Genomic DNA, 86,235 nt, shown 5'->3' on the forward strand with positions numbered 1-86,235 from the left:
CTGATCCCGGTCGACTCGCTCCGGGAGCGCATCGGCGAACTTCCGAAAGACAGAGAAATCATCGTCTACTGCCAGGTCGCCTTGCGCGGCTACTTCGCCCAGCGCCTCCTGAGCCAGAGAGGTTATAACGCGCGCAATCTGGTCGGCGGCTACAAGACGTGGGCGTTGTATCACGAGGAAGCCCTGCGTGCGTCGCCAGCTCCGAAGCCCATTCAGGAAACGTTCTGCAGCGCCCCTGTCGCCACCCCCACGACCGGCGGTGAAACGTTTGAGCTCGATGCCTGCGGCCTCCAGTGCCCCGGCCCCCTGATGAAAATGCGGGAGCGCGTCGAGCAGTTGAAAGCCGGCCAGTATCTCAAGGTGACGGCCACGGATCCTGGATTCCCGGTCGATGCCGAAGCCTGGTGCCGCCGTTCCGGCAACAAGCTCGTGCAGAAAGGCGGCGAGAAGGGCCGTTACTCCGTCATCATCGAGAAAACCGCGGAAGCCCTTTCCCCGGCAATCGCCTGCGCGACCCCATTCCTGGCGGGAATGCAGGGGAAGAAGCGGCTGACGATGGTCGTCTTCAGCGGCGATCTCGACCGGGCGTATGCCGCGTTCATCATCGCGAACGGCGCCGCGGCGATGGGGATGGAAGTGACACTATTCTTCACCTTCTGGGGCCTCAACATCCTACGCCGCAAAGACGCGCCGGCCGTCGACAAGACCGTGCTCGAATCGATGTTCGGCATGATGATGCCGCGCGGCGCCGAGGCGCTCGGCCTGTCGAAAATGCATTTCGGCGGTGCCGGGACCCTCATGATGAAACACGTAATGGAGCAAAAAAAGGTCGCGCCCCTGCCTGAGCTGATCGCTTCCGCGAAGGCGGCCGGCGTCAGAATGGTCGCTTGCACGATGAGCATGGATGTCATGGGCCTGAAGAAGGCCGAACTCATCGACGGCATCACGGAAGGCGGCGTGGCGGCCTATCTCGATTCCGCGGCCGACTCGACCGTCAACCTGTTCGTCTGAAGCCGGAGAAACTGAAAAAGGCGGGGCACGTTGCTGCCCCGCCTTTTGTTATCTGCCGACCGGGAAGAGCGTGATCACGCGTTCATCCGGCGCAAGACCGAGCTGGCGGTGCAGACGTTCGTCGTCGAACGCGCCGATGATGCCGCATTTCAGGCCGAGCGCCGCCGACATCAGCATGATATTCTGGCCGGCGTGGCCGGCTTCGATCAGGGTATACCGTTCCCCCCGGCTTCCGTATTTTCGGGAAACCCGGTCGACGACCCCGCAGACAGCGATGACGGCGGCACACTCCGCCATCCAGGACTGGGCGTATGCCGCATCGGCGATCGGGCCGCGAAAATCCCCTGCCGCGCCGGGCGATAGCTGGCTTTCGCCCGGTTGATATCGATACAGGCCCGGCGTGAGGGAACCGACGTTCCCCGCAGCAACGACGAGTTCGAGCGGATACAACGCACCGGCTGACGGCGCCGTCCGGAAGCCTTCTGGCGACGTAACCCCCTGGGCGGCCCAGAGGAGGCTGTTGATCTCTTCGAGGGTGATCCGACATCCGGCTGTGAAATCCCTTTTTGTCCTTCGCTGTTTGAGGACGTCCGTCAGGCCGGTCGCCGCCGACGATGCCGGAAGAGGGATGACATCGCTTCGGAAGGTCTGCCGGGGGGCGAAACTCGTGGTTTTGAGCATCGTCATCCAGAGGCCGGTCATCAGAAGACCCCCGGCAAAGGCAACGGCGAAGGCCAGTCGCGTCTTCACCGGCCTGTTCGGCGGCGTCGCCGGGGAACTCCGCAAGTCTTCATCAGATGCGCTTTTCATCCGTTTGATCTCAGTTCCGTTGAACCGTTCGGGAGGGTAACGCCCTTTCAGGGCTCTGCCCCCTGATGTAACCTTCTTTGGTCGCCGATTTCAGGCGATTGTCGCGGCCAACACAGGGGTGACCAACGGTTCGGAACAAGGCAACGTTGCACCCATGCCCGTTTGAAGCCCATTTCATGGCCTTACCCTCCTCTTTTCGGCCTGTCAAGCGTTTGTCAAGAGGGCACAGCAAATATCTTTTCCACCCCACCGCCCCGCATGAACAGCTTATCCCCATGGTTATCCACATTTTCCACCATGGAGGGATGTACACTTTCCTCCCAGTGCCACATGCACCAGACAAGCCTCATTCAAGGTGTTTGCGGGTTGTTTTCATGCCGTTTTTCCGATATTTCCGATCATCGCATGGGTGCACCCGAACCGGACAATACTGATCACTAAGTTGATAATTCCCTTCGCATATTCCCTCTTTTTCCAGGAATAAGCCCCGCAATGGGCATCATTACGGAATTTTCCGAGAAGGCCGCCACACCGGTTTTCCCCAACTTCCGGCTATCGAAGTCGGTCAGTCGGCGCTGCTCTCACCTGGGTCCGTATTTCCGGGCCCTCGCTCCACGCCTATGACGTCTCCCCCGAACGTCGCCAGGGCATCGGCAATGGCAGGCTTCTCCAGCACCTTGTTCCGAGCTTCCTGGTCGAGACGGGCGATCTGCTGGGCATGGTTCGCTCCGGCCGGCTTTGGCTGGGCCTCCCGCTCTTCGGGTTTCGACCGGACGAGAGCCTCCTGGGGATTTTTCACGACGATGCGCGTCCCTGGGCCATACACGGCGGCGAGTAACGGGTCGAGTTGTGCCTGGACTTTGGGATCTCGAAGCCGCTCGATATGAAAACTCGAGTTCGAAACAACCGTGACGACGCCGTTCTTGAAGGATTCGAACGTGGCCTGCTGGAGAAAGGAGCCGTTCACCTTCGAGATTTTCATGAACCGCGCCTGCAGAATCGAAAACAGGTCCGCAGGGGAACCTCCCGGCTCGACGGAGGGGATCGCATCGTATTCATCTGCCGGAGCCTCTGAACGCGGCGGGGGGCCGCCCGCCGCCCGCCGCACGGTTTGTAGCGGAATCGGTTGATTCTCCGGTCTTCCGGCACCGCCGGGAATGGCCCGAAGCCCCGTCGGAGCAGGTCCGGCACCCACTCTGGCGGCCGAACCGGCGACCGGACCAACGCCGGGAGGCAGGCCTCCCCCCATGATACGGCTTTCGACGGCCGCCACCCTTCGTTCCAGGCCTTCGATTCCGGCCGACACTTCCCCCATGCACAGGCGCACCAACTCGATCTCGAGAAGCAGTCTCGGATACGCCGAGTTGCGAAGGCCCCACACGACACGTTCGAGCCGGGCGGCCATAGCCATCAGCAATTCGGCGCCGACGCCGGCGACTTGGACCGAGATATCATGCGCCTGTTCCGCGGGAATTTCGAGAACCGGACCGGCCTTCGGATCGACCTTCAGAACCAGGCATCGTCGCAGGTATTCGAGGAGATCGCGGCCGACCGTCAGCGTCTCGTGTCCCCTGAAGAACAGCTCGTGGAGCTTGTTCAGAAGGTTTCCCGGTTCCCTCGAAAAAATGCACTGAGCCAGTTGTTTCAGGACGGCATGGCCGAGGCGCCGTGTCATTTCGAGAACCATGTCGAGAGTGACGATACCGCCCGACATCGAGCCCGTGATCTGGTCGAGCAGGCTCAGCGCGTCACGGAACCCGCCGGCCGCGCATTCTGCGATGAGGAACAACGCCTCCTGTCCGATCTCGGGAAAATTCTGCGGATCGGCTTCGCGCTCACGAGCCGCGACCTCGGCAAGCCGCTCCACGATCACCTTCCGGGAGATCGCGTGGAAGTCGAAGCACTGGCAGCGCGAAAGGATCGTGGCCGGCACCTTCTGCGGATCGGTCGTCGCCAGGACGAACACGACGCGGGGCGGCGGTTCCTCGAGGGTCTTGAGAAAAGCGTTGAAAGCAGCGCCGGAGAGCATGTGCACTTCGTCGATGATGTAGATCTTGTACTGGCCCTCGACGGGAAGATATTTGACCTTCTCACGCATCTGGCGGATGTCGTCGACGCCATTGTTGCTTGCGGCGTCGATTTCGACGATGTCCATGAACGTCAGTTCCTCGATGCGGCGGCACACGTCGCAGGTCCGGCAGGCGTCCTTCATGCCGGAAGGCAGGGTGACGGGCGCGCGGCAGTTGAGAATTTTTGCCAGCAGGCGCGCGGCAGACGTTTTGCCGGTTCCCCGGGGACCCGAAAACATGTAAGCATGGGAAAGTCTGCCGGTCGAAACGGCCGACTGGAGGGTGCGAACGATGTGTTCCTGCCCCAGGAGCTCCGAAAAAGTCTGGGGACGATATTTCCTGTAAAGGTTCTGGCGGGTGGGCTGAGTGGCCATCGTTGCTCTCCTGACGTCGGGCCGTAACGCAGCGGGACATTCCGCTGCGGACATAATGCACTATTCCGGCCTCTCAGGCAACCCGGAACCGTTCAGCGATCCCCTCTATCCGGATTTACAGATTCGAGTATATCGATGTGAAATCGTGAGATTTATAGGCAAAACATGAAGAAATCAAAAGATAAAAGATGAATTTTCTCAATTTATTCATCCCAGCACCTAAATTTCCAGATACACATTTCGACTGTCCATGTCGATAAATGTGCAGGGAGCGTGTTTGATCGTGGAACCCGCTCTCGAGGGATTACCAGGCAAGGATGCCGACGCGAACGATTCAAGGAGGAATCGAACGATGCTTTTCGCCATCAATCATGGCTCACTCGCACTTTCAACGTATGCGACCCGGACCGCCGCTTCGAGCAGACTCGAAGCCTCGATAGAGAAACTGAGTTCGGGACTGCGGATCAACAAGGCCGCGGACGATGCAGCAGGATCGGCCATCGGTGAGAAACTGAGGCGCCAAGTCAGAGGACTTTCCAAAGCGGTGCAGAACGCCCAGGACGGCATTTCGACCATTCAGGCGGCCGACGGAGCCACCGGCGAGATCCAGGACATTCTCCAGCGCATGCGCGAACTGGCCGGCCAGGCGTGCAACGAAACCCTCACCAGCAACGACCGCCTGGAGCTCCAGGGAGAGATTGTCCGGCTGCGCGGTGACATAAATCGTATATCATATAATACCGAATTCAATACAAAGAAACTTCTCGACGGAAGCCAGGCGGCGCAGATACGCTCTGATTCGGAGCATGTGACGGGCATCGCTTCCGGAGGGCCGGCGGCAAACGGCAGATATGACATCAGCATCGCCATGATCGAAGCCGGTGTCTCCCAGATGCAACGGTCCCAGATTTTCACGATCGCGGAAACCGGCGGCCTGGCTTCCGGATCGACCCAACTGCAGAGCATCTCTCAGTTCTATGATTCCTCGGGTGTGTTTGCCCTCACGACACCCCGGACGCTTCTGCTGAACGGAAACGCAAAGAATGTTCCGATCACGGTCGACGGCACCATGTCCCTCGACCGGCTTGCGGCGACGCTCCAGAACGCGATCGCAAACGAAAGCGGCCTCGGCATGTCCAACTCGAAAGTAGCCCTTGTGAATCCGGCCCAGACGCGAATTGCGGACAAGGGGGGATATCTTCAGATAACTTCGGGCTCGATCGGGGAAAACGGGGACGTGGCGTTTTCCGCCGATCAGGCGCTGATCGATGCGCTGGGATTCAGCATCACGCGGGAATCGAAAAACAATCTCGTCGAGCTCGCTTCCACGGATGCATCGGGAAACGTCACCTCTCGTCAGACATCCGAGGATGTCGCAACCGGCCTGCTGCAGGGAATCGACGTCATGTTTTCCTCCCAGCCGGCGCAGGTGGCTGGTTTCGGAGGTCTAGAAACAGGTCTTGTTCTGACAGGGGCTCTCGATTCAGATTTCTCTATCCGTGTAGGGAGCATGGCCACCCCCAAACTCATCCATGCCCATCAGGGAAACTGGTCGATGGAGGGGTTATCCAGGTATATCAACAGCCAGCTGCAGTCGATCGACGGGATGAAATCGAGCGTCGTCGACGGCGAAATACGGATCACCTACGATCCGCCCGATACCGAGACTTCTTCTCTCATCGAAATCTCCGCCCGTTTCCCCGAGCAAAACGCGATCGGCATTCCCACAGGAACATTCAGCGGTTTTGCACAGTGCACGAAAAAAGCGGCAAACACGGTCTATGGATTCAGCAAGTACGCAACCGCTGCCGGCTCCGTGAGGTTCAGCGTTTCCGACGGTGTCAACGCCGCCACGCTGTCCTACGCCCTCATCACGAACAAAGCCTCGCCCGATCTGCAGAATTTTTCGACCTGGCAGAATTCGCAGAACAATATTCTGGAAAATGCGAACGTCCAGGTGCGTGTCGATGCCGTGAACGGAAGCCTGGCATTCACCTCGCTCCGCGTGGGAAGCGAAATCCTCGACAGCGGCGGAATCACCTCCAGCGCAGTAAGGGTTTCACTCAATGCAACCGCCATCACGCATGGAATCGACAAGAAATTCGGGCTCGCTCAGCAGACGTCGGCAGTCGGAAGCGGCGAACGGAACTTCACGCTCGCGGTCACCGACCGATCTTCCCAGTTCCAGATCGGGGCCGATGAAAAGCAGAGTCTTGCGTTTTCGATTTCCAACCTTTCCGCCACGGCTCTCGGAGTGGATAATATCGATCTGACAAGTGTCAGGGGTGCCGAGAAAAGCCTGGGAAAAATCGACAGGGCTATGGACAGGCTCGTGGCGGAGCGTTCGAGACTCGGATCATTGCAGAACAAGCTCGAATCGGCCGTCAAAAGCCTTTCGTCATGCAGGAACGATCTGACGTCCGTCGAATCCCGTCTCGAAGATGTCGATGCGGCGCTTGAAATGGTCGAATTTACCCGGAACCGCGTGGTTTCGGAATCGGGAACCGCCATGATGGCGCAGGCAAACGTGCTGTCCCAGTCGATCCGCACGCTGCTGGTGCAGTGATGGAAAAGTAGACGGGAAAACAACGACGGGAAAACGCGATTCTCACGCGTTTTCCCGTCGATCATGAACGAGGTCGTGCACCTGCCCTCGTGCCTGAATCAATGGCCCATTTCCTGAACCTTCTGCTCCGGACAGGCGCTGCCACATCACCCGAAAGCTGACGTTTACCGTTGCTATCTTCCGATCCTGGCGGGGTTCACGGGCTTTCGCCGTGTGGAACCCGTCCTTCACTACTTCCGGAACAGGCTGGTACCACCAACCAGGTCCTCTGGCAGGAATTCAACCCGCCCGCGGGGATTTGCGGATAATAGAGGACCCCGAGCCCTCCGTCTAGCACGACAGCGGAGAGGGCGAGATTCGAACTCGCGATCCTTTCGGATACGTACTTTCCAGGCACGCGCCATAGACCAACTAGGCGACCTCTCCAGAAACCCCACCCGGGGAGTGAAATCAAGGGCGGAGAGAGTGAGATTCGAACTCACGAGGCACGCTATCAACGCGCCTACTCGATTTCGAGTCGAGCGCTTTCGACCAACTCAGCCATCTCTCCAAAATAAAACAGCGCGCCTGAGAGGACTCGAACCTCTGGCCACCAGATCCGCAATCTGGTGCTCTATCCAAACTGAGCTACAGGCGCATATAAGCGGCGGAGAAGGCGGGATTCGAACCCGCGGTAGAGCTTTACGGCCCTACGACGGTTTAGCAAACCGTTGCCTTAAGCCAACTCGGCCACCTCTCCAAAACTTTTGGCACGGAGGAAGCAGGATTCGAACCCGCGAACCTTTCGGTTTCCGGTTTTCAAGACCGGCGCCATCGACCACTCGGCCATTCCTCCACGGCGGTCGTAAGGAACACTATATCACAGGTACACACGAATTGCAAGCATTCCCGCAACGTCGACAGAGTTTTTTTCAGCGGTCCCGTCCGGATGAGCCGGCCGCGTTTTCGGGGCGGACCGGAGGCGTTCCGGTGGCGGGAACGGGGGTGACGACGAGCTCTTCGGGTCTGACCAGGCCGAGGCGCTCGCGCGCGAGTCGCTCGATGCCCTCGGGGGTGGAAAGCGTATCGAGATTCTGCTTCAGGCGCCGGTTTTCACGTTCCAGCGAGGTGATCTTCTCGTTGAGCTCGCTTTCCTTCAGCAGAAGAGTGCGGATCGTGGAATACCTCGACAGGTAGATGATCGAGAGCGCAACGCAGAACACGACGGAAAGGATGAACATGATCTCGGTGGAAAAGCGGACCCTGCGTCTCTTCACCGGCGTTCCCGCCATCTGGACGTGATGCTCGTCTGCCATCGGATCCGCTCCTGTTCTTGTCGAATGAGGAGCGGAGCCGCCCCACTCGGGACGGCTCCGCGGAACGTTACTTCGCCACTTCTTCCACGGCCGGGATGCGCGCCACGGACATGACGCGGTCACCATCGTCGAGGGTAATCAGCTTCACTCCGGACGCCGCTCTGCCGGTCGAGCGGACTTCGTCGGCATTGAGGCGCACTACCTTGCCCTTCGTGGTGACGATCATCAGCTCGTCGCCTTCGAACATGCGCTTGATCGACAGCACCTCGCCGGTCTTTTCCTTCACCACCAGGTTGATGACGCCCTTGCCGCCGCGATGCGTGACACGGTACTCGTTCACGTCGGTCTGCTTGCTGAAGCCCATGACCGACACCGTCAGAAGCATGCCCTCGAACGGGATGTATTCGGTCGGAATCGTGTCATCGCCCGGCTCACCGGCTTCAGCCGGAGCCGCCGCAACGATCGCCGGCATGACCTCGGCCGCCGGAACCGGCTGAACGACGGATTCGACGGATTCGCCGCCTTCCGCGCCCGGAACCGCACCGGGCTGCGGAGCGACCTGGCCGGCGCGGGTGAAGGCTTCCATGCCGATAACCACGTCCACGGGATCCTTGAAGGAGATGGCCTTCACGCCACGTGCCGCGCGCCCCATGCACCGGATCTCATCTTCGGGGAACCGGATCGCATAGCCGCGCTGAGTGGCGATGACGACGTGTTCGCCGCCGCGGATCGTCTTCACGCCGACCAGCTCGTCATTGTCATCGAGATTGATCGCGATGATGCCCTTCGAGCTCGGCCGCGAGAACGCGGACAACTCGACCATCTTCGCGACACCGCGCCTCGTCACCATGAAGATACGACGCTGCTCGTCGAATGTCTTCACCGGCAGCAGGGCCGTGATCTTCTCGTTCTCGGACAGGTTCAGCAGATTCACGATCGCGCGCCCGCCGGCCTGGCGGCCGCCTTCCGGAATCTTGTAGCCCTTCAGCCAGTGCGCCTTGCCGGTGGAGGTGAATACGAGCAGATACGAGTGCGTCGTGGCGAGGAACATGTGCTCGACGACGTCGTCTTCCTTCACTCCCATGGCGAAGCTGCCCTTGCCGCCGCGGCCGATCTGTCTGAACGTGTTCGGGGCGATGCGCTTGATGTAGCCGTTGCGCGTCACCGTGATCACGATGTCTTCTTCCTGCATCAGGTCTTCGATGCCGAGCTGCTCGGCCTCGGAGTAGCAGATCTGGGTGCGGCGCTCGTCGCCGTATCTGTCGCGGATCTCGATCAGTTCGGTTTTGACGATTTCACGTACCTTGGTGTCGCTGGCGAGAATGCCCTTGAGTTTCTCGATCAGGGCGAGAGTTTCGTGGTATTCGTTCACGATCTTGTCCCGCTCGAGGCCGGTCAGCCGCTGCAGGCGCATGTCGAGGATCGCCTGAGCCTGGCGCTCGCTCAGCATGAAGGCATTCATCAGGCCTTCCTTGGCCTTCGCCGGGTCCGCGGCTTCCTTGATCAGCTGAATGACGGCATCGAGATTGTCGAGGGCTATGGTCAACCCTTCGAGGATGTGAGCCTTCTCTTCGGCCTTCCTGAGCTGGAACGTGGTGCGGCGTCGGATGACGTCGCGGCAATGGTCGACGTAATGGCCGAGCACGGTTTTGATATCGAGCACCAGCGGCCGGTTGTCGACCAGCACCAGCATGATGACGCCGAACCCGGACTGCATCGGGGTGTGGCGGTACAACTGGTTCAGGATGACCTCGGTGTTGACCCCCTTGCGCAGCTCGATGACGACCCGCATGCCCTCGCGGTTCGACTCGTCGCGCAGGTCGGTGATGCCGTCGATTTTCTTGTCGCGAATCAGGTCGGCGATCTGCTTGACCAGCTTCGCCTTGTTGACCTGATACGGCAGCTCGGTGATGACGATACGCTCACGGCCCCGGGCGAACTCCTCGGTGGTCGTGACGGCGCGAACCGTGATGCTGCCGCGGCCGGTGCGGTATGCCGCTTCGATGCCGTCACGGCCCATGATGGTGCCGCCGGTGGGGAAGTCGGGCCCCGGAATGAGCTTGATCAACTCGCAGATATCGACCTCCGGATCGTCGATCAGCCGGATGGTGCCGTTGATGACCTCCGTGAGATTATGGGGCGGAATGTTCGTCGCCATACCGACGGCGATACCTGAAGAGCCGTTCACGAGGAGATTCGGGAACTTACTGGGAAGAACGATCGGCTCCTGGAGCGAACCATCGAAGTTCGGCATCCATTCGACCGTCTCCATCTCGATGTCCCGAAGCAGCTCTTCGGCGAGCTGATCGAGGCGGGATTCGGTGTAGCGCATCGCCGCGGCGCTGTCGCCGTCGATCGAGCCGAAGTTGCCGTGGCCGTCGATCAGCGGGTAGCGCAGACTGAAATCCTGGGCCATGCGAACGAGCGTGTCGTAGATCGCCAAATCGCCGTGCGGATGATATTTACCAAGCACTTCGCCGACCGTGCGGGCCGACTTCACATAACTCTTCTTGCTCGTAAAGCCCTGGTCGAACATCGCGTACAGAACGCGGCGATGAACCGGCTTGAGGCCGTCGCGAACGTCTGGAAGAGCGCGGCCGACGATGACGCTCATCGCGTAATCGATATACGAGGTTTTCATATCGTCTTCTATATTGACGAAAACCTCGTTCGGATTCAGCGGGGGCGGCGGAACGGGAGCGCCTGAAGAGCCGGCGGCCAGTGCCCCAGAATGTTCGGTGTTCTCGGGGTTTTCCGGTGTGGTGTCGTTCGTGTTTTCAGTGTTGTCGGTAGCCATGTGTGCCTCAGATATCCAGATTCCGGACCTGCTTGGCGTACTGGGAGATGAACTGCCGGCGCGGTTCAACCTTGTCGCCCATCAGGACGGAGAAAATGCGGTCCGCTTCCAGCGCATCGAGCGACTGAACTTTCTTCAGAACGCGCTTCGACGGATCCATCGTGGTTTCCCAGAGCTGTTCGGGATTCATTTCGCCGAGACCTTTGTAGCGCTGGATGTTCGCGGTGCCCTCGTCGGCGCCGATGTCTTCCAGGACCTTCACCTTCTGCTCGTCGGAGTAGGCATACCGCTCGTCACGCCCCTTCTTGATCTTGTACAGGGGCGGCTGGGCGATGAAAAGATACCCCTTGTCGATGATCTCGGGCATATAGCGATAGAAGAAGGTGAGAAGCAGGGTTCGGATATGCGCCCCGTCGACGTCGGCGTCGGTCATGATGACGATTTTGTGATAGCGGGTCTTCTTGATGTCGAAATCTTCCTTGCCGACGTTCGTTCCCACGGCCGAGACCAGGTCCTGGATCGCCTCGCTAGTGAGAACGCGTTCGAGTCGGGTTTTCTCGACGTTCAGGATCTTGCCGCGCAACGGCAGCACCGCCTGTATCTTGCGATCGCGGCCCTGTTTCGCAGAGCCGCCGGCCGAATCGCCTTCGACGATGAACAGTTCGCACTTCGACGGATCGCTCTCCTGGCAGTCGGCAAGCTTGCCGGGAAGCGAGTTGCCGTCCATGGCGGTCTTGCGCCGGGTCAGTTCGCGAGCTTTCTGGGCAGCGATGCGGGCGCGCATGGCAGTGAGGATCTTGTCGACGACGGGCCGGGCAACCAGCGGGTTCTGCTCGAAGTAGTCGCTCAGATACTCGGTCACGACGGCATCGACGATGCCGCGCACCTCGGGATTGCCCAGCTTGCCCTTCGTCTGACCCTCGAACTGGGGTTCGGGAACCTTGATCGAAAGCACACCGACGAGCCCTTCGCGCACGTCGTCGGTCGTGAGCTTCACTTCCTTGCTCTTGTCCTTGCCGAGCAGGGTCGGATCCTTTTTCAGGTAGTCGTTGAACACCTTCGTGAGGGCCGAGCGGTAACCCAGCACATGCGTGCCGCCGTCGATCGTGTTGATGTTGTTGACGAAGGCCAGGAACTGCTCGTTATAGCCATCGTTATACGACATCGCGACCTCGACTTCGACATCGTCGCGCTCGCGTTTGAAATGCACCACGTCGCGGAACAGCGTCGTCTTGGTCTCGTTCAGATACTCGACGAAGCTGCCGATGCCGCCCTGATACTCGAACAGATGGCACTTCTGGGTTTTCGTCTGGCGCAGCACGATCTTGACGCCGCGATTGAGGAAAGCCAGCTCGCGGAGGCGCTTCGAGAGAATCTCGAAGTTGAATTCGATATTCGGAAACACTTCCCTGTCGGGCATGAAGTGCACTTTCGTGCCTCTGCGATCGGCACCCTCGGTGACGGTCATCTCGCCCACCGGGGCACCGCGCTGGAACAACTGCTGATGAATCGAGCCGTCGCGCCAGACCGTGACTTCGAGCCACTCGGAGAGAGCGTTCACGACCGAAACTCCGACGCCGTGAAGGCCGCCGCTGAATTTATAGCTCTTTTTATCGAACTTGCCGCCCGAGTGCAGCACCGTCAGCAACACTTCGAGAGCCGGCCGACCGGTACCGGGGTGGATGTCGACCGGCATGCCGCGGCCGTCGTCGAGAACCGAGAGCGAACCGTTGTCGTGCATCTGCACGTGGACCGTCGTGGCGTGTCCGGCGAGCGCCTCGTCGATGCTGTTGTCGACGACTTCCCAGACCAGGTGGTGCAGCCCGTCCATGCCGGTGCCGCCGATATACATGCCGGGCCGTTTCCGGACGGCTTCCAGACCTTCTAGGACCTGGATGTTCTTCGCGGAATACTCGCCCGCCAGGCCGTCGACCGGCAGGCCGTTCCCGTCTTCCGTCTTCGCGGCCGCCGCGGCCAGGGGTGTCAACAAGGTTTCGGTATCAGGCATCGTCTTCGTCTCCAGTCCCGTGGCTCTCGTCCAGATCGGCCACGACCTTCTTCACCGGCGGAAGCCGGTGATAAAATGCTTCACCAAACAGCTCGCTCCGGCCCCGGTGCGACAGCGCATCCGGTGACAGGGTAGAGCCGAGCCATCGTCCGTCCGCCGTCAGGACAGCCGCGTGCGGCTCCCCGTCGAGCGTTCCCCGGACGGATGTGAGGATCGTTTCACGCGTGACCGGATCGATCGTCGCGAGATTCACGATCGCCACGCATTCGGACAGGTCGATAAATTCGTTGTTCCCGAGATGAATCAGCATGCGTCGGATTCCTCCCGGGGTTCGGCGCTGAGGCGCTCGAGAAGTCGTTTCCATTCGGCCGGGAGCATGGCGTCGATAGCATCGGGCGTCATGACATCGGGCCGAACCCCCGTTTCGAGGATCACCGCTCGGATCATCTCGAACCGCAGACGCGGCACGAGCGTTTCATCGGGTGTTTCGCGAAGCTGTGCCCCGAGCGCTTCGACGGCCGCGCGAACCTCGCCGAGGAGATCGATCTTGGCGGCGAGCAGTTCTTCGGGCATTACGCTTGGAAGATGCTCCCTGACTTCGTCGAGGGTCAGCCAAGGAGTTTCGTCGAGCAGCGTGCGAAGCCTGGCCCGGATCTCGACCCTCGCGTTGTGCCGGCAGACGGCACACGCGGTCGTTCCGGTCCTGACCGTGACGGCCCCACACGTTGGGCAAGGGGTCAGTCCGCTCATGGCTAGAGCATTGCGCCTTGCCTGCAGTTTGGCCTTGCATCGAAGAATCAGGTCGTGAAGCCGACGGTCCTTCGTTGCGGGCACGTCGGAAACGCTTGCTCCGCGCCAGTCCGGCCACTGGGGGGGGCTGGCGATCGGCGCCGTTGCCGGCAGCCGTCCGAGACGCGCGACGGTGGTCCGGATTTCCGTTCCCAAGCAGAGCTGGCCGACGCGCTCGAGCACCTGGGTGCGGACGAATATGAACGTCTGCATCCATTGGGAGTCTTCGCAGACCACGAACAGCTTTCCCTGGAACAGGCGCTCGGGAGCGGTGTGACGCGCAAGATCGGGACCGACGATCGACGGCCATGTTTTACGCAGTCGCCCGAGTTGCATCATTTCTGATCCGGCGGCACGCGCGACGCGCATGGAAAACCCCCGTCCGCCTTGCTGGCCGTATCTGGCCTCCCAGGCCTGGCGCCGCAGTTCGGCGAGGGTATCCGTGAGCATGCTTCCGATGGGACGGATGCCGCTCCGATACCGGGGTTTTTCTGCGTTCATGCGAATGCTCGGTTTCCTCTGAAAACGCGATGGGGTGCGGACTATGATACTCTGAATTTGTCCCGGGCGCAAGTCTGGACCTCCCGCCTGTCTGATGGTTTGGCTAAGGCGAAACGGCTTTCACGCCGATGACTGGATAGACCGGGTTTTGACTTCGAACCCGGTCTGGAGTACCCTTAGAGGGACACCTTAGGAACGAGGTTGTTCATGTCCAAACGGATCATGATTGTCGATGACACGGCCGTGATGCGGCTGATGCTCAGGCGCCTCCTGGAGAAAAACGGGTATGAGGTGTGCGCCGAAGCTTCCACCGGCACGGAAGCCGTCGAGAATTATGTCGCCCAGAAACCGGACCTCGTCACCATGGATCTCACGATGCCCGAAATGGACGGCATCACCGCCGTCAGAAAGATCATCCAGATCGACCCAAAGGCGATCGTCATCATGTGTTCCGCCATGGGGCAGATGGAAAAAGTGAAAGCGGCTATCATGGCGGGGGCCAGGGATTTTCTGGTCAAGCCGCTCCAACCCGAACGGGTTCTCGCCACGATCCAGAAACTGCTCGGGGAATGAACGGGGTCAGGTGAAAATTCCCTGTTCCTGGGCCGCAAGGAACTCCCCGAACTCCTTCATCACGTCTTTCCACGGCATCTCTTTCTGCTTCACGAAGAAATACGCTTCGAGCTTCTGAAACCACGGACTGAACGGCATCTTGTCGATCTCGTTGAGATAGTTGTTGGCGCAAAAGATCGGCAACGTGAGGGCGTTCCAGCCGGCGGACTTCAGATAATGGTGGTCAGCGACGATCGCGCCGAGATACTCGGGGAAGTTCCAGAGAGTGCACAGGTGGCTTCCGATCGACTGATGCTCGGTGCCGAACACCAGGAGCTCGGCGATGAAACTCGGCTTGCTTTCCTCGATGATCTTCTGCCGGACGTCCTGATAGCGGTCGGGAAAGGCGAACATCAGCGCCTGCCGGCCGATGTCGTGAAGAAGCCCGCCCAGGCGCACTTTTGCGCATTCGTCGCTCGACGCGCCGCCGGCTCTGGCGATGAACTCGGCAAGGGTGGCGCATTTCCGGCCGTGGTCCATCAGCTCCTTCTGGGCCGAGAACAGGCCTCCGACGCTCTTGTAAAAGTTGAAAATGAACAGCTGCCTGAGATTCGACATGCCCAGGATCGCCATCGCCTGGTGCAGCGTTTCGGCTTTTGATCTTCGGGCGAACGTTGCGGAATTCGCCCAGCGGATGACCTGACTGCAAAGCCCGGGATTATCCTTGATCTTGTTTTCGAGCGCCGCAAGTGAAGCGTCCGGCGAACTCGTTTCGGCGATCAGTTTGTAGGCTTCCGTGTTGAGCACGGGAACGTCGCGAAGTTTTCTCCGGAGCAGTTCGAGAGTTTCATCGCCCGCGAACGAGAGTGCGGCGCTTTTTACGGAAGGAAAAACCGCCAGCCCGGTGCGTCTGCACAGGTCGATGACATCCTGCTGCGTCGTAATGACCTTGATGTTCGATCGGTCTTTCAGGACGCCGAGGTGCTTGATCAATTTCTGGGTGACGTTCGACAGGTTGAGCAGGTTCACCAGCATGTGGGGAAGCTTTTTTGAAAACTGGGAAAGGCTCTGTTCGGGGTCGGTGTTTGGAATCGACGCATCATTTTCTATGATGACGTGACTGAGCCCGCCATCCAGTGTCTCAACCCGTACCTGCGGCATGGATATCCCTCATCAGCTCTGTCATTCTCTTTGCCCGCAAAACATAGCATACCCCGGCGCGGATTGTCCAAGATATCCAAGATCAGGAAAAACCCGTTCCCCACGAGCAACTCGGCGGATCACGATCCGCCTTATATTCGGAACGTTGGCTGCTGATATGCAGGGATGCCTCGCAAAGCTCCCGAGGCTCCCCCTTTTACCGGTTCTGCGGGTCGACCCAGCGCAGCAGCCGCTCGAACTCGGCAGCAAAGGCAGGGTCGTTCGCAACGCGCTCTCGGATTTTTTCGCAGGAGTGCATCACCGTCGTATGGTCCCGTCCGCCGAAATTCGCGCCGATCTGGTTAAGTGAGGAATCCGTCAGCATCTGGGAAATGCGCATCGCGATCTGACGGGGTAGAACGAGGTTCGCCGAACGCCGCTTGCTCGTCATCTCGGCTTCGGGGATATCGTAATACTCGGAGACCCGTTTCATGATCCAGGAGATGGTGACCTTTCCCGGCGTCTGCTCGCGGAAGAATTCCTTCAGAACCTGGTCCACAAGATCCTTGTCGATCGGTTTCTGAACGACGCTTGCATACGCCACAACCCGGGTGAAAGCACCTTCGAGCGTTCTGATGTTCGTCACGACGCCTTCGGCCAGATACATGAGAATGTCGTCGGAAACTTTGATGACGGATCGCGCGGCGGCTTTTTTCAGGATGGCGACGCGCATTTCCAGGTCAGGGGGTTGAATATCGCAGACGACACCCATTTCGAACCTGGAGACAAGACGTTCTTCCAGGCGCTGGATTTTTTTCGGCGGCGCGTCGGACGTCAGGATGATCTGCTTCTTGTTCTGGAAGAGCTCATTGAACGTATGGAAGAACTCTTCGATAACGGAGTCCTTTCCGACGAAAAACTGCACATCGTCGATCAGAAGCAGGTCTCTGCGGCGGTACTTCGCGCGGAACTCGTTCATCTTTTTGTCTTTTACGGCTTCAATGAACTCATTGGTGAACGCTTCGGAAGACAGGTAGGCAACTCTCAGCTTCGGATTCGTTTTCAGGACTTCCTGGCCGATGGCCTGCATCAGATGGGTTTTTCCAAGACCGACGCCGCCGTAAATGAACACCGGGTTGTAAGCGGTTCCAAGCGGTTTGCTCGCGACGGCCTGACAGACCGCGTGAGCGAATTGATTGCTCTTGCCCACGATGAAGGTGTCGAACGTGTATTTCCCGTTGAATTGGAGCATCGACTGGGCGTGCGGCTTTTCCGCCGGGGCTTTTTCGGGAAGAGTGATTGTGACGGAGGGTCCGCCGATTGCGGGAAGGCAGGGTTGGATGGGAACCGGAGCTTTTGCAGCTTTCGCGGTTGTTCTTGAACGTGTGACGAAAATGCACGACAGGGGAGGGGTCGCCCCCTGGAGGATTTTCTGGATCATGCCGTGGTAGCGTCGTTCGACCCAATCTCGGCAAACTTCGTTTAGAGCCTCGAGAACGAGGGTTTCTCCCTCGATGCCGACCGGGTTGATCGAGTTGAGGAAGATGTTGAGGTTTGCTTCGTTGACCTGGGTTCGGATTTCACCGGTAATGCGCGACCACAACTGACTTACTGCTTCCATGCGCTATCCTCTTGCTGTGTACACACCCAAACCCCACAAATGTACGAATTCATGCGGCTTGTAAAGGTTTTTGGGTGGGTGAAAGTGGTCGTTAGGATAGCAGAAGTCGAGGGACGCCGCAAGCCCCCAAAACCAACAAACATCTGATAAGAAGCCGGTTTTCCACGTGAACATCCTGTGGATAACCCCGGGAAAACCAGAAATTCATGACTTCCTGTGGATCATGTGGAATAACCGGCCAGGCCATCCACAAGGTTTTACAGAGGCGAAACGCAGACGTGAACCGACATCCACAGGGTTTTCCCCAACTTCCACAACCCTACTATTACGACTACGGACTTTTATAAACAATAACCGTACACCGTCAATCATCCGCAAACCGGGAAAGCCGTACATCTTCGGGAACCGTCCCGTTGTACGCTTTCGCGGAAAACAAATCAAGCGTCTGGTATCCGCAGTCATGAAGTGTACATCTGCTGTCGGCCTCAGCGAAATGAAGCCAATCCGTTCGTGCTGAGCTTGTCGAAGCACGACGGAAACGCGAAATTGGCTGTTGCCATCCGGTCCCCAATAATGTCTCACATGACCGATCGCCTCCGTTGCGGAGAGAGATGTCGTTTGTTATACTGCGGCGATTTCACAGGAGGGCTCACAAGTCATGGCGAAAACGAACAAACCTCAGATCGGAAATGGATCTCCAACGCAGAATCCCGATACGGGCCTTTTCGATGATGTTGCCGGCATCATTCGGCTCATGGGAGAAACGGGCCTTGCCGAGCTCGATCTCGAAGCCTCCGGAGTGAAAGTATCCCTCCGCCGGCAATCAACCTGTCGCCATACCGAACCACTTTCGCCCGGAAACAGCGCCCAAGTCGTGACTCCCGCTTTCCAACCCCTCCAAACCGCGGCGTCGCATCCCATACCCGCCGCCATCTCTCTTGCGAAACCAGCTCCTGTGGCGGCTCCGGCGGAAGCCGAGTGGCACAAAATCGTTTCGCCGATGGCCGGAACGTTTTACAGAGCTCCGGCCCCGACGGCGCCCCAATTCGTAAAAGTCGGCGACGTCGTAAAAATCGGCCAACCCGTTTGCATCGTCGAGGCGATGAAACTTATGAACGAGATCAAGGCGGACAAGGCCGGCAAGGTCGTGAATATCCTGATCGAGAACGGCAAACCCGTCGAAAAAGGCACGCCCCTGTTCCATATTGACACGGGGGCCTGACCATGAACCATTTCGACATCATCGTCATCGGCGCCGGCCCGGCCGGTTATCCACTTGCCGGGGCCATGGCCCGCGCTGGTTCAAAAGTTGCCGTTATAGAACGAGACGCGGTCGGCGGAACCTGCCTGAACTGGGGGTGTATCCCGACCAAGGCGCTTCTCGCATCGTCAAAATTATATCATCAGCTATCTCACGCCAGACAATGGGGGTTGAAAGCCGAGAATATCGGCTTCGATTGGGCCGAGATCATGAACCGCAAGGAGACCGTGATGAAAACGCTTCGCCAGGGCATCGACAAGATGCTCCAGGCCGCCGGCGTCACGATCTTCAAGGGAACCGCGAAACTGCTCACCGGCCGCCGCGTCCGTGTGGAAACTGTGGAAAACCCCGTTGAAATCTCGGCCGACAGAATCTGCCTCGCGACCGGCTCGGTGCCTGCCGTCCCGGCGGGATTGCCGACGGATCGCAGTCTGTTCTGGACGAGCGATGAGGCGCTTTCGGCAAACTCGGTTCCGGAATCTCTCCTGATCGTGGGCGGCGGGGTCATCGGCCTCGAGTTCGGCCAGGTGTTTTCCACGTTTGGCTCGAAAGTCACGATCGTCGAAATGATGCCGCAGATCCTTCCCGGCCTCGATTCGGCGACGGCCAAACGCCTGCTGCCGGTTTTCAAGAAAGCCGGCATCGAGATATTCACCGGCCAGAAGGTCGAAAATCTCGAAAGTGAGAACGGCATGGTCTCGGCAACGATCGCGGGCCAGAAACGCACCTTCGCCAAAGCCATCCTCGCGATGGGCCGGAAGCCGAATCTTTCCGTGCTCGAGGGCGGCGAAATATCGCTGCACATGGAAGGGCGGTTCATCGCCGTCAACGACGCGTTCGAAACCAGTGAACCGGGCGTGTTCGCGGTCGGCGACGCCATTCCGGGGCCGATGCTGGCCCACAAGGCAACCTACGATGCTCTCCTTCTCGCGGACCTCTGGCGCGGCCGACCCGTCCGCCGGGATTACAACGCTGTTCCTGCTTGCGTCTATACGCATCCCGAGATCGCCTGGGTCGGCTTATCCGAAGACGACGCCCGCGCGAAGGGACTAACGCCGACCGTCGGCAGAAGCCTCTTTTCGGCGAACGGAAAAGCGGTGGCGGCCGGCGACGCCGACGGGCAGATCAAAACGTTGACGGACGAAAACGGACATCTCCTCGGCGCAGTGATTTGGGGGCCCGAGGCCAGCAATCTGATCATCGAACCAACGATGCTGACCACCTTGAAGATTGCGGCCCGCGATGCCCGGAACGTCATTCATCCGCATCCGACGCTGTCGGAAGCGTTTGCCGAAGCCATGGCGGCTGCTTCCGGAGAAGCCGTTCACGGCTGACGGGAAACGGAGCGGTATGTCGACGGTCGGATTTCTCAATCTTCCTCCGAGACACGAGGAACTGCGCTCAACACTCGAACGCCTGGGACTCGAAGAACTCGTCAGGCGCCCCGTTCTGGGCCGTGAAAACGCCGAACCGCCCTGGGTGACGCTCGATCCGGCCGAGTTCTTTTCGGTCGTCGACACGGGGTTTCATTTCACCGAATCGCGATCGCCGAAGGAATGGACCCCCTGGGTCATCACCTCCGATGCGGTTCTCGCGAACTCGCGTCTCGAAAACGGCCTGGCTGGCCAGACAGGCGTGCGTGGTGCGATCGGCGGCACGTTCCCCTTTCTCGACATCTGCGGAAGCAGCGTCTTTCTGCCGACCCCACGCAGGCTTCTCGCCATCACCGACGGCGTTGCGGGCTTCGTACTGACGGAAATGGAGCGGAGCGGCAGGCCCCTCGACGAGGCGATACGCGAAGCTCAATGGCGGAATGTGGCCCCCGGAAATATGACGCGCCACCTTCATGCGCTTGCCGCCCGTGAGCGGCTCGCCCTGCTGGCGTCATCCGTGTTCGGCATAAATCTTTCGGCGGAGCGCATTCTCGCGGAAGGATTCGGCCAACTCGATGCGAGAGATGTGGCCGTTGCCTGCCGGCTCGGCTACAACATTCGCCTGATCGGTTCGGTCGAGGCGCACGAGGCCGGATTCGAAGCCTGGGTCAGGCCGTGCCTGCTCCCCGCGAAGTATATTCTCGCCCAGGCTCGGGGCGGTTCGGAAGCCGCATACATGCAATGTTCCGACGGCAGTTCCCACGTCTTCATCGGCCCTGGAACCTCGTTCGAGGTTTCCCTTCGGGGAATGCTCAGGGATCATCAGCTTCTTTTGGAAAAGGGTACACCGGGCGTCGGAACATTCAGTCCGGCGAAGTTGATTCCATCGCATCGGCAGGTCTCCGGTTTCTACATCAGGCTGACGCTCGTGAACCAGATGTCGACGCTTGCGCAGATCACGAATCTCTTTGCTGCAGCCGGTGTGGAGGTTCGGTACATTGTACAGCCTGACGGGGACGGCGTTTCCCGTGAAACGCCTTCCGGAAACACCGAGTTGGTGATCTTTACCGCTCCCGTCTCCGACGGGGTTCTGCATGGAACGCTGGAGCAGGTCCGCGCCGACGTCAAGTTGGCAGCGATCAAGGCCTGTCTGCGATACGAAAGCTAAAGGCGCGATCATAGGCATGTTCCAACCCGGAGAAATTCTCGTTCAGAAATTCGGCGGTTCCTCGATGGCCGGCCCCGAGCGAATCAACCGGGTCGCAGAACGCATCGCCGAGCAGGCCAGGGCAGGAAAGCGCGTTGCGGTGGTCGTTTCCGCCATGGGAGACACGACCGACGATCTCATCACCCTTCTTCGCGGCATTTCCTCCGACCCCGATCCCCGGGAACTCGACCAGTTGATGGCGACGGGCGAGATCGTGAGCTGTTCGATGGCCGCTTGCGCTCTTCAGAAGTTCGGCGTCAGGGCGAAATCATACAACGCGTTCAACCTTCGCATCCGCACCGACGGCCGATTCGGATCGGCGGAAATACGTTCGTTCGAGCGGCTTCCGGAGCTCGCTTCATTTCTCGAACCCGGATCGGTGGCAATCGTCGCCGGTTTTCAGGGAATCAACGATGCCGGCGACCTCGTGACGCTTGGCCGGGGCGGGTCTGACATCACGGCGGTCGCTCTCGCGCGCGATCTCGGACAGAAGGTGTGCGAAAAATATACCGACGAAGACGGCATCTACACGGCTGACCCGCGGATCATTCCGACGGCCAGAAAAGTCTGGCACCTGAATTATGCCGAGATGGAGACGCTGGCCCGGTACGGGAACGGAATCCTGCATCCGCGATCGATTGCCTACGCCCGGGAGTCATCGATCAGAATCCACGTCCGATCGAGCTTTTCCCGCGAGGAGGGAAGCGTCGTCGGCCCGGACGGAGACCCGGCGATTCCCGTCAAAAGCATGGCTGCCGACAGAAAACAGTCGGTCATGATGATCGACGGCGTTCGCGGCTCTGGCGACATTGCGGGCATCGGAACCGGTCCCGACGGGTTTTCCGTGACCGCGCGGGAATGGCGGAGTTTCGACGGTATCCGGGGAAGCCTGCGGGTCGGCTTCCGGACTGCGGATTCGTTCGATGCCATTCCCTGGTTGTGGCAGGAGGCCGACAGGCGATCGGCCGAGGAGGTCAGGTTCAGCGCCCGCGTCACGTTTCTGACGCTGGCGGGAACGGGGCTGGTCGGGGACGACCGGCATGCTGTGAGACTCCGGCAGCGACTCGACGAGATCGGCATCGTTCCGCACCTGGTCGAGCAGGATGGCTGCCGCATGACCGTCGTCGTCGACTCGGACCAGGCGGGCGAAGCCATGAACCGGTTGCACGATGCGCTGATCGGTTCGTGATTCAACCGGCCGGGCTTTTTTCGCCGAACTGCTGAGCGTTTTGCGGCAGGACGCCGATATCCTTAGGGAAGGCCATGTCGATCCATGGTCCAGATATGCTATTGTCCGTTTTTGTCCGCGGAGGGTATTCCGCAAGTGGAGACGCGCGGTTGAAGGATTCGCTCGAATGATGTTGCGCCCGTTCACGCGCACCGCCTGGGTGCGCCTGATCGTGCTGCTCGCGTTCTGCATGGCGTTGGGCCGCCCTGCGGCGGCGTTCGACGTTCCCGAAATGGATTCCCAGAAGTTCCCCGTCGAAGTGTTCGGCGACTACCTGGAGTTCCGGTCGAAAGCCGACCAGGTGGTGACGAAAGGGCGCGCGTTCATCACGTTCAAGGATATGCGTATAGCGGCTGATACAATTCAGGCGAATACGAAAACCGAGGACATCTTCGCGCAGGGCGCGGTCGACTTCTGGAAGGGCTACGACCGGACGACCGGCGACTTCCTCGTCTACAACATGAAGAACGGCAAGGGCTGGATGCGCGACGCGGAGATCCGGCGCAACCGGAACTACTTCCGGGCCAAGGACGTCTACGTGAGCCCGGCGTACAGCATCGCCCACGACGTGCTGCAGACGACCTGCGACGACGTCGAAGACCCGCACTACTCGATCGAGGCGAAGGAGATCGAGATCATTCCCGGCCACGAGATGACGATGCGTGACCTGGCGCTGAAATGGCACGGCAGGCGGCTCTACCGGAAAAAACTCGACCGGTCAAGCCTGTTCCAGAATGAGAGGTTCTTCACGACGCGCCAGGGCATGTCGCAGATCGACGGCATCTACTTCAAGTTCGGAACGGATCTCGAGCTTACGCGCGGCTCGAAGGGCAATTTCACGTACGATTATTTCCAGAAGCGCGGCTACGGCATCGGGATGACGGGGAGCTTCGGCACCGGCTCGAACAGCAACGGCACGTTTTCCCTCTACAGCCTCGACGAGACCCAGCGCGGCCACAAGAACACGCAGCTGAACCTTTCGCACAGCTATCGGACGCAGAAAGGCGACTCCGTCTCGACGAGCGTCGCCTACACCGGCGACAAGGTGACCGGACTGGAAGAAAACCAGGATCTGAACGTCCAGATGAACGTCACGCCGGTGATGCAGCGCATGAACATGAACATCACGGCGAGCAAGTTCTTCGATCTGGACGGAAACAAATACACGCTCGATTCGGGATACCAGATTCTCAACCGCGTTCCCGAGGTGAACTTCTCCTTCCCCGCCTACACGACGCCAGGCGTACCGCTCACGATGACGGTTTCGGGCATGTACGGCCTCTACGAGGAAGGCAACCTCGACGACAAGAAGAACACGACGAAGAAGCAGGTCAGGTCGAATTTTTCCGTGCCGACCGTGCAGGTGAACCGGCGGTTCGACTTCACCCCGTCCTACAACCTCGACAAGAGCTGGTACAGCGAGGGCATCGAGCGCGAAAACGGCGCCACCACCGTCCGCGCGAACCAGAAGTTCTCGAAGGTGACGAATCTCGAGTTCAACTACAACGTCTCGACCCAGAAGGGAAAATCCCCGTTCCAGTTCGACTCGGTCACGAGCACCGACATGCTGTCGTCGCGGCTGCGGTTCGCAGAGAACACCTGGAACCTCAACCCGGTCAACTTCAATTACAACCGTGTCACGAACCGGCTCGAACAGGTCTACTGGGATTACTCGCGGCGGTCGCGGCAGGACGCCTACCGGAGCTGGGAGTTCTTCATGCGGCGCGATTACGTTCCCGACCCCGTCGCGTTCAGCCGCATGGACATGACCCGGCTGACACCGGGGAACCTGAACATGCGGTACCGGATGGCGAGCAGCCTGTGGTCGTTCGACACCAGCGTCACGTACCCGCATGAATACCGCCGCATCACGAACACGTCGATGAATTATCGCGCCGTCATCCGGCCGCTGTGGGAAGTCACGGCGAACGGAAACTATAATCACCTCAATAAAAAGTTCAGCCCCCTGACGCTCGGCATCGTGCGCGACCTGCACTGCTGGGAAGCCCGTGCCGAATACAACCTCGAGCGCGAGGAGTTCTGGCTCGAGTTCTACCTGAAGGCGTATCCGCAGGACACCGGAAGATTCCGGTACGGCGCCGACACGAAGCGCCTCGAAGCCAAGCTTGCCGCCTACGACCAGCTCACCCAGCGGTACGACACCTTCCGAAGATGACCCGTGGAATATGGAATATGGGGACGTGATATCGAATTATGAAAGTTCGGTATCACGTCCCCGGATTCCGGATTCCGGGGGTCCGTTCTTGAATCCGTTTCTTGCGACATGTATATTGCTCTCGAACCCGAATGGCCAAGGGAGGTTTCCGTGAAGATCTATACCGGGTCGGACCACGCCGGACTCGCGTTGAAACAGCGATTGATTCAGCATCTGAAGGAACACGGCCACGACGTGGCCGACCTCGGGACCGAGAGCGGGGAGTCGTGCGATTACCCGGACTTCGCCCACGCCGTCGCCACGAAGGTGACGGCCGAGAAAGGCGCCCTCGGCCTTCTCACCTGCGGCTCCGGCATCGGCATGTCGATCGCGGCGAACCGGCATCCCGGCGCGCGCGCCGCTCTCTGCCACAACGCCCTCGAGGCCGGGCTCTCGAGACAGCATAACGATGCGAATATATTGGTGCTCGGCGGCCGGATCGTCGGCGAGGAGCTGGCGATCCACATTCTCGACGCGTTTCTCGGTGCGACGTTCGCCGGCGGCCGCCACGCCCGTCGCGTGGAAAAGATCGAACGGCCGGCGTGACGACGCCTGAAAGGAACCCATCATGAGCAATCTCGTCGTTGTCGATCATCCGCTGATCAAACACAAGATGACCTTCCTGCGCTCGAAGTTCACCGACGTCCACATGTTCCGCGAACTGATGCGGGAACTGTCGATGCTGCTGGCCTACGAGGCGACCCATACGATCCCGGTCGAGGAAACCTACTGCGAAACGCCCCTCATGAAGACGAAGGGCTACATGATCTCCGGCCAGCTCATCGCCCTTGTTCCCATTCTTCGGGCCGGTCTGGGGATGGTCGAAGGCCTGCTCAGCTTCATGCCGATGGCCAAGGTCGGTCATATCGGTCTGTATCGCGATCACGAGACACTCCAACCGGTCGAATACTACTGCAAACTGCCGACCAACATCGCCGATATGGACGTGTTCGTCCTCGATCCCATGCTCGCCACGGGCGGCTCGACCGTGAAGGCGATCGAGATCGTCAAGGAGAAAGGCGCAAAGCGTATCCGGTTCATGTGCATCGTGTCCTGCCCCGAGGGCATCGCGACCCTCCAGAAGGCGCATCCGGACGTCGATATCTACACCTGCACGGTGGATGAAAAGCTGAACGAGCACGGATACATCCTTCCGGGTCTCGGCGACGCGGGAGACAGATTGTATGGCACAAAATAAGAACGGGAAGCCCGTGGTGCGCAAAAAAACGGCCGTGAAGACCGTCGGGCCGAAAACCCGGCTGACGGCCGAAAAGGTCGGCAAGATCGCACGTCTCGCGTCGGTCGAAGTGAAGAAGGAGCCTCAGGCGCTCGCTTCCCGCCCCTCGTGGGATACGTATTTTCTCCGCATCGCCCAGCTGGTCGCGACGCGTGCCACCTGCCTGCGTCGGACGGTCGGGGCGGTCATCGTGCGCGACAAGCGCATTCTTGCCACCGGCTATAACGGCGCGCCGAACGGAGTTCCACACTGTTTCGAACTGCCGGGCGGCTGTCTCCGCGAGGCGATGCGCATCCCGTCTGGCCAGCGCCAGGAGCTGTGTCGCGGCCTCCACGCCGAGCAGAACGCGATCCTCCAGGCGTCGGCGTTCGGCGTCTCGCTGAAGGGAAGCGAGATTTACGTCACTCACCAGCCCTGCGTGACCTGCGCGAAGATGCTCATCAACGCCGGTATCACGCGGGTGGTCTTCATCGGCTCGTATCCGGACGAACTCGCGCTGGAAATGCTCCGGGAAGGCAACATCAAACTCGAAAGGATCGGAGTCGACTGATCATGGCTCGGATACTCATCGACGGCGGACGCCCGCTGCGCGGCACTGTATCGATCGGAGGGGCGAAAAATGCGGCCCTCCCGATCATGGCCGCCACGCTTCTGTGCGACGAATCCGTCACGCTGCAGAACGTTCCACACCTCAACGACGTCACGACCATGGAAAAAGTGCTTCAGGCGCTGGGTGCCCGCACGAACTGGCTGGACCGCGGCACGCTGAGCGTCGATTGCGGTGCGGGCGTGAAGGAGGAGGCGCCATACGAGCTCGTGAAAGCGATGCGCGCCAGCTTCTTCGTCATGGGTCCCCTGCTCAGCCGTCTGCGACGCGCCCGCATTCCCCTGCCGGGCGGTTGCGCGATCGGTGCGCGGCCGGTCAACATTCATCTCAAGGGGTTCGAAGCGCTGGGCGCGACCGTTTCCATCGAAGGCGGCTGCGCGGTTGCCGTCGCCGACAAACTGGTCGGGGCGAGAATCGTGCTCGACTTCCCGTCGGTTGGGGCGACCGAGAACCTGATGATGGCCGCCACCTTCGCCGAAGGCATGACCAGCATCGAGAACGCCGCCCAGGAGCCGGAAATCGACGATCTCGCCGGCTTTCTGAACGCGATGGGCGCGAGAATAGAGGGCGCGGGATCGCCGACGATCCGCATCGAAGGCGTAACAAAGTTGAGATCGGCCACGTACCCGGTCATTCCCGACCGCATCGACGGCGGCACGTTCATGGTGCTGGGGGCGATGTGCGGTGGCCCGATCACGGTGCAGAACGTGGTTCCGGCGCATCAGCAGGCCGTCATCGCGAAACTCCGCGAGATGGGCGCCACCGTCGAGGTGGGAACGAACAGCGTCACGGTGAGCAGCGACGGCCGGTTGAAGCCCGTCGAGGTCAAGACGCTCCCGTTCCCGGGGTTTCCGACCGACATGCAGGCCCAGTTCATGGCCGCCATGTGTCTCGCGAACGGCACGTCGCTGATCTCGGAAACGGTGTTCGAGAACCGGTTCATGCACGTGGCCGAGCTCGCCCGTATGGGGGCGAACCTGACGATCCGCGATCGGACCGTCATGGTCGGCGGGGTCGAAAAGCTGAGCGGTGCCCCCGTCGCCGCATCCGACCTGCGGGCCGGTGCCGCGCTCGTGCTGGCTGGCGTCATGGCCGAGGGGCGGACGGAGATCAGCAACGTGTATCACATCGACCGCGGATACGAGGACCTGGTCGGGCGCGTGCGTTCGCTGGGCGCGTCGATCGAGCGGGTAGAAGACAACGGAAACGGAAAGTGAAACGGAGGAGACGGAATGACGAGAGAGCATGAGGCCAGGCGATACGCGGGAATCGTGGACAGGCTTACAAGCCGTGATCGCGACGAGAAGCTGCTGGCCATCGTGGCTCTGGGCATTCTCCGGGTTCCCGGGCATGCGGACCAGCTGGTCGACCTCCTGTCCTCGCCCGACGAGGAGATCGTCGGGAGCGTCATCGACGCGCTCGGAAAGATCGGGAACCCCCGCTCGGTCAAATACGTGCTCGAGTTCATCGGCGCCGGGCGGCCGGGGCTCGCCGACCGGGCGCTGAACGCCCTCTCCGGTTTCGAACTCACCCCCGTTCTCGACCAGATCCTGCGGGCGGCCGATGCGGACAAGCCGCCGCTGCTCCGGCGGCGTCTGCTTTCTCTCGTTTCCCACATCCGCGATCCCCGCATCGCCGCGACGATGACCGAAATCATGGGGCAGACGCAGGATCCCGGCCTGCTGGTGGAGTCGGCGATGTATTTCGTTCGCTATCCTTCGACCGAGCGGCACATGCTCCTCAAGATGCTCGGCAACAACGGCCAGTGGGAGGTTGCGATGGCGGCACAGCTCGCCCTGTCGCGACTCGGCGACGAGGGTGCGCGAAGCCATCTGAAACGGCTCGCCAAATCGCCCGCGCACCCGATTCGAATGGCGCTCGTCCAGGGCTTGTCGCGCCGGCCGATGATCGAGGATCGTGAACTCTACGAGATCTTCTGCCACGACCCGCACCCGCAGGTTCGTATCGCCGCGATCGCCGGCCTGCCCCTGTTCAAGGCCGACGAACGGGCGCGCATCCTCGCCGAGTGGCTTGGTCGCGAGCGCGACGAGACCGTCCAGCCCGTGCTTCTTCGAACGGCCGCGGCCGAAACATATCATGGTCTCTACCCAGAATTTTTCAAACTCCTCTCGAGCACCGTTCCCGCCCACCGGGAACTCGCCGTCCAGGCCCTCGTCGGCATGGGCGAGGCGATCATCGACCGCATCGTCAAGGCTTTTCCCAAACTCCCAATGGCAGCCCGCGAGCAGCTGCTGCTGGTCGCCGGCGGCATCGGCGGCGAAACGGCGAAGCAGCTCGTCCGCGAGCACCTCGGCGATCGGGAACGCTGGATGCGGATCAACGCCATGGAGGCGATGGCTCGGCTCGGCGCCCGCGAGGCGCTTCCCCTGCTAATGGAAATGGCCGGCCGGGAAAAAGACCCCTGGGTCAAGGCCTCGCTCCTGTCGGTCCTGAGCCGCCTCGGCGGGACCGAGCAGATTCCCGTCTGCGAAGCCGGCCTGGAATCCTCCGATGCGCGCGTCCGCGCGAACGCCGTCGAAGCCCTGGCCAAGCTGGGCGTCCGCGACCGCGAGCACCAGAAGCGGATCGAGCCGATGCTGCGCGATCCCAACGACCGCGTCCGCGTGAACGCCGCCATCGCACTTTCGAAGATGGGCGACCAGACCGTCATGCCGACCCTGACGGCGATGACGAAGGAGCCGACGAAATGGCTCCGCTCGTCCGCCGCGTTCGCTCTCGGTGAGATCGGCGATCGGGAAGGCGTTCCCGCCCTGATCGCCCTTCTCGACGATCGCGAGGACGTCGTGTATCGGAACGCGCTCGAAGCCCTCGGCAAGATCGCCGACATCCGGTCGCTGATTCCGATACTGCAGGAAAAAGCCAAGGGTCGTCTTCCCGCCGAATTCTTCGACGCGCTTCTGTCGAAATTCTCGCACCAGGCGAAACAGCAGTAGGAATTCCCGCGCAACAAAAACTTCCGGTCGTGCCGAGCCTGTCGAGGCACGTCGTGAGGAAGGCTTCGCTCTATCCCGGTTTTTCGCGTCGGTCGACACCGTTCGGATTTTCCGAGAACGTGCCGATGTGTAACGAGATACAGCATATTTTGCGCGACGGGGAGGTTACCAAACCATGATGCCTTTCGGGCGGATCGACACGCGATCCTGCGGCGCCCTGCTTGCTCTTTGGTTCGCGGTTCTGAGCCCGGCGATGTCCGCCGGCAGTGAAATTGAATTGAAGAACACCATGGTCAATCTCAGGAAAGGGCCGTCGACGCAGTCGGAAATTCTCGCTCAATTGCCCCCCCGCGCGCGCGTGACCGTCGTCGAGAAAACCGACAAGTGGTATAAGGTCAAATATTGTAAACACGTCGAGGGATTCGTCCACGGCAGTCTCGTGGCGTCGAAAGCCACTCCGAAAGCCGCGTCGAAACGGGAAACGGCACCAATGCGGGAACCCGCTTCCGATGCCGGCACTGAACTCGTTCGCCAGCAGGCGACGATTGCGTTCGCTCGATGCGACTGGGCAGAAGTCGTTCGCCTGCTCGACGAGACTCCTGGCGTGACGAATATCAGCGCCGGCGAAGGCTACATGCTGGGAATCGCCTATCGCGAGCTCGGCAGGTTCGACCGGGCGGAGGCCTCCCTGTTTCGCGCCCTGGGAGAACCCGAACGGAGCTGGGATGCGACGAGCGCCGAGATCTACCGCCAGCTTCTCGACATCCAACAGAAACGGAAACGCTGGATCCAGGTCATCGATACCGCAAAACGCATCACGACGCACCTTCCAGCGGCTCCCTGGGCCGTCAAGGCAAGGGCGGAAGCCTATCTTCAGCTTCGCAGGCCGGCCGAAGCCCTCGCCGAGTATCAGTCCATGCTCATGAAAAATCCCGACGAAGTGGACGCATTCGTCGGCATGGGGCGTGCACGGGTCGATCTGAACGATCTGCGCGGCGCCGAAGCGGATTTCAATACGGCGATCCGCAAGGCCCCGGGGCATGAACAGGCCTATCTCGGCCTCGCGGAGCTGCAGCTCGTCAAAAAACAGGCGCTCGAAGCCGAAGCCACCCTTCGAAAGGGCGTGGCGGCCGCTCCGGCATCGAAACTGCTGAAAGACCGGCTGGCGTACCTCGAAAAAGCGCGCCGCCTGGCCGAACAACGCGCCGATCTGCAGAAAAAGCGCGATCAGCTGACGGCAAAGCTGTGTTCCGGAGGCATCCAGTCCTGTCGGTTCACCGTCGTCGCGAAGCTCAAGCCGAAACTGTACGAGATCCGGCTCGATTCGGATGAACCGGCGTTCCTTCAGACCCGGCGGTCGGTATTTTCCGGACCGGGGTATCACGAGATTCCTCTGATCGACACCGGAGAAATCCCTGTCCGTCTCGCGCCGAGACGCGGCGGCTTCGTCAGCAGGGCGCGGCTGCTGAAGGAACTGACCGATGCGCAGGCCGTTCAGTATCAGCAGACGGGCATGGAGCTTCACGACGTAAACAAGGCTCTCGAGAAAATCATCAGCGAGCAGCAGCGGCACGCCGCAGCCGTTTCCGGTTGAGCGGGCCGGAAGCGAAAGGAGATCTGAAAAAGCGTCCGATGGGTGTACAACTCCCTTCGAGACTGGTAGAATAGGCTGAAACACCAAAATTAGAGTCTCGGTACCGGATCTTTCCGCCGGGCGAGGAACAGATGGAAGTTTCCCCGCCTCAGGACAGGCAAGAGCGGCACCCGAGGAGGCAAATATGAACGAACAGACCTGGCATCCCCGTGACTTGTTCCGGTCCGGCCTGTACCTGGCCGGTACGGTTATCCTGCTGGTTTCGATCGTCGCCCTTATCACCGCGTCCGGCTGCGGCGGCGGTGGCGGCGGCGGAATCACCGGCCTCCCCCTGTCGCAGGTCGCCCAGAACGGAACCATCACCGGTCGTGTCGTTGCCTCCGACCTGATCATCGCCTCCCGGCTTGCCGCCACCACGCAATCCGTCAAAGCCGGAACCCAGGCGATCGCGAATGCCGACGTCTGGCTCGAACAACTTCCCACCTTCCATACCCGGACCGATTCGGAAGGCCGGTTCACGCTGACCGGCGTTCCCCTCGGATCCTACCGGGTCGTCGCGAAACTCTTTTCGCCCCTGACCCAGGAAACCTACAAGATCCGCTCCGTGAATTTCAGTCTCGGCGAGGATGCGAACGCGCATAATGCCGGCGATCTCGGCGTCAAAAAAGCGGTGAACCAGGTCAGCGGCATTCTCCGCGACAATACCGGCCGTCCGCTTCCCTTCGCGAGAATGGCGCTGTGGGGCGAAACGTTCACGACGGATAGTAATGGATATTTTATAACCCCGCCCCTCCCTGAAGAGGAAACGGGCGCCGAGGTGACGGTCGTCGGCTCCAGCGAAATCAGGGAAACCGTTTTCGAAGTTGCATATATATCTGGAACTATTCCTGTCGTCGAGATCTCGGTTCCGACCCAGACCCAGACGCCGCAGGCTCCCGTGGCGAGAATCGCCGCGTCCTCCGTCCTGGTCACGCCGAACCAGCTCGTCACGCTCAGCGCCGATGCGGACGACCCGCTGGGGGCGACCAGGGACAGGCTCGGCTTCACCTGGTCCGCGACGGCGGGCCAGCTCGCGTCCGGTTCCTATCCCTGGACCGTCCGCTGGACGGCCCCGGCGTATGACACCGTTGCCACGGTTTCCGTCGTCGTCGTCAACGGCTCCGGCCTATCCGGAACGGCCCGGGTTCCGATCACGGTCGGGGCGGGCGGCGTGAACCAGCGGCCTGCGATCAGCAACGTGACGGCGTCCGGAACGTCCGGCGATATCGCGATCACCTACGCCGTCACCGATCCCGAGAACGATGCCGTTTCGCTCGCCGTCCATTACTCGCTCGACGGCGGAACGAGCTGGACCCAGACGACGCATTTCACGGGGACCAGCACGGGAATCACGCCGGGGACGGGAAAATCCATCATCTGGCACTCGGCCGTCGATGCCCCTTCCGCGACTTACACGGCCCGGATCAAACTGATCCCCTCTGATGCTGGCGGGAACGGAACGGCCGGCATCTCGGCTTCATTCCCGATCGACAATACCAGCATCGCCGTCGTCAGCAACGTGATGACCGCGGTCGGGACCTCGACGGTCGTCATCACGTACGATCTCGACGAACCGTCAAACCGGGCCTGTTCGATCGCCGTCGCCTATTCCCTAAACGGCGGCACGACGTTCACACAGACGACCAGCGTGACGGGATCGACCTCCGGAGTCACCCCCGGCACGGCGAAAACGCTGACCTGGAACTGGCCGCAGGATGTCACGCCGCCCCAGAGCAACGTGGTTTTACGCGTGACGCCCGATAACGGCGTCACCCCGGGCACCCCGGGCCTTTCTTCCGCGTTTTCGCTCGGCACGGCCAACAGTGCGCCGGTCGTTTCGAACGTGATTGCGAGCGGTTCGAGCGGCAACATCACGATCGGCTACGCCCTCGCGGACGCGGACGGTAATGCCTGCTCGATCATCGTCGAATACTCGACGAACGGCGGCACCTCCTGGACGACCACCACCAACGTAACGGGCACCTCCGGGGTTCAGCCCGGAAATAATAAATCTCTCGTCTGGAGTTCGTCGGCCGACATCACGACGAACCAGGCGAACGTGGCAGTCCGCCTGACGGCCAATGACGGGACCGTCAGCGGTTCCCCGGCCGTATCCTCCAGTTTTGCGGTCAATAATCAGGGCTTGACCAACAGTGCGCCGGTCGTTTCGAACGTGACGGCGAGCGGCACGAGCGGGAACATCACGATCGGGTACACGCTCGCCGACGCCGAAAGCGACGCCTGCTCAATCGCGGTCGAGTTTTCAACGAATGGCGGCACCTCCTGGACGCCGACCTCCAACGTCACCGGAACGACGGGCATTGCGCCCGGGACGGGAAAGCAGATCATCTGGATTTCCTCGTCCGACATCCTGACGAACGAATCGAACGTCAGAGTGCGGCTGACGCCGAACGACGGGAAAATCAGCGGAACCGCGGCGAGTTCGTCGGTCTTCTCGGTGAACAACGGCGGAGTCGTGAATACGGCGCCGGTCATTTCGAGCGTGACGACGAGCGGCACGAGCGGGAACATCACGATAGGCTTCACGCTTGCCGATTCCCAGGGCGATGCCTGCACGATAGGCGTCGCCTTCTCGGTTGACGGCGGAACGACGTGGGCGACGACGACGAACGTCATCGGCTCGACCGGCGTCACGCCGGGAAGCGGAAAAGCCCTCGTCTGGAGCTCTTCCGCCGATATCAGTACGAACCAGGCGAACGTGAAGGTGCGTCTCGTCCCGAACGATGGCAAGGTGTCCGGCGCGGCGGCGATCTCTTCGACGTTTTCCGTGAACAACGGAGGCATTCCGAACACGGCGCCCGTCGTTTCCGCCGTCACCACGAGCGGCACGAGCGGGAACGTCACGATCGGGTACACGCTCGCCGACGCCGAAAGCGACGCCTGCTCGATCGCGGTCGAATACTCGCTCAACGGCGGCACGAGCTGGACGCCGACCTCGAATGTCACGGGAACCACGGGCGTTGCGCCGGGCTCGGGAAAAACGATCATCTGGATCTCCTCGATGGATGTAAGCACGAACCAGACGAACGTGAAGGTCCGGCTGACGCCCAGCGACGGAAAAGTCAGCGGCACAGCGGCCTCGTCCGCCGTCTTTGCTCTTCAGAACGGCGGTTCAGCCGTCGTCAGCTCGGTTCTGACCTCGGTCTCCGGCTCGGACGTCACGATCACCTACAATCTCACCGAACCGTCGAACGCGAACTGCTCGATCGGCGTCGAATACTCTCTGAACGCCGGTACCAGCTGGACGCCGACAACGCGGCTTACGGGAACCACGACGGGCGTCGTTCCCGGCACCGGTCGCACCGTCGTCTGGAACGCGGGCCTGGATGTAAGTCTGCCGCAGGCCACCGTCAAGGTTCGCCTCACCCCCAACAACGGGATCGCCTCCGGAACGCCTGGCGTGTCTGATACGTTTTCCATCGGGGCTCTCAACAATGCTCCGTCCATCACCAGTGTTACTCCTTCCGGAACCAGCGGCGATATTTCGATCACCTACTCGCTGACCGACGCCGATAACGACGCCTGCTCGATCGGGTTCGGCTACTCCCTCGACGGCGGAACGACCTGGGCGACGAGCACGCATCTGACCGGAACGACGACGGGCGTCATGCCCGGTACGGGCAAAACGCTGACCTGGAATTCGAGCACGGATTTCTCGACGAATCAGACGAACGTCAAAGTCAGGTTGGTTCCGAACGACGGCAAGGTGAGCGGAACTCCTGGAATTTCCGGGGTGTTCACGGTGAACAACGCCGCAGTCGCGACGGTTTCGAACGTTCGCACCTCCGTCACGAACCAGACCGTGACGATCACCTACGATCTGACCGACGCGACGGCCCAGCCGAGCTCGATTCAGGTCGAGTATTCGCTCAACGGCGGCAGCACCTGGGCCGTCACCACGCAGTTGACCGGTACGACGACGGGTATCACCCCCGGAACGGACCGGACGATCGTCTGGAACTCGGCGCAGGATGTGAGCGGCACGCAGAACACCGTCAAGGTGCGCGTCTCGGCGAATAACGGCTCCGGCTTCGGCCCTGCCGGCACCTCCGCCCTTTTCTCGATCACCGGCGCCAACAACCCGCCGGTGGTGTCGGGGGTCTACGTGACCGGCACCTCGGGCAATATCACGATCGGTTATGCCCTGGCCGATGCCGACAGCGATCTGTGCAGTATCGCCGTTGCCTACTCGCTCGACTCCGGAACGACATGGGCGACGACGACGGCCCTGACCGGCACAACGGCGAACATCACCCCCGGAACCGGGAAAACCATCACCTGGAACTCGGCCGCCGACGTCGTCGGCAACTACACCGACGTCGTGAAGGTGCGGGTCGTGGCGAACGACGGCAAGGTGAAAAGCGCTCCCGGCGTGTCCGCCGCCTTCACGATCAACAACAACAGCCTGCCGGTGGTCTCGGCCGTGACGACGAGCGGCACCTCCGGCAACATCACGGTGACCTACACGCTCGCCGACAGCGACGGCGGGGCTTCTTCGATCGCCGTCTTCTATTCGACCGACGGCGGCGCCAACTACAAGCAGACGACGAACGTCACGGGTGTCACGAGCGGCATCACTCCCGGAAGCGGCAAGACGTTCATCTGGGTGTCCCCGTCGGATGTTCCCGGAAGCACGGCAAACGCCCGTCTGAAGATCATTCCGAACGACGGCACGGCCGACGGAACCCCCGGTGAATCGTCGATCTTCACGGTGAACAACAACACCGCCCCGGTGCTTTCCGATCTGAACGTGAGTGGCGGAACGGGAGACATCGCGGTCGGCTTTACCCTGTCGGATGTCGACGGAAACGCCTGCTCCATCAGTCTTTCCTACTCGATCGACGGCGGCAGCACCTGGACCCAGAGTAATAATATAACGGGTGGTGTTGGAGTGACGCCGGGCAGCGGCAAGAGCATCGTCTGGAACTCCGCGGCCGATATCAGCAGCTATCAATCGAACGTGAAGATCCGAATCACCGCCAACGACGGGTACGTCAACAGCGCGACGCTCACCTCGTCGACGATCACGGTGAACAACAACAACCTGCCCACGATCAGCAACGTGCTGGTGAGCGGCAATTCGGGCGCGATCACGATCACCTACACGCTGGCGGATGCCGACAGCGCCTCCTGCTCGGTCAAGGTCTACTTCAGCACCGATGGCGGCGGCACCTGGACCCAGACCACGCAGGTCACGGGATCGGTGAACAACGTCGCGCCGGGCACGAACCGCGGCATCACCTGGGACTCGACGATATCGATTCCCGGCAACGAATCCAACGTCAAGTTGCGACTCGTTCCCTTCGACGGCATCGGCAACGGAACGGCAGGCGAGTCGAGCTCCTTCGCCGTCAGCAATAACTCCCTGCCAGTCGTCACCAACGTGACGACGTCCGGAAGCTCCGGTGATATAACGGTCAGTTATACCTTGAGCGATACGAACGGCGACGCCTGTTCGATCGCGGTCGAATACTCGCTCAACAACGGCTCGACCTGGACCGCGACGACGAACCTGACCGGCACGCTGACCAATCTCGCGCCCGGCTCGGGGAAGAGCTTCGTCTGGCGCTCGTCGGAAAACTTCCAGTCGAACCAGGTCGCCGTGAAAGTGCGTATCACGCCTTCGGACAAATACGGTGCTGGTACCCCGGGCGGCTCGGCGGCCTTCGCGGTGAACAACAACGCCCTGCCCGTGATCAGCAACGTCCTGACCTCCGGATCCAGCGGGACCGTGACGATCACCTACACGCTCGCCGATGCCGACGGCGGCGCCTCGGTCGTGTCCATGCAGTATTCCATCGACGGCGGCGTCACCTATACCTCCACCTCCAACATCACAGGGGCGACGACGGGCGTCACTCCCGGAACGGGGAAGACCATTTCCTGGAATACGCCGCAGGACATCCCTGGCCGCTCGACCGGGGTCAAGGTCAAGCTCACCCCCAACGACGGCAGCGGAAACGGCACGCCGGGCGAGTCGTCGACCTTCACGGTCAACAACAACACCCTTCCGGTCATTTCCGGCGTCACCACGTCGGGAACATCCGGTGACATCACGGTCACCTACAACCTCACGGATGCCAACAACAACCCCTGCAGCGTCAGGCTCCAGTATTCGCTCGACGGCGGCGGTTCATTCAATACCACGAGCAATTATTCCGGTGCGACGACGGGCGTCACGCCGGGAAACGGCCGCGTCATCACCTGGCGGTCGGCGAGCGACATTCCGGGCAACCAGGCCAACGTCAAGGTGCGCCTCATCGCCAACGACACCTATGGCGACGGGGCGGCGGCGGAATCGAACACGTTCTCCGTCACGAACAACAACCTGCCGTCGATCAGCGGCATCACAGTCACCGGAACCTCGGGGACGATAGGCATCACCTATACGCTTGCCGATGCGAACAACGACGCATGCTCGGTGACGGTGGCCTACTCGACGGATGGAGTGAACTATACTACGACGTCGAACGTGTCCGGCGACACGTCGGGCGTTATTCCGGGCTCGAGCCGTTCGATCTCGTGGACTTCGTCGTCTGATATCGCGGGATATGCGGCGTCCGTGCGCATCCGCCTGATTCCGAACGACGGCTCGGGCGCCGGCAGCGCGGCTATCTCATCGCCGTTCGCGATCAACAACAACACGGCGCCGACCGTTTCGAACGTGCTCGTCAGCGGAACGTCCGGCAACGTCACGATCACCTACAACCTGACCGATCCGAACAACGACCAGTGTTCGCTTCTCGTCTATTATTCGCTGAACAATGGCACGTCCTGGACGGAGACGAAGAATCTGACCGGCACCGTGACTGGCCTCCTGCCCGGAAACGGGAAGACGCTCATCTGGAACTCCGCGGCAGACGTCAGCGGGACCCAGGCAAACGTCAAGGTGAAGCTGCTTCCGAACGACGGCATCACCGCCGGAACCGAGGGCGTTTCCGCGGCCTTCGCCCTCTCGAACAATGCCCTGCCGACGGTTTCCAACGTGCGCACGTCAGGTTCGTCCGGCCCGATCACGATCACCTATGACCTGACGGATCCGAACAGCGATCCCTGCTCGATCGCCGTGTATTACTCGACCGACGGCGGCACCAACTATACGCAGACGACGGCGCTGACCGGCGCGACCTCGAGCGTTCCGATCGGCACGAACAAGACCGTCACCTGGAACAGCGCGACGAACCTCCCCGGCGCCGCGACGGTCAGGGTGAAGGTCGTGCCCAGCGACGGCAGCGGAACGGGCACGCCGGGCGAGTCGGCCAGCTTCGCCATCACGAACAACTCGCTTCCCATCGTCTCTGCCGTCACGACGACCGGCGCGAGCGGCAGCATCGGTATCACCTACACGCTGACGGATGCAGATACAAATCCGTGCAGTATCGCGCTCTACTACTCGATCGACAACGGGGCGAACTACGCGCGCGCGCTCGGCACGTCGGGCACCACGACCGGCATCGTTCCCGGAAGCGGCAAGACGCTCACCTGGAACTCGTATTCGGACGTCACCGGCAACTACGGATCCGTGAAGCTGAAGATCGAGCCGAACGACGGATACGCGACCGGCACCGCCGGTATCTCCAGCGGGTTCTCGATTTCCAACAACCGTCTGCCGACCGTGTCGAACGTCGTGGCGAGCGGAACGGGCGGCGACATCACGCTGACCTACACGCTTTCCGATCCCGACAACGACACATGCAGCATCAAAGTGTTCTATTCGATCAACGGCGGATTGTTCGTGCGCACCGAAAGCCTCCTCGGAACCATCAACAATATCGTTTCCGGCACGGGACGCACGATTGTCTGGTCTTCGGCTGACAATATCGCAAGCAATGTAAGCAACGTGCGGGTTCGCATCCAGCCTTCGGATGCCTGCGGCGATGGAACGTACGGCATTTCTTCCTCCTTCGCCGTCAACAACAACAATCTCCCGGTTGTTACCAACGTCACCACCACCGGAACCAGCAACAATGTGACGATTTCGTATGACCTCACGGAACTAGACGGGGCGGCATGCTCCATCGCCGTCGCCTACTCGACCGACGGCGGCACGACCTGGACGACGACCACGAAGCTGACCGGCGACACGACCGGCCTTGTTCCCGGCACCGGAAAATCGATCGTCTGGCGCTCGTATGAAGACTTCAAGATCAACTACGCGAACGTGAAGGTGAAGGTGACCGCCACGGACGATCAGTCCCCCGGAACCCCGGGCATCAGCGGCTTCTTCGCGGTGAACAACAACCACCTGCCGGTCGTTTCGAACGTCGTCCCGACGGGAGCGTCGGGGCCGATTCTCCTGACCTACGATCTGAACGATCTCGACGGCCATCCGGCGAGTCTGACGGTCGAATACTCGCTCAACGGCGGCACGAACTGGACGACCACCACGAACGTGAGCGGCCCCCTGACGGGCCTTGCGACGGGCACCGGCAAGACGCTCACCTGGAACTCGAACGCCGACTTCGTCACGAAGCAGGCCTCCGTCCTCGTCCGCCTGACGCCAAACGACGGCATCGGTGTTGGAGCGAGCGGGACGACGGCACCGTTCCCGGTGAACAACAACTACTTCCCCATCGTCTCGGGCGTGGAAACGTCCGGAAACAGCGGCGGGATCCTGATCATCTACGACCTGGCCGACGGCAACAACAACTTCTGCAGTCTCACCGCCGAATACTCGCCCGACGGAGGAACGACGTGGGCCTCCGCCACGCTGAGCGGGACTGTCTCGGGGCTTACCCCGGCACAGGATCTGCAGGTGTTCTGGAACTCGACGACTAATTACACCGGAAGATCGACCAACATGAAAATCCGGCTGATTCCGAACGACTCGTTCGATTCAGGCGTTCCGGGCGTATCGAACGCATTCACGCTCGACAACAATTTGATGCCGTATATAAACGGAACCCCCACCACTTCCGGAACGAGCAATGACATCACCGTGAATTACAATCTCGCCGACTCGAACGGAGATCCCTGCTCGATCCAGGTCGAATACTCGACGAACGGCGGCGTAAGCTATGCAGCGACGACGAATCTGGTCGGTTCGACGACGGGCATTCTTCCCGGCGCCCGATCCATCGTCTGGAAGTCGTATGCGGATTTCCAGGCGGTCACGACGAATGCGATGGTCCGAATCACGCCGTCCGACCCGTATGTTGCCGGTCCTTCGAATACGACGTCCCAGTTCTCGCTCAACAACAATGTGTTGCCGGTCGCGTCGAATCTCGTCGCGAGCGGCACCAGAGGGAACATCGATCTGACGTTCGATCTCGCCGATGCCAACGGCAACACGATGTCGGTCGCGCTCGAATACTCCCTCAACGGCGGAACGAGCTGGACTCCGACCACATATGTGACCGGAACGACGACCGGCCTCGCCACGGGTACCGGCAAAACTCTTGTCTGGAACTCGCTTTCCAACTTCAGCACCTACCAGTCGAACGTGAAGCTCAAGATCACGCCGAGCGACGCGGTCGGGGCTGGCACGGCCACCACCACGGGCGTTCTCGTGATCGACAACAACCAGTACCCGGTCGTCAGCAACGTCAGAACGACCGGAAGTTCGGGCGATATCAGTCTCTTCTACGACCTCGCTGATGCCAATTCCGATCAGTGTTCCATCAAAATCGAGTATTCGAAGGACAACGGATCGACCTGGACCGAGACGACCAGCCTCAGCGGCCCGACGTCGAATATCACTCCCGGAAACAACAAAACCCTTACCTGGCAGTCGGCTTCCGACTTCACGGAAAAGCGCGCCCAGGTGAAGGTCCGCATCACTCCGAACGACGGTTATCCAAATTGTGCAGGTGTGACAAGCGAATCGGCCGCCTTCGGCATGAACAACTCACTCCCAACGACGACCATAACGGCATTGTCACCGACATATGCGGCAAATGAATATCGTGGACCCATAACCGTAACCTTCAACCTGACGGATATGGATTCAGATCCCTGCGATATGACGCTGAGTTATTTGCTGCCAAACGGAACCTATGCGACAGCGACAGAAGTTACCGGAAACGTGACGAATGTCATTCCCGGTGTCGGATGGCAGGTAACATGGAATACATTCACCGATTACAAAACCAGTACGGATTCGATGAAGTTGCGGTTGGCTCCCAAAGACGATGTCGGCACCGGAACGTATTTCGAAACGACCGCATTCAAGCTTTATAACCAGCACCAGCCCCGCTTGACAGATATCAAGCAAGTTTCTGCCGGATCACAATTCTCTGGGGCTTTAACAAATTCCGGAGACTTGTATTTCTGGGGGTTTAACACGTATGGCCAGTATGGCACAGGAAATGTCACGGCAAGTCGGAGCCCGATCCTTTCACCGGTAACCGGTCTTAAGGAGTTTTCCTGCGGTGGACAGCACGTTCTTGGACTCAAGAATAATGGAACCGTCTGGGCTTGGGGATATAACGGGCAAGGTCAGCTCGGAACGGGGTCCATCACACCAGCGTATTCCTATAACGAGGTACAAGTACCCGGTCTTTCATCGATAGTCCACGTCTCCGCAGGATATGCTCACTCCCTTGCAGTACGAAGCGATGGGACAGTATGGGGTTGGGGAAGCAACGTCTACGGGCAGGTTGGTGATGGCGCAACCGGAGGGACCAGATATTCTCCCGTTCAGGTTGTTCTCCAGGGAGCGGCTAATGTCATCAATGTTTCTGCCGGTGGAAGTTATTATGGCAATTATAACGGTCACAGCCTTGCCTTGCGATCTGACAAGACCGTATGGGCCTGGGGATACAACGGCTATGGGCAACTCGGAAATGGAGGCACCACAGCAACAGCCACACCGGTTCAGGTTATGCAGGATGCGACGACACCTCTTACTAATGTAATTGCTATTGCTGCAGGTTCCGACCACAGTCTTGCGCTGAAAGAGGATGGAACGGTGTGGGCATGGGGATATGGCGGACAAGGTCAGATCGGCGATGGGGGCACAGGCAATAAAAGCTTTGCCACCCAGGTGAAACTGTCTGCAAGCGTGCCTCTCGGGGGTGCGAAGAGTATCGCAGCTGGGGGAATGTTTTATTCTTCAGGTACCCCCTATGGAAGCAGCATGGCACTCCTCGAAGATGGAACGGTTTGGTCCTGGGGGTATAATGGGTATGGACAACTTGGTGTGGATACCGGCAGCTCGAACAAGTCGTATGCTACGAAAGTCTGGGGGTTGTCGGGGATTACAACGATTGCCATGGGTGGACGATGGGCGAATGATGCCACGTATGGTTATCACACTATTGCAGGTGGTCCGACAGGCCTTTGGGCATGGGGCCATAATGATAACGGCCAATTGGGAACAGGGGATGCTTCAACATATTATAATCCATGGAATAACCGACCCTGAGTCGTACTTATCGATTTACTCCAGCCGCCTGGCGACAGGCGGTTTTTCTTTTGGGAAAAATTGAAACTCAACATATCCGTGACGGTTGCCGATGTTTATTGGGACTATGCACGGCAAAACGTGGAAAGACGATGTGAAGCCGGCCGGGGCGGGCGCGATGAGCGGCCTGTGGCGCGGGCTGGCTCGGGTCGGCATGTTTGCGGCGGTTCTGGCGATCGGAACGGCTGTGATGACGGACGGTTCGGTGAGCCGGGCCGCGGTCATTCGTGCCGAGAGTGATTCCCCGAAGGCCGTGGCGACGCCGCGGCACGAGGCTATGTTCGTCGAAGCCGATTACAGGCTTCCGGACGGGATCGATGTCGGCGAGAGCGAACCCTACGGGGCAGCGGGCCAGGGGAGCTACGGCCTGTTCTCTGTCGAGAACGCGCTCGTGTCACGCGCAGATGCCTGGCACCTGGGGTTCCAGTATCGGTACGAGCGGTATCGGTATCTCGACGGCAAGAACGGCCAGATCAAGGGCAGTCAGACGTTGTATCCGATCAGCCTGATTCGTCAGACGGGAAACTGGGCGTTCGGCATGACCGTGCCGTTCCAGCAGTGGGAGGCGACGGCCGATGCCGGAAACAAGCCGTATGCGAAGCTTTCCGGGCTGCACGACGTCGACGTCAGGGCGACCCGGCAGGTGTGGGTGAAAGACGACGGCTCGCAGGGCGTCACGGCGCACCTGGCCGGCAGAATCCCAGGCGGCAAGTATGACATTCCCTACCGGGACTTCACCGGTAAAACCCGGAACGGCGTGAAAGTCGGACCGGCCTGGGCGTCGCGTGGCGGATGGCTCGAGGCCGGCGGCGCGTATTCCCGAAAGATCGACGAGTCCTGGCTGTCGCATCTGAACCTCGCCTACGCTTATGACGCGCAGGACGCCATGAGCCGGCTGACCTACGGCGGCTCGCTCGATTACCGGCTCGGCCAGAACATGGCCCTCACCGGCCAGGTGAACGGAACGTATTGGGCCGTGTCCGACGGCCTCGACGGCGGCATGTGCGATCTCCTGCTCGGGGCGGTTCTTTTCAACGACCGCTGGCAGGTCAGCTTCGGCGTGCCCATCGGTCTCCAGCACGACTGGGGCTTCGGCCACGACATCGGCTTCACGGGCGGCGTCAGCACGACCTGGTAGGAGACGACGAACCACGGAGTCACAGAGACACGGAGACAATTTCACCACAAAGATACAAAGACCTTTTCACCGCCGAGGCACAGAGACGCAGAGATTGAAAAAATGTACTAAGATATTTTCCTCGGCGTCTCAGCGTCTCCGCGGTGAATCGTTCGAATTTCAACATACCAGACACCAAGACACCAAGACACGAAGAACGGTTGTAACAAATAGTTAACTATACTTTGTGCCTGGTATGTGGATTTCGTTTCAAGAACCGATCCGCGGATGACACCCCAGAATGGGTCGCATCCTCGTGCCGCAAGGACGGTACGCGAACCGCCTGGATTGCCGACGGTGAAAAGGTTGCTTTTTCCATACCGGTCTATTTATCATTGAGGTTCACGACCGGGATGTATCGCTTCGTTTCGCTTCCGGTCGCCGGAATGAATCCTTCGCGAGGAGAAACGAATGCAGAAGGTGCATCCGACCCGCACGATGTGGGAAGTGGGCCGCTGGCGACTGGATGGCGCAGTCCAGGCGGTCCCGTCGTCCGTTGCCCGGAATATGCTCGGCTGGATTTCGGCCGTGATCCTGATTACCCTTCTATCTGTTCCGGCGGCCCGGGCCGCCGATCCCGAGCTCGAGTCGCTGGCCCTGCTCTACGAGCCCGAGACGGTCGTCACCGCCACGCGGCTTCCCGAGCCTGCGATCGAGTCGCCGGCCATCATGTCGGTGTTCACGGCGCAGCAGATTCGCGCACTCGGCGTCGACACGCTTCCCGAACTGCTCCAGTTCGTTCCTGGCTTCAACCCGTGGAAATCCATCGCCGGCGACTGGTGGCCGGGGCCCCGCGGCATCCTCGACTCGAACCGCAGCTTCATGGTCATGGTCGACGGCATCAGCATCAACAACCAGTTCCTCGGCTCCCCATACTGGACGTGGGATCTGCTCGACCTGTCGCGCTTCTCGCGCATCGAGGTCATGCGCGGCCCGGGTTCGGCGCTGTACGGCTCGAGCGCCTTTCTGGCCGTCATCAACTGCATCACCGACGACCGGCCGGCCGACGCCGGCTATCTGAAAACGACCCTCGGCTCGTTCGAACGGCGCGGGATCGCCCTGGGAAGGGTGTTCAAGGCCGGGAAGACGACCATCGACCTGAACGTGTCGGGCGAAGGCTCCGACAGCCAGGACCGGTTCGTCGCCGTCGACGGCTACGGCAAGAGCGGCCTCACGCACGACGCCTACACGAAGAAGGACCTGATGCTCAAGGTCACCGATCCCCGGGGGCTCACCTTTCTCGCCCAGCACGTCGAGGGGAACCGCGAAGGCTATATCGGATATTTCAACAATCTGAACGAGAAGACGTTCTTCCGCCGCTCGAACGATCTGCTGACGCTGAAATACCACCGCACCCTGAAGGACTCGGCGGAACTGACGAGCCGGGTTTTCTACAACCAGTTCCTCGACAGCGAGCGCGCCGAGGCGATCAGCCCGGGCGTGCTGTTCCCGCTCACCGGGCTCGTGTATCCGCTCGGAGCGATGCGAGAAGACCACTCTCGCGACTCGGTCTGGGGAATCGATGTCCTCTTCAAGGCCGCTCCGATCGGCCGTCACCTGTTCAGCGTCGGCGCCGAGAAGACATTCACCGATCTCGCGGAATCGGCGGTTTTTGGTTCCTTCGGCACGCCGGCCGACCCGGCGGCTCTGGCCTTCATCCCTGGCGAGTATCCCGAACCCGGTCGGATGGACAACACGTCGATGTTCCTGCAGGACGACATGTCACTGGCGACCAACCTGCGTCTCGTCGTCGGGGCGAGATACGACGACCATTCCGACTTCGGCGGCACCTGGAATCCGCGTGCCGGACTGATCTATCGGTTCAACGCACGGTGGACCGGGAAGCTGTTGTATGGGCATGCCTATAGAAATCCCGACTTCCATGAAATGGCCGGGAACGCCGCGCTGAAAAGCGAGAATATCCGGACGACCGAGTTCCAGCTGCTCGGCGAACCATTTCCCGGCTGGTTTTCGAAAATCGATGTGTTCATCAACCAGTTGCGAGATCGCATTCAGAGCACGAATACATTGCTCTATACAAATATCGGCCGCACGGATTACGACGGGATCGAGTTCGAAACCCGCAAGCGATTTGGCCGCGGTCAGGAAGTGTTCGCCAACGTCTCGACGTTTCGCCGGCGAGCCTTGTCCACTCCCATCGAGTTTGCTCCCGAGCTGCCGCAGAACAAAGTCAATCTGGGCTACTCGTTCCGCATGAACAACTATGAGACCAGCCTCTGGGGTACGGCGACCTCCCGTCGCTCTCGAAACGTCGCCGATATGCGCGATTCGCTGCCCGGCCTCGGCCTCCTGAATCTGACCGTCACCAGACTCGGCTTTCCCGGCATGGCCGACCGGATCACGCTGAAGGTGAAAAATCTTCTCAACACGTATACCTCGATGTCGCCAGTATATATAGGCGATGGTATATTTGAAGACTTCCCCCAGCCTGGTCGACAGATCACTTTGGAAATGACCTGGGATCTGTGAACGAAGACCCCGACATCGCCATGAAGATACGAAGGCATCGCATGCCGTGCCCGCTCACGACGGTGCTGCTGGCGTTCGCGCTTGCGTTCGCGACGCTGCTTCCCTGTCGAGCCGAACCGGAGGTCTGGGCGTTTTTCCGATCCGATGTTCCCCTGTATCTCGCGATCGTTCAGCAGCTGGAGACCCGACTCAAGCGGCAGTTCGTGAGCTGCCCGGTCGAGAAAACGACCTCGAGTTTCATCGACAGCCGCTCCCCGAGCATCGTCATCGCGTTCGGCGAGGCCGGGCTGAAACGGGCTCTCACCATGACCTGGAACGTGCCGATCCTGTCCGTGTTCGACGGCGATGAGGGGCATGATTCCAGGGTCGTTCCGATCGAGATCTCTCAACCGCATCATCTCCAGGTCAGGACCCTGAAGAAGCTGAATCCCGGCCTGAAAACGATCTGGTATCCCTATGCCGGAGAGGATTTCAAACCCGCGCCGACTCTCGAAAAAGCCGCCCAAGAGGATGGTGTGAATCTGGTCGTGAACCGACTCCAGGATCCCCGGTCGCTTCCCGAGGCCCTTCGTGCCCTGGATGCCTCGACCGTCGCGACGATCCTGCCGCCCGACCCTGGGCTGATGAACGATGCGGTGACGCGGCCGATCATGCTAGCGGCGTTCCGTTCCCAGTCGGTCATTGTCGGATTTTCCGAAGGGCTCGTGAAGAAAGGCGCGGGGTTCGCCTACATACTCACACCGGAACGGCTGGCGGCCTGGCTGGACGACGTCGTCACGAAATACGACCGCCGCTCTCCCGTGAGGAAATTCGAAAACTGGAGCCTGATCCTGAACGCGACGATTCTCGACAAGCTGCGTCTGTCGCCTCCCGCCGACGTGCGGAACGCGGCAGACAAGGTGTTCTGAGGAACAGGCCGTATGTCATCGCTTCGAATCAGAATTCTCGTCGCCTTTCTCGTGGCCATGGTTCTTCTCGAGGCGGGCCTGGGGCTCTGGCATTACAGGCACATGCGATGGCTGCTGGAAACGCGCTTCGAACTGTCGGCCCGAACCTTCGCGGCGCAGATCGCCCGGCAGGCGGTTCCCTCGGTGTTCGCCGAAGACGTGGACCAGCTTCAGGCGCTGGCGACCCAGGCGTCGGATATTCCCTCCCTCGATTTCATCAGCTTCAGGAACGAAGTCGGAGCGACGATTTTTTCGGCGATCATACCGTCATCGACCCGGAACGGACCGAACATGGTTCCCCTCATCCCCAGGGATCAAGCGACTTCGTCCATGTTCCTGAATGTCATGAACGGCCTGATCGCCCAGGAGCCGGTGGTTTTGACGAGCTTTGCACCGGAAGACGCCGGCGCATCCTCGACCCGATTCATCGGAAGCGTTATCCTTGGCTTCTCGAGGGGCGAAATCGAGCAGCAGTTGTTCGCTACGAAACGCATTCTCGTCCTGTCGGGCGTCTTCTTCGCGTTCGTGGCGCTGCTGATGACGATTCTGCTCGAACGCTGGGTGACGACGCCGCTGATCCATCTCATCGAAAAGATCCGCGATATCGCCAAGGGCGATCTCTCGATCAGGGTGAACGTGCCCGATACGACGGGCGAGATCAACATTCTGTGTCATTCGGTCAACCAGATGGCCGACGCCCTCCAGGACCACACCTCGACGCTCGAACAGCGGGTGCAGGACCGCACCGTGCAGCTCGAGTCGGCGAACCAGGAACTGGAAGCCTTCGCCTACTCGGTTTCGCACGATCTGCGGGCGCCCCTGCGCGGCATCGACGGCTGGAGCCTGGCCCTGCTCGAAGACTGCGCCGACAAGCTCGACGAGCAGGGAAAACAGTATCTTGGCCGCGTCAGGAGCGAAACCCAGCGGATGGGCCAGCTGATCGACGAGCTGCTGCAGCTTTCCAGGGTGACCCGGTCGCCGTTCCAGCCGAGAGACGTGGACTTGGCCGCGCTGGCGTACCGCATCGCGGACCGGCTGACGGAAAGCAGTCCCGGTCGTACGCTGACGTTCCGGATCGAGCGCGAGATGGTTGCACGGGGTGATCCGGCGCTTCTCGAAATTGCCTTAACAAATCTGTTCGAAAATGCGGTAAAATTCACCGGTCCATGTTCTGATGCACAGATCGAATTCGGCCGCGTCGTCGTCGACGGGAAACCGGCATTCTCGGTGCGGGACAACGGGGTCGGGTTCGATATGGCATACTATTCAAAGCTGTTCGGGGCGTTCCAGCGCCTGCACAAGGCGTCGGAGTTCCCCGGCACGGGAATCGGCCTCGCCACGGTCGCACGCATCATTCACCGCCATGGAGGACGCGTCTGGGCCTCTTCTGAACTGGGAAAAGGCGCTTCTTTCCAATTCACCCTCGAGGAAAAAGCATGAAACAGAAAACGATTCTTCTCGTCGAAGACAATCAGAACGACATCGGCCTGACGCAGCGCGCGTTCGAAAAATGCCGGATCTACAACGATCTCATCGTCAAGGAAGACGGCCAGGAGGCTCTCGATTTTCTTTTCGGCAAGGATGGCAAGCCGGGCGCCGCGGACAACATCCTTCCGATGCTGGTCATGCTCGATCTGAAGCTGCCGCGCATCGACGGCCTCGAGGTGCTGCGGCGGATCCGGGCAGACGTGCGCACCCATCGCATGCCCGTGGTCATCCTGACATCATCCAAGGAAGAGGAGGACGTGGCGGCCAGTTACGACCTGGGCGCGAACAGCTACATCCGCAAGCCGGTTGATTTCCAGCAGTTCGCCCAGGCGGTCCAGAACCTCGGATTATACTGGTTGGTATTGAACGAGCCGCCGCCCACGATCAAGAAGGGATGACCATTCTTCACTGCCTTCAGATCGAAGATTCGGAAAGCGATGCCGAGCTGATTCTCCGGCTTCTGCGCAAATCCGGGTTCGACGTCGACGGCGAGCGGGTGGAGACGGCCGAAGCGTTCAGGGCCGCCCTTCCCGTCAGGCAGTGGGACATCATCATCGCCGATTACCAGCTTCCCTCCTTCGACGCGCCGGCCGCGCTCGCGATGATCAGGGAAGTCGGTCTCGACATTCCCTGCATCGTCGTTTCGGGGATGATGGGCGAAGAGATCGCCGTCCGGATGATGAAGGATGGAGCGGCCGACTACATCACCAAGAACAGCCTTTCCCGCCTTCCCCCGGCCGTCGAACGCGAACTGCGCGAGGCGGAGATGCGGCGGGAACGGCGTAGGGCCGTCGTCGAGCTGGCCGAGGAGCGGGAACGCCTGCTCGTGACGCTCCGCAGTATCGGCGAAGGCGTCATCACCGCCGACGTGCACGGTTTCACGACGATGGTCAACCCTGTCGGCGAGCGGCTGATCGGCATGACGGCCGACGAAGCCCGCGGCCGGCCCGTCTCCGATATTTTTCGGCTGCAGATGCGCGGAAACGACGCTCCATGCTCCGATCCGGTGCAACGGGTGCTCGAATCCGACAGTGCCCGCGAACTGAGCCGCGTGGCCCTTTTGATCGATGTCCAGGGCAACGAACTGCCGATCACCTTCACCGCCTCGCCGCTCCTCGATGCCGAAAAACAGATCGTCGGAGCCGTTCTCGTGTTCCGCGACTTGTCGCGCGAGCAGAAGATTCACGAGATTCTTCAGAACGCCGACAAGCTCCAGTCGATCGGCGTGCTCGCCGGCGGGATCGCCCACGATTTCAACAATCTCCTCAGCGGCATCTTCTGCAACATCGAGATGGCGAAGCTGTGCTGCAAGAACGGCGACTCGAGGAAAGCCGTCGAGCGGCTGGGGGCGGCGCTCGACGTGTTCTCGCGCGCCAAGGATCTGACGCGCCAGCTGCTGACCTTCGCCAAGGGCGGCAAGCCCGTGCAGAAGACGATGTCGATCGAGCCGATCCTGCGGCGCTCCTCGACGTTCATGCTCAGCGGCTCGAACGTCTCGTGCGACATGCGCCTGCAGGAGGGCCTGTGGCTCTGCCACATCGACGAGAACCAGATCGCCCAGGCCGTCGACAACATCATCCTCAACGCCCGTCAGGCGATGCCGAAAGGCGGCCAGATCACCATCACCGCGGAAAACGTCCCGGCCGGCTCGCCGGGGCTGCCCGGCGTCGATCTCGGCGACACGGTCCGCGTTTCCATCCGCGACACCGGCCCGGGCATCGACCCGAAGGCGCGCGCCCGCATCTTCGACCCGTTCTTCACGACGAAATCCGCCGGCAGCGGGCTGGGCCTTTCCATCGTCTTCTCGATCATGAAGCGGCACGGCGGCTTCGTCGATCTCGAATCGCAGCCCGGCGAGGGGGCGGCGTTCATCCTCTACCTGCCGCGCGCCCAGTCGGATCGGAAAGCCTCGGGAAAGCGCCAGGCCGTTGTCGACATGAAATCCCCGCTGGGCGGCGGGAGAATTCTCGTCATGGACGACGAGCCGTTCATGCGTGACATCTGTCGCGAACTTCTCGAGGATGGCGGGTTTGCCGTGACCTGCGCGGCGAACGGCGACGAGGCGATCGACCTGTTCCGGAGCGATCATCAGAAGGGCGTTACCTACATCGCTGCGATTCTCGATCTGACCGTTCCGGGCGGCAAGGGCGGCATCGAGGCGCTCGCCGAGCTTCGCGCCATCGATCCCGACATCTGCGCCATCGCCTCGAGCGGATACTCGAACGACCCGGTCATGGCCCAGCCGGCGAAATACGGCTTCGCGAGATGTCTTCCCAAGCCCTTCAAGATGGAGGAGCTGTTCGCCGCGATCCGCTGCTGCGCCGCCCTGCGCCCTTCGTGAATCGCGCGTTTGCGCCGATATCTGATCTACAGGTGTTTTCAGATATGAGGAGCGCAAACCTTGTCCGAACTGCTGGAGCAGTATCTGGCCTATTTGTCCGTGGAGAAAGGCCTCAGGCCTAAGTCTCTCGAGGCATACCGCCGGGACCTGCTCGACTACCTGAAGTTCCTTCAGGACAAAGGCCGCCGACCCGAAGAGCCGGGCGCGGACGGCCCCCTCGCGCTGTTCATGGCCCACCTGCACGACCGGGGGCTCCAGCCGCGTTCCGTCGCCCGCAAGGCGTCGACGCTGCGGGGGTTCTACCGGTTCCTGCGCCGCGAAAACAAGATCGCCGTCGATCCGACGCGCATTCTCGAGCCTCCCCGCGTGGGACGGCCGCTCCCGAAAGTTCTCAGCATCGCCGAGGTCGAGGCGATGATCGCCGCCCCCGCGACCGGCACCCCTCTCGGCCTGCGCGACCGCGCGATCCTTGAAATCCTGTATGCGACCGGCATCCGCGAATCCGAGCTCATCGCGCTCGAGCTCGGAAGCATCAACCGCGAGGGCCGGTTCGTGCACGTGGTCGGAAAGGGCGGCCGCGAGCGGATCGTGCCGGTCGGCAGTTTCGCCCTTCAGGCGGTCGACGCGTACCTGCGCGACGGCCGCCACAAGCTGCTCGGCGGCAACATCACCGAGCGGACGTTGTTTCTGAACCCTTTCGGCGGGCCGCTTTCCCGGATGGGCCTGTGGAAGATCGTCCGAAAATACGCGGTGGCGGCCGGCATCGCCCGGCAGGTCTCGCCGCACGTGCTCCGCCACTCGTGCGCGACCCACATGCTCGAGGGCGGCGCCAGCATCATCGCGGTGCAGGAGATGCTCGGCCACGTCGATGTCTCGACGACCCAGATCTACACGCACCTCACCGGGCAGGATCTGAAGCGGATCCACGGCGAAGCCCACCCGAGGGGCCGATGATGCGCACCCGCATGCGGCTTCTCCTGCCGCTCTTCCTCATCGCCGCCGCCGCCGCCTCGGCCGACCTGGGCCCGGCCGGAATCCCGGCGGGCGTCGCGCCAGCTCCATCCGTCGCCGCGCCGGCGACGCCGCCTGTCGTTTCTCCCGCCCCAACCGGGCCAGCACGGCCGGCGCCGGTGTTTTCGAACGCCGTCAGCCCGGTCGCGGTCGTTCTTCCCGCCCCGGCATCGTCCGCGGTCCCGGATCTTGCCGTGACGGCGAGCCCGCCGGTGGAAACCGTGGCCTCTCCCCCGGAAAAAGCCGGGCTCAAACCGACTGTTTGTTCCGTCACCGTCGCGATCGTCGAACCCCCGATCGAAAACGGGATCAGTATATATCAACAGTTATGTAAAACATTTTCATATATAAAACATACGATTTATTCCGGGGTCGATCGGCTGGCGGTGGTATCCGTGCCGATAGAGAACGTCGCATCGGCAGCCGCAGATATCCCGCAGTCGGCGATGGCGACAGGGTCGATCACGTTGGCGGCAGAGGCTGGGGCAGTGAACCCGGCCGGCGAATTCCCGTTGTCACCCGAACGACAGGGGGTGTCGGAGACGATGCTGGCGGCCGGAACCACGGTCGACACGGCGGCGACGGAAGCGTCGCTGGTTCCTGTCAGCGCCGCCACCGTCGATCTGGTGACGCCTGCCGAAACGTTCAGATTCAAAGCCTGGAAATCGCCCGAAACGGCGAAGACGTTTTTTGCGGCGAAACTCCCGGTGCTCGATCCGACGATGTTTCGTCCGGCGAGTTCGACGGGACGGATCAAGCTGCCGCCGCACCACCCACGGCTTCCGGTGTCCAGTCCGTCGACGCCGAAGATTCCGGCGGCCTCCGACCCGGCGCTGATTCCCTTCTCGACGAAACCGAAGCCCGTTCCGGCGAAGCCGCCGACGCCGGATGAAATCGCGGTCGCGCTGCAGAGCCAGCCCGGTCTCGCCGCGCTTCCGCCCTCGCCTTTCCCCGACCGGGTGCCGGGGGAGGAAGACGCCGAGGAGCGGAAGCTGAACATCTCGGGCACCAAGACGTTCGAAATGAAGAAGGCCGACGTGAAGGGCGATCTCGGCCACTTCTCGACGGAAAACTACGACTCGATCCCCGGCTTCCATCTCGATCAGAGCATGCACCTGGAGATCGACGGCAACATCACGAAGAGCGCGAAAGTCTCGGCGGTTCTCGACGACAAGGAAGACGAGGACCGCCGCTTCACCATCAACCTCGACGGCCCCGTCTGGGACCTCACGATGGGCGATTTCCCGCTCGGCCTCGCCGACACCGAGTTCCAGCTCTTCCGCAAGGAGGTGCGGGGTCTCATGGCGCAGGGCGCGGTTACGGAAAACCTGCAGGCGATGTTCCTGTATTCCCAGTCGAAGGGCCGCGCACGGCGCGAGCAGTTCCGCGGAGCCGGCCAGCAGCAGGAGTTCCGGCTCGCCGTTCAGCCCATGGTGCAGAATTCCGAAAAGGTGACGATCGACGGCCGGCTCATGACGCGCGGCAGCGACTACCTCGTCGATTACGAGGACGGCGTGATCAAGTTCCTGCCGCACGTGCTGCCGATCGAGGTGACGAGCTGGATCGTCATCGAATACGAGGTCAACGACAGCAAGATGGCGTTCAAGCGCAACCTGTACGGCACCCGGCTGCTGTCGAAACACGGGGAAGGGCGCCGGCTCGGCCTTTCGTGGCTGCGCGAGCTCGACAGCGACACCCCGAAGTCCGAAACCGGCTCGTCGACGGTGAAGCCGATGCAGCACGACCTGATCGGCTTCGACGGCGACTGGCGGCTGACCGACGCCTTGAGCCTCTCGGGGGAGACGGCGCTTTCGCTGTACGACCCGAACCGGCTCTCCGACACCGCCTCGTCGGACCGCACGATCGCCGACCACGCGATGCGGCTCCAGCTGCGGGCCAAGACGCAGACGCTGACCGGCGATCTCGGCTTCCGGCGCGTCGGGAAGGATTTCCGGATGGTCGGCCGCGAGGGCGGCGTGACCGAACTCGGCGAGCGCGGCCTTGCCAGCGACATCATGAAGGGAAGCGGCCGCCTGACCTGGCAGGCCCGGCCGAAACTTCAGCTGTTCGCCGGCCTCGAGTCGTCGAAGACGAACCTGTCGAACGACCCGGCCGTCTCGCGCATCGAGTTCCGCGACCTGAACGGCGGCGCGGCCTATTCCTACAGGGACAGGTCGCGTGTCGAGGCTCGATACGGACTCCAGACAGACGAAGAGCGCCTGCGGGGCCCGGTGACGGATCGCGACAAGGGCGTCGGCGCCGTCGTGTGGGACCATGAGTTCGGGCCGGTGTTCGCGCAGAGCAAGATCGAGCACACGACCTACGACGACGGGGTGAACGCCGCTTCGGGTTCGCGCATCCTGAACGTATCGACCAGCATCGGCAGCGATCGCGACAAGAAGCTGACCTGGACGGCCGGCGCGTCGCGCGTGACGCTCGACGACGACATCGATCTCAACGAGGAGCGGTCGGATACCCGGAACTACACGCTCGATCTCAATTACGAGCCGTCCCGGGCGCTCAATGCCCGCGGCATTCTCGAGTGGCGCACCGAGGACGACCTGCTGGTCAACTCGCGCCAGACGGGGCAGATCGCCGATTCCCGCATCCGGTACCAGCCGAACCGCGACTGGACGAGCCAGTTCAAATATAAAGTAGAAAATACATCGAAGGTTATACGCGACGCCTCGCTCGATCCGAGGCGATACGTCGTGCCCACCAGCCTGCCGCTGTCCGAAGACGAGAAGGACCAGGTGCTCACGCGGTTCGAAAACCCGGTGCAGAAGTCGACGTCCAACTTCACGACCTCATGGCGCGCGGGCGAGAAGGTCGAGACCACGTTCGACTGGAAGCGGCGAGACCTGAAGGACCGGGCGAGCCGGCTGCTCGTTTCCCTCAATGACCGGAAATCCTACGAGGTGCGGTACACGCCGCTGCGCAAGCTGAAGCTGACGGGCGAATACGAGGACGGCGAGATGCGGGCGGCGGCGTCGGGAAGCAAGCTGCTCGACACGGTTCGCCGGTTCCAGGTCAGGAACGAGTTTTTCGAGGGGTATATCATCGACATGCTCTGGGAGGACCTCGATGAAAACGATATCTACGCCGACTCGAACGACAAGCGCACGACCGGCAAGGCGGTCGATTTTCAGCGGATCTTCTCTGCGCGGGCGACACTCGAGGCCGGCGTGCAGCGCAACGTGATCCGGTCATTCCAGCCGAGCAAGGAGTGGGAGACGCGGGCCGCGTTCGTGCTCACCCCCTCGGCCAGAAACCAGCGGTACCGCCTGTTTGTCACCAACAAGCAGATCGACTCGGCAAAGCCCGGCACGCATCGGGAAGGCGGGCTGAGTTTTTCCCAGTTCATCGGGAGCGACAGCATGGTCGAAGGCGAGGTGAAGCGGGTCGAGTCGACCGCCGGCCTCCTCGGAAACGGCTACGAAGGCACCGTCGCCAACGCCAAGATGATCATCTCCTTCTGATCCAACACCGCCACCACAGTGACACAGAAGCTCAGAGGTTTTTCTTGCGTTATCCCCCCGCATATCGCCTGTAGGGGCGGGTTTGAAACCCGCCCTTCCATCGCACCAACGTGAGGAAATAGCTTTTTCCACGACGGCAGGGGCGCTTCGCGAAGCGCCTCAATGCCACATGAACCTAACCCTCCGGATCGCAACACGATGCGCCCGGAAGGCATCCGGTATGGATGGTGGCATTCCCTGAAAACCTGTCTACCACACATTCTCCAACGGAGACAGACAAAAAGAGACAAGAAAAGATAAAAAGTATTTGACAGGTAGGGGATCTTTAAATATATTAGGTTTACTGAGTGACTGATTCTTTGACAAGCGAACTGGTAGCCGCAAGGCGTATACTTTCGGGCTCCGGCCGGTCCTTGAAACGGGTGTCCGAAGCGGGTTTTCTATCGTTCGGTGACGTTCGTGCCAAACCCAAGGGGAAACAATAACCCAGGTATCCCACAGGTCCTCACCGAAAGCATACGTCAGAAGGCAAAAACTTCAAGAGGGGAGGACATCCCTCACCGGATGTCCATCGTCGTCCGCAGAAGAACCCTGCAGCGGGTCCGAACCGCATGAGGGGGTGGTGAACCCAGGGCGGTCGATCGAGCAAAACCCTGAAGGAGAGAAGGCCACGAGAGCTGCTTCGCCCTTGGTGAGTGAAATCGTCGAGTGTTCTCGAAGCGCGCGTGATCGGGAGTAAAGCTCCAGGATAGGCCCAAGTCCAAGATGGAAGCCGGCTGTTTTCGGACAGCGAGGTGCCTGGTGGTGATGTGATCGAAGTGGGTAAGACCCTTCGGTCGGGCGGGTGGTGCCGCCGGCAACACCAGGAAGGAAACCATGAAGGACAGGTAACGATGAAGGAGCAAGGGTCTGGAAAACGGTATCCATATCGATCACGAGTCAAGCTCTGAAGGCCCCAACCCTAGGAGTGCCTGCGGGGTGGAATAAACCCGCGAGCCGTCCAAGATGGTATCTCTGTCAGGAGGTTGAGAAAGCCTGCAGATGGAGAGCGTCGGGCCTGAAAACCCGGTCGTCCCGTCCGACGGTGATGGCGCTGAAAGGGACAAAACCCAGGGAGATTCCGGCAGTCCGGCCGGTGTCGACCGATGATCAAACCTTGAAGTCGGCTGAAGCTCACAAGAGGATGTCTAACACTTGCAATCGCGGGTGTTGTGGCTGTGTCGAGGGCCTCGAGGACGTCGAAACGTCTGAGGCTTGGCGTAATCAATGCGCGTCATAGCGCAGCCATTCCAAAACTCTATAGAGCAGGTAACGACAAGAAGGGATGAAACGTGGCGGTAACGTTGCGTTTCCATCGTCGGCCTATTTGATCTCCAGTAGGGAAAGCCAGTTCGCACTGATCTCTGATGAGGTCACTCAGTCTTTTTAGCTCATTTTTCGCCCCGCACAGAGTGCGGGGCGTTTTTGTTTCCTCCGCATTTCCTGTGGGAACTCGGCGTCTTCACCAACCTTCTCATGGATTGCCGCTGTGATCACGGTGCTCTGGCATGGTGTGGGATGTCTTGTCAGCCTGCATCACGAGGTATGGCAGGACGACGTCAGGGGCGCCCCCATTCGAGATGGCGGATTTTTGGAATACCGCCTTCATCCGAGACGATCACGGTCACTGCTTCGGCGAAATCCGACCCGGAGATGGAAATATATGCCCATCCCCTGTCTTCCGGTTGGCGGTCAGGCCAGGAATCCAGAAATTCCGAATGCCCATCGACCTTTGCCGGCTCCGATCCGTAGGAGGTCATCTCTTCATATTGCCGTGCGAGCTTGTCAGGGTTCCAGATTTTCTGTTGCTTCACGGTCAGCAGGGCGTGCGCATCCGGGTATCGGTGTTCGGTGAGGGCCTGGGCAAACCTGGTACCCGTCTCGAGTGTGACCCGCCTGTTGTCGCTCGAGAAACATCCAAGCGGGAGGGCGATGGCACAGCAGGCGGCGAACATCATCAGGCGGCGGATTACGCGCCCGAGCATCGAGGCTTGCAATCGAAGCGTACTGTGAGTTTGTCAGCGTCGCACTCCCCGATGCCGACATCGGTCGTTGCGTCGGAAAGATGATCGATGACGGTGTCTTCAAGCCCTCCGTCAACGAGGTAGGAAAAGAACTTCCCGGCCATTTCCTCGGCCCGTTTCCCTTCGAACGTGATCGTGACCTTCTTCATGGAATCTCCCTTCATGAAAAAATATCTAAAATATAAATATTACCATATAAAGGCATGGAGCACTCCGAGCGACTGTCAGTGCTGTGGCGGTGCGGCGGAGGGATCGACGGCTTGTTCGGAGTCACGAAACACCCGGGTGTTCACGGATTCAAACTTCAGAGCCGTTTCGAAAATACTGGCAGCTTCCTCATCCAGTTTCTGCCGGCCGAGTTTGATTCCTTTTTTCAGAAGCTCCGCCACGGACTCAGCCTGAACGGGCCCCGTGCTGGCCACGGTCAGGTCAGAAGTGATTACGCCAGCCATCACCTGCTTTCCGCTGCTTCTCTGCATACGATCCTCCTGAACGGTTGAAGCCGTATCCGTGATGATACATCCGGTCAGGATGCGCTGCGAAGAACATTCTTGGATGAAAGCGCACCCCCCATCACCGCGGGGCCGGCGATGGGGGGTGTATTTTGAGGGGGACTTATTGATTCCTGCATGACAAAAGCCAATTTCATGCTCCCGTTCGTGCCGAGCCTGTTGAAGCACGAGAGGCCATCGCTCTTCGACAAGCTCAGGGCGAACGGGTGGCTTTCATTCTGCAGGGCTCAATGGAACCAGGTCTTCTGCAGGGCGGTGACGGCTTCGTTTGCGGCCTTGATGAGGGCTTCGGCGGAGATGTTGCTGCCGACGGCGCCGATCATCCACTGGCGTGGGGTGAGGTTCCCCTGCTTGCAGATCCGTTCCATTTCCTGGCCGATGTTCTTGCCTCGCATGAATTCGTCGATTTGATAGCTGATGATATATCAGAGGGGATAATCGCTCAGATACAACGGGTAGGCGAGCATGTGCGAGTAGATGCCGAGCACTGTGCTGTCCTTGATGCCGAAGACCGGCGCGTAATAGGCGTTCCAGACGTCTTTCGCGATCGTGATGACCGCTTCCTTCAACTGGGCCGGGGTTGCCTCGGGGTGCTAGTACAACCAGCGCCAGAAGCGCAGATCGACCAGCGAGACGCCGGCGATCTCGTAGGCCGACCAGAACGTGTCGAGGGTGTTGGTCGACATGTTTGCATGTTTTCTAAATCATGCAATCATTCTTATTGAGACCGGAATTTCGTTTGCAAGGGGGGATTTCCATGAAAACGCTTACGTTGCGCCTGACGGATGAAATGCACAAGGAACTGAAGGTCCTGTCCGCCTCCACCGGAATTGCTATGTCCGATCTTCTCATGAAAGCCGTTCAGATCATTACGAAACAAAAAGGAATAGAGGAAACGACCTTTGCCGAGGCCTTCGAGAAGTCTCTGTCATCTGCCGAGGAAAAAGAGATCCGGCGCTATACCAGAAAACAGCTCGATGAATTTGCCGGGGAAGATCGTATCTGATGCCGATTCCCTTGCGATTGTTTCTTGATGCCTGCATCCTGGTCACTGCCGCGAACTCTCCAGAGGGCGGAAGCGCTCGCCTTCTGAATATCGCGGCTGAAAGCAAGGTCCGGCTTTCCGCAACCCGTCTCGTCATGCACGATGCCAAGGTCAATATCAATGATCTTCTCGGCCGGCCTTTATGGGTCTGGTTTTGCCGTATCATCGGGCCCTTGCGCCTGTCGCTGTGCGATTCTCCAACCGCCGCTGAAAAGGCCAGGTGGGCGAAGCTTACTTTCCCGAAAGATACGCACGTCTTGGCCGGCACCATCAAGGCAAAAGCCGACATTCTCATTTCTCTCGATCGGCGCCATATTCTGAACCAGTCGGTTCAGGAGGCATTTCCCATCCCGATCATGTCTCCCGGCGAATTCCTTCAAAAATATGGTTTTGTTGAGCCCAGACCGACTGACCACCCCCCGAAAAAACGGCCGCTCACGGAATCGGTGCACAAAAAAAGGTGACCAATGAATCGACGAATGCGGAAAAAACGCCATGTCGGGGAATACCAGAAACTCGCTTTCTATCTGCGTTTCCGAGTGAAGCCTGACGCGAAAGACCTGGATTATATGGGCTTCTGGGAATAATTCATCCTCGATGCCGTCGAAGCGAATCTGCTCGGCTATGGCGGCGGTTCCGGAGAATACTGGGATGGCTTCGTAGACCGCATGGATAATCGTTCTCGCGGGAAACGGTGCGGCTCGGTCACCTCTCAACAGCATGCCGCATTGTCCGCCTGGCTGACCGCCCACCCTCGGGTTTATGACTTGTATGTGGGTCCGCTGATCGACGGCTGGTACGGCCCTTTTGAAAAGTGACGATGTGCGAGAACTGTTCTCCAACTTCACTACTTGCCGCCGGCCTTCCCCCTCAAACTATGACATTTATGGGCTTCCCCAACCCCCCCGCCCGGAGCCGGGACAGCAGGTAGCGCGGCCCCGGACGGGCCACCCGACCGGGAACGCCGCGCCCAGGAACATTTCAACGGTAGCGGCCCGCCCAGGAGCCCGGATCGTAGGCCGCTCTCTATTTTCCTTTCCCCGCCCATCCGGCCTGCTCCGGGAGATGCTTACCGGCTTTTCGTTCGTCCGGTCGTGCTTTTTGGCTTGCGCCAAAAAGCAGGGGTGAGGCTTGGCTCCGGGGGCTCCATTGAAAGTTGTTCCTTGGCGGGTAATTTGGTAAAATGCTCAAAAAGATTCATTTGGAGGAGGCCTGTTTGTTGTCATGAAACAGCGTTCAGTCCGGGTTATCCTAACGTTCTTCCCATTGTTCTTGCTGGGGACGTTCCTTCTCGCGGCCCAACCGGAAACACCTTTGGTCTTTTCTCTGGAACTCTTGTTAAATGGCTCGTCCACATACATCCCAGGTTCATTATCCTCTAAGAATGATGCCAATCCCAAAAATAGGATGTTTCCAAATTACCCGACCGGCGAAACTCTCCATTGCGATATCACCCTGGAAATCTACTTCGTAGGTGGGACCTCATCTGTGGAACCTTCAAAGCGTTTATCTGTGTCTTGCCGCCTTCCGCCCCCAGGTTTGGGCCTCAACGGTATCCCAATGGCCATCGAGGAACTTAGACGAGCCCGAGCCTTGCTGTGGGAAGAGGCAAAGAAGATCATCTATGAATATGAAAAAAAACCAAAGGTAGATTGGGTTCGGCTAAAAAAGGTGGAATATCAAACAAACAAAACGGAACCCATCTTCACAACATCCTTTATCCGGACTAATATCTCCGGCGCGCCAGGGCATACTTCTATTCCGTCTGATTTTTAATAGTTGGAGGCGAAAGAATGAAATCTCCCTCAAAGCTATGGTTGATTCTCCTATCCTTCCTTTTCCTCGGAGTCTTGGGGTATACCCAGGAAGTAGAAAAGGGCGCTAATACCCCGCCTTTGATCCTGCTCATTCAGAACAACAGTAACCTCCAGATGATAAAAAATTTCGTTGCCAAACACCCTGCAAGCGTTGCTCTGCCAAAAGCGGATCAGGTAGGAAAGAACCTAGGCACTCCCCTGCATCATGCCTGTTTTGGTGGCCGAAAAGAGATAATTGCCTTTCTGTTGTCGGTTGGGGCTGATCCAAATTGCCGTGACTCAGCAGATAAAACGCCCTTCCATTCAGCGGCAGTGACTACTGACCCGGAAACTCTTCAGTTACTAATCAGACACGGCGCGGACATCAACGCCAGATCTTATGGTCGAATCTCTCCAGTCTTGGAAATATTCTCCGCAGTCGGTTTTGAAAGAACAGATCAAGATGCCATTATGGAAGAGAACCTCCGTTTTCTCCTCCCCATCTCTAACCTTACCGACGAGGACGTCTCGACAATGATCGACTTTACTAAAGCCATCAAGGACATTTCACCTTCAACGGTGATTCAATCCCGTCGGCGCAAGCTGTTGATCGTCAAACAATTTCTTGATGACAAAGTTCGGGGGAACGAAGCATTGAATGAATTCATTGCTTCGCTCGATAGAACAAAAAAATAAGGTAGAAGTTTTCAGGCCCCACCCCCAGCCGGAAAACCATATACGCCAGATTTGGGCCTGCTTCCTGTCCGGTGTACTGCTGGTGTGTATCAGACGCACCAGAGGTACACCGTTTGAGTTCCGGGGACGTGATACCGAACTCTCAGAGTTCGGTATCACGTCCCCGGAACTCCGGAACTCGGAACTCAAGCGATTCAGGGATGGAGGTCGGCGAGTGTCGCGATGTTGTCGAACGCGGCCACGCCGAGCGAGGCCGGGAAGAATACGTAGAGCGATCCTCCGCGCATGCAGATCATGGGCAGGGAGGTCTCGATCAGGACCTGGAACGTGTCGCCTGCGAGATACCCGACGCCGCGCGTGGTCGAAACGAGAAGACCCTTGCGCGGGTGGAGCGCCACGCCGGTGATGGGGTGCGGCACGAGCGCGGGAAGCGGCGTCGCCTGGCCGGTGCCCGGAACCACCTCGTAGACTCTGCGGCCGGCGGCGACGAAGACCTGCGAATCGGTTCCGGCGACGCCGGCGATCTCGCCTTCGATCTCGAGAATCTTTTCGAACCCCTTGGTGAGGCCGCCTTTTTTTATCCGGTACAGCTCGTTCTTGCCGCCGGGACGCGATACGGCGATGAACAGGGTGTCGCCCGCGCCGGCGAACAGCCGCCCGTAGAGCGCGGGGAGCTGGGCGATCGCCTGAAACGGAACGACCGGGAGATCGGCCGTCGTGTCGGCCGTCGGGGCCGGCGCGGTGAGGAAGCCGAACTTGGTGACCGTGGAGACGATCATGGCGCCGTTGTCGAGATGGACGAAGCCGGTGAAGGGCGTCGACGTTTTTGCCCGGAAGCCGTTGGCCGGGCTGACGATGCGGCGGTCGTCGAAGCCGATCCAGGGCCGGCCGTTCGCATCGACCGAAAAACGCATCTCGGGAATGCGAAGCCGCGCGTCTTCGGCGGCCGTGTGGCTCATCGGCGGCTGCACCCACCGCACGACGATCGGGCAGGAAGCCGGGATGGCGACCGTCGTGTTCAGCAGTGCCTCGGTTCCGGTCTGGTCCTGGGCGGCCAGGGGAGAGACGCCGGCGAGAGCGAGAATGAGAATGGTCATTGATATATAAGAAGAAAAATTACTTTTCATCGGGTCCTCCAATCCATTCCATGACGGCCTTCTGTCCGGTGGTCATCTCGCTTTTCAGAGAGTTCCAGAACTCCTTGCGGTCGAAGGTACCGCCAACGGCTCTCGTCGAGTCCTCCATGAACTTGTTCAGGGCCGTGAACGCGGTGTTCGAATAGATCCGGCCGCCGTCTACGGCGAAGGACGCGCGGGGCATTCCCAGCTTGCCGATCACGATGTCGACGATCTCCTTGATGGCTCCGGGGGTGTTGCCGGCGGACACTTCGGCCGAGACCTTGCCCAGGGCGAGCACGTTCTCGTATTTCCCGGCGATCTCGGGCGGGAGAGCGTTCTCGGCGAACTTCTCACCCAGCATCTCGGCTCCCTGGCCGGCGCGCTCGGCGTTGAAGCGGGCGAGCATCATTTCGAGGTCCTTGTTTTCCCCGTAATACGGCTCCTGCGAGGTTGCCGGCGTCTGGTCCCGGCCGATTGCCGCCGCTTTTCCGCCCGTTATCAGCTTGTCCAGCACGGGAATGTCGAGCTGGAGGCCTTCACGATCTTTTTCGGACAGATCGTCGCGGGTGATGGCCTGCACCCAGGTGTTCACGTATTTCGCCATCAGCGTGTCGAGATTCTGGATCGATCCGCTCTTCCGGAGCGCGTCGATGCGGGACTTGATGTCGCGCAGGACCGATCGCGTCGTGGCGGCCGACACGAACGGATCCGCCTGCGCCGTCACGACCGGTGCCGGCCTGGGGCGCGGGGTGGAGGGCCTCAGTTGGGGCGGCAGAGGCGGGACGGCGGCTTGTTTCCGGGCGGCTTCGCGTTGTCTTTCGCGGCGTCGCTGGTCCCGGGCTCGATCTTCCCGGTGATCCGCCAGCGCCCGCTCAGCCTTCGCGAGCCTGTCACGAAGGGAAGCGTCATTCGGCGTGTGGTTGAGAGCGCGCTTGTAATATTTAACGGCGTCTCGGTAGTTCCCTTTGCTGTAGGCCCGGTCGGCCCGAGACCCGATCTCGGCCGCCTTCTGGACCGGATCGACCGGTTTCGGCGTGAGCCAGCTGAATATGCCGCCGAACGGGACACCGCTGCCGCCGTTGTCGGAACTGCCCGAACCGCTTTCGTAGCTCGGGCTGGAGGAGCTCGAGCCGCTCGATGAATCGGAGCCGCTGTATGAGCTCGAACTGCCGTCGTAGCCAGAGTTCCCGGAACTGCTTCCGGAATCCGAACTTCCTGAAGAGTCGTATCCCGAGGATGGTTCCACGGGAGTGGGCGGCGGGGGTTCCGGCACGTTGCCGGGCTGGCCGCCGATCTCAATGAGCTGGTCATATGCGCCTGCCCCGGCTTCGCGTGCCTCACTGAGCGTCAGAACCAGGAGAAGGACTGGAATCATCAGATACGATCGTTTCATGCAAACCCTCCGAACGGGAAGTGAGACTGTGATACCACAGGAACGGTTTTCTCCGAAAGCGGATTGAGTCTTCTCTGTGATACCCTTGAAACCAATACCCCAAGTACCGTCCGGGAGCATAAAACATGAAACGTATCGTACGGCTTTTCTTCGTTGTAATTGCGATCTTCTGGAGCCTCGCGCCTTCGAATGCCGCTGAGACCGGCTCGGGGGAGGCTGCGATCGATCGCGCATGCGCGGCGGCGGCGGCAAACCGCACGCTGGTGTTGGTAAAGTTCGGCGCGGAATGGTGCCCCTGGTGTCGCGACATGGACAAGATCTTTCGCGACCCGGTGATGGCAGAAGCTCTCAAAAAATTTGAGTTCGTCGACCTCGACGTGGGCAAGCGAAGCATCGTCGACGGGAAGAAACGCTACGAGCGGCATTACGACCTGATGATGCGATACGCGCGCAAGGCGTTCATCCCCCAGTTGTTCATTCTCGACAAGAAAGGTCGCCTCGTGGCGCGCCTCAACCCCGTCGATTACGAGCGGACATCCGGCCCCGAAGGGAACGATCCGGAAAAGCTCGCGAGAATTCTCAGCCGCTACAGGCTTCCGTAACCGACGAGTCTGGCATCTGAAAGGAACGGATCTGATGAAGAAGACGCTCTTCGCCGCCGCAGTTTCCGCAACGCTCGTTTTATGCCAGGCCCCAATCCGGGCCGCCGCGCCGGCTCTTCCCCCGGCAGGAGCGCAGAGGGCGCCGTTCGAGATTCCAACGATGCATGCGATGAACTCGAAGACGGCGATGACGCGCATCGAAAAAGGATTTTTCGACCAGGTCTACCGCGGCTTCGGAACGCGAAAAGCCGACCGGATCGGCCGCGACGAGCTGCTCGGTTTCCATTTCCTGCTCGATACCGATTGCCAGTCGCACGGATTGCGTTCGCTCATCAAAAAGCACGAGATGGCTGGCCGCCCGCCGGCCGAGGCCCTGGACCTGGCGCGCAGAGAGCACGTCCAGGTGCTTCGGCAGACGTTCGCGAAGCTCGAATCGCTCAAAAACCTGTTTGAGAACTACAACGGCAAGGCCGAGATGCTCGAGAAAACAGGCGTGCCCGACCCCGAGTCGCACTTCATCTTCACCTCGCCGAACCTGGGCGTCGCGAAGTTTTACGGCCCGATCGTGCTCGTCATCGAAGAGACGCGGCCGCGAGGCATGGATCTGAACAGCATCGCGCGCGACTCGAAATACTATTCGATTGCGCGGTTTCTGAAAAATTTGGCCGAGTTCCAGTTCCGGTCGATCCTGTCCGACTACGTCGCAGACCGCGACGAATACGTTCTGCCGTCCTACATCACGCCGGACGACGTGAAAGGTCTGATCGTGCATGAGCCGTCGCCCGTCGTCATCGCGAACCGTGTCGTCATCCCGCCCCCGGCCGTTCGCCGCGTCTATCGGAAGCATTTTAGGCAGGGCGCGATGACGATCGACGTCCTCGACGGAAAGGACCGGCTGATCGCCCGCCTCTCCGCGAGCCCGTCCGCTGCAACTATAGATGAATCTATAGAACGCTCGCCCGAAAAGCTTCCCGACGATATCGCCGAAGCCTGGAAGAGCTACGTCGAAAAACTCCGCCGACGCCGGTAATTCGCTGAAGGACTTGCAACCGTTCGGGCTGAGCCTGTCGAAGCACGAGTGGCACCTGCCTCATCCTTCGACAGGCTCAGGGGGAGCGGTATGTGCCTGGCAGGAACCGATACCCGGGATACAACGGTGATCTGGGACGTTTTCAGGCGGCCTGGGGGCGGGACCGGGCGTTGGCGAGGGCCAGGCAGAACAGGGTGAAGGCGATGCTCAGCGCGTATCCCGGCAGGGGCCCGAGGCCGAAGCCGAGCTTCGCGTTCGTGAGAATGAACGCGGACGCGACGACGCTCATGAAGACGGCCGGGATCAGCGTGATCCAGGAATTGCGGCCCAGCCGGCGCAGATAAACGGTGCAGGCCCAGAGGGTGAAGACCGCGAGCGTCTGGTTGAGCCAGGCGAAATACCGCCAGACGACGCCGAAGTCGATCGTGCAGAGCCAGCCGCCGATCAGGAACAGCGGCAGGGACAGCATGATCCGGTTCAGGAACGGCTTCTGGTTCAGGCCGGTCAGTTCGGCGAGGATCAGGCGCGCCGACCGGAACGCCGTGTCGCCCGTCGTCACCGGGAGGGCGACGACGCCGAGCAGGACGAGAACCATGCCCCAGTGGCCGAGCGTGTTGCCCACGGCCCGCACGACGACGACCGCGTCGCCGGCCGGGCCGAGCATCTTCTGGAGTTCGACGGTCGAGCCGTGGCAGATGGCGATGGCGGCCGCGGCCCAGACGAGGGCGATGAACGTCTCGGTCAGCATGGCCCCGAAGAAGACGCGGCGGGCGAAGCCCTCGCCGGTGACCGTGCGCGCCATCATGGGCGACTGGGTCGCGTGAAACCCCGAGATCGCGCCGCAGGCGACGGTGATCATCATGACGGGCCAGATCGGCGTGCCGGCCGGGTGCAGGTTCTCGAGAGTCAGTTCCGGGATCGCCCAGGCGCCGGAAAACATCCGGTACACGATCAGCACGACCATCAGGATCAACGCCAGGCCGAAGACCGGGTAGACGCGCCCGATCAGCTTGTCGATGGGAAGCAGGGTCGCGAGCAGGTAATACGTGAAGATCAGGACGGACCAGAACATCGGCGATGCCAGCCAGGCGGCCTGAGCGGCCGGCGTCGCCGACGTGCCAGAAGCGGTGCGCGCGAAGGGGTCCTCGAGCTGGGCTCCCGAGGCGGGCGCGGTTGCCGTTTCGACCGACGCCGGGACGTTCATGTCGGCGAGGATTTTGGCCGGACCCATCACGAAGACGGCGCCGACCATCACGAGCAGCACCATCACCAGCAGGATCATCACGCGTTTCGGACCGCTTCCCAGATACGTGCCGATGATTTCCGGAAGCCCCGCGCCGTTCGAGCGCAGTGATATATAACCAGCGATATAGTCATGGACGGCGCCGATGAAGATGCCGCCGAAGACGATCCAGAGAAAAACGACGGGGCCCCACAGCGCACCGGCGATCGCGCCGAAGATCGGGCCCAGGCCGGCGATGTTCAGCAGCTGGATGAGAAAGACGCGCGGCCAGGGCATCGGGATGTAATCCACACCGTCCTGGTTCTCGATGGCGGGAACCTGACGGGTCCGGTCGATGCCCAGGGTCCGGTCGAGATACGCGCCGTAGACGAAATACGCAACGACGAGAAGAAGCGAGGAAACGCAAAACGTGATCATGAGTCTGCCTCCACGGCCTATTGTCCGCCCGGCGTCGCGGACTGTCGATCCGATTCCCGGCCGGATTTCGGCCAGGACATCCCGATTTCGATCGCTATTGTGACGCAGGGCGTGAAAAACTGCAAATCATGCCGGTATGCATCACGGCTTGATGTTTCCTTCATCCCGGTATAAGATTCGCCCGCGAGAGGAGAGAGGCGACCATGGAACTGATCGTGGATCTCGGCAACACGGATATCGTTTTCGGCCTGCGAAGGGGCGGAGAGATCCTGTCCCCGTTCCGGATGTCCTCGGTGTCTCCGAAAACGGCCGACGAGATCGGCGTTTTCGTTCTCCAGATGCTCGGCCAGCATGGCGTCCAGCCGTCGCAGATCACCGGCGTTACGGTCTGCTCCGTCGTTCCCGACCATCTGGCCCAGGCCGTGAGATTCGCCGAGGAGTATCTCGGGCACAAACCCGTCGTGATCCACACGGGCATGGCCGCGCCCGTCCGGGTGACGGTCGATGTGCCGGCCGAACTCGGAACGGACCGGTTCGCCAACGCCGTCGCCGGCTTCGTGAAATTCGGCGGCCCGCTGATCGTCGTCGACTTCGGCTCCGCCACCACGATCACCGCAGTCACCGCCGCCGGGGAACTGGTGGGCGGAACGATCATGCCGGGCCTGAAGACCTCGGCCCAGGCGCTTTCCGTCAAAGCCGCGCGCCTGCCGTTCATCCCGCTGACGGCGCCGGAGACGTTCCTGGGAAAAAACACGCTGGCCGCGATGCAGTCGGGCATCGTTCACGGCCATGCCGGCGCCGTTTCCCACCTCGTGGCAGGCCTGCGGGGCGAACCCGGGTTGTCGGGCGCGAAGGTCGTGGCGACGGGCGGGCTGTCGGCCCTGCTTTCTCCGCTCTGCCCGTGTATCGACTCGGTCGAACCCCTGCTGACGCTCGAAGGGATCGGCATCCTGGGCGAAATGGCCGCCGCCGATCGGGGCGGCCGGTGAGCATCGGCGTCGGCATCATCGGAACGGGACGGCTTGCGGCCGCTCTCGTTCCGTATCTTCTCGGGAAGGGAGTCCCCGTTTCCGGGATCTGGGGCCGGAACGCCGCCGAGGCGCACCGGATCGCCGTTGCGCACGCCGTATCGATCAGTGCCGGGCCGGGCGATCTTGCCGGCCGGAGCAAAATAATACTTCTTGCTATAAATGATGACGCGCTGACATCCGTCGCCGGACTGCTGGCGGAGTTTCCGCTCTCCGGCCGTGCCGTGGTCCATGCAAGCGGCTGCCGGGGCCTGGATGTGCTCGAGCCGGTGAAGCGGGCGGGCGGGATCGCGGCCTGCGTTCACCCGCTCATGACCATCGTCAACGAGCCGGGCGAACCGAACCCCCTCGAGGGGGCTCCCTGCGGGGTGGCCTGCCGGAACCGCCGCTGGAGGCGGCTCCTGACGGCGTGGCTTGCCCGCGCGGGGAATGCGCCGTTTCCCCTTGCCGAAGACGACCGGCCGCTTTATCATGCTGCGGCGGTCCTGGCGTGCGCCGGTCTCTCTCAACTGGTCGCCACGGCTTCCGGCATCATGGCAGACGGCCTGGGCGTCCCGGTTTCCGAGGCCCGGCGCCTGCTGATGCCGCTGGCGCGCAGGACGCTGGACCTGGCGGGCCGGCCCGATCCGGTTCCCTGCACGGGGCCCTGGACCCGGGGGGATGCGCAGACGGCCGGGATGCATCTCGCGGCCCTGCGGCGAAGGCCCGGCAAGGCGTCAGCCCTCTACGAGGCGCTGATGGACCTCGCGAAGGAAAACACCTGAAGAAAGGCGGGCGAACCATGTTCGATCTCAACCGCTGGTTTGAAATGAAACGCTCCGGTCAGCCGATCGCGGCGATCACGTCGTATGACACCCCCACCACGCAAGCCATCGACGAGGCCGGCGTCGATATGATCCTGGTGGGAGACTCGGTCGGGATGGCCGTCCTGGGCTACGAGACCACGACCCGCGTCAGCATGGAGGACATGAAACACCACGTGCGCGCGGTCGCGCAGGCGAAGCCCCGCGCCCCGGTCGTCGCCGACATGCCGTTCCTCAGCTATGGCATAACGATAGCGGAAACGATACATAACGCGCACGAACTGCTTCTTGCCGGTGCGCAGGCGGTGAAGTGCGAAGGCGGCAAGAAGATCGCCGAGCACGTGCGGGCGCTCGTCGACAACGGCATTCCGGTCGTCGGGCACATCGGGCTCAGCCCCCAGAAGATCCTGCAGCTCGGCACCTACCGCGTCGCCGGCTCGTCGCGGGAAGAGGCCGACGGGGTGATGGAAGACGCGCGGCTCCTCGACGGGCTCGGCGTGGCCGCCATCGTGCTCGAATGCGTTCCCGAGAAACTCGGTGCCGAGATCACGAAGGCCGTGCGGGCTCCGACCGTCGGGATCGGCGCGGGCAGATACACCGACGGCCAGATCCTCGTCATTCACGACATTCTCGGCATGGTCGATCCGGGCATGCCGCTTCAGCGGTTCGTCCGCAGGTATGCCGACATGTATCCGCAGGTCGTTTCGGCGGTGCGGCGGTATGCCGACGAGGTGCGCCGCAGGGAGTTTCCGACCGCGAAGAACGTCTACGCGGCGATGGATGCTTCCGCAGGCGCGATCTACGCGACATCCGGAAGCGGCTCGCCAGCACCGGCATCGGCGACGCCCGTCAGGGCGCGCAACATCCCTGAGTTGAAAGCTGCGCTGGCGGCCCGGAGGACGAACGGCCCCGTGGGCTTCGTTCCGACGATGGGCGCCCTGCACGCCGGCCATGTTTCCCTGGTCGACCGGGCCCGGGCCGAGTGCGCGACGGTCGTTGCCTCGATCTACGTCAATCCGACGCAGTTCGGCCCGACGGAAGACCTTTCGAAATACCCGCGCGACCTCGAGGGCGACATCGCCAAGCTGGCTTCCGCCGGCTGCGACATCGTCTTCTTCCCCGACGACGCGGTGATGTATCCGGCCGGCGAGATGACGCGGGTCACGGTGAGCGGAAGCATCACCGAGGGCCTGTGCGGCGCTTCCCGGCCGGGGCATTTCACCGGCGTGGCCACGATCGTGCTGAAACTGCTGAATCTCGTGAAGCCTGACCGCGCCTACTTCGGCGAGAAAGACGCCCAGCAGTTGCGGGTCATCAGGCGGATGGCGGCCGATCTGTTTCTCGAGACCGAGATCGTCGGCTGTCCGATCGTGCGGGAGGCCGACGGGCTGGCGATGAGCTCGCGGAACGTCTACCTGACGGCGAAGGAACGAAAGATCGCCCCTGAATTATATCGAATGTTATGTGATGCGAAGTCGCTCGTCGAGTCGGGCGAGCGCGACCCAGGCAAAGTCGAGGAGTTCATGGCGCGCCGCGTCGCGGCCCTGAAGGCCGCCGAGCTCGATTACGCGTCTGCGGTCGACGGCGCGACGCTGGCAAAGCCCAGAAAACTGGCGGGAGACGTTCTTTTGCTGGTGGCCGCCCGATTCGGCAGGGCGCGCCTGATCGACAACATGCAGGTCACCGTCCCGGAGGCGAAACGATGATGCTCACGATGCTCAAGGGAAAGATCCATCGCGCGACCGTGACCGATGCCTGCCTCGATTACGTCGGCAGCATCACGCTCGACGAGGACCTCATGAAGGCCGCCGGACTTCTGGAATACGAGCAGGTCGACGTGCTGGACATCAACAACGGCGCCCGGTTCACGACCTACGTGATCAGGGGCGAGGCCGGGTCGGGCACGGTCTGCCTGAACGGCGCGGCGGCGCGCCTCGTGATGCCGAACGACAAGGTGATCATCGTGGCCTACGCCGGAATGACGCCCGACGAGGCGGCGGCTCACGAGCCGAAGATCGTCCTGGTCGACGGGAAGAACCGGATCGTCGAGGGGGCCCGCGGATGAAAAAGCGCGTTCTGATCGTCGTCACGGGGGGAATCGCGGCATACAAGTGCGCCGACGTCGTGCGCCGCCTGAAGAAGGCGGGCAAAGAGGTGCGGGTCGTGATGACGGCCGCGGCGACCTCGTTCGTCGGCCCGCTCACGTTCCATACGCTTTCCGGAAACGCGGTCGGTCTCGACATGTTCGAGGACCGGCGGCCGCTCGACCCCATCGAGCACATCTCGTTCGCGAAGTGGGGCGATCTGGTCGTGGTGTGTCCCGCCACCGCGAACTTCCTGGCGAAAATGGCCCACGGGCTGGCTGACGACCTGGCCTCGGCGACGGTGCTGGCCTCGCGCGCGCCCGTGATCGCCTGCCCGGCGATGAACGACGGCATGTGGGACAACCCGGCGACCCGCGCGAACGTCGAACTGCTGAAAAGCCGCGGCGTGACCATGGTCGGGCCGGCTTCCGGCTCGCTCGCCTGCGACACCGAGGGCGTCGGCCGGATGGCCGAGCGGGAAACAATCGTAAAAGAAATATTGAAAGCGCTGGACGGCGGCCGTGCGGGGTAAGATCGTCGTCACCGCCGGCGGAACGCGAGAGCCGCTGGACCGCGTGCGCGTCATCAGCAACTGTTCGACCGGCGCCATGGGCGCCGCGATCGTCGATGCCCTGGCGGAACAGGGGTATGACGTGATCTGGATCCACGGACACGGCAGCATTCGCCCTCACGCCGCCTGCGCGGAGATCACCGTCGACACGGTCGCCTCGGTCGAGGCGGCGCTGCGGAAGACGTGTGCGGATTCTGAGGTGAAGGCCGTGGTTCACGCGATGGCCGTCTCGGATTACCGGTCGGCGCGGCCGCTGACTCCCGCCGACCTGTTCCGGCACATCGCCGGGGCGGCGGATGAGGCGGATGTCGAGCGACGGCTGATGAAACTCGCCGATGAAGCGCCTCCCATCGCGGGCAAGCTTCCCTCGGACAAACCGTGGCTGCCGCTGCTTGTACCCACCGCAAAGCTTCTGGACCATCTGCGGAGCTGGAGCGCGAATCCCGATCTGGCAATCGTCTCGTTCAAGCTGACCGTCGGCCGTTCCGAAGCGGAGTTGCTCGACATCGCCCGGGCGCAGCTCGAGCGGAGCGCTTCGAACCTGGTCGTGGCGAACGATCTCGAGATGTTCGAGGGCCGCGACCACGTCGCGTGGCTGGTTGACCGGAACGGCGCCGACGGCCCGATCGCCGGCCGGGAACGCATCGCACATCGCATCGCCGCTCGTGTCGGGCAGCTGCTTTCCGCGTGACGGACAGTCCCGCGCTTTTTTCCTGAAGCGACGTGGGCTGAGTGAGCGGCTTCCTGCCTTGTTTTCTTTTTTTCGGGAACCTTTTGACGTGGTGTGTGTCTAGAAAGACAAAACACCCCGAAGGTAAACCGAAAGGAGGAAGATGGGTATGTCACGCGCATATGGTTCCTGGCGGTTCTGGTTGATCGCGGTTACGGTCGGTTGTCTTCTGCCCTTCATGGTCTGGGCGGCAGACCAGGAAAAGACGGATTCCAACGCTCTCAAGCCTGATACGGAAACCATTCAGGAGCCGGCCAGCCCCCCTTCGTCTCTCGAGGACATGATGCGGTCCATGGAGCAGAAGATGGATCAGATGCTGCAAAGCCCCTTCGGGCAGCGCGGCCGGATGCCCCGGTGGTTCGATGATGATTTTGGACTATTCCCCGGGGCGTTCAAAGGCGGCATGGGAAAGAATATGTTCCCTGTGCGACAGGCGAGATCGAATATCACCCAGAAAGATGACAATATCATCGTGACGATCGATCTCCCCGGCCACGACAAGAGTACCATCGATCTGCGCATCAAGGACCGGGCGCTGATTCTCAAATCCGAACGGAAGTCCATGAACAAGGAAGACAAGGACAACAAGGTCTTCCGCGAGGAAATCTCGTACGGATCGTTTTCGCAGATTTTCGAACTGCCGCGCAAGGTGCTCGAGACTCAGGCGAAGGCTTCGTATGCCGATGGCGTCCTGACAGTCACGTTGCCCGTCGACAAGACCGCGCCGCAGGACGAGGATGGATTCAAGATTCCCGTCAACTGAGTTGTCGTTTGTTTTCTCCCCCCCCCTTCGCCCGCCGGGACGCCCGGCGGGCTTTTTCTTGCGCCGGCATTGGCCTGATGTCCCTTGGGCGACCTGAGAAGGACGGACAGGCATCGATTCTTCTCGTACTCTTCCGTGAGAAGGCGGAAGCGTATACAATAAGAAAATACTTGGCCGAAGACGCCGACGGGGAGGATTATGATGCGCTCTGTCAGGATTCGAACGCATGTCGTGATGTTCCTGGTCTGCCTTGTCCTTGCATCTGCCTGGGCCGCGAACGCGGGAACCGGTGATCCGGGAAAGGTCGTGTTCATCCTTCTCGACGGCTGCCGCGCCGATACCTTCAACCGGTTGTGCGACCAGGGGCGGGCGCCGACCTTCGCGTGGCTGCGAAACCAGGGGTTGTCCGTCGACAATGCCGTTTCGGTCTGGCCTTCGACCACCGGGCCGGCGTATGCGCCGTTCATCTGCGGAACGTTTCCCTTCCAGTCGAATCTCACCGGCATCCGCCAGTATCTGCGCTCATCTGGCACGTATCGGAGCTACTGCGGCACCGATGTGAAGAAGATCTCCGAAGACCTTTCGCGTGATTTCCCGACCGTGTTCGAGCTCCTTCCCCGCGACAGCCTGGCGCTCGTCGCCATGCTCGACCGAGGCGCCGGCCGGCGTTTCAACCCGCCCCTCGATTTCTTCCTCAAGAGCATGCGGGGCAAATACCTCGAATGCGACCGCGTCATCCTCAGAAAGCTCGAGAAAGAGCTCGATGACGGACTTCCGAGGTTCACATTCGTCAGCTTTCACGGGCCGGACTCGGTCGGGCATCGGACCGGCACCGACGGCGCCGGGTACGACGAGGCGGTGATCAACCTCGACGGTATCGTCGCGAAGCTCATTGCGTGGCTGAAGACCCACGGCGAGCTGGAGCGGACCACCATCGTCATCAGCGCGGATCACGGCTCCCAGTCGACCTCGAAAAGCGGCGACCTGGCACCGGCTCTTTCGGCTCTGGGCCTGAAGGTCCGTGATGCCATCGGCCGCAGCACGATCGGGTACAACCTTGACAAGACGGGGCATGCCGATGAAAACGACGTGATCGTCTGCGTGAGCGGCAACGCCTGCGTTCAGCTGTATCTCAAGGGACGGCCCGGCGCCGCCTTCGAAGGAGCGCCGTCGTTCCGGATCCGCCCGACGCTTTCCGAGATGCGGGCGTATCGACGGGGAAGCGACGCGCGCGAAGTCGGCGACGTGATCGGAACGATTCTGGCCCAGCCCTGCGTCGGTTTTCTGGCGGTCAGGGATGGCCGGGCCCGGTACCGGGTGCTGTCGAAATCTGGCGAAGCCGTGATCACGCGGGAAGGAGACCGGCTTGGCTACAGGGTCGTTTCCGGAGCCGACCCGCTGCAGATGGGCATTGCGGCGCGCAAGGTGTCGGACGGGCGGTTGATCCAGGAACGGAAATGGCTTCGCATGACCTGTCTCGATCCGTATCCTGACGCCGTGTTTCAGATTTCGCAGCTTCTCGAGGCCGAGAACTCGGGAGACATCATCGTCAATGCCGCCCCCGGCTACGAACCGTGGCACGAAGGCCAGAAGGGTGTGCATGGCGGCCTGGATGCGGGCCAGATCAAGGTGCCGATGGTCCTGTGGGGGAAGGGCGTTTCGCCGGGGCGTCTGCCCTGTGCCCGCACGGTCGACCTCTACGTGACGATGCTGAAGCTGATGCAGGTGGCGCCGCCGCCCGGCCTGCTCGGCCTGCCCCTGTTCTGAAGCCGATAAGCGTCTTGTCGCGATGGAGGAGATTCGCATGAGTATCCCGGTTTGTCGCCGAATGGCATCCTGTTGGCGGTTCCTTGCCGTGCTGTGGATCGCATTCTGCGTGTCCGCCCCGGCCTTCGCGGATATCCGGGACGCTCTCGACCGGTATTCCGACGCGCTGCGACGGCATCTGGTCTGGCAGTTTCTGTCGCTTCCGACGGCCGGAAGCCAGGTGGAACGCCTCGTGCGCTGCCATACGAAAACCGTTGCCGACCTCATCAGGAACCAGTGGCGACAGACGAAGGCATCCGAACATCTGCGCAGATCGGCCGATGAGCTGGAGCGGCTTCAGACCCTGGTGCTTTCGATCTTTCCCGCCCCGAACTCCGGCATGCGGGACGATGCCGCCCGATTGATCATCGCCCGGATTCCGGAAGGAGCAGGCGTGTTTCCCGTCAGGCGTGGATATCTGCCGCTTCTCGAATCCCTGCGATCCCGTCTCCAGCATCAGGAGGCCCAGAGTGAACGGTCCGATACCCGAACTCTCGATCTCGTGGCGCCGGCGATTGCGAAGATTCGCGCGGAATGCGCGCAGATCTCCCAGGCCGAGGAAGTCGGACTCCTTCAGGCCTGGTTCTCGCGGAACTGCGTGGCCATCGAACCGGCCCTTTCCGGAAGCGGCTCTCCGATCTTTGTCATTTCCGGGGCTGGAACGGTGTCGAAGAACGGAAACCTGCCCGGCAAGCCGCTTCCGACGGGAAATCCGATTCCGAAAAAATTCCTGTGGGGTGTTTCCACCTCGAGTCAGCAGTGGGAAGGCAAAAGGCACGGCGGCATCTGGGAGACGTTCGCCGATGCGGGCCGCACCGAGGAAAAGATCGGGCGGGCCGCCAACGGATACGAGCTGTTCGAAAAGGATCTCGACCTGGCGGCCGGGATGGGTTTGAATGCGTTCAGAACGAGCATCGAATGGGGCCGGATCGAGCCGGAGCAGGGCAAAATCGATCCGGAGGGCGTCAAGTTCTATCATCGCCTGTTCGACGGCATGCGAAAACGCGGCCTGGAGCCGGTCGTCACGCTCGTTCACTTCACGTGGCCCCAGTGGTTCGAGAAGATCGGCGGCTGGGACTCGGAAGCCGGCGTGCGCGCGTTCTGCCGGTTCGTCGATATCGTGTCGCGCGAATACGGGAGCAAGGTGGATTTCTGGCTCACCTACAACGAACCGCCTGTGGAGATCATCGCCGGCTACGTGCTCGGGGCCAGCGCGCCTGGATATCGAAACCCGCTCAAGGCGCTCGCCGTCACCCGCGCCTGGATCCGATGCCACAAACTCGCCTACCGGATCATCCACGAAAACGATACCACGGCGTATGTTTCCTGGAATAACTATACCGGAACGTATAGATTAGGCAGTCTCGGCGATATCCATGTCCTGGTCGAGGGTGCAGCCAATCAGGGCGGTTCTGACGCGTCGGCCGCGGGCGTTCTCGAGACGCTGACGAGTGTCGAGAACCAGTGGATGAAAGAAGTGGCCAGCATCGAAGGCGGACGAGGCGCCGGTTCGAGAAGCCGGTCGAAATATCTCGACTATATCGGCATCGATTATTACGCTCTCTGGCGGCTGCCGGGAGGCTTCACGAAGCCTCACCTGTGGGAGATCCACCCCGAGGGCTTCTACGACGTGATCAGGAATTACTACAACTGGTTCAGGGTGCCGGTGCTGGTCGCGGAGAACGGTATGGCGAGCTGCGACCTGGCGCCGCGCCAGGACGGCTGGACCCGCGAGGCGTTCCTCGTTCAGCATGTGAAGCAGATGCAGCGCGCGATCCGCGACGGCTATCCCGTGCTCGGCTACATCCACTGGTCGATCACGGACAACTGGGAGTGGGGCTCGTTCGCACCCCGGTTCGGTCTGTATTCCGTCGACTGTCGCAACGAGCGGTTCGAACGCGTGCCGACCCCGTCGGTCGACGTCTATCGCGCCATCGTCCGGGCCGGCGGCGTCACGCCCGAACTGGAAGCCCGGTATCCGGCGCCGATATCTTCCGGAAAGGCCCGGTAAAGGTTCCCGGCGGCCGGAGCCGCCGCTTGTCCGACTGTGGTACAATGTCGCCGTCATGGATATCACCCCGTATTGCGGCATTGTTTTCGATCTCGACGGGACGCTGCTCGACACGCTGGCTGACATCGCCGATTCGACCAACCGTGTGCTGCGCAGGCACGGATTCGCTCCCCATCCGCTCGATGCCTACCGGTATTTCGTCGGCGACGGCATGCGGATGCTTGCGGAACGCGCGCTTCCGGCAGACCGGCGCACGCCGGAACTGATCGATGAGGTGTTCCGTGCTGTGCATGCCGAGTATGACCGGCACTGGGCCGATATCACCAGACCATACGACGGCGTTCCCGAGCTTCTCGACGGGTTGCGGGAGCGCGGTATCGAGATGTCGGTCCTGTCGAACAAGCCCGAGGAGTTCACCGTCATGATGGTCCGGCACTACTTTCCCGGCGTGCCGTTCAAGCGCGTCTACGGCGCCGGCGCGGGGATTCCGCGCAAGCCCGATCCGGCGGGCGCGCTGCGCATCGCGGCCGAGTCGGGGCTGGATCCGTCGCTGTTCATGTATCTCGGCGATACGATGGTCGATATGAAGACGGCGGTGGCGGCAGGCATGTTCCCGATCGGGGCCCTCTGGGGGTTCCGGGAAGAGGCTGAGTTGCGGGAAGGCGGCGCGAAGCTGCTGGTTGCGCATCCGGGAGACATCCTGGACGCGTGATCTGAGGAAGCACGACCTCTTTGTTTCCCCGAACATGGGTTTCGACGGATGGATGGATGAGGCCATGATTCGAGGGAGGTTCTGAAACAGGATGGAAATGATGCAGATGTCTGAAGACCCGTCGATGGAACGCGGCAAAAGCGCCGGAACCGCATGCCGCAAGAGCCCGGACGACGTGCTGAAGCGGATGTGGGGCTACGGCTCGTTCCGGCCGATGCAGCGCGAGGCCGTCACGGCCGTGCTCGGCGGGCGGGACGCCCTCGTCATCCTGCCGACGGGTGGCGGGAAGAGCTTGTGCTACCAGCTTCCGGCGGCGTGCGGCGTCGGGTTGACGCTCGTCGTCTCGCCGCTGATCGCCCTGATGGACGACCAGGTGGCGGCCGCGTGCGAGATCGGCCTGAAGGCCGGGGCGCTCCATTCGCAGACGCCGGAGAAAACCAGAAAGTCGGTATATGCATCGATATATGACGGCTCGCTCCAGCTTCTGTATGCGAGCCCCGAGCGGCTCGTCGCCGGCGGTCTGCTCGAGACGGTGCGACCCTGCCTGGGCCTCGTCGCCGTCGACGAGGCGCACTGCGTCTCCCACTGGGGGCATGAATTCCGGCCCGAATACCGGCAGCTCAGGCCGTTGCTGGAAAGCGTCCCGGAGGTCCCCCGGCTCGCGCTGACCGCGACGGCGACGCCGGCCGTGCAGGAAGACATTCGCGCCCAGCTCGGCCTGCGGAACCCGGTCTCGCTGGTCGGTCACCCGGACCGGCCGAACCTGACATACCGGGCCTTTCCGCGGCACGACCAGGCGCGCCAGGTGCTCGACGTGATCCGCAACCACCCGCGGGAGGGCGGCATCGTGTATGCCCAGACGCGAAAAGAAGTCGAGCGCCTGGCAAAGAGCCTCGCGAAGGCGGGCGTCTCGTGCGCGCCATACCACGCCGGCCTTGACGGAGCGGTGCGCGCCCGCACGCAGGACGACTTCGTCCACGAGCGGCTCGACGTGGTCGTCGCGACGATAGCGTTCGGTATGGGCATCGACCGGTCGAACGTGCGGTACGTCGTCCACGCGAACACCCCCAAATCGATCGAGCATTACCAGCAGGAGTCGGGCCGCGCCGGCCGCGACGGCGAGCCCGCCGAGTGCGTGCTGTTCTTCTCTGCGGGCGACCTCGCCACCCACCGGGCCCTCTCCCTGCGCGACGACGGAATGACCCCCGAGCGCCGCCGCGTCATCGAGCGGCAGTTGAAGGAGATCGGCCGCTACGCCGTCTCGCCCGTCTGCCGCCACCGCCTCCTCGCAGAGCATTTCGGTCAGGCATACCCCCCGCTCGCGAGCGATGGAATATATAATAAATCAGATATAACGAATAATATAAATGAGGAACGCGGATGCGGGGCCTGCGACGTCTGCCTCGGCGAAACGACGGCGTTGCCGGACGACGAGGCGCTCGTGACCGCGCAGAAGATCATCAGCGCCGTGTATCGCACCGGAAGCCGGTTCGGGGGAAACTACGTCATCAGCGTCCTGCTGGGAAAATCCGACGAACGCATCGGGGCCAACGGCCACGACACCCTGCGCGTCTTCGGCCTGATGAAGGAGTACAGCGAGGCCATCCTGCGCGGCTGGATCGACCAGCTCGTCATCCAGGGCCTGCTCGCGGTCACCGACGGGGAATACCCGCTCCTCCAGGTCACGAACGCCGGCCTCGACCTGTGCAAGGGCACCGGCTCGGTGCGCCTCGGCAAGCCCGGCCTGCCCGCCGGTTCCCGCAAGCGGCGGCGCGGCGTGTCCGCCTCCATCGTCGTCGGCGATCCGGCGAACTCGGACGCGTTGCCGCTGTTCGAGTCGCTCCGTCAGCTCCGCCTCCTGCTGGCGCGCAAACAGGGCATTCCGCCCTACATGGTGTTCCCGGACTCGGTGCTTACCTCGATGGCCGCGCTCAAGCCCGCCGACGCCGAATCCCTGCGCCTCATCAAGGGCGTCGGCGACCAGAAGCTCGCGAAATACGGCCGCCCCTTCCTCGCCGCCATCGCCGGCCAGAATCCCGAAACCGCCGCCGCCTCATTCGCAAAGCCTTCCTGAACAGCCGGGCTCTTTCAATGCGTCCGGGGCGCGGTTGATGTCGACCTTCGTTTCGAGACAGGGGCGACAATCCATATCGGTCGCCCCGATCATGAACCAGTTCAAGTGGCCTTGATGATGATTATTATGTCTTTATCATGCAATCTCGGGTATTGAGTCCTGCTGAATGAAAACCACCCGTTCGCCCTGAGCCTGTCGAGGGGCGAGTGCATTCGTGCTTCGACAAGCTCAGCACGAACGGTATCGAGTATGCGGGTGATCGTCGTGTTCCTCGCGTGAGACGAGTAATACTATGACCTCCCGCAGCATTTTTTGAACTTCTTGCCGCTGCCGCAGGGGCAGGGCTCGTTTCGGCCCACGGTTTCGTCGGCGGGCGTCGGTTGCTCGCTGTTTTCGCTTCCGAGCGGCTCGCGGCCGTTCTTCGTCAGCCAGGTATCGAACAGCGACGTGACAAGCTTTCTGCGCCGGTCCAGCTCGGACGCGACTCCCGGGTGCTCTTTGCGCAGAGCGCCGAGCAGGCGCCGGGCAAGGTCGGGATCCCCTTCGATCGAGTTGGCCAGGATCCGCTGGTCCCGATAATTGACGAGGAACATGCAGTCGGGGTCGTGGGGGTTGTCCGCCGATTCGTCTGCGTCCGCGTCCTTGGTGAACCACTGCAGAGAGGCGATCGGCGAGGCATAGGCGGGGGTGTAGCCGTCGAAGCATCCCCACTCGGTCCCGTCGAGCGAGAACGTGAAGGGTTGAGCGAACGGAAACAGCAGGACGTAGGGCACGAGGGCCCCTTCATGCTTATCCAGATATTCGAAGCCGAGCTCCACCCGGGAGTCGGTCGGTGAGCATTCCCGTTCCTGAATCCATTTCTCGGCGAGGAAATATCGCCGGAGTTCCTTCCAGTCGGCATTGGAACATCGTTCCACGAAGGAGTCGCCGATTGCGACGCCGTCGGGGCAATGCCGCATGAACAGATCGCGATCGCGAAGCTGCTGCTTCTCGATATCGACGCGAAAATACGGCACTCCTCCCCCCTCCACGCCGGGGCGTTTCAAATAGGGATACACGTCCAGGATCATGCAATCGCAGAAGGGATCGTCACACACCTCGTATTGAACCAGATACTCGAATTCTTCCGCGGATCCGATCTTCAGACGCATGGCCTGACGGTCGGGATCGGGCATGAACGAGAGCCGCGGCTTCACCAGGCCATTGGCCGTGTTCGTGCGAAGGGCGGCCTCGTCGTAGGTCAGAATCTTCTCCAGCACCGTATTGTCTTCATTGAGGCAGTGAACCACGTGACCGTCGTTCATGCGGCGAAACAGGACCAGTTCCTTCCGCCTGTTCTGAAGGCCGGCGACGCCGCCGAAGACGAGCCCTGGCTTGCAGGCCTTTCGAACCAGTTCCGTATCGACCACGGCCGTCGGGCAGGCTTTGCAGAAATACCCCCCGGGCGACAGGGCGACGCGGGCTCCCGTGTTCGTCGTATAAATAAATTCTGATATATATTCCTGAAGAGGGGATCGGCATTTCGGGCAGGTTTCACTCTGCCCCGCGTAGTCCAAAGAATACATGTCGACGAGATGGTCCCCATCGAAAACGGGCAGACCGTGCTTCGCGATGAGAATTCGTTCGGCCTCGGCTTTCAGGTTCGGGCCGAAGTCATCCAGATCGACCCGGCGAACCGGTGACGAGAGATCTTTTGAGTTTGCCATGTTCCACCTCCCGGGCGGGGCGACGATGAAATTTTGAGCGTTCGCCCGGGCATACTGTACCACCCCCGTTTCGGAGAGGCAATCGCCCGGTTCGAATCGCCCCAATCAGCCGGGCTTCTTCGCGTCGTCCGGGGCGCGGTAGATGTCGACCTTCGTTTCGAGACAGGGGCGGCAATCCATATCGGTCGCCCCGATCATGAACCAGTTCTCGGGCTTCATGAAGTAGTCGAGGCCCCGGCCGATCTTGATGATCCAGCCGTTATCCAGCCGCACTTCGCGGTCGTGCATCGTCTCGCGGTATTCCCATGTGAAAGCGACCCTGTACGCCGCGAGACTGTCGCGCAGCATCCCGAACCGCTCCTCCGCCTCCTTCCTGTCCTCGTCCCCGTCCAACCCCGTGACCAGGTGCAGCTTTTCGAGTGACCCAGCCCGCAGCGCCGTCTCGCAGAATCGCACGAGGTTCTGGATCTGGTGGTGAGCCCGGATATACGGATCCTCGATCCGGATCTCCTTCACCCCGGCCAGATACCGGCCGAACACCGCCTCGTAGGAATACCCGGTGTCACCATACCTGATCGTATAATGGTCTTCGACCGCCTCACCGTCGCCGTTCGCGGCCCGCACCATGCTGTTGGGCCGCGCCGGCCGGACTTTTTCCTCTTCGCGTTTTCCAGAGGCCGGATCCGGTGTCATGCCGCCCTTTCCCGGGACCGCCTGCCCGTCGCCCGGTAACCGCCGCCGCACCGGGTTCTGCGTCGCCGGCGCGTCCTTTGACTCGGGGCACCAGACCTCGATCTCGGTTCCATTCTGAGCGATATACGACAGATGGATGCGCGCATACTCGTCGTCGTGCTTGCGCTTGTTCAGCTGCTCCTTCACCCGCCGCCGACCCTCGAGAGCGTAGGCCACATACTGCTCCAGCTCGGCCGGCGTCGGCTCCCCGGCTGGGTGCAGCAGCTTGAGCAGCCCCGAGACCGTCCGCTTGACCGCGATCTCGTCGCGGCCCTCGATCGACGACCCGAACCGGCAGTGCCTGTTCACGTAGTCATACCGGCTCTGCTTCGACAGCGCATGGAACGCCTCCGACAGGTAGTCGGTGATGAAACCGTATTTGTCGGTCAGCAGGAGACTGCTGTTCTTCGGCATCTCCCACCCGGGCAGGAACGTGAAGAACCGGTCCAGCACGGCCAGGTCGAACTCCTTCGGCAGCGGGATGAACAGGTCGTGCTGCGTCGAGTTGACGACCTGATCAATAGCATTATCTATATTCCCCACGAAGGCGAGGCTCGCGTTCGCCACGATCTCGACGCCGCGCGAGAACCGGCCGCTCGCCATGTAGCTCTTCAGAATGTCGATCGTCTCGGGGTCCTTGATCCGCACCCGGCCGACCTCGTCGAACGCCACGATGTCCCAGAAGCCCACCAGGCCGACCGCCCGCCGCGCGGTGTTGTAGAACAGCGTCGGCGTGCTCGCCTGGCTCACCAGCGTCGAGTAGGGCGAGAACTCGCTGAACGCGTACGATTTTCCCGTGCCGCGCGGCCCCAGCTCGATGAAGTTGTAGTTCGCCTCGACGAACGGCAGAAACCGCGCGACGAAATGCATCATCAGCCGGAACTCCATCTTCGACGGCTCCAACCCGATCGACCGGATCAACGCGTGAAGCCACTCGTCCCGCGTGAACTTCAGCCGCCCCTCGCAGAAATCCTCGAACCGGAACTTCGACAGCTGAATCGGCTTCAGGCTCTCGATCGCGAACGCGTAATCGTCGTCCTCGACGTCGTTGTGCGCCACCGTCACCTCGGCCCAGATCCCGCCCTCGAGCAGCCGGTCGTTGTCCCGGTAGAACTTCTCGGGAATCGCGATCCGCCGCGACCCGAAATTCTCCAGCTCGGCCCAGTGCCGCTTTTCCTTCTCCTTGTAGACCACGTGCACCTTGTCGATGAACTTGTGCGTGCCGTTGCGCTGCACCAGCGACTGGGCCTTGTTCGCCTCGTCGGGCCGCACGTAGTTCTTCTGGAGCGTCTCGAGCACGGCCGCGATCCCGTTCTCGACCTCGGCCGCATCATCGCTCGCGCAGAACTTCGCCAGCAGGAACTCGAGAACGAACGTCGGGATGTTCGTTCCCTTCTTGATGCGGTGCAGAAGGTCTTTCCTGACGACCTTGCCGGAAAAGGCTTCGTTCAGTTTCGTGTCGAGAGCGTCCATGTCGTTACTCCGCGTAATCGGTTTCTAGCGACAGCCTGGCGAAGGTCACGCCCGTGACGGGATCGACGGCCCGGATCTCGAACGGGCCGGAAAACTCCTCTTTCATGTGGAACGGCACCCGGATCGACTCGCCGTAGGCGATCGAGAGCAGGCCGGTCGACGGGTCGAGATGGTTGCAGGTGGCCGCGTCCCCGACGAGCTCCTTGTCGCACCAGGCCGAGAGCTGGAATCGCACCGCCTCGTCCGTGAACATCCGGCCCTGCATCAGCGCCACCTCGATCATCGGCCGCCGCGTCGTGATGCGCTTCACCGCGCCGCCCCGGTACGACAGCTTCAGCTCGGGCTTCTGCTGTGCCTGCTCCTTCCCGGCCGCGCCGGCCAGGTCGATCTCGATGACCGGCAGGACGCACTCCTGGAGCGAGAGGCCCGAGTGGAAATACCCGGCCCCCTTCGCGAACGTCGCCAGGGTCGAGGGCGTGGCGTAGGTGTCGAACTCGCCCCGCATCCCCAGCTCCGCGAGGGTGAACACGCTCGCGCCGGCCCCCGGCGAGCCGCGGCCCAGCAGGCACCGGTCTTTGGCGACGCTCCACTCGCCCGGCGGCTTCACCGCCACGTCGCCCCGCTCCTGCGCTTCGGCCAGGAAGAAGCCGTGGTCGGTCGCCATGACGGCCTTCTGGAACCCGCGTTCGCCGACCCGCCGCACGCCCGCCAGCAGTTTGCGCACGAGCTTCGGCATCAGCCGCCAGGCCTCGCCGGGAGTGTTTTCGCACAGCTGGTCGATCTCGCCCGACTTCACGATCAGCAGGCGCGTCGTCTCGGGAATCTTCAGGCGCGACGGGGGCTTGTTGATGAGGTCGTCGAGATCGCACATGTGGCACAGATCGCCCAGCGACGACTTGAACCACTTGAGCCGCTCGTCGGGCGTGGTGATGCGCGTGCCCTTGATGCTCGGAACGAGGCTGTCCTTCTCGATGCCGAGGGAAAACTCCGTGTCGGCCTCGGGAAGCAGCGCCGCCATCCCGACCGCCGTGACCGTGGGCAGTTGCGCGCAGACGGCGGTCGTCCGCGTCCGGAACTGCTGGGAAAGATGCTTTTCGAGCGCGACGGCCAGCTCGTACCGAAGCGAATCGACCATGAACAGGGCCGTCCGTTTCCGCTCCTCGAGCCGCGGGGCGACGAACCGGCGGAACGTGTCGGTGTTGCGCGGCCGCCCCGAGACCGGCCAGCCCTCGCGGCCAACCGACTCCATGAACCTGCGATGCAGGGTCTCGGCGAGCCCCAGATACCGTTTGCGTGCCTCATCGACGAGCCGTTCGAGGCCCGCCAGGTCGCCGAACGCGTCGGAAACCGCCTGCTCGAACTCGCGGTGGGCCGTGTCGAGCTTCAGAAACTCGGCGCAGTAGAACTCGAACAGTGCGGCCAGCGCCGGTTTGCAGGCCGCCAGCCGCGTCTCGAGGTCGCCGGCCAGCTCGAGCAGGTCGCGCAGGCGGCCGGCGATGCTCCAGAGCTGCTGCCGGTCGGTGTGCCGCACCCAGATCGACTGTTCCCGGCCGCGGCAGATCGTTTTCGCCCCCGTGAAATCGCCCGCCTCAGTTCTGTGAGTGAACAGTTCGAGATACTTCCGCTCCTCGAACGCGAACGTGTCGCGCTTTCCGAAATCCTCGGCTTCCCGGAAATACCCTTCGAGGGCGAGTTCCGCCGCCGCTTTCCCGGCCAGCTCCATATACCCGGTCTGGTATGCCTCCGTGCCGCGAAGCGTGTCGCACACCTGGTAGACCAAGTCGCGCGCCGTCGCCGCAGCCCGGGGCACGCTCGAAAGCTGTGCCGGCAGGGCCTGGGGCAGATCGAACACGAACTCGCTGAACAGCACCAGCCGCGCGACTTCGGCCCGTACCGTCTCCGCGTCGGCGTCGCGGCCGTCGGGAAAGCGGTATGACAGGGTCGTGCGCAGAAACTCGCAAAATTCGGGAACCCAGGCGCGGTCTCGTTCGAGGGCCTTCTTCTGCGCGGCGTCGGGGCACAGGAGCCCGACGAGGATCTCCGCGGCCGACGAGCACCGGAGCGTGCTCTTGAGCTTCGGCCAGGTCGCGCCCTCCTCGAGCAGGCCGTTGATCACGTCGAAATCCGGCGTGCCCGCCGCGAACAGCGCGTCGATCCGGCTTGCCTTGTCGGGCGCCGCCCGCTGGCACAGGGCCTGGTAGCTCTCCCCGTCCTCGCGCGG

At 61.3% G+C, this 86,235-nt stretch carries 60 protein-coding genes, 5 tRNA genes, 1 other RNA gene and 2 pseudogenes; 42 read left to right on the forward strand and 26 right to left on the reverse strand.

The window, feature by feature from the left end; genetic code table 11:
* Window positions 1-1,011: DsrE/DsrF/DrsH-like family protein (locus PLU72_12265; GenBank protein ID HOT28958.1), on the forward strand; the 1,011-nt coding region annotated here is incomplete at its 5' end.
* Window positions 1,012-1,059: 48 nt separating this feature from the next.
* Here PLU72_12265 and PLU72_12270 read toward each other — a convergent pair.
* Both PLU72_12270 and dnaX read right to left on the reverse strand, forming a co-directional pair.
* Entirely contained in the window at window positions 1,060-1,821 is a 762-nt protein-coding gene (locus PLU72_12270) for a SagB/ThcOx family dehydrogenase (GenBank protein HOT28959.1), read from the reverse strand.
* A gap of 565 nt (window positions 1,822-2,386) precedes the next feature.
* On the reverse strand, window positions 2,387-4,264 hold the full coding sequence (dnaX, locus tag PLU72_12275) for a DNA polymerase III subunit gamma/tau (GenBank protein ID HOT28960.1): 1,878 nt from the start codon (window positions 4,262-4,264) through the stop codon (window positions 2,387-2,389).
* A gap of 352 nt (window positions 4,265-4,616) precedes the next feature.
* On the opposite strand from dnaX, the gene PLU72_12280 reads away from it, so the two are divergent.
* Entirely contained in the window at window positions 4,617-6,830 is a 2,214-nt protein-coding gene (locus PLU72_12280; GenBank protein HOT28961.1) for a flagellin, read from the forward strand.
* Between the two features lie 73 nt (window positions 6,831-6,903).
* Here PLU72_12280 and ffs read toward each other — a convergent pair.
* From ffs to PLU72_12335, 11 genes are all read right to left on the reverse strand, one after another.
* An RNA gene (gene ffs, locus PLU72_12285) (signal recognition particle sRNA large type) lies at window positions 6,904-7,169 on the reverse strand.
* Between the two features lie 3 nt (window positions 7,170-7,172).
* Window positions 7,173-7,256, reverse strand: a tRNA-Ser gene (locus PLU72_12290).
* A gap of 31 nt (window positions 7,257-7,287) precedes the next feature.
* A tRNA-Ser gene (locus PLU72_12295) sits at window positions 7,288-7,380 on the reverse strand.
* 12 nt (window positions 7,381-7,392) lie between these two features.
* Window positions 7,393-7,467: transfer RNA gene (locus PLU72_12300), tRNA-Arg, on the reverse strand.
* Window positions 7,468-7,477: 10 nt separating this feature from the next.
* A tRNA-Ser gene (locus PLU72_12305) sits at window positions 7,478-7,569 on the reverse strand.
* A gap of 13 nt (window positions 7,570-7,582) precedes the next feature.
* Window positions 7,583-7,665, reverse strand: a tRNA-Ser gene (locus tag PLU72_12310).
* A gap of 76 nt (window positions 7,666-7,741) precedes the next feature.
* Window positions 7,742-8,125: a cell division protein FtsL gene (locus PLU72_12315; protein HOT28962.1), complete on the reverse strand. Its 384-nt coding sequence runs from the start codon at window positions 8,123-8,125 to the stop codon at window positions 7,742-7,744.
* Between the two features lie 67 nt (window positions 8,126-8,192).
* Window positions 8,193-10,922 (reverse strand): DNA gyrase subunit A, encoded by a 2,730-nt coding sequence (gyrA, locus tag PLU72_12320; protein ID HOT28963.1) that lies wholly within the window; start codon window positions 10,920-10,922, stop codon window positions 8,193-8,195.
* A gap of 7 nt (window positions 10,923-10,929) precedes the next feature.
* Window positions 10,930-12,930 carry a DNA topoisomerase (ATP-hydrolyzing) subunit B gene (gyrB, locus tag PLU72_12325; GenBank protein HOT28964.1) on the reverse strand — a complete coding sequence of 667 codons (2,001 nt, stop codon included), beginning with the start codon at window positions 12,928-12,930 and terminating at the stop codon, window positions 10,930-10,932.
* Window positions 12,923-13,240, reverse strand: a complete 318-nt coding sequence (locus tag PLU72_12330) for a hypothetical protein (protein HOT28965.1) — start codon at window positions 13,238-13,240, stop codon at window positions 12,923-12,925. The genes gyrB and PLU72_12330 overlap by 8 nt, the downstream gene beginning before the upstream one ends.
* Complete coding sequence (locus PLU72_12335) at window positions 13,234-14,220, reverse strand: DUF721 domain-containing protein (GenBank protein HOT28966.1); 987 nt, start codon at window positions 14,218-14,220, stop codon at window positions 13,234-13,236. Before PLU72_12335 ends, PLU72_12330 begins: the two co-directional genes overlap by 7 nt.
* Window positions 14,221-14,427: 207 nt before the next feature.
* Between PLU72_12335 and PLU72_12340 the strand changes: the two genes are divergently transcribed.
* The gene (locus PLU72_12340; protein ID HOT28967.1) at window positions 14,428-14,793 is read left to right on the forward strand and encodes a response regulator; all 366 of its coding nucleotides are present in this window, start codon (window positions 14,428-14,430) and stop codon (window positions 14,791-14,793) included.
* Window positions 14,794-14,799: 6 nt separating this feature from the next.
* Here the strand turns inward: PLU72_12340 and PLU72_12345 are convergent, their stop codons facing one another.
* Together PLU72_12345 and dnaA are read right to left on the reverse strand one after the other, a co-directional pair.
* Entirely contained in the window at window positions 14,800-15,933 is a 1,134-nt protein-coding gene (locus tag PLU72_12345; protein ID HOT28968.1) for an HDOD domain-containing protein, read from the reverse strand.
* Window positions 15,934-16,129: 196 nt separating this feature from the next.
* Window positions 16,130-17,533 (reverse strand): chromosomal replication initiator protein DnaA, encoded by a 1,404-nt coding sequence (gene dnaA, locus PLU72_12350; protein HOT28969.1) that lies wholly within the window; start codon window positions 17,531-17,533, stop codon window positions 16,130-16,132.
* Between the two features lie 658 nt (window positions 17,534-18,191).
* On the opposite strand from dnaA, the gene accB reads away from it, so the two are divergent.
* The 20 genes from accB to PLU72_12450 all read left to right on the forward strand — a co-directional run bounded on the left by accB (window position 18,192) and on the right by PLU72_12450 (window position 55,606).
* Window positions 18,192-18,755, forward strand: coding sequence for an acetyl-CoA carboxylase biotin carboxyl carrier protein (gene accB / locus PLU72_12355; GenBank protein HOT28970.1), 564 nt, complete (start codon window positions 18,192-18,194; stop codon window positions 18,753-18,755).
* A 2-nt stretch (window positions 18,756-18,757) separates the two neighbouring features.
* The gene (lpdA, locus tag PLU72_12360) at window positions 18,758-20,128 is read left to right on the forward strand and encodes a dihydrolipoyl dehydrogenase (GenBank protein ID HOT28971.1); all 1,371 of its coding nucleotides are present in this window, start codon (window positions 18,758-18,760) and stop codon (window positions 20,126-20,128) included.
* A 16-nt stretch (window positions 20,129-20,144) separates the two neighbouring features.
* The gene (locus PLU72_12365) at window positions 20,145-21,335 is read left to right on the forward strand and encodes a hypothetical protein (GenBank protein HOT28972.1); all 1,191 of its coding nucleotides are present in this window, start codon (window positions 20,145-20,147) and stop codon (window positions 21,333-21,335) included.
* 16 nt (window positions 21,336-21,351) lie between these two features.
* On the forward strand, window positions 21,352-22,563 hold the full coding sequence (locus PLU72_12370) for an aspartate kinase (protein HOT28973.1): 1,212 nt from the start codon (window positions 21,352-21,354) through the stop codon (window positions 22,561-22,563).
* A gap of 166 nt (window positions 22,564-22,729) precedes the next feature.
* Complete coding sequence (locus PLU72_12375; GenBank protein ID HOT28974.1) at window positions 22,730-24,778, forward strand: hypothetical protein; 2,049 nt, start codon at window positions 22,730-22,732, stop codon at window positions 24,776-24,778.
* A gap of 150 nt (window positions 24,779-24,928) precedes the next feature.
* Window positions 24,929-25,363: a ribose 5-phosphate isomerase B gene (rpiB, locus tag PLU72_12380; GenBank protein HOT28975.1), complete on the forward strand. Its 435-nt coding sequence runs from the start codon at window positions 24,929-24,931 to the stop codon at window positions 25,361-25,363.
* Between the two features lie 22 nt (window positions 25,364-25,385).
* Window positions 25,386-26,015, forward strand: coding sequence for a uracil phosphoribosyltransferase (upp, locus tag PLU72_12385; protein HOT28976.1), 630 nt, complete (start codon window positions 25,386-25,388; stop codon window positions 26,013-26,015).
* Between the two features lie 109 nt (window positions 26,016-26,124).
* Window positions 26,125-26,604: a cytidine/deoxycytidylate deaminase family protein gene (locus tag PLU72_12390; protein HOT28977.1), complete on the forward strand. Its 480-nt coding sequence runs from the start codon at window positions 26,125-26,127 to the stop codon at window positions 26,602-26,604.
* Between the two features lie 2 nt (window positions 26,605-26,606).
* Window positions 26,607-27,878, forward strand: a complete 1,272-nt coding sequence (gene murA, locus PLU72_12395; GenBank protein ID HOT28978.1) for a UDP-N-acetylglucosamine 1-carboxyvinyltransferase — start codon at window positions 26,607-26,609, stop codon at window positions 27,876-27,878.
* 15 nt (window positions 27,879-27,893) lie between these two features.
* Entirely contained in the window at window positions 27,894-29,615 is a 1,722-nt protein-coding gene (locus PLU72_12400; GenBank protein ID HOT28979.1) for a HEAT repeat domain-containing protein, read from the forward strand.
* 175 nt (window positions 29,616-29,790) lie between these two features.
* Window positions 29,791-31,209, forward strand: a complete 1,419-nt coding sequence (locus tag PLU72_12405) for an SH3 domain-containing protein (GenBank protein HOT28980.1) — start codon at window positions 29,791-29,793, stop codon at window positions 31,207-31,209.
* A 184-nt stretch (window positions 31,210-31,393) separates the two neighbouring features.
* On the forward strand, window positions 31,394-42,634 hold the full coding sequence (locus tag PLU72_12410) for a hypothetical protein (protein ID HOT28981.1): 11,241 nt from the start codon (window positions 31,394-31,396) through the stop codon (window positions 42,632-42,634).
* Between the two features lie 133 nt (window positions 42,635-42,767).
* The gene (locus PLU72_12415) at window positions 42,768-43,811 is read left to right on the forward strand and encodes a hypothetical protein (protein ID HOT28982.1); all 1,044 of its coding nucleotides are present in this window, start codon (window positions 42,768-42,770) and stop codon (window positions 43,809-43,811) included.
* Window positions 43,812-44,261: 450 nt separating this feature from the next.
* On the forward strand, window positions 44,262-46,340 hold the full coding sequence (locus PLU72_12420) for a TonB-dependent receptor (GenBank protein ID HOT28983.1): 2,079 nt from the start codon (window positions 44,262-44,264) through the stop codon (window positions 46,338-46,340).
* A 41-nt stretch (window positions 46,341-46,381) separates the two neighbouring features.
* Entirely contained in the window at window positions 46,382-47,248 is an 867-nt protein-coding gene (locus PLU72_12425; GenBank protein HOT28984.1) for a hypothetical protein, read from the forward strand.
* 12 nt (window positions 47,249-47,260) lie between these two features.
* Entirely contained in the window at window positions 47,261-48,727 is a 1,467-nt protein-coding gene (locus tag PLU72_12430; protein ID HOT28985.1) for an ATP-binding protein, read from the forward strand.
* Complete coding sequence (locus tag PLU72_12435) at window positions 48,724-49,173, forward strand: response regulator (GenBank protein ID HOT28986.1); 450 nt, start codon at window positions 48,724-48,726, stop codon at window positions 49,171-49,173. The genes PLU72_12430 and PLU72_12435 overlap by 4 nt, the downstream gene beginning before the upstream one ends.
* Window positions 49,170-51,116 carry a response regulator gene (locus tag PLU72_12440; protein ID HOT28987.1) on the forward strand — a complete coding sequence of 649 codons (1,947 nt, stop codon included), beginning with the start codon at window positions 49,170-49,172 and terminating at the stop codon, window positions 51,114-51,116. Before PLU72_12435 ends, PLU72_12440 begins: the two co-directional genes overlap by 4 nt.
* A 60-nt stretch (window positions 51,117-51,176) precedes the next feature.
* Window positions 51,177-52,070, forward strand: coding sequence for a site-specific tyrosine recombinase XerD (gene xerD / locus PLU72_12445; GenBank protein HOT28988.1), 894 nt, complete (start codon window positions 51,177-51,179; stop codon window positions 52,068-52,070).
* The gene (locus PLU72_12450; protein HOT28989.1) at window positions 52,067-55,606 is read left to right on the forward strand and encodes a hypothetical protein; all 3,540 of its coding nucleotides are present in this window, start codon (window positions 52,067-52,069) and stop codon (window positions 55,604-55,606) included. Before xerD ends, PLU72_12450 begins: the two co-directional genes overlap by 4 nt.
* 1,598 nt (window positions 55,607-57,204) lie before the next feature.
* On the opposite strand, the gene PLU72_12455 is transcribed toward PLU72_12450, so the two are convergent.
* From PLU72_12455 to PLU72_12475, 5 genes are all read right to left on the reverse strand, one after another.
* Complete coding sequence (locus PLU72_12455; GenBank protein HOT28990.1) at window positions 57,205-57,630, reverse strand: hypothetical protein; 426 nt, start codon at window positions 57,628-57,630, stop codon at window positions 57,205-57,207.
* Window positions 57,615-57,818 (reverse strand): hypothetical protein, encoded by a 204-nt coding sequence (locus PLU72_12460; protein HOT28991.1) that lies wholly within the window; start codon window positions 57,816-57,818, stop codon window positions 57,615-57,617. Before PLU72_12460 ends, PLU72_12455 begins: the two co-directional genes overlap by 16 nt.
* A 75-nt stretch (window positions 57,819-57,893) precedes the next feature.
* Complete coding sequence (locus PLU72_12465; GenBank protein ID HOT28992.1) at window positions 57,894-58,148, reverse strand: hypothetical protein; 255 nt, start codon at window positions 58,146-58,148, stop codon at window positions 57,894-57,896.
* A 260-nt stretch (window positions 58,149-58,408) separates the two neighbouring features.
* Window positions 58,409-58,576, reverse strand: a complete 168-nt coding sequence (locus tag PLU72_12470) for a hypothetical protein (GenBank protein ID HOT28993.1) — start codon at window positions 58,574-58,576, stop codon at window positions 58,409-58,411.
* A 30-nt stretch (window positions 58,577-58,606) separates the two neighbouring features.
* On the reverse strand, window positions 58,607-58,750 hold the full coding sequence (locus PLU72_12475) for a hypothetical protein (protein HOT28994.1): 144 nt from the start codon (window positions 58,748-58,750) through the stop codon (window positions 58,607-58,609).
* A 137-nt stretch (window positions 58,751-58,887) separates the two neighbouring features.
* Between PLU72_12475 and PLU72_12480 the strand changes: the two genes are divergently transcribed.
* From PLU72_12480 to PLU72_12500, 5 genes and pseudogenes are all read left to right on the forward strand, one after another.
* On the forward strand, window positions 58,888-59,187 hold the full coding sequence (locus PLU72_12480) for a ribbon-helix-helix domain-containing protein (protein ID HOT28995.1): 300 nt from the start codon (window positions 58,888-58,890) through the stop codon (window positions 59,185-59,187).
* Entirely contained in the window at window positions 59,187-59,690 is a 504-nt protein-coding gene (locus PLU72_12485; GenBank protein ID HOT28996.1) for a hypothetical protein, read from the forward strand. The genes PLU72_12480 and PLU72_12485 overlap by 1 nt, the downstream gene beginning before the upstream one ends.
* 15 nt (window positions 59,691-59,705) lie before the next feature.
* Window positions 59,706-60,044 (forward strand): annotated as a pseudogene (locus tag PLU72_12490) (50S ribosome-binding protein YggL).
* 406 nt (window positions 60,045-60,450) lie between these two features.
* The gene (locus PLU72_12495; GenBank protein HOT28997.1) at window positions 60,451-61,002 is read left to right on the forward strand and encodes a hypothetical protein; all 552 of its coding nucleotides are present in this window, start codon (window positions 60,451-60,453) and stop codon (window positions 61,000-61,002) included.
* A 17-nt stretch (window positions 61,003-61,019) separates the two neighbouring features.
* On the forward strand, window positions 61,020-61,718 hold the full coding sequence (locus PLU72_12500) for an ankyrin repeat domain-containing protein (protein HOT28998.1): 699 nt from the start codon (window positions 61,020-61,022) through the stop codon (window positions 61,716-61,718).
* A gap of 194 nt (window positions 61,719-61,912) precedes the next feature.
* Here the strand turns inward: PLU72_12500 and PLU72_12505 are convergent, their stop codons facing one another.
* Window positions 61,913-62,845 carry a hypothetical protein gene (locus PLU72_12505; protein HOT28999.1) on the reverse strand — a complete coding sequence of 311 codons (933 nt, stop codon included), beginning with the start codon at window positions 62,843-62,845 and terminating at the stop codon, window positions 61,913-61,915.
* Window positions 62,835-64,229: a tetratricopeptide repeat protein gene (locus PLU72_12510; protein ID HOT29000.1), complete on the reverse strand. Its 1,395-nt coding sequence runs from the start codon at window positions 64,227-64,229 to the stop codon at window positions 62,835-62,837. The genes PLU72_12505 and PLU72_12510 overlap by 11 nt, the downstream gene beginning before the upstream one ends.
* 125 nt (window positions 64,230-64,354) lie before the next feature.
* Here PLU72_12510 and PLU72_12515 point away from each other — a divergent pair, with 125 nt between their 5' ends.
* Entirely contained in the window at window positions 64,355-64,831 is a 477-nt protein-coding gene (locus tag PLU72_12515; protein ID HOT29001.1) for a thioredoxin family protein, read from the forward strand.
* Window positions 64,832-64,865: 34 nt separating this feature from the next.
* Window positions 64,866-65,861: a hypothetical protein gene (locus tag PLU72_12520; GenBank protein ID HOT29002.1), complete on the forward strand. Its 996-nt coding sequence runs from the start codon at window positions 64,866-64,868 to the stop codon at window positions 65,859-65,861.
* Between the two features lie 142 nt (window positions 65,862-66,003).
* Here PLU72_12520 and PLU72_12525 read toward each other — a convergent pair whose 3' ends face one another.
* The gene (locus PLU72_12525) at window positions 66,004-67,521 is read right to left on the reverse strand and encodes a carbon starvation CstA family protein (protein ID HOT29003.1); all 1,518 of its coding nucleotides are present in this window, start codon (window positions 67,519-67,521) and stop codon (window positions 66,004-66,006) included.
* 203 nt (window positions 67,522-67,724) lie between these two features.
* Here PLU72_12525 and PLU72_12530 point away from each other — a divergent pair, with 203 nt between their 5' ends.
* The 12 genes and pseudogenes from PLU72_12530 to PLU72_12585 all read left to right on the forward strand — a co-directional run bounded on the left by PLU72_12530 (window position 67,725) and on the right by PLU72_12585 (window position 80,103).
* Entirely contained in the window at window positions 67,725-68,510 is a 786-nt protein-coding gene (locus tag PLU72_12530) for a type III pantothenate kinase (protein HOT29004.1), read from the forward strand.
* Complete coding sequence (locus PLU72_12535; protein ID HOT29005.1) at window positions 68,507-69,313, forward strand: DUF2520 domain-containing protein; 807 nt, start codon at window positions 68,507-68,509, stop codon at window positions 69,311-69,313. Before PLU72_12530 ends, PLU72_12535 begins: the two co-directional genes overlap by 4 nt.
* Window positions 69,314-69,330: 17 nt before the next feature.
* Window positions 69,331-70,110 (forward strand): annotated as a pseudogene (gene panB / locus PLU72_12540) (3-methyl-2-oxobutanoate hydroxymethyltransferase).
* Between the two features lie 18 nt (window positions 70,111-70,128).
* A complete protein-coding gene (panC, locus tag PLU72_12545) occupies window positions 70,129-71,058 on the forward strand; it encodes a pantoate--beta-alanine ligase (GenBank protein ID HOT29006.1) in 930 nt (309 codons plus the stop codon).
* Window positions 71,055-71,417 (forward strand): aspartate 1-decarboxylase, encoded by a 363-nt coding sequence (locus tag PLU72_12550; protein ID HOT29007.1) that lies wholly within the window; start codon window positions 71,055-71,057, stop codon window positions 71,415-71,417. The genes panC and PLU72_12550 overlap by 4 nt, the downstream gene beginning before the upstream one ends.
* Window positions 71,414-71,968 (forward strand): flavoprotein, encoded by a 555-nt coding sequence (locus tag PLU72_12555; GenBank protein ID HOT29008.1) that lies wholly within the window; start codon window positions 71,414-71,416, stop codon window positions 71,966-71,968. Before PLU72_12550 ends, PLU72_12555 begins: the two co-directional genes overlap by 4 nt.
* Window positions 71,958-72,698, forward strand: coding sequence for a phosphopantothenoylcysteine decarboxylase (locus tag PLU72_12560; GenBank protein HOT29009.1), 741 nt, complete (start codon window positions 71,958-71,960; stop codon window positions 72,696-72,698). Before PLU72_12555 ends, PLU72_12560 begins: the two co-directional genes overlap by 11 nt.
* A 148-nt stretch (window positions 72,699-72,846) precedes the next feature.
* A complete protein-coding gene (locus tag PLU72_12565) occupies window positions 72,847-73,500 on the forward strand; it encodes an Hsp20/alpha crystallin family protein (GenBank protein HOT29010.1) in 654 nt (217 codons plus the stop codon).
* 198 nt (window positions 73,501-73,698) lie between these two features.
* On the forward strand, window positions 73,699-75,267 hold the full coding sequence (locus tag PLU72_12570; GenBank protein HOT29011.1) for an alkaline phosphatase family protein: 1,569 nt from the start codon (window positions 73,699-73,701) through the stop codon (window positions 75,265-75,267).
* A gap of 37 nt (window positions 75,268-75,304) precedes the next feature.
* Window positions 75,305-77,317: a family 1 glycosylhydrolase gene (locus PLU72_12575; GenBank protein ID HOT29012.1), complete on the forward strand. Its 2,013-nt coding sequence runs from the start codon at window positions 75,305-75,307 to the stop codon at window positions 77,315-77,317.
* Between the two features lie 55 nt (window positions 77,318-77,372).
* Window positions 77,373-78,029, forward strand: a complete 657-nt coding sequence (locus PLU72_12580; protein HOT29013.1) for an HAD family hydrolase — start codon at window positions 77,373-77,375, stop codon at window positions 78,027-78,029.
* Between the two features lie 97 nt (window positions 78,030-78,126).
* Window positions 78,127-80,103 carry a RecQ family ATP-dependent DNA helicase gene (locus PLU72_12585; protein HOT29014.1) on the forward strand — a complete coding sequence of 659 codons (1,977 nt, stop codon included), beginning with the start codon at window positions 78,127-78,129 and terminating at the stop codon, window positions 80,101-80,103.
* 290 nt (window positions 80,104-80,393) lie between these two features.
* Here PLU72_12585 and PLU72_12590 read toward each other — a convergent pair whose 3' ends face one another.
* The 3 genes from PLU72_12590 to PLU72_12600 form a co-directional block, all read right to left on the reverse strand.
* Window positions 80,394-81,809, reverse strand: coding sequence for an SEC-C metal-binding domain-containing protein (locus PLU72_12590; protein HOT29015.1), 1,416 nt, complete (start codon window positions 81,807-81,809; stop codon window positions 80,394-80,396).
* Between the two features lie 105 nt (window positions 81,810-81,914).
* Entirely contained in the window at window positions 81,915-84,014 is a 2,100-nt protein-coding gene (gene brxL / locus PLU72_12595; GenBank protein HOT29016.1) for a BREX system Lon protease-like protein BrxL, read from the reverse strand.
* A 4-nt stretch (window positions 84,015-84,018) separates the two neighbouring features.
* Window positions 84,019-86,235, reverse strand: a 2,217-nt coding sequence (locus tag PLU72_12600; protein HOT29017.1) for a PglZ domain-containing protein, incomplete at its 5' end; no start/stop codon positions are given.

The sequence above is a fragment of the Candidatus Ozemobacteraceae bacterium genome, assembly GCA_035373905.1.
Classification (GTDB): Bacteria; Muiribacteriota; Ozemobacteria; order Ozemobacterales; family Ozemobacteraceae; genus MWAR01.

Coding starts and splice junctions, on each gene's coding strand:
- PLU72_12370 (HOT28973.1), top strand. CDS start 21,352: ATGTTCCAACCCGGAGAAATTCTCGTTCAGAAATTCGGCGGTTCCTCG.
- PLU72_12505 (HOT28999.1), bottom strand. CDS start 62,845: ATGAAAAGTAATTTTTCTTCTTATATATCAATGACCATTCTCATTCTC.
- PLU72_12570 (HOT29011.1), top strand. CDS start 73,699: ATGATGCGCTCTGTCAGGATTCGAACGCATGTCGTGATGTTCCTGGTC.
- PLU72_12585 (HOT29014.1), top strand. CDS start 78,127: ATGATGCAGATGTCTGAAGACCCGTCGATGGAACGCGGCAAAAGCGCC.
- PLU72_12440 (HOT28987.1), top strand. CDS start 49,170: ATGACCATTCTTCACTGCCTTCAGATCGAAGATTCGGAAAGCGATGCC.
- PLU72_12425 (HOT28984.1), top strand. CDS start 46,382: ATGCCGTGCCCGCTCACGACGGTGCTGCTGGCGTTCGCGCTTGCGTTC.
- upp (HOT28976.1), top strand. CDS start 25,386: ATGAGCAATCTCGTCGTTGTCGATCATCCGCTGATCAAACACAAGATG.
- PLU72_12270 (HOT28959.1), bottom strand. CDS start 1,821: ATGAAAAGCGCATCTGATGAAGACTTGCGGAGTTCCCCGGCGACGCCG.
- PLU72_12335 (HOT28966.1), bottom strand. CDS start 14,220: ATGAACGCAGAAAAACCCCGGTATCGGAGCGGCATCCGTCCCATCGGA.
- PLU72_12555 (HOT29008.1), top strand. CDS start 71,414: ATGAAAAAGCGCGTTCTGATCGTCGTCACGGGGGGAATCGCGGCATAC.
- PLU72_12430 (HOT28985.1), top strand. CDS start 47,261: ATGTCATCGCTTCGAATCAGAATTCTCGTCGCCTTTCTCGTGGCCATG.
- dnaX (HOT28960.1), bottom strand. CDS start 4,264: ATGGCCACTCAGCCCACCCGCCAGAACCTTTACAGGAAATATCGTCCC.
- PLU72_12590 (HOT29015.1), bottom strand. CDS start 81,809: ATGGCAAACTCAAAAGATCTCTCGTCACCGGTTCGCCGGGTCGATCTG.
- gyrA (HOT28963.1), bottom strand. CDS start 10,922: ATGGCTACCGACAACACTGAAAACACGAACGACACCACACCGGAAAAC.
- murA (HOT28978.1), top strand. CDS start 26,607: ATGGCTCGGATACTCATCGACGGCGGACGCCCGCTGCGCGGCACTGTA.
- PLU72_12510 (HOT29000.1), bottom strand. CDS start 64,229: ATGAAACGATCGTATCTGATGATTCCAGTCCTTCTCCTGGTTCTGACG.
- PLU72_12435 (HOT28986.1), top strand. CDS start 48,724: ATGAAACAGAAAACGATTCTTCTCGTCGAAGACAATCAGAACGACATC.
- PLU72_12470 (HOT28993.1), bottom strand. CDS start 58,576: ATGCGAGGCAAGAACATCGGCCAGGAAATGGAACGGATCTGCAAGCAG.
- PLU72_12315 (HOT28962.1), bottom strand. CDS start 8,125: ATGGCAGACGAGCATCACGTCCAGATGGCGGGAACGCCGGTGAAGAGA.
- PLU72_12520 (HOT29002.1), top strand. CDS start 64,866: ATGAAGAAGACGCTCTTCGCCGCCGCAGTTTCCGCAACGCTCGTTTTA.
- PLU72_12500 (HOT28998.1), top strand. CDS start 61,020: ATGAAATCTCCCTCAAAGCTATGGTTGATTCTCCTATCCTTCCTTTTC.
- dnaA (HOT28969.1), bottom strand. CDS start 17,533: ATGGAAGCAGTAAGTCAGTTGTGGTCGCGCATTACCGGTGAAATCCGA.
- PLU72_12455 (HOT28990.1), bottom strand. CDS start 57,630: ATGCTCGGGCGCGTAATCCGCCGCCTGATGATGTTCGCCGCCTGCTGT.
- PLU72_12460 (HOT28991.1), bottom strand. CDS start 57,818: ATGAAGAAGGTCACGATCACGTTCGAAGGGAAACGGGCCGAGGAAATG.
- PLU72_12480 (HOT28995.1), top strand. CDS start 58,888: ATGCAATCATTCTTATTGAGACCGGAATTTCGTTTGCAAGGGGGGATT.
- PLU72_12405 (HOT28980.1), top strand. CDS start 29,791: ATGATGCCTTTCGGGCGGATCGACACGCGATCCTGCGGCGCCCTGCTT.
- PLU72_12365 (HOT28972.1), top strand. CDS start 20,145: ATGTCGACGGTCGGATTTCTCAATCTTCCTCCGAGACACGAGGAACTG.
- PLU72_12330 (HOT28965.1), bottom strand. CDS start 13,240: ATGCTGATTCATCTCGGGAACAACGAATTTATCGACCTGTCCGAATGC.
- PLU72_12375 (HOT28974.1), top strand. CDS start 22,730: ATGATGTTGCGCCCGTTCACGCGCACCGCCTGGGTGCGCCTGATCGTG.
- PLU72_12565 (HOT29010.1), top strand. CDS start 72,847: ATGTCACGCGCATATGGTTCCTGGCGGTTCTGGTTGATCGCGGTTACG.
- PLU72_12450 (HOT28989.1), top strand. CDS start 52,067: ATGATGCGCACCCGCATGCGGCTTCTCCTGCCGCTCTTCCTCATCGCC.
- PLU72_12515 (HOT29001.1), top strand. CDS start 64,355: ATGAAACGTATCGTACGGCTTTTCTTCGTTGTAATTGCGATCTTCTGG.
- PLU72_12400 (HOT28979.1), top strand. CDS start 27,894: ATGACGAGAGAGCATGAGGCCAGGCGATACGCGGGAATCGTGGACAGG.
- PLU72_12495 (HOT28997.1), top strand. CDS start 60,451: ATGAAACAGCGTTCAGTCCGGGTTATCCTAACGTTCTTCCCATTGTTC.
- panC (HOT29006.1), top strand. CDS start 70,129: ATGGATGCTTCCGCAGGCGCGATCTACGCGACATCCGGAAGCGGCTCG.
- brxL (HOT29016.1), bottom strand. CDS start 84,014: ATGGACGCTCTCGACACGAAACTGAACGAAGCCTTTTCCGGCAAGGTC.
- gyrB (HOT28964.1), bottom strand. CDS start 12,930: ATGCCTGATACCGAAACCTTGTTGACACCCCTGGCCGCGGCGGCCGCG.
- PLU72_12280 (HOT28961.1), top strand. CDS start 4,617: ATGCTTTTCGCCATCAATCATGGCTCACTCGCACTTTCAACGTATGCG.
- PLU72_12420 (HOT28983.1), top strand. CDS start 44,262: ATGCAGAAGGTGCATCCGACCCGCACGATGTGGGAAGTGGGCCGCTGG.
- PLU72_12580 (HOT29013.1), top strand. CDS start 77,373: ATGGATATCACCCCGTATTGCGGCATTGTTTTCGATCTCGACGGGACG.
- PLU72_12340 (HOT28967.1), top strand. CDS start 14,428: ATGTCCAAACGGATCATGATTGTCGATGACACGGCCGTGATGCGGCTG.
- PLU72_12465 (HOT28992.1), bottom strand. CDS start 58,148: ATGCAGAGAAGCAGCGGAAAGCAGGTGATGGCTGGCGTAATCACTTCT.
- PLU72_12550 (HOT29007.1), top strand. CDS start 71,055: ATGATGCTCACGATGCTCAAGGGAAAGATCCATCGCGCGACCGTGACC.
- PLU72_12345 (HOT28968.1), bottom strand. CDS start 15,933: ATGCCGCAGGTACGGGTTGAGACACTGGATGGCGGGCTCAGTCACGTC.
- PLU72_12525 (HOT29003.1), bottom strand. CDS start 67,521: ATGATCACGTTTTGCGTTTCCTCGCTTCTTCTCGTCGTTGCGTATTTC.
- PLU72_12530 (HOT29004.1), top strand. CDS start 67,725: ATGGAACTGATCGTGGATCTCGGCAACACGGATATCGTTTTCGGCCTG.
- PLU72_12485 (HOT28996.1), top strand. CDS start 59,187: ATGCCGATTCCCTTGCGATTGTTTCTTGATGCCTGCATCCTGGTCACT.
- lpdA (HOT28971.1), top strand. CDS start 18,758: ATGAACCATTTCGACATCATCGTCATCGGCGCCGGCCCGGCCGGTTAT.
- accB (HOT28970.1), top strand. CDS start 18,192: ATGGCGAAAACGAACAAACCTCAGATCGGAAATGGATCTCCAACGCAG.
- PLU72_12575 (HOT29012.1), top strand. CDS start 75,305: ATGAGTATCCCGGTTTGTCGCCGAATGGCATCCTGTTGGCGGTTCCTT.
- PLU72_12410 (HOT28981.1), top strand. CDS start 31,394: ATGAACGAACAGACCTGGCATCCCCGTGACTTGTTCCGGTCCGGCCTG.